This window comes from Trueperaceae bacterium, assembly GCA_036381595.1.
Taxonomy (GTDB): domain Bacteria; phylum Deinococcota; class Deinococci; order Deinococcales; family Trueperaceae; genus DASVCN01.
Genome location: DASVCN010000019.1, coordinates 1 through 114,673, shown reverse-complemented (window position 1 = coordinate 114,673; position 114,673 = coordinate 1). Strand labels below are relative to the sequence as shown.

Annotated in this window: 109 protein-coding genes and 6 tRNA genes (1 of these 115 cut by a window edge); 60 read left to right on the top strand and 55 right to left on the bottom strand. The window is 66.6% G+C overall.

Annotation, left to right across the window (positions count from 1 at the left end; all coding sequences use genetic code 11):
- The 3 genes in view from VF168_04840 to VF168_04830 are tightly spaced (at most 49 nt apart) and all read left to right on the top strand, a layout consistent with a single transcriptional unit that may run on beyond the window.
- Positions 1-188 carry the end of an ABC transporter substrate-binding protein gene (locus tag VF168_04840; protein ID HEX7003491.1) on the top strand. The gene continues 973 nt to the left of window position 1, outside the view, so 188 of the gene's 1,161 nt are visible here — the last part of the coding sequence; its start codon lies beyond the left edge, outside the window; the stop codon is at positions 186-188.
- Between the two features lie 49 nt (positions 189-237).
- Entirely contained in the window at positions 238-1,353 is a 1,116-nt protein-coding gene (prfA, locus tag VF168_04835; GenBank protein ID HEX7003490.1) for a peptide chain release factor 1, read from the top strand.
- A complete protein-coding gene (locus VF168_04830; protein HEX7003489.1) occupies positions 1,340-1,813 on the top strand; it encodes an NUDIX hydrolase in 474 nt (157 codons plus the stop codon). The genes prfA and VF168_04830 overlap by 14 nt, the downstream gene beginning before the upstream one ends.
- 34 nt (positions 1,814-1,847) lie before the next feature.
- Here VF168_04830 and icd read toward each other — a convergent pair whose 3' ends face one another.
- Complete coding sequence (icd, locus tag VF168_04825) at positions 1,848-3,110, bottom strand: NADP-dependent isocitrate dehydrogenase (protein ID HEX7003488.1); 1,263 nt, start codon at positions 3,108-3,110, stop codon at positions 1,848-1,850.
- 235 nt (positions 3,111-3,345) lie between these two features.
- Here icd and VF168_04820 point away from each other — a divergent pair, with 235 nt between their 5' ends.
- Positions 3,346-3,918: a DNA-3-methyladenine glycosylase gene (locus tag VF168_04820; protein ID HEX7003487.1), complete on the top strand. Its 573-nt coding sequence runs from the start codon at positions 3,346-3,348 to the stop codon at positions 3,916-3,918.
- A 12-nt stretch (positions 3,919-3,930) separates the two neighbouring features.
- Here the strand turns inward: VF168_04820 and VF168_04815 are convergent, their stop codons facing one another.
- The 6 genes from VF168_04815 to VF168_04790 form a co-directional block, all read right to left on the bottom strand.
- Positions 3,931-4,305 carry a DUF2007 domain-containing protein gene (locus VF168_04815; protein ID HEX7003486.1) on the bottom strand — a complete coding sequence of 125 codons (375 nt, stop codon included), beginning with the start codon at positions 4,303-4,305 and terminating at the stop codon, positions 3,931-3,933.
- Positions 4,302-5,450 (bottom strand): M20/M25/M40 family metallo-hydrolase, encoded by a 1,149-nt coding sequence (locus VF168_04810; GenBank protein ID HEX7003485.1) that lies wholly within the window; start codon positions 5,448-5,450, stop codon positions 4,302-4,304. The genes VF168_04815 and VF168_04810 overlap by 4 nt, the downstream gene beginning before the upstream one ends.
- A 70-nt stretch (positions 5,451-5,520) precedes the next feature.
- Entirely contained in the window at positions 5,521-5,853 is a 333-nt protein-coding gene (locus VF168_04805) for an MGMT family protein (GenBank protein HEX7003484.1), read from the bottom strand.
- A 105-nt stretch (positions 5,854-5,958) separates the two neighbouring features.
- A complete protein-coding gene (locus tag VF168_04800) occupies positions 5,959-6,840 on the bottom strand; it encodes a DMT family transporter (protein ID HEX7003483.1) in 882 nt (293 codons plus the stop codon).
- Positions 6,841-6,946: 106 nt separating this feature from the next.
- Positions 6,947-7,402 carry a hypothetical protein gene (locus VF168_04795; protein ID HEX7003482.1) on the bottom strand — a complete coding sequence of 152 codons (456 nt, stop codon included), beginning with the start codon at positions 7,400-7,402 and terminating at the stop codon, positions 6,947-6,949.
- A 38-nt stretch (positions 7,403-7,440) separates the two neighbouring features.
- Positions 7,441-8,667, bottom strand: a complete 1,227-nt coding sequence (locus VF168_04790) for an MFS transporter (protein ID HEX7003481.1) — start codon at positions 8,665-8,667, stop codon at positions 7,441-7,443.
- Between the two features lie 30 nt (positions 8,668-8,697).
- Here VF168_04790 and VF168_04785 point away from each other — a divergent pair, with 30 nt between their 5' ends.
- The 3 genes from VF168_04785 to VF168_04775 are packed head-to-tail and all read left to right on the top strand — an operon-like array spanning position 8,698 to position 11,249.
- On the top strand, positions 8,698-9,363 hold the full coding sequence (locus VF168_04785) for a hypothetical protein (GenBank protein HEX7003480.1): 666 nt from the start codon (positions 8,698-8,700) through the stop codon (positions 9,361-9,363).
- Between the two features lie 58 nt (positions 9,364-9,421).
- The gene (gene miaB, locus VF168_04780; GenBank protein HEX7003479.1) at positions 9,422-10,768 is read left to right on the top strand and encodes a tRNA (N6-isopentenyl adenosine(37)-C2)-methylthiotransferase MiaB; all 1,347 of its coding nucleotides are present in this window, start codon (positions 9,422-9,424) and stop codon (positions 10,766-10,768) included.
- Complete coding sequence (locus VF168_04775; GenBank protein HEX7003478.1) at positions 10,725-11,249, top strand: NUDIX domain-containing protein; 525 nt, start codon at positions 10,725-10,727, stop codon at positions 11,247-11,249. The genes miaB and VF168_04775 overlap by 44 nt, the downstream gene beginning before the upstream one ends.
- Before the next feature lie 6 nt (positions 11,250-11,255).
- Here the strand turns inward: VF168_04775 and VF168_04770 are convergent, their stop codons facing one another.
- A complete protein-coding gene (locus tag VF168_04770; GenBank protein HEX7003477.1) occupies positions 11,256-12,434 on the bottom strand; it encodes a hemolysin family protein in 1,179 nt (392 codons plus the stop codon).
- Between the two features lie 289 nt (positions 12,435-12,723).
- Between VF168_04770 and VF168_04765 the strand changes: the two genes are divergently transcribed.
- The 8 genes from VF168_04765 to clpX all read left to right on the top strand — a co-directional run bounded on the left by VF168_04765 (position 12,724) and on the right by clpX (position 17,120).
- Positions 12,724-12,800, top strand: a tRNA-Pro gene (locus tag VF168_04765).
- 46 nt (positions 12,801-12,846) lie between these two features.
- A tRNA-Gly gene (locus VF168_04760) sits at positions 12,847-12,922 on the top strand.
- A gap of 43 nt (positions 12,923-12,965) precedes the next feature.
- Positions 12,966-13,041, top strand: a tRNA-Arg gene (locus VF168_04755).
- A 366-nt stretch (positions 13,042-13,407) separates the two neighbouring features.
- Positions 13,408-13,484: transfer RNA gene (locus tag VF168_04750), tRNA-His, on the top strand.
- 43 nt (positions 13,485-13,527) lie between these two features.
- Positions 13,528-13,611, top strand: a tRNA-Leu gene (locus tag VF168_04745).
- Positions 13,612-13,703: 92 nt separating this feature from the next.
- Positions 13,704-15,197, top strand: a complete 1,494-nt coding sequence (gene tig, locus VF168_04740; GenBank protein ID HEX7003476.1) for a trigger factor — start codon at positions 13,704-13,706, stop codon at positions 15,195-15,197.
- Positions 15,198-15,291: 94 nt separating this feature from the next.
- Complete coding sequence (locus VF168_04735) at positions 15,292-15,918, top strand: ATP-dependent Clp protease proteolytic subunit (protein HEX7003475.1); 627 nt, start codon at positions 15,292-15,294, stop codon at positions 15,916-15,918.
- A gap of 2 nt (positions 15,919-15,920) precedes the next feature.
- Positions 15,921-17,120 (top strand): ATP-dependent Clp protease ATP-binding subunit ClpX, encoded by a 1,200-nt coding sequence (gene clpX / locus VF168_04730; protein HEX7003474.1) that lies wholly within the window; start codon positions 15,921-15,923, stop codon positions 17,118-17,120.
- Between the two features lie 88 nt (positions 17,121-17,208).
- On the opposite strand, the gene VF168_04725 is transcribed toward clpX, so the two are convergent.
- From VF168_04725 to rho, 5 genes are all read right to left on the bottom strand, one after another.
- Positions 17,209-18,360, bottom strand: coding sequence for a cysteine desulfurase family protein (locus VF168_04725; protein HEX7003473.1), 1,152 nt, complete (start codon positions 18,358-18,360; stop codon positions 17,209-17,211).
- A gap of 13 nt (positions 18,361-18,373) precedes the next feature.
- Positions 18,374-18,820, bottom strand: a complete 447-nt coding sequence (locus VF168_04720) for an Rrf2 family transcriptional regulator (protein ID HEX7003472.1) — start codon at positions 18,818-18,820, stop codon at positions 18,374-18,376.
- 92 nt (positions 18,821-18,912) lie between these two features.
- The gene (locus VF168_04715) at positions 18,913-19,266 is read right to left on the bottom strand and encodes a response regulator (protein HEX7003471.1); all 354 of its coding nucleotides are present in this window, start codon (positions 19,264-19,266) and stop codon (positions 18,913-18,915) included.
- Between the two features lie 89 nt (positions 19,267-19,355).
- Complete coding sequence (locus tag VF168_04710) at positions 19,356-20,459, bottom strand: peptidoglycan DD-metalloendopeptidase family protein (GenBank protein ID HEX7003470.1); 1,104 nt, start codon at positions 20,457-20,459, stop codon at positions 19,356-19,358.
- Positions 20,460-20,474: 15 nt separating this feature from the next.
- Positions 20,475-21,707 (bottom strand): transcription termination factor Rho, encoded by a 1,233-nt coding sequence (gene rho, locus VF168_04705; GenBank protein ID HEX7003469.1) that lies wholly within the window; start codon positions 21,705-21,707, stop codon positions 20,475-20,477.
- A gap of 1,025 nt (positions 21,708-22,732) precedes the next feature.
- Here rho and ileS point away from each other — a divergent pair.
- Both ileS and VF168_04695 read left to right on the top strand, forming a co-directional pair.
- Entirely contained in the window at positions 22,733-26,023 is a 3,291-nt protein-coding gene (gene ileS, locus VF168_04700; protein HEX7003468.1) for an isoleucine--tRNA ligase, read from the top strand.
- 2 nt (positions 26,024-26,025) lie between these two features.
- Positions 26,026-26,271 (top strand): hypothetical protein, encoded by a 246-nt coding sequence (locus VF168_04695; GenBank protein ID HEX7003467.1) that lies wholly within the window; start codon positions 26,026-26,028, stop codon positions 26,269-26,271.
- 111 nt (positions 26,272-26,382) lie between these two features.
- On the opposite strand, the gene VF168_04690 is transcribed toward VF168_04695, so the two are convergent.
- On the bottom strand, positions 26,383-27,270 hold the full coding sequence (locus VF168_04690) for a hypothetical protein (GenBank protein ID HEX7003466.1): 888 nt from the start codon (positions 27,268-27,270) through the stop codon (positions 26,383-26,385).
- A gap of 60 nt (positions 27,271-27,330) precedes the next feature.
- Positions 27,331-28,368, bottom strand: a complete 1,038-nt coding sequence (locus VF168_04685) for a hypothetical protein (GenBank protein HEX7003465.1) — start codon at positions 28,366-28,368, stop codon at positions 27,331-27,333.
- Between the two features lie 359 nt (positions 28,369-28,727).
- On the opposite strand from VF168_04685, the gene gap reads away from it, so the two are divergent.
- Genes gap through VF168_04665 form a run of 4 tightly spaced genes read left to right on the top strand, consistent with a single transcriptional unit; the run spans position 28,728 to position 32,398 of the window.
- Complete coding sequence (gene gap, locus VF168_04680; GenBank protein ID HEX7003464.1) at positions 28,728-29,726, top strand: type I glyceraldehyde-3-phosphate dehydrogenase; 999 nt, start codon at positions 28,728-28,730, stop codon at positions 29,724-29,726.
- Positions 29,723-30,910 (top strand): phosphoglycerate kinase, encoded by a 1,188-nt coding sequence (locus VF168_04675; protein ID HEX7003463.1) that lies wholly within the window; start codon positions 29,723-29,725, stop codon positions 30,908-30,910. Before gap ends, VF168_04675 begins: the two co-directional genes overlap by 4 nt.
- Positions 30,911-30,917: 7 nt before the next feature.
- Positions 30,918-31,535 (top strand): RimK-like ATPgrasp N-terminal domain-containing protein, encoded by a 618-nt coding sequence (locus VF168_04670; protein HEX7003462.1) that lies wholly within the window; start codon positions 30,918-30,920, stop codon positions 31,533-31,535.
- The gene (locus VF168_04665; protein HEX7003461.1) at positions 31,523-32,398 is read left to right on the top strand and encodes an ATP-grasp domain-containing protein; all 876 of its coding nucleotides are present in this window, start codon (positions 31,523-31,525) and stop codon (positions 32,396-32,398) included. The genes VF168_04670 and VF168_04665 overlap by 13 nt, the downstream gene beginning before the upstream one ends.
- Position 32,399: 1 nt before the next feature.
- Here VF168_04665 and VF168_04660 read toward each other — a convergent pair whose 3' ends face one another.
- From VF168_04660 to VF168_04640, 5 genes are all read right to left on the bottom strand, one after another.
- Positions 32,400-32,870, bottom strand: coding sequence for an N-acetyltransferase (locus VF168_04660; GenBank protein HEX7003460.1), 471 nt, complete (start codon positions 32,868-32,870; stop codon positions 32,400-32,402).
- Positions 32,867-33,835, bottom strand: coding sequence for an electron transfer flavoprotein subunit alpha/FixB family protein (locus tag VF168_04655; GenBank protein ID HEX7003459.1), 969 nt, complete (start codon positions 33,833-33,835; stop codon positions 32,867-32,869). Before VF168_04655 ends, VF168_04660 begins: the two co-directional genes overlap by 4 nt.
- A 21-nt stretch (positions 33,836-33,856) precedes the next feature.
- Complete coding sequence (locus VF168_04650) at positions 33,857-34,618, bottom strand: electron transfer flavoprotein subunit beta/FixA family protein (GenBank protein HEX7003458.1); 762 nt, start codon at positions 34,616-34,618, stop codon at positions 33,857-33,859.
- A gap of 140 nt (positions 34,619-34,758) precedes the next feature.
- Positions 34,759-35,898: an acyl-CoA dehydrogenase family protein gene (locus VF168_04645; protein ID HEX7003457.1), complete on the bottom strand. Its 1,140-nt coding sequence runs from the start codon at positions 35,896-35,898 to the stop codon at positions 34,759-34,761.
- 22 nt (positions 35,899-35,920) lie between these two features.
- Complete coding sequence (locus VF168_04640; protein HEX7003456.1) at positions 35,921-37,072, bottom strand: acyl-CoA dehydrogenase family protein; 1,152 nt, start codon at positions 37,070-37,072, stop codon at positions 35,921-35,923.
- A 135-nt stretch (positions 37,073-37,207) separates the two neighbouring features.
- Between VF168_04640 and VF168_04635 the strand changes: the two genes are divergently transcribed.
- Positions 37,208-37,534, top strand: coding sequence for an SCP2 sterol-binding domain-containing protein (locus VF168_04635; protein ID HEX7003455.1), 327 nt, complete (start codon positions 37,208-37,210; stop codon positions 37,532-37,534).
- Between the two features lie 22 nt (positions 37,535-37,556).
- Here VF168_04635 and VF168_04630 read toward each other — a convergent pair whose 3' ends face one another.
- From VF168_04630 to VF168_04620, 3 genes are read right to left on the bottom strand one after another with little or no spacing between them, the layout of a single operon-like run.
- Complete coding sequence (locus VF168_04630; GenBank protein ID HEX7003454.1) at positions 37,557-38,012, bottom strand: 8-oxo-dGTP diphosphatase; 456 nt, start codon at positions 38,010-38,012, stop codon at positions 37,557-37,559.
- On the bottom strand, positions 38,012-38,287 hold the full coding sequence (locus tag VF168_04625; GenBank protein HEX7003453.1) for a hypothetical protein: 276 nt from the start codon (positions 38,285-38,287) through the stop codon (positions 38,012-38,014). Before VF168_04625 ends, VF168_04630 begins: the two co-directional genes overlap by 1 nt.
- A gap of 34 nt (positions 38,288-38,321) precedes the next feature.
- Positions 38,322-39,626: an aspartate kinase gene (locus VF168_04620; GenBank protein ID HEX7003452.1), complete on the bottom strand. Its 1,305-nt coding sequence runs from the start codon at positions 39,624-39,626 to the stop codon at positions 38,322-38,324.
- 75 nt (positions 39,627-39,701) lie between these two features.
- Between VF168_04620 and VF168_04615 the strand changes: the two genes are divergently transcribed.
- Complete coding sequence (locus VF168_04615; protein HEX7003451.1) at positions 39,702-41,087, top strand: FAD-dependent oxidoreductase; 1,386 nt, start codon at positions 39,702-39,704, stop codon at positions 41,085-41,087.
- Between the two features lie 106 nt (positions 41,088-41,193).
- Here VF168_04615 and VF168_04610 read toward each other — a convergent pair whose 3' ends face one another.
- The 5 genes from VF168_04610 to VF168_04590 form a co-directional block, all read right to left on the bottom strand.
- Positions 41,194-41,961 (bottom strand): ABC transporter ATP-binding protein, encoded by a 768-nt coding sequence (locus tag VF168_04610; GenBank protein HEX7003450.1) that lies wholly within the window; start codon positions 41,959-41,961, stop codon positions 41,194-41,196.
- The gene (locus VF168_04605; GenBank protein HEX7003449.1) at positions 41,958-42,776 is read right to left on the bottom strand and encodes an ABC transporter ATP-binding protein; all 819 of its coding nucleotides are present in this window, start codon (positions 42,774-42,776) and stop codon (positions 41,958-41,960) included. The genes VF168_04610 and VF168_04605 overlap by 4 nt, the downstream gene beginning before the upstream one ends.
- Before the next feature lies 1 nt (position 42,777).
- Positions 42,778-44,187, bottom strand: a complete 1,410-nt coding sequence (locus tag VF168_04600; GenBank protein ID HEX7003448.1) for a branched-chain amino acid ABC transporter permease — start codon at positions 44,185-44,187, stop codon at positions 42,778-42,780.
- A complete protein-coding gene (locus tag VF168_04595; GenBank protein ID HEX7003447.1) occupies positions 44,187-45,350 on the bottom strand; it encodes a branched-chain amino acid ABC transporter permease in 1,164 nt (387 codons plus the stop codon). The genes VF168_04600 and VF168_04595 overlap by 1 nt, the downstream gene beginning before the upstream one ends.
- Positions 45,351-45,538: 188 nt before the next feature.
- Positions 45,539-46,675 carry an ABC transporter substrate-binding protein gene (locus VF168_04590; protein ID HEX7003446.1) on the bottom strand — a complete coding sequence of 379 codons (1,137 nt, stop codon included), beginning with the start codon at positions 46,673-46,675 and terminating at the stop codon, positions 45,539-45,541.
- Between the two features lie 344 nt (positions 46,676-47,019).
- On the opposite strand from VF168_04590, the gene VF168_04585 reads away from it, so the two are divergent.
- From VF168_04585 to VF168_04570, 4 genes are all read left to right on the top strand, one after another.
- Positions 47,020-47,853, top strand: a complete 834-nt coding sequence (locus tag VF168_04585; protein HEX7003445.1) for an ABC transporter ATP-binding protein — start codon at positions 47,020-47,022, stop codon at positions 47,851-47,853.
- Complete coding sequence (locus VF168_04580) at positions 47,834-48,538, top strand: ABC transporter ATP-binding protein (GenBank protein HEX7003444.1); 705 nt, start codon at positions 47,834-47,836, stop codon at positions 48,536-48,538. Before VF168_04585 ends, VF168_04580 begins: the two co-directional genes overlap by 20 nt.
- Before the next feature lie 93 nt (positions 48,539-48,631).
- Positions 48,632-49,681 (top strand): branched-chain amino acid ABC transporter permease, encoded by a 1,050-nt coding sequence (locus VF168_04575; protein ID HEX7003443.1) that lies wholly within the window; start codon positions 48,632-48,634, stop codon positions 49,679-49,681.
- Position 49,682: 1 nt separating this feature from the next.
- Positions 49,683-50,882, top strand: coding sequence for a branched-chain amino acid ABC transporter permease (locus tag VF168_04570; protein HEX7003442.1), 1,200 nt, complete (start codon positions 49,683-49,685; stop codon positions 50,880-50,882).
- A 600-nt stretch (positions 50,883-51,482) separates the two neighbouring features.
- On the opposite strand, the gene VF168_04565 is transcribed toward VF168_04570, so the two are convergent.
- Positions 51,483-52,745, bottom strand: a complete 1,263-nt coding sequence (locus VF168_04565; protein ID HEX7003441.1) for an ABC transporter substrate-binding protein — start codon at positions 52,743-52,745, stop codon at positions 51,483-51,485.
- A 341-nt stretch (positions 52,746-53,086) separates the two neighbouring features.
- Here VF168_04565 and glnA point away from each other — a divergent pair, with 341 nt between their 5' ends.
- A complete protein-coding gene (gene glnA / locus VF168_04560) occupies positions 53,087-54,427 on the top strand; it encodes a type I glutamate--ammonia ligase (protein HEX7003440.1) in 1,341 nt (446 codons plus the stop codon).
- 72 nt (positions 54,428-54,499) lie between these two features.
- Positions 54,500-55,033, top strand: a complete 534-nt coding sequence (gene ruvC / locus VF168_04555; protein ID HEX7003439.1) for a crossover junction endodeoxyribonuclease RuvC — start codon at positions 54,500-54,502, stop codon at positions 55,031-55,033.
- Here ruvC and VF168_04550 read toward each other — a convergent pair.
- On the bottom strand, positions 54,981-58,343 hold the full coding sequence (locus VF168_04550; GenBank protein HEX7003438.1) for an alpha-amylase family glycosyl hydrolase: 3,363 nt from the start codon (positions 58,341-58,343) through the stop codon (positions 54,981-54,983). The genes ruvC and VF168_04550 overlap by 53 nt on opposite strands.
- Positions 58,344-58,524: 181 nt before the next feature.
- Here VF168_04550 and treS point away from each other — a divergent pair, with 181 nt between their 5' ends.
- From treS to VF168_04530, 4 genes are read left to right on the top strand one after another with little or no spacing between them, the layout of a single operon-like run.
- Positions 58,525-60,150: a maltose alpha-D-glucosyltransferase gene (treS, locus tag VF168_04545; GenBank protein ID HEX7003437.1), complete on the top strand. Its 1,626-nt coding sequence runs from the start codon at positions 58,525-58,527 to the stop codon at positions 60,148-60,150.
- Positions 60,147-60,953 carry an Ig domain-containing protein gene (locus VF168_04540; protein ID HEX7003436.1) on the top strand — a complete coding sequence of 269 codons (807 nt, stop codon included), beginning with the start codon at positions 60,147-60,149 and terminating at the stop codon, positions 60,951-60,953. The genes treS and VF168_04540 overlap by 4 nt, the downstream gene beginning before the upstream one ends.
- Complete coding sequence (locus VF168_04535) at positions 60,950-61,477, top strand: hypothetical protein (GenBank protein ID HEX7003435.1); 528 nt, start codon at positions 60,950-60,952, stop codon at positions 61,475-61,477. The genes VF168_04540 and VF168_04535 overlap by 4 nt, the downstream gene beginning before the upstream one ends.
- Positions 61,474-62,286 (top strand): dockerin type I domain-containing protein, encoded by an 813-nt coding sequence (locus VF168_04530; protein ID HEX7003434.1) that lies wholly within the window; start codon positions 61,474-61,476, stop codon positions 62,284-62,286. The genes VF168_04535 and VF168_04530 overlap by 4 nt, the downstream gene beginning before the upstream one ends.
- Here VF168_04530 and VF168_04525 read toward each other — a convergent pair whose 3' ends face one another.
- Positions 62,287-64,176, bottom strand: coding sequence for a hypothetical protein (locus VF168_04525; protein ID HEX7003433.1), 1,890 nt, complete (start codon positions 64,174-64,176; stop codon positions 62,287-62,289).
- Positions 64,177-64,345: 169 nt separating this feature from the next.
- On the opposite strand from VF168_04525, the gene VF168_04520 reads away from it, so the two are divergent.
- Entirely contained in the window at positions 64,346-64,582 is a 237-nt protein-coding gene (locus VF168_04520) for a ferredoxin (protein HEX7003432.1), read from the top strand.
- Here the strand turns inward: VF168_04520 and VF168_04515 are convergent.
- The 8 genes from VF168_04515 to lysW form a co-directional block, all read right to left on the bottom strand.
- Positions 64,561-65,646, bottom strand: coding sequence for a [LysW]-lysine hydrolase (locus VF168_04515; protein HEX7003431.1), 1,086 nt, complete (start codon positions 65,644-65,646; stop codon positions 64,561-64,563). The two genes, VF168_04520 and VF168_04515, sit on opposite strands and share 22 nt — an antisense overlap.
- 16 nt (positions 65,647-65,662) lie before the next feature.
- Positions 65,663-66,847 (bottom strand): acetylornithine/succinylornithine family transaminase, encoded by a 1,185-nt coding sequence (locus tag VF168_04510; GenBank protein HEX7003430.1) that lies wholly within the window; start codon positions 66,845-66,847, stop codon positions 65,663-65,665.
- Between the two features lie 77 nt (positions 66,848-66,924).
- Complete coding sequence (locus VF168_04505) at positions 66,925-67,728, bottom strand: [LysW]-aminoadipate kinase (protein HEX7003429.1); 804 nt, start codon at positions 67,726-67,728, stop codon at positions 66,925-66,927.
- Positions 67,725-68,921: a crosslink repair DNA glycosylase YcaQ family protein gene (locus tag VF168_04500; GenBank protein ID HEX7003428.1), complete on the bottom strand. Its 1,197-nt coding sequence runs from the start codon at positions 68,919-68,921 to the stop codon at positions 67,725-67,727. The genes VF168_04505 and VF168_04500 overlap by 4 nt, the downstream gene beginning before the upstream one ends.
- A 1-nt stretch (position 68,922) precedes the next feature.
- Positions 68,923-69,372, bottom strand: coding sequence for a DinB family protein (locus VF168_04495; protein HEX7003427.1), 450 nt, complete (start codon positions 69,370-69,372; stop codon positions 68,923-68,925).
- 40 nt (positions 69,373-69,412) lie between these two features.
- Positions 69,413-70,453 (bottom strand): N-acetyl-gamma-glutamyl-phosphate reductase, encoded by a 1,041-nt coding sequence (gene argC / locus VF168_04490; protein HEX7003426.1) that lies wholly within the window; start codon positions 70,451-70,453, stop codon positions 69,413-69,415.
- A 9-nt stretch (positions 70,454-70,462) separates the two neighbouring features.
- Positions 70,463-71,332, bottom strand: a complete 870-nt coding sequence (gene lysX, locus VF168_04485; GenBank protein HEX7003425.1) for a lysine biosynthesis protein LysX — start codon at positions 71,330-71,332, stop codon at positions 70,463-70,465.
- Complete coding sequence (gene lysW / locus VF168_04480) at positions 71,332-71,499, bottom strand: lysine biosynthesis protein LysW (GenBank protein ID HEX7003424.1); 168 nt, start codon at positions 71,497-71,499, stop codon at positions 71,332-71,334. The genes lysX and lysW overlap by 1 nt, the downstream gene beginning before the upstream one ends.
- Before the next feature lie 319 nt (positions 71,500-71,818).
- On the opposite strand from lysW, the gene VF168_04475 reads away from it, so the two are divergent.
- On the top strand, positions 71,819-72,223 hold the full coding sequence (locus tag VF168_04475; GenBank protein HEX7003423.1) for a thioesterase family protein: 405 nt from the start codon (positions 71,819-71,821) through the stop codon (positions 72,221-72,223).
- Between the two features lie 102 nt (positions 72,224-72,325).
- Here the strand turns inward: VF168_04475 and VF168_04470 are convergent, their stop codons facing one another.
- Positions 72,326-72,766 carry a VOC family protein gene (locus tag VF168_04470; protein ID HEX7003422.1) on the bottom strand — a complete coding sequence of 147 codons (441 nt, stop codon included), beginning with the start codon at positions 72,764-72,766 and terminating at the stop codon, positions 72,326-72,328.
- Positions 72,767-73,103: 337 nt separating this feature from the next.
- Between VF168_04470 and guaB the strand changes: the two genes are divergently transcribed.
- A complete protein-coding gene (guaB, locus tag VF168_04465) occupies positions 73,104-74,597 on the top strand; it encodes an IMP dehydrogenase (GenBank protein ID HEX7003421.1) in 1,494 nt (497 codons plus the stop codon).
- 33 nt (positions 74,598-74,630) lie between these two features.
- Here the strand turns inward: guaB and VF168_04460 are convergent, their stop codons facing one another.
- Together VF168_04460 and bshC are read right to left on the bottom strand one after the other, a co-directional pair.
- Positions 74,631-75,254 (bottom strand): hypothetical protein, encoded by a 624-nt coding sequence (locus VF168_04460; protein ID HEX7003420.1) that lies wholly within the window; start codon positions 75,252-75,254, stop codon positions 74,631-74,633.
- A gap of 240 nt (positions 75,255-75,494) precedes the next feature.
- Positions 75,495-77,063: a bacillithiol biosynthesis cysteine-adding enzyme BshC gene (gene bshC / locus VF168_04455; GenBank protein ID HEX7003419.1), complete on the bottom strand. Its 1,569-nt coding sequence runs from the start codon at positions 77,061-77,063 to the stop codon at positions 75,495-75,497.
- 162 nt (positions 77,064-77,225) lie between these two features.
- Here bshC and VF168_04450 point away from each other — a divergent pair, with 162 nt between their 5' ends.
- Together VF168_04450 and VF168_04445 are read left to right on the top strand one after the other, a co-directional pair.
- Positions 77,226-77,981 (top strand): 2-phosphosulfolactate phosphatase, encoded by a 756-nt coding sequence (locus VF168_04450; GenBank protein ID HEX7003418.1) that lies wholly within the window; start codon positions 77,226-77,228, stop codon positions 77,979-77,981.
- 4 nt (positions 77,982-77,985) lie between these two features.
- Positions 77,986-78,714 carry a WecB/TagA/CpsF family glycosyltransferase gene (locus VF168_04445; protein ID HEX7003417.1) on the top strand — a complete coding sequence of 243 codons (729 nt, stop codon included), beginning with the start codon at positions 77,986-77,988 and terminating at the stop codon, positions 78,712-78,714.
- On the opposite strand, the gene purF is transcribed toward VF168_04445, so the two are convergent.
- The 3 genes from purF to purQ are packed head-to-tail and all read right to left on the bottom strand — an operon-like array spanning position 78,711 to position 83,166.
- Complete coding sequence (gene purF / locus VF168_04440) at positions 78,711-80,183, bottom strand: amidophosphoribosyltransferase (GenBank protein ID HEX7003416.1); 1,473 nt, start codon at positions 80,181-80,183, stop codon at positions 78,711-78,713. The two genes, VF168_04445 and purF, sit on opposite strands and share 4 nt — an antisense overlap.
- A complete protein-coding gene (purL, locus tag VF168_04435; GenBank protein HEX7003415.1) occupies positions 80,180-82,444 on the bottom strand; it encodes a phosphoribosylformylglycinamidine synthase subunit PurL in 2,265 nt (754 codons plus the stop codon). Before purL ends, purF begins: the two co-directional genes overlap by 4 nt.
- Positions 82,441-83,166, bottom strand: a complete 726-nt coding sequence (purQ, locus tag VF168_04430; GenBank protein ID HEX7003414.1) for a phosphoribosylformylglycinamidine synthase subunit PurQ — start codon at positions 83,164-83,166, stop codon at positions 82,441-82,443. Before purQ ends, purL begins: the two co-directional genes overlap by 4 nt.
- Positions 83,167-83,313: 147 nt before the next feature.
- Between purQ and VF168_04425 the strand changes: the two genes are divergently transcribed.
- A tRNA-Leu gene (locus VF168_04425) sits at positions 83,314-83,398 on the top strand.
- 90 nt (positions 83,399-83,488) lie between these two features.
- Positions 83,489-83,719 (top strand): preprotein translocase subunit SecG, encoded by a 231-nt coding sequence (secG, locus tag VF168_04420; GenBank protein ID HEX7003413.1) that lies wholly within the window; start codon positions 83,489-83,491, stop codon positions 83,717-83,719.
- A 130-nt stretch (positions 83,720-83,849) separates the two neighbouring features.
- On the opposite strand, the gene VF168_04415 is transcribed toward secG, so the two are convergent.
- Positions 83,850-84,110 carry a hypothetical protein gene (locus VF168_04415; GenBank protein HEX7003412.1) on the bottom strand — a complete coding sequence of 87 codons (261 nt, stop codon included), beginning with the start codon at positions 84,108-84,110 and terminating at the stop codon, positions 83,850-83,852.
- A 221-nt stretch (positions 84,111-84,331) separates the two neighbouring features.
- Between VF168_04415 and VF168_04410 the strand changes: the two genes are divergently transcribed.
- The 8 genes from VF168_04410 to VF168_04375 all read left to right on the top strand — a co-directional run bounded on the left by VF168_04410 (position 84,332) and on the right by VF168_04375 (position 92,917).
- Positions 84,332-86,092, top strand: a complete 1,761-nt coding sequence (locus VF168_04410; GenBank protein HEX7003411.1) for an ABC transporter substrate-binding protein — start codon at positions 84,332-84,334, stop codon at positions 86,090-86,092.
- Positions 86,093-86,193: 101 nt separating this feature from the next.
- The gene (locus VF168_04405; protein HEX7003410.1) at positions 86,194-87,195 is read left to right on the top strand and encodes an ABC transporter permease; all 1,002 of its coding nucleotides are present in this window, start codon (positions 86,194-86,196) and stop codon (positions 87,193-87,195) included.
- An 8-nt stretch (positions 87,196-87,203) separates the two neighbouring features.
- Complete coding sequence (locus tag VF168_04400; protein ID HEX7003409.1) at positions 87,204-88,397, top strand: ABC transporter permease; 1,194 nt, start codon at positions 87,204-87,206, stop codon at positions 88,395-88,397.
- A 123-nt stretch (positions 88,398-88,520) separates the two neighbouring features.
- Entirely contained in the window at positions 88,521-89,534 is a 1,014-nt protein-coding gene (locus tag VF168_04395) for an ABC transporter ATP-binding protein (protein ID HEX7003408.1), read from the top strand.
- A complete protein-coding gene (locus tag VF168_04390) occupies positions 89,531-90,547 on the top strand; it encodes a dipeptide ABC transporter ATP-binding protein (GenBank protein HEX7003407.1) in 1,017 nt (338 codons plus the stop codon). The genes VF168_04395 and VF168_04390 overlap by 4 nt, the downstream gene beginning before the upstream one ends.
- A 5-nt stretch (positions 90,548-90,552) precedes the next feature.
- Entirely contained in the window at positions 90,553-90,765 is a 213-nt protein-coding gene (locus VF168_04385; GenBank protein ID HEX7003406.1) for a hypothetical protein, read from the top strand.
- A 1-nt stretch (position 90,766) separates the two neighbouring features.
- Complete coding sequence (locus tag VF168_04380; protein ID HEX7003405.1) at positions 90,767-91,792, top strand: polyprenyl synthetase family protein; 1,026 nt, start codon at positions 90,767-90,769, stop codon at positions 91,790-91,792.
- Positions 91,793-92,200: 408 nt separating this feature from the next.
- On the top strand, positions 92,201-92,917 hold the full coding sequence (locus tag VF168_04375) for a ComF family protein (GenBank protein HEX7003404.1): 717 nt from the start codon (positions 92,201-92,203) through the stop codon (positions 92,915-92,917).
- On the opposite strand, the gene VF168_04370 is transcribed toward VF168_04375, so the two are convergent.
- From VF168_04370 to VF168_04335, 8 genes are all read right to left on the bottom strand, one after another.
- Complete coding sequence (locus VF168_04370) at positions 92,854-93,297, bottom strand: divergent PAP2 family protein (GenBank protein ID HEX7003403.1); 444 nt, start codon at positions 93,295-93,297, stop codon at positions 92,854-92,856. The two genes, VF168_04375 and VF168_04370, sit on opposite strands and share 64 nt — an antisense overlap.
- Positions 93,290-94,135 (bottom strand): tetrahydrofolate dehydrogenase/cyclohydrolase catalytic domain-containing protein, encoded by an 846-nt coding sequence (locus VF168_04365; protein ID HEX7003402.1) that lies wholly within the window; start codon positions 94,133-94,135, stop codon positions 93,290-93,292. The genes VF168_04370 and VF168_04365 overlap by 8 nt, the downstream gene beginning before the upstream one ends.
- A gap of 2 nt (positions 94,136-94,137) precedes the next feature.
- Positions 94,138-94,599: a transcription antitermination factor NusB gene (gene nusB / locus VF168_04360; GenBank protein HEX7003401.1), complete on the bottom strand. Its 462-nt coding sequence runs from the start codon at positions 94,597-94,599 to the stop codon at positions 94,138-94,140.
- Entirely contained in the window at positions 94,592-94,936 is a 345-nt protein-coding gene (locus VF168_04355; GenBank protein HEX7003400.1) for an Asp23/Gls24 family envelope stress response protein, read from the bottom strand. Before VF168_04355 ends, nusB begins: the two co-directional genes overlap by 8 nt.
- Complete coding sequence (gene accC / locus VF168_04350; GenBank protein ID HEX7003399.1) at positions 94,929-96,269, bottom strand: acetyl-CoA carboxylase biotin carboxylase subunit; 1,341 nt, start codon at positions 96,267-96,269, stop codon at positions 94,929-94,931. The genes VF168_04355 and accC overlap by 8 nt, the downstream gene beginning before the upstream one ends.
- An 11-nt stretch (positions 96,270-96,280) precedes the next feature.
- Positions 96,281-96,760, bottom strand: a complete 480-nt coding sequence (gene accB, locus VF168_04345; GenBank protein ID HEX7003398.1) for an acetyl-CoA carboxylase biotin carboxyl carrier protein — start codon at positions 96,758-96,760, stop codon at positions 96,281-96,283.
- Positions 96,760-97,317: an elongation factor P gene (efp, locus tag VF168_04340; GenBank protein HEX7003397.1), complete on the bottom strand. Its 558-nt coding sequence runs from the start codon at positions 97,315-97,317 to the stop codon at positions 96,760-96,762. Before efp ends, accB begins: the two co-directional genes overlap by 1 nt.
- 215 nt (positions 97,318-97,532) lie before the next feature.
- Positions 97,533-98,090 carry a GNAT family N-acetyltransferase gene (locus tag VF168_04335; protein ID HEX7003396.1) on the bottom strand — a complete coding sequence of 186 codons (558 nt, stop codon included), beginning with the start codon at positions 98,088-98,090 and terminating at the stop codon, positions 97,533-97,535.
- 384 nt (positions 98,091-98,474) lie between these two features.
- On the opposite strand from VF168_04335, the gene VF168_04330 reads away from it, so the two are divergent.
- The 10 genes from VF168_04330 (at position 98,475) to VF168_04285 (ending at position 111,703) form a co-directional block, all read left to right on the top strand.
- A complete protein-coding gene (locus VF168_04330) occupies positions 98,475-99,602 on the top strand; it encodes a pyridoxal phosphate-dependent aminotransferase family protein (GenBank protein HEX7003395.1) in 1,128 nt (375 codons plus the stop codon).
- Positions 99,603-99,687: 85 nt separating this feature from the next.
- On the top strand, positions 99,688-100,797 hold the full coding sequence (locus VF168_04325; protein HEX7003394.1) for a hypothetical protein: 1,110 nt from the start codon (positions 99,688-99,690) through the stop codon (positions 100,795-100,797).
- Positions 100,794-101,519, top strand: coding sequence for a CPBP family intramembrane glutamic endopeptidase (locus tag VF168_04320; protein ID HEX7003393.1), 726 nt, complete (start codon positions 100,794-100,796; stop codon positions 101,517-101,519). Before VF168_04325 ends, VF168_04320 begins: the two co-directional genes overlap by 4 nt.
- Before the next feature lie 10 nt (positions 101,520-101,529).
- Positions 101,530-102,531, top strand: coding sequence for an NAD-dependent epimerase/dehydratase family protein (locus tag VF168_04315; GenBank protein ID HEX7003392.1), 1,002 nt, complete (start codon positions 101,530-101,532; stop codon positions 102,529-102,531).
- A 14-nt stretch (positions 102,532-102,545) separates the two neighbouring features.
- Complete coding sequence (locus VF168_04310; protein HEX7003391.1) at positions 102,546-103,694, top strand: glycosyltransferase; 1,149 nt, start codon at positions 102,546-102,548, stop codon at positions 103,692-103,694.
- Between the two features lie 6 nt (positions 103,695-103,700).
- The gene (locus VF168_04305) at positions 103,701-104,942 is read left to right on the top strand and encodes a glycosyltransferase (protein HEX7003390.1); all 1,242 of its coding nucleotides are present in this window, start codon (positions 103,701-103,703) and stop codon (positions 104,940-104,942) included.
- Between the two features lie 91 nt (positions 104,943-105,033).
- Positions 105,034-106,038 carry a lysylphosphatidylglycerol synthase transmembrane domain-containing protein gene (locus VF168_04300; protein HEX7003389.1) on the top strand — a complete coding sequence of 335 codons (1,005 nt, stop codon included), beginning with the start codon at positions 105,034-105,036 and terminating at the stop codon, positions 106,036-106,038.
- A 64-nt stretch (positions 106,039-106,102) separates the two neighbouring features.
- Positions 106,103-108,673: an ABC transporter permease gene (locus VF168_04295; GenBank protein ID HEX7003388.1), complete on the top strand. Its 2,571-nt coding sequence runs from the start codon at positions 106,103-106,105 to the stop codon at positions 108,671-108,673.
- A 3-nt stretch (positions 108,674-108,676) separates the two neighbouring features.
- Positions 108,677-109,417 carry an ABC transporter ATP-binding protein gene (locus VF168_04290; GenBank protein HEX7003387.1) on the top strand — a complete coding sequence of 247 codons (741 nt, stop codon included), beginning with the start codon at positions 108,677-108,679 and terminating at the stop codon, positions 109,415-109,417.
- Positions 109,418-109,462: 45 nt separating this feature from the next.
- Positions 109,463-111,703, top strand: a complete 2,241-nt coding sequence (locus VF168_04285; GenBank protein HEX7003386.1) for an MMPL family transporter — start codon at positions 109,463-109,465, stop codon at positions 111,701-111,703.
- 65 nt (positions 111,704-111,768) lie between these two features.
- On the opposite strand, the gene VF168_04280 is transcribed toward VF168_04285, so the two are convergent.
- On the bottom strand, positions 111,769-112,638 hold the full coding sequence (locus VF168_04280) for an LEA type 2 family protein (protein ID HEX7003385.1): 870 nt from the start codon (positions 112,636-112,638) through the stop codon (positions 111,769-111,771).
- Positions 112,639-112,776: 138 nt separating this feature from the next.
- On the opposite strand from VF168_04280, the gene VF168_04275 reads away from it, so the two are divergent.
- Together VF168_04275 and VF168_04270 are read left to right on the top strand one after the other, a co-directional pair.
- Entirely contained in the window at positions 112,777-113,553 is a 777-nt protein-coding gene (locus VF168_04275) for an enoyl-CoA hydratase-related protein (GenBank protein HEX7003384.1), read from the top strand.
- A 104-nt stretch (positions 113,554-113,657) separates the two neighbouring features.
- On the top strand, positions 113,658-114,673 hold a 1,016-nt coding region (locus tag VF168_04270; GenBank protein HEX7003383.1), incomplete at its 3' end, for a D-alanine--D-alanine ligase family protein.

Genomic DNA, 114,673 nt, shown 5'->3' with positions numbered 1-114,673 from the left:
TATACGGCGTCTCCCCCGCCGACACCGCCTCGTTCCGTCAGGCGGTGAGCGACGCCCTCGTGGCGATGGGTCCTGTTGACGGAGCGGCCGGCAGCTACGACTACGACGGTGAAGATCCCGATCTGACCATCCCCAGGGGGGTGGTGATCGCGACGCCTGCGCCGCGCGGCCTCGTGCCCGCCCACTGAAGCGGTTGCGACCACGAGGGCACGAGAGGCGCCACAGTAGAATGAGTCAATGATCGAGAAGCTGAACGACCTAGACAACGAGTTCGCCGCGTTGGAGCGGAGCCTCGGCGAGCCTGATCTGCTGGCGGATCAGGCTCGTTACCGAGAGGCGATGCAACGCTACGCGGAGCTCAAACCGGTGGCGGAGACTTTCCGCGAGTACCGGGAGACGCTGGCGCAGATCGATGGCGCCAAGGAGCTCGCCGGCGACCCGGAGATGAGCGAGATGGCCCAGGAGGAGCTTGCGCGGCTCGACCCCCGGCGCGAGGAGCTCGAGAGCGAGCTCGAGCGCCTGCTGCTCCCCAAGGATCCGTTCGACGAGAAGAACGTGATCATGGAGGTTCGGGCGGCCGCGGGTGGCGACGAGGCCTCACTCTTCGCCGCTGAGCTCCTGGAGATGTACCTCCGTTACGCCGACTCGCTCGGCTTCAGGGCCGAGGTTCTCGACAGCCAGCCTACCGAGGTGGGCGGGCTCTCCAAGGTCTCCATCGAGGTGACCGGACGAGGCGCCTACAGCCGCCTCAAGTTCGAGTCCGGGGTGCACCGGGTGCAGCGCGTGCCGGCTACCGAAACGCAGGGTCGGATCCACACCAGCACCGTCACCGTCGCGGTCCTGCCGGAGGCCGAGGACGTCGACGTGCAGCTCTCTCCCTCCGACTACCGGGTTGACGTCTTCCGCTCTTCCGGACCGGGCGGACAATCGGTCAACACCACCGACTCGGCGGTGCGGGTCACCTACAAGCCGGGCACGCCGGAGGAGATCGTCGTATCGTGCCAGGACGGCAAGTCGCAGATCAAGAACAAGGAGAAGGCGCTCACCGTCCTGCGAGCGAGGCTGCTCGAGCGGGAGCGGGAGAAGGCGGCCTCCGAGGCGCGGGAGGCCCGACTGGTGCAGATAGGGAGCGGCGAGCGCTCCGAGAAGATCCGCACCTACAACTTCCCGCAGTCACGCATCACCGACCACCGCATCGGCTTCACCACTCGCAACCTGGCTCAGGTGATGAGCGGCGACCTCGGCGAACTCACCGAGGCGCTGATGGAGGCCGAGCAGAGTCGCAGGCTCGACGAGATGGCGGAGGCGCACGGAGCGAGGCACGCCGGAGCGCAACCGCGTGGCACGGCGTGAGTTCGTCGTTGCCGCGGCGATTCTGCTCGACAGTCAGGGTCGGGTTCTTCTCGTTGGCAACGACTGGCAAGGATACGGACGGGTTCGTTACACGCTCCCGGGAGGGGTGGTAGAGCGCGGAGAATCCACCCTCGACGCTCTTTCCCGGGAGGTCAAGGAGGAGACCGGGCTGATCATCACCCGGGTCCACCACCTCGCTTATGCCGTGCACGTGGAAGACGTTCGTCGCAACGACAGGGCGGTGTCGTTCGCCTTCCTCGCCGAGTACGATGGACTGCTCAATCCGCGCGACCCGGACGGCTTCATAGTCGAAGCCCGCTTCTTCCCGGTGGAGGAGGTGGAGACGGTCATCCCGATTCCACCACTGAAAGAGCCGCTGGTTCACTACCTGCGCGAGCGGGAGCCGGGCCGCTTCTACTCGTTCGCCGGCTGGGACGGACGCGGGGGCAGGGTCGCCTGACCCTACCCCCGCCGAGAACGCCTGGATCGAGGCGTTACATGTTCTCGATCAGAGCGCTGCCGAACTCGCTCGTCCTGAGCAGCGTGGCGCCCTCCATTAGGCGATGGAAGTCGTAGGTGACGCGCTTCTGCCCTACGGTCTTCGCCATGGAGCGCACGATCAGGTCGGCTGCCTCGTGCCAGCCCAGGTGCCGAAGCATCATCTCCCCGGAGAGGATCACCGAGGAAGGGTTCACCTTGTCCTGGCCGGTGTACTTCGGCGCGGTGCCGTGGGTGGCCTCGAACATCGCGTGTCCCGTTTCGTAGTTGATGTTCGCACCCGGAGCGATGCCTATCCCGCCCACTTGGGCTGCCAGCGCGTCGGAGATGTAGTCGCCGTTTAGGTTGAGGGTGGCGATGACGCTGTACTCGGCGGGGCGCAGCAGGATCTGCTGCAGCATGGCGTCGGCGATGACGTCCTTGACCGTGATCGTGTTGCCGGTTCGGGGGTTGTCGAAGGTGAGCCAGGGACCGCCGTCCAACTCCTTGGCGCCGTACTCCCGCTTGATCATGGCGTAGCCCCAGTCGCGGAAGGCACCCTCGGTGAACTTCATGATGTTGCCCTTGTGCACGAGGGTGACCGAGTCTCGGTCGTTCTCGATCGCATAGTCGACGGCTGCCCGCACCAGCCTCTCGGTACCTTCTATCGACACCGGCTTGATACCGATCGCGGCCGTTCCCGGGAAGCGGATCTTGGCGAACGATTCGGGGAACTTCTCCTCCAGCAGGGCCAGCATCCGCCGCGCCTCGTCGCTGCCCTCCCGGTACTCGATACCGGCGTAGATGTCCTCGGTGTTCTCACGGAAGATCACCATGTCGACCTGTTCCGGATTCTTCACCGGGCTGGGCACGCCCTCGAAATACTGGACCGGACGTACGCAGGCGTAGAGGTCGAGGCGCTGACGAAGCGCCACGTTGATCGAGCGGATCCCGCCACCGATCGGAGTGGTGAGCGGTCCCTTGATCCCGATCAGGTATTCACGGACGGCGTCGAGCGTCTCCTCCGGGAGCCAGAGGGTCTCGCCGTAGACCTCGTTCGCCTTGTCGCCGGCGAATACTTCCATCCAGGCGATGCGGCGCTTGCCTCCGTAGGCCTTTTCGACCGCCGAGTCGAGCACACGCTGCGATGCACGCCAGATGTCCGGCCCGGTCCCATCCCCCTCGATGAAGGTGACGATGGGTCGATCCCCTACCTGCAGCTGGCCGTCCCGCAACTCGATGCGGTCCCCTTCGGGCACCTGGATGTGACGAAAACTCATGGGTCTCCTCCGCTGGCTCTTGGTTTACTGGGGGCCCGATGAACGCGTCCCGGGCCGTGTTCGACAGTCCAGGGGCGAGTCTATCACGCGCCTCGGAGAGTCCGATTTCCATCTTCGCGGCGACCACGACCGCAGCTGCAGCCGCGCGAGGATCGTCCTGGCGAAACCGAAGAGCCGGGCGAACGGGTCGATCGCGGCAACCTGCTCGGTACCAGCCTGATGGTAGCGTTCACTGGTGCAAGAGTTCGGGTCCGACGTGCAACCGAGTTACCGCGAGCGATGGGGTGAGCCGCTGCCGCTGTCGTTCTTCGAGCAAGACGCCCGCGAGGTCGCCATGGGCCTGCTGGGGGCGGTCCTGCTGCGTCACGACGATGACGGCGGCTTCCGCTGGGGCCGGGTCACCGAGACCGAAGCCTACCTGGGGGAGCACGACATGGCGAGCCACGCTCGCTTCGGCCGAACCAAGCGGACCGAGGTCATGTACGGGCAACCGGGTCGAAGCTACGTCTATCTGATCTACGGGATGTACCACATGCTCAACGTCGTCGCCGCGCCGGTCGGTGTGCCCCAGGCCGTGCTGATCAGAGCGATCGAGCCGTTGGGAGGAGTCGACGGCAAAGTCGACGGACCGGGGAAGCTCACGAGAGCCTTGGGGATCGACATGTCGTTCAACGGCCTTCCCCTCTCGGCGGCCCCGCTGTCGATCCATTCCGGCGAGCAGGTGCGCGAACCGGTAGTCACGCCCCGGATCGGCATCGACTACGCGGGCGAGTGGCGGGACGCCCCCTTGCGTTTCCTGGCTTCCTGACGCTCTGGCGACCTAGGGCTCGTCGTCTTCGTCCTCTTCGATCGTTTCGAGGTCGATCCCCAGCGCCTCCAGGTCTTCTGCGCTGGCGCCGTTCCCCATCTCGGCCAGGATCTCGTCCAGGTCATCGCCCTCGTAATCGGTGACGGTTTCGGCGATGAGTGCGAGGGCCCGCTCCGAGTCGGTTTCGGGCACCAGCACGACAGTAGTGCCGGCACTTACGGCTCCCAGGTGGGAGAAAGCGTCATCCACCCGGTCGACCCCTCGGGTCATGACGACGAAGCCCTCCTCCTCGAGGATGGCCGCCACCATCTCGGCCAGAGGCGCCGCGGGGGCGACGTCGACGATCGTCCAGCGGTCGCCATTGATCAGGCGGGTCTCCCCCTTCATGCTGCTGCCCCGTAGGCCAGTGCGAGTTGCCGGTAAACGATCCGGGCGACAGACAGGTGATCGACCGGCACGCACTCGCGAGTGGTGTGGGCCCGCTCCGGCTCGCCCGGGCCGAAGCCCACTACGGGTGTGCCGCGAGCAGCCAGGTAGGGCGCGTCGGTGGCGAACCACCAGACACCTTCGTTGAACGGCCGGCCGCAGCGGCCGAGCGTCTCCTTTATCGCCTCGCGGGCAACTGTCACGGCCGGAGCTTCCGTGGGGGCCAGGTAGGCCTGGTTGACCCGTGGGAAGCGGTAGCGGACCTTGCCGTCCTCACTCACCGCATCCTCCTCTCCGATCACGATGCGAGCCCGTGAGTCTAGAGATTCGAGGCGGGCGAGGGCCATCTGCGGCTCGTCTTCGACGATGTTGCGGTAGTCCACGGTGATAGACGCCTTGCCCGGCACGACGTTGGCGCCACCGGGAGAGGTGGTGAGGTCGGTAGGCGTGGCGGTGGACGCTCCCAACGGCCCGCCCGAGGGCAACTCGCAGCGCTCGAGTGCGGCGAGGAAGCGAGCCGCGTTGTAGAGGGCGTTCTCACCCAACGAGGCCTTGGCAGCGTGGGCGATCCGACCGGGCAACTCGACCAACATCTCGACGCGACCGCGGTGTCCCAGCTTGAATTCGAGGTTGCTGGGCTCGCCGAGCACGATGACGTCCGAATGGAGGTGCTCGGTCAGGAACCTCGCACCGAGCCCGCCGACCTCCTCCTGCACTACTCCGCTCACGATGAGCGTGCCGCTGAAGCCGGCATCCCCCGCGTCCCGCGCCGCCACCGCCATGCAGGCGACGGCCGCCTTCATGTCGCAACTCCCTCTGCCCCAGAGCTGTCCGTCGGCGAGCGCCCCGGAGAAGGCGGGGTACGCCCACTCGCCAGGGTCCCCGGCAGGGACCACGTCGAGGTGGCCGTTGAACATGACGGTGGGACCTTCGCCCCGACGGAGGATCCCGATCGCGTTCCCGGCGTCGTCGAGGTACGCCTCGTCGTACCCCAACTCGGCGAACGCCGCGACCAGTTCAGTGGTAGCGGGACTCTCATGCCCGGACGGGCTCTCGGCGCGTATGAGGCGCTGTGCCAGCGCTACTTCCTCGGGCATCCGCTCCATGCACCGCATCATACGTGACGGAGCAGGCTCCTCTGCCCGTCGCCCGAAGGACGCTCGACGGAAGTACGACCTACTGGCCGACCGGTTCGGCCCGCGGATCGGGATCCCAGCGGAAGCGGTCCAGGTCCACCCTCCCCTCGCCATCGAACTCGACACCTTCCGCTTCCAGCAGAGCTCGCTGCAACTCACCGCTGCCGATCCGGTAGGTCGATATCTTCCCCTGGGCGTTGATCACTCGCTGCCAAGGGATCCGGTGCGGCTCGCGCAGTCCGTGGAGCACCATCCCTACCTGCCTGGCGGCACGCGGCGCGCCGGCCAGCAGCGCGACCTGGCCATAGGTGACCACTTTGCCGCTCGGAACCGCCTCCACTACGGCGAGCACTCGATCGCGGAAACCGTCCATGCCAGAGTCTACCGGTAGCTCGTTGACGGCGGTCATGCCACTCGGCCTCGATCGCCTGGGAGTAGGCGGTTCACCAGGAAGCCAGCTTCACTCCCCTCACGTCCGTCAGTCGGCCGCCGCTCTCTGCGCCGCGCGCCTGGCACGACCGCCCAGGATCTGCACCGTGAGTATGCCGGCTGCCGCCATGGTCAGGCCCAGGAACTCCTTCACCATCAGGCTTTCACCCAGGAAAACCCAGGCGAGCACGGCGATCTGTATGAGCATGGTGTTGTTGACGATGCTCGACTCCATGGCCGTGAGGGTCCTCAGGGTATGGTTCCAGAGCGTGAACGCGAACGCCGTGTTCACGACCGCCAGCCAGGCGACTATCGCCCAACTGCCCGGATCGAGTTCCGGCAGCCCGCCGAGCGTGAAGCCGGAGCCGAGCAGCAGTATCGAACCGAAGCCCATGCTCACGACCGTTACGGAGAGCGGGTTCAGGCCGCCTCCGCGGTTCACCGACCTGCCGACGATGCCTGCAAGCGCGTTCGCGATCAAGCCGAAGATGGCGATGGCCAGGCCGATGACCTGCCCCGCCGGGAGTTCGGCGGGGTAGAAGTAGAGCAGGGCGCCCAGAAGGTAGAGGAGCACGCCTCCCCACTGCTTCGGATCGAGCGGTTCAGCGAGAAGCCAGGTGCCCAGCAGGGCAACCAGCGCGGGGCTGAACGAGAGCAGTAGGCTCGTGGTCTGGGCCGGCAGATAGTCGAGAGCGAAGAACTGGCTGCCCTGGGTCAGGGCGTACATCACCACGCCCAACAGCGCCAGCGAGAACCAGTCGCCACGTGTCAGACCGCGGAAGCTGCGGCGAGCTACAGCGAAGGGGAGCAGCACCAGGAACGCCAGGAAGTAGCGGAGTCCGGCGAAGGTCAGGGGCGGGATATCGGCAAGGCCGATCTTGATGAGCACCCACGACGTGGACCAGAGGAAGGTGACGAGGAGCGCCTGCAGTATCGCGTTCCTTCTTGAAGCGGCCAGCGAGAAGCACCTCCCGTCGCGCGGTTCGATCGCGCTCGTGACAGCCTATCTCGTTCGAGTATCCGTCAGGCGGGCTCGCTCAGGTTCGGCCGCCCGGTTGCCAGACGGGAGCTGCGCCATCCTCCGGTCCGGTTTCCACGCTCAGGGTGAAGGTGCCCGTCTCCCCGGGCTCGTACGAGGTCACGACCAGGGTGTAGGCCCCGCTGGTCATCAGGTTCAACGAGAGGACTATGTCGAGGCCGTAGCCGGCGCTGTCGTCGATCTCGGCGACCTTCGCGCCGTTCGGGTCGAGCACGATCAGGTAGGGATCGAACTCGTCGGAGTGAAGCGAGATGGTCACGAACTGGCCGGCCTGGCCAGCGTACGAGAGCGCCTCGAAGTACTCGCCCGAGTCGAGCTGGCTGTCGCCGGGAGAGAGGCGGCCGTCGGCGAATTCGTTGGAGGCGCCGTTTTCGGGGGCGACCTCGACGGTGGCAGGGGCGCAGGCAGCCAGGCCGAGCGACACGACGAGGACGATGAGGAGGTGACGCATCATGGCGCGATCTTAACCGCTACCTCTTACGGAGTCCTTACTCAGGCAGCCGCTTCCATGAGGCGTTCGAGCTGCTCCCGCTGCTGGATGTGGAGCAGCGTCCAGGCGACCGCGATAACGGCGACCGTGCCCGCGCCAACGAGGTAGATGGCCGACATCGGCACTACCCCCACGAGGACTCCGGCGAGCCAGGCACCGATGGCGAGCCCGAGCGCATTGGCCGTGAAGACGATGCCGAGCACCTTGCCCCGCATGCCGTCGGGCACGGCCAGTTGGAGCAGGGTCACGGCCGCCACCTCGGAGAAGCCGAGACCGAGCCCGAGCACGAAGCCACCTCCCAGATAGTTGGTGAACCCGCCCAGCGACAGGATCGCCAGGCCCAGGGCCATGAAGACCTGGGAGACGCTTATCTGGAAGCGAGCGGGGAGCGACCTGGCTACCACGCTCACGGCCGCGATCCCTAGCAGCATCCCGGCCGAGAACGAAGACTCGAAGAGTCCGAAGCCTTGGGCGCCTCGGCCTGTCTCCTCCATCACCACCGGCATCGTTACGTTGAGCATGTTGAGGCAGGCGTTCAACACCAGGCTCATGAGCAGCAGGAAGGCCAAGGGAGCGCTGGCCAGCAGGTAGCGACCGGCTGCCGCCATGTCACCGAGGAAGTCGAGACCTTCGGACTGACGCGGTCTGGGCGGGAAGCGGATGAGCGCAGCGGACCCGAAGAGGGCCAGGAGGCAGGGCGAAGCGACCAGGATCGTGCCTCCCACTCCGAGTACTCCGACGAGCGCGCCGGCCGCACCGAGTCCGACGAGAGGCAGCCCCATCAACGCCGCCTGCATGAAACTGTTGGCGCGGGCGAGTTCCGAACGTGGAACCAGGTTGGGCACCAGCACCATCCCTGCGGCGAAGATGAAACTGGTCAGCAGACCGTTGAGGAACGCCCCGCCGTAGACGACCCAGAGGGGTAACGACCCGTCCATGTAGAGGAGCGCCATTCCGGCGAAGAGGGTGGCCCGGAGCAGGCTGCTGGTCATCAGAGGGATGCGGAGGTGAAGGCGATCAGCGAGCGCCCCGGTGATGGGACCCAGGAAGCGCGGAAGGGTGCCCAGGAGCACCGCGGTGGCAAGGGCCTCAGGCGAGTCGGTGAGCTCCAGCACCAGGAACGGTAGAGCGACGAGCACGAACGCATCGCCGAGGGCGGTCAAGGCGATGCCGAGAAGGTAGGCGAGGTAGTCGCGATTCCATAGTCGTCCGGGGAGGGACTCGGTCATGGGAGTAAGTCTGATAGGGTTCTACTTGAAATGCGAGAGGCTGATTACGGTAGCTCCGCGGTCGAGACATGGACGACCGTGCAGGACCCTCGGCAAGCCCAACTGCTGAGCGACCGCGAGGCGTTCAGGTATTTCGAACCGTTCATGGCTCGCGAGAAGAGTGTCAGCGAGGCTGCCCGGGAGTTGGGCTGCTCGACCGACACGATGCTCTACCGGGTTCGGAGCTTCCTGGCTGCCGGGTTGCTGAGGATAGTCCGCGTCGAGCCGCGCGCCGGCCGGCCGATCAAGATCTACCGTTCGAGCGGCGACGCCTACTTCGTTCCGTTCGACGTGACGCCGTTCGCAACCCTCGAAGAGCGTCTGGCCGAGCAGATGGAGGAGTTCAGCCGCGAAGTGGTCCACAGTTCGGCGGCACTGCTGCGACAGACCGGCCGGCGGGGGCAGCGAATCTACCGCACCCGCGAGGGCCGGGTGTGGAACGATTCGGCCGCCGATCCCCACACACCGTTCATCATCGGCGACCCGGGAGTGCCAGCGGCCTACGACTTCAGCCAGGTGATCCGCCTACAGGAGGAGGACGCCCGCAGGTTGCAGCTGGAGCTGCACTCCCTGTTCGAACGCTATGCGGCCGTTGCGGACGAGCTGGGCCGGGAATACCTGTGGCAGGTCACCCTGATACCGAAGGTGGCCGAGTAGAGCGCCGCCGTCAACCGCTCTCCCCCGCCCCAGGGCGCCAGTTGGTAGAGTTTCCGATGTGCTGACCCACGTCCTCACCTACGGCTGCCAGATGAACGAGTACGACACGCACACCATCCAGTCGGAACTGGTGGCGGCGGGGCATCAGCTCGTGAATCACGCGAAGGACGCCCAACTGATAGTGCTCAACACCTGCGCGGTGCGGGGAAAACCGGTAGAGAAGGTCGTCTCGCTGCTGGGTGAGCTCCGCAAGGAGAAGCAGGCCGGGCGCGACCTGACGGTAGCGCTGATGGGCTGCCTGGCGCAGCTCGACGAGGGCAAGGAGATCGCCCGCAAGTTCGAGGTCGACATCCTCATCGGCCCGGGCGCGATCACCGACATCGTCCCCGCCGTCGAAGAGATCGAGGCGGGCAGGGAGCGGTTCGAGAGCCTGGCGTTCAAGGACGACCTGCAGACCTACCAGCCGCCCGCCCCGGACACACTCACCGGCTTCCTGACCATAATGCGCGGCTGCAACCACCACTGCACCTACTGCATCGTGCCCACCACCCGCGGACCCGAGGTCTCACGGCCGGCCGCAACCATCCTCGATGAGGCACGGACGATGGTAGCGGCAGGGGTGCAGGAGCTCTACCTCCTGGGCCAGAACGTCAACAGCTACGGGCTGGACGACCCCGAACTCCCCTCGTTCGCCGAACTGCTCCGGCAGGTTGCGCGGATCGGCATACCCCGCGTCAAGTTCACCACCTCGCATCCGATGAACTTCACCTCGGACATCATCGATGCGATCGCAGAGGAACCGAACATCTGCAACTACATCCACCTGCCCTTCCAGTCCGGTTCCGACCGGATCCTCAGACGGATGGCGCGGGAGTACCGACGCGATCGTTACCTCGAGATAATCCGCGAGATCCGGGCCAAGGTGGACGATGTCGTCATCTCGACCGACGTCATAGTGGGCTTCCCGGGGGAAACCGAGGAGGACTTCCGGCTGACTCTTTCGCTCTTCGAGGAGGCGGCGTTCGATCAGGCTTACATGTTCATCTACTCGGCTCGTCCCGGCACTCCCTCTCACAAGCATTTCGAGGATATGCCCCGGGAGGTCAAGACCGAGCGGCTCCAGCGCCTCATCGACCTGCAGAAGAGGCTCGCGTTCGAGTCGAACAACCGCTTCGTTGGGCGGGAGCTACGGGTGCTCATCAAGGAGCCGGCCCGCGAGGGCGACCTGGTGATGGGACACAGCGACCAGAACCATACGGTTCTGGTCCCCCAGGGCCAGGTGAAGAGGATGGGGCTCCACCGGGTGCGGATCGACCAGGCGACACCGCACACCCTGTACGGGAGCGTGCAGGAGGCACCCGATGCCGGCCGGTCACTGCCCATACCGCTGGTCATGGCCTCCTGAGCGGGAGCAGGTGACCGGCGCGCTCGAGAGGCACTTCACGGCCACCGCCTTCGTGGCGTGGCAGGGGCGTCTCCTCCTCCATCGTCACGCAAAACTCGGTATCTGGCTCCCCTGCGGCGGCCACCTCGAGCCGGGCGAGACACCCGACGAGGCGGCCGTCCGCGAAGTTTCGGAAGAGTCGGGCGTGCGCGTGGAACTGGTCGGGGAGCGCGCTCTCCGGGTGAGCGAGCCGCGACAGTTGGTGCGTCCCCGTGGGGTTCAGCTCGAGCTGATCGAACCGGGGCACGAGCATATCGACCTCATCTACTTCGCCCGCCCTATCGAGCCGTACGACGGCCGGCTACGTCCCTCGGTGCCCGAACTCGACTGGTACGAACCGGACCGGATCGCTCGCCTGCCTCTCACCGAAGAACTACGCGAGTGGACCGGCATCGCGCTGGAGGAGCTGTGTGGGATCGTGGTGGAGCGGGTCGGCGACTGATCGAGATCAGGCCGGTTCTGGTGCCTCTGCCGGAGTGGCCGGGATCACACGGACCCTCGTCACGCGCAGCCCCTCGACCCCTTCGACGCGAAGTATCGCTCCCTCGACGCCCACCTCGTCACCGGCACTGACCTCGCGAGCGAGCCGGCCGAAGACGAAGCCGCCGACCGTCTCCTCATCCACGTCGCCGAAGCTGACGCCGAAGTCCCGTTCTAGATCGTCGAGCCTGACTCCGCCGTCGACGAGGACCTCCCCGCTCTGGAGTCTGGTGACCTCGACCTCCTCCTCGTCATCGAACTCGTCCCGGATCTCGCCGACGAGTTCCTCGAGCAGGTCCTCGAGCGTGACGATGCCGGCCGTCCCGCCGAACTCGTCAACGACCACCGCCATGTGGCCCTGCTCACGCTGGAACCGGCGCAGCAACGAGGTGGCGTCTGCCGTTTCGGGCACGAAGCTCACGGGGCGCGCCACCCGACGCAACTCCCTGCCGGAGGGAGCCCTGGCGAGAAGGCCCATGTCGCGTACATGGACGTAGCCCAAAGGCTTGTCGGGTGACTCGTCGCAGAGCGGGAAACGACTGTGACCGCTCTCGCGCACGCGCTCCATCACCCTTTGGGGATCGTCGTCCAGCGACAGCCAGATCACGTCGGGCCTGGGCACCATCACCTCGCCGACCGTCCGTTCCCGGAATCGGACGGCGTTGCGCAGCAGCGCGAGATCGTCACCGCTGAGGCCGCTCGACTCGAGCCACTCCTGGAGCCTCTCGTCCTCGTCACGCTGTTCCCCCCTGCGTCGACGTTGCACCCACGAGTCCGCGCGATAACTGATCCCCACGAGCGGCGCGGCGATCACCGACCAGGCCCGCAAGGGCAGGTTCATCAGTCGCAGCATTCCGGCCGGTGCGAAGGTCGCAGCGACCCGGCCGGTGAGGAGCAGCACGAGATAGAGGAAGAAGACGAACAGGAGCAGGATGGCGGTCCGGCCCGCCGAACCGTCCGGGGTCACGAGGACGACCGTGCCCGCGACGAGAGACAGGTACTGCGCCAGCCGGGCTGCCAGGCGCAGACGTGGCACGTCGGCGGCAACCATCGACGAGGAGTCGCTGTCCAGGGCCCGAACCGCTGCCTTGAAGGCCGCGCTGAGCACGAGGAGGAGGAGTCCTGCGAAGAACTGCGGTGTTGTCAACAGGGGAAAGTCTATGACTGGTAGGTCGGCTGCCTGAAGCAGCATGGAACTTGGAGGTTCAGACACAGCGAAAGGATAGCACGTGTCCTCCCGGCGACGTTGTCTGGATGCTACCACCGGGCCGGCATATGCCGTCCAGGACGCGGTTCAGGTCGACCGAACAGGCGTTCTAACGTGGTTGCAGGCGCCGAATCGCCGGTGATATACTCGTTCGCTGTCGCCGGTCAGGCGTTTCGCCTTGCCAGCGACGGCGGCGGCCTTCGCGAGATGCCGCCCACGGGTTGGCTGGCGGGGCGTGGCGCAGTCTGGTAGCGCACCTGCTTTGGGAGCAGGGGGCCGCTGGTTCGAATCCAGCCGCCCCGACCACGATGGCCCGGCAGGACGGAAGTCGGCGAGTAGCGCCGCAGGTCGGGCGGGAGTAGCTCAGTTGGTAGAGCGACAGCCTTCCAAGCTGTATGTCGCGGGTTCGAATCCCGTCTCCCGCTCCAATCCCATCCCGGCCGGGCAACCGGCACTCTATGGACATGGCGGGCACCAGTAGCTCAGTGGATAGAGCAGTCGCCTTCTAAGCGATTGGTCGAGGGTTCGAATCCTTCCTGGTGCACCACTTCCAGCGGGAAACGCCGGTCCGCTGTGCGGTTTCATGGCCCACCGAACCGAAGTCCAACGGCAGTACAGAGCGAGCAAATGATGTTGTTCCAGGTAATCGAGCCGGCGGTGTCAGCTTATGAGACTGGTGGTTGCGTTCAGGGAGGAGCGCCCTATATGGAACAGAGGATCGACTACTTCGGCGTCCCTCGCCGGATAGCGCCTCGACGCCCGGTGGTGCTAATATCGGCAGGCGCGCGGCCGGCAGGTCAGGCGCACGGCGCCGGGGAGCCACCGGCCAGGGCCGGCGAACAGGCGGCCGTGGCAGGTAGTTCGGGTAAGGACCGAAGGCCCGTGGTCTGGTAAAGTGTGGTTTGCGACCGCGGTGGATGTAGCTCAGTAGGTTAGAGCATCGGATTGTGGTTCCGAGGGTCGTGGGTTCGAATCCCATCATCCACCCCATATCGCCCAGTGGTGCCTGCCCGCGGGGAGGCACCACAAGCGCGCGAGGATGGCGGAATTGGTAGACGCGCCAGATTTAGGATCTGGTGGCTTGGCCGTGCGGGTTCAAGTCCCGCTCCTCGCACCAACACCGGCAAGCTCCCGCTTGCCGCTTTTTTTGCCGAGAAGGCGCATGGTTAGTGCGCAACCCGCCAGGGATCCGGCGACAAGGAGTCTTCGATGGAAGCCAAGCTCAAGGAAAGAAAGTCGGTAGAGGCGACCGTAGAGGTGACGGTACCGGCAGCAGACGTCGACAAGGCCTACGACCGCGTGCTCCGGCAACTGTCGCGCCAGGTGCGGGTGCCAGGGTTCAGGCCCGGCAAGGCTCCTCGAGGCGTGCTGGTGAAGCGGATCGGCAAGGAGGCACTCGAAGGCGAGGTCCGCGAGGACCTGATCGAGAGCAGCTACCCGCAGGCGATGAAGCAGTTCGAGCTGAGCCCGGTGCATGCGCACGTGCACGGCGGGACCCCGAACGAGGGGGAGGACTTCACCTTCGAACTGCACGTCGACCTCTACCCCGAGATCGAACTCCCATCTCTCGAGGAGATCGTCATCGACAGCGAGGGGCGGCGGGTCGATGACGAGATGGTGGCTCAGACGGTCGCGCGGCTCCAGAGCGAGAACGCGACCATGGTACCGGTCGATCGGGCGGTACAGGCAGGTGACTACCTTCTCGTCGAGACGGTCTCGAGCGAGGAAGAAGGCGAGGAGGCACCTCAAGCGGCCTCCACGATGCCGATCGACCTCGAGGAGGTGTCCGACGAACTCGCTGAGCAGCTGATCGGCAAGTCGGCGGGCGAGGTCGTGAAGCTGGAACTGGCGGCGCAGCCGGAGACGGCCGAGTCGGAGGAGGGCGAAACCCAGCCGCCTCCGACCCTCGACATCCGCATCAAGGATGTCAAGGAGAAGGAGAAGCCCGAGCCCGACGACGAGTTCGCGAAGACGCTCGGCTTCGATAACTGGCAGGAGACCGAAGCGCGGATCCGTGAGAGCCTCCAGGCCCAACTCGACCAGGAAGCGCTGGAGGAGCAGCGTGACGAGTTCGTGGACAAGCTGATGGCTGCTTCCACGTTCGAGCTGCCGCGCAGCCTGGTGCAGCGCAGACGCATAGACCTGCTCGAGAACCTGACCGAGGACCTGAAGCGCCGTGGCCTGACGCTCGAGAAGTACGTCGAACAGCTCGACGCCAACGACGGTCGGGAGCAGTTCGAGAAGGAGCTGCAGGAAGCCGCCGAGAAGGGCGTGAGACGCGACCTGGTACTCGAGCGGCTGCTCGAGGTTCGTGGGACCACCATCAGCGATGCCGAGTTCGAGGCGGCGTTGCGGCAGCTGGCACTGCAGCAGGGCATGGACGTCGAGCGGTTGCGCCGCGAGCGTGGCGAGGAGTGGCTGCGCAACTACCGGTTCCTGCTCACTCGCGACCGAGCACTTCGTGAGGCGGTCGAGGAGCGGCTGGCGGCTCAACGTGATGAGGAGCCGACCGACCAGGACGTGTCCGAGGTGAGCGGTGGCGAGGAGCCGGCGGAGGCGAGCGCAGGACAGGAAGCCGCCGAGGTGAGCAGCGACCAGGAGGCGACGGAGGCGGGAGCCGGACAGGAACCGGTTGCCGGCGCCGCAGCCGACGGCGAGAACGATCCGGAGGGCGCAGGCGAGCCGGCGGAGGAGCGCCGGTAACGGCGCACGTGACCTCCCTGACGGAACCAGCTCCGATCAGGACCGATACTGACCCGATGACCAGACACCACCGCCTTCTCTCCAAGGAGTAAACATGCCGCTCGTTCCCTACGTCATCGAACAGACCGGCCGCGGCGAGCGGACCTACGACGTCTACAGCCGTCTTCTCAAGGAACGGATCATCTTCCTCGGACAGCCGATCGATTCCGAGGTCGCCAACGTCATCGTCGCTCAGCTGCTCCTGCTCGATTCACAGTCGAACGAGCAGCCGATCAACATGTTCATCAACTGTCCCGGCGGAGAGGTCTACTCGGGCCTCGCCATCTACGACGTGATGCAGTACATCTCGGCCCCCGTCTACACCAACTGCGTAGGCATCGCCATGTCGATGGGATCGGTGATGCTGATGGCCGGCGAGCCGGGACACCGGGTGGCGCTTCCCAACAGCCGCATCATGATCCACGCCGGCTCGGCCGGCTTCCCTCGCTCCTCGCTGCCCGATCTGGAGATAATGGCGAGAGAGTACCTGGACATCCGTGACATCATGGAGCAGATCTACGAACGTCACACCGGCAAACCGCGCGAGCAGATCCGTCGCGACCTGGAGCGGGACTACTTCATGAACCCCCAGGAAGCGAAGGAGTACGGTCTCATCGACGACGCCATCTCGCCCAGGGACGCCGCCCGCTTCCGCAACCTGCCAGGGAACGGGAACCGCTGACGATGACCGAGCCCCGCTGCAACTTCTGCGGACGAGCCCACAGCGAGGTCCGCCAACTGGTGGCCTCCGAGGACGGCAACGCCCACATCTGCAGCGATTGCGTGGGGCGCATCTCGCAGGTCCTGGCCAGCAAGTCGCCCAGCTACCCGAATCAGCTCAGACTTCCCACGCCTCGTGAGATCAAGAGCATGCTCGACCAGTACGTCATCGAGCAGGAGCAGGCCAAGAGGATCCTGTCGGTCGCCGTCTACAACCACTACCGGCGCCTGCAGAACCCCGAGGCCGAGATACAGAAGTCGAATATCCTGCTCATCGGTTCGAGCGGGACCGGCAAGACCCTCCTGGCGCAGACGCTCGCCCGCATCCTGCAGGTGCCGTTCGCCATCGCCGACGCCACCACCCTTACCGAGGCCGGTTACGTGGGCGACGACGTCGAGAACATCGTCCTGCGACTCCTCCAGACGGCCAACTACGACGTCGAGGCGGCTGAGCGCGGCATCATCTACCTCGACGAGATCGACAAGATCGCACGAAAGTCGGAAGGGGTCTCGATCACCCGCGACGTCTCCGGGGAAGGGGTGCAGCAGGCGCTCCTCAAGATGATCGAGGGCACCGTTACCCACGTGCCGCCTCAGGGCGGGCGCAAGCACCCGCACCAGGAGCTCATCCCGGTCGATACGGGCAACATCCTGTTCATCTGCGGAGGCGCCTTCGAAGGGATCAAGGACATCGTCCGCAACCGCGTAGACGTGTCCAGGGTCGGCTTCCAGACCAGCCGTGGAGCCGCCGAAGACGCGTTGGAGAACGCCGAGGTCATCCCCGAGGACCTGATGAAGTTCGGGCTCATCCCCGAGCTCATCGGCCGCCTAGCGGTGACCGTTCGCCTCCACGACCTGAGCTTGGGCGCCCTCGTGAGCGTGCTCACGAAGCCGAAGAACGCGCTGGTGCGGCAGTACCAGGAGCTCTTCGCCCTCGAGGGCGTCGAACTGCGGTTCACCGACGAGGCCCTGCGGGCCGTGGCGCGCCGTGCACTCGACCGCAAGACCGGTGCGCGCGGCCTCCGCTCCGTGATGGAGCAGACGCTCCTCGACCTGATGTACGAGGTGCCGGGATCGGACATCTCCCGCATCCGTATCGACGAATCGAACCTGGACTTCCCTGGCCGAGTGCTGGACGAAGCGGAGCGGCGCAAGACCGCCTGAGCGTCCAGACCCGATCGCAGATAGACGGATCCGCCGGCGTCGCGCAGCCAGGCTGGCTGACTCCCAGTTGGATTGATCGGCCGTCCAGTTAGGCGAAGATCGTGCGGCAGCGTTCGACCGCCTCGAGGAACCGGGCCGCGGCCTCCTCCACCTGTTCCTCGCGCACGCCGCTACCGAAGCTGAAGCGCACCGTGGACTTCGCTTCCTGAGCCGGCAGACCGAGGGCGGTGAGCACGTGCGACGGGTTCACGGAACCGGCCGAGCAGGCCGAGCCGGTGCTGGCGAAGACGCCAGCAGTGTCGAGGCTCATCAGGAGCGCCTCGCCGTCGACGTCGGTGACGCTCACGCTGCTGTGTTTCGGGCCGCGTGGCGCCGCTGCGCCGTTCACCCTGATGCCTTCCGCCCCATCCAGCAGCGCCTCGAAGCGGTCGCGCATCTCCCCCACCTGAACGCCATGAGCCGCCGCTTCATCGCGGGCGATCCTGGCGACCTCGCCCAGAGCGGCGATCGCCAAGGTGTTCAACGTACCTGGCCGGTAGCCTCGCTCCTGCTCGCCCCCGTGCGTCACGGCCTCGAGCTCGACCCCCTCGCGGAGCCACAACGCGCCCACCCCTTTGGGGCCGTACGCCTTATGGGCAGAGAGGGCCAGGGCGTCCACGCCCAGGGAGTTCACGTCGATCTCCTCGAAGCCGAACGCCTGGACGGCGTCGCAGAAGAGTAGCGCGCCCGCCTCGTGCGCCGCTGCGGCCAGCCGTTCGATATCGGTCCGTATCCCGACCTCGTTGTTCACCAGCATGAGGGCGACCACGCCTACTGACGGGGTCAGGGCCTCCTGCAACGCGTCGATGTCGATCTCCCCGGCGGCAGTAGGCGCGGCGAAGGAGACCTCTCTGCCCGTTCGCTGCAGGAACCCGGCTGTGGCCAGCACCGCGCTGTGCTCGAGTGGGCTGGTCAGCAAGCCGGTCCGGCCGTTCGTGTTGCGCAATCCGACGAGAGCTAGATTGTCTGCCTCGGTCGCACCGGAGGTGAAGACGATCTCCCTGGGCTTGGCGTTGATCGCTTCCGCAACTGCTTCTCGCGATTCCTCGACTATGCGCCTGGCCCGGCGACCGGGCGCGTGGATGCTCGACGGGTTGGCGAAACTCTCATCGGCCACCTCGAACATCTTCCGCTTGACCCGAGGGTCGAGCGGCGTGCTCGCGGCGTGGTCCAGATAGATGTCGCCGGCGGTTCGGTTCATGGCTGAGGTTCGGTCAGGCCCCGGCGAATTCCGGTGGCAGGGCTTCGATCTGGAGCAGTTCCCGCTCGGCCACGAGATCGGCCAGGGTCGTGGATCTGAGCACCTCGCGCACCGCGCCGTCCACCCGCCGCCACAGCGACTCCGTGGAACAGTTGCCGGTGTGGCCGCAAGCCTCGGCATCCTCGATGCAGTTGACGGGAGCGACGCTTCCCTCGAGCAGTTCGACCACCTCGAGCGCATCGATCTGGTCGAGCGGTTTGGCGATCCGGTAGCCGCCGCGTGCGCCCCGAACCGATTCGACGTATCCTGCCCGGCGCAGCACCGCGAAGATCTGCTCCAGGTACTGCTGGCTCAAGTTCTGGCGGTCGGCGACGACCTTGAGGCTGGTCGGCTTACCCCCGCTGAGTCCCACCTCGACCAGCGCCCTCATGCCGTACTGTGCCTTGGTGGATACCCACATGACTACACCTCGAATCGGAATGATTCCGAACTGTCGTCAGTATAAGCCGACCCCGTAGGAGGGTCAACGATGGGGCCGGCGCCCTTCGGCCGTCAGAGGTTCTCTCGCACGAGCGCCATCAATTGGCTGGGGCGGAACGGCATCTGCACCGCCTGGGAGTTACCGTCCTTCTTACCGGCGCCACCCTCGGAAGCGCGCGAGGTGAGGAGGATCACCGGGATCTCGCCGGCCAGCTCGCTCGCCTGGAGCCGCTCGGAAACGAACGTGCCATCGGCATCCTGTAGTCGCTCGTCGAGCACGATCAGGTCAGGCAACTCCCTCTCGGCGACCGCCACACCCTCTTCGCCGCTCTCGCACGCCAACACCTCGAACCCCTCGACTTCGAACTTCGACCTCAGGAGTTCGAGCATGTGCGTCTGATTGTCCAGCAACAAGACCTTGGCCACTTCGAGTACTCTACCGGCGCTATCCTAGCGTGGTCTGTGCCCGTTGTCCACGCCGAGCCCGTTCTGGAGGGCTCGCACCACCCGGGGAGTCAGCGTGAGAGCAGCGTCAGTGGATCGACCGCTTGCCCCTGAACCCTGATCTCGAAGTGGAGATGGGGTCCCGTGGAGGCGCCGGTACTACCCGTCCTGGCGATGATATCGCCTTGCCTCACGCTGTCGCCGACCTCGACCAGGAGCTCGCTGAGGTGCGCGTAGCGGGTCTGGAGCCCGTCGCCGTGCTCGAGATAGACAGCGTACCCGTAGGCACCAACCCAACCGGACCGCACGACGACGCCGTCTAGTGCCGCGGCCACCGGCGTACCCGAGTCGACGGCGAGGTCGATGCCGCCGTGGAAGCGGTTGCCGCCCACGGAGATATTGCGCCAGCCGTAGGCCGAGCTGAGTCGACCCGCCAGAGGCATGACGAACACGCTCGCCCTGGGCGAGAACTCGGCCAGCAGTGATGGCGCCTGCGACAGCAGCCTCTCCTGTTGGCGCGCGTGCCACTCGCGGTCGGCCACGACCGGATCGGCGCGCGGCCGCGACACTTCCGCCGCACCGCCTACAGCGAGGGAGCGGGGCGGTACCGGCAGATAGACCCATTCGCCGGGCGCCACCGCCGCCAGGTGTTCGAGGTCGTTCGCCTCCAGCAGCCCGGAGGGCGAGATGCCGTACTCCATCGCCAACTCGAGGAGTGAATCGCCCTCCGCGAGGCGCAGGCTCACCCCGTCGCCAGGCGGCACCCGAACCCTCGTACCGGGGGTCAGCGCGTCGCCCAGTCCGGGATTCGCAGTTCTGAGGGCGGTCTCGGTGAGGCCCAGGCGGGCGGCCAGCGCTGCGACCGTCTCCCCTGCCACCGCCTGCGCGAAACGGAAGCCCCCCTGCGAAGGCAGCTCCAGCAGCTGCCCAACGCGCAACAGGCTGCCGCTCAGGTCGTTCTCCTGCCGTAGCGCCTCGACGGTCGTTCCGTAGAGGTCGGCCAGTGCGTAGAGGGTGTCCCCGGGCCGGACCAGGTGCTGGCGCTGGGCGAACGCTGGACCGCACAGCAGCAGGGCCAGGAGCACCGAAGCGTGAGCAAGTCGCCTGGCTCGGCGCCCAGATAGAGAAAGGGCGCCGACGAGCCTGAGCCGCGGCGCCCTGGTGAAGCCCGACATGGAGTCAGGCTAGCGTTACCCCTGTCCCAGCGTGGAGAGGAACTCCTCATTGGATTTCGTGCGTGACAAACGCGACAGCAGCATCTCCATCGCCTCCGCGGCATCCATGTCGGAGATGACCTTGCGCAGCAGCCACATCTTGGCGAGCGCGGCCTCGGTGAGGAGCAGGTCCTCACGACGAGTACCCGACTTGAGGATGTCGATGGCCGGGAAGATGCGTCGCTCCTCGAGGCGCCTGGAGAGGTGGAGCTCCATGTTGCCGGTGCCCTTGAACTCCTCGAAGATCACGTCGTCCATGCGCGAACCCGTCTCGACGAGGGCGGTCGCAAGGATCGACAGCGAGCCGCCCCCGCGAATGTTGCGAGCGGCGCCCAGGAAACGCTTGGGCCAGTGGAGGGCGCTCGAATCGAGGCCGCCGGAGAGGGTCCGACCGGTGGCCGGCGTCACCAGGTTGTTGGCACGGGCCAGGCGGGTGATCGAGTCGAGCAGGATCATCACGTGTCCGCCCTCCTCGACGATACGTCGAGCGCGTTCGTGCACGAACTCGGCGACCCGTATGTGGTTCGCGGGAGGCTCGTCGAAGGTGGAGGCGATGACCTCGACCCCTTCGACCGACTCGCGGAAGTCGGTGACCTCCTCGGGCCTCTCGTCCACCAGCAGCACGATCACCTTGATGTCGGGCTCGTTGGTGCTCACCGCATGGGCGATCGACTTCAGCAGGGTCGTCTTACCGGCCTTGGGCGGAGCGACGATCAGACCACGTTGACCGCGCCCGATGGGAGCGAGCAGGTCGATAACGCGGGCAGAGAGTTCATTCTGGGTCGTCTCGAGGGTGATGCGCCGCTCTGGGAAGGTGGGTACCAGGTCGTCGAAGCGGGGGCGCCTGGCTGCCTGGAACGGGTCCACGCCGTTCACGGCCTCGACCCTGATCAGGGTGCCGTAGCGCTCGTTGTCGCGGGGTCGCCGAGCCTTGCCGAGGATGTAGTCGCCTGTCCTGAGCCGGAACTGCTTGATGAGGCCGGCCGACACGATCACTTGCCGGGTGTTGTTCTGGAGCAGCGACTCCTGAAGGAAACCGTAGCCGTCCGAGGAGATCTCGAGGTAGCCGCGGACCAGTTTGAGTCCCTCGGCCTCCGAGGAGCGCTCGAGGATGGCGATCGCCAGATCGTCTTTCTCCATCTGGCGGTACTCCTCGAGGCCCACCTCCTTGGCGATGAGGTGAAGTTCGGGAACGATCTTCGACTGCAGGTCGCGGTAGTTGAGGCCCTGTTTACGGCCATTGTTGCCGCCGCGCGAACGCCGGTTGCGGCCACCGTGGCGCTCCTGGTCGGCCTGACCGTCACTTCCCGTCTCTTCGCTCGACTCGCTGCCCTCGGCTTCACGGGCGAGTTCGGCCTCGACCTGGCGCGCCTCCTCGGCGGTTTCGGCTTCGGCGGCAGCGGCCGCCGCCTTCTCGGCGTTCACCTTCTTCTTGCGCCCGCCACCCGAGCCTCCGCCACCATCCTGCTTCTTGCGCGGTCTGCCCCGCCGCTTGGGCTGCTGCTCGCCTGGTTCGTCTGCCGTGGCAACCACCTCCGAGTCGGACTTACGGGGACGCGGACTCATGACGCAACTTCCCCGAGGGGGCGCTGCACGTCGCCTCTGGACTGCTTCGACTCGCCAATCATGGTCTTGCCTCTCAAACTGGAAGTACCGTGGAAATTCGCCCGGGTCAACTCGGCTCCGGCGCTCTCTCACCCTGGAAATGCGGCGGTGCCCTGCGCCATCCGCCAAGACCAGGTTTGATGAGGAACGCAGCGGCTGTTTGACAAGGTCTCGTTGACTATGTCGGATGCCTGCTGCTACCGTTTAGTATATGCAGGGTGACTTGCGCTTGTAAAGCGTAGGGGTCACCCGGGAACGTCGCAAGACGGCTCCCGAAACGGCTGTGACGGGAACGAGTAGCGTCCGAAGGGCCGACCAGCGAACCGGGGATGGTGGAAGCCCGGCAGGCACCGGGATCGCGAAAATCCTCCCCGAGCCGCTCCCCCAAAGCCGTGCCCGGCAGCGACCGGGCAGGCGAGTAGATGGAGCCGCGAGACGCGCGTCATAGCGTCAGGCTCTCGATTCGGAATCGTTCGAGTCGGTAGCCGGCAAGGCCCCTGAACCGCGAGGCAGGGGCGAAGTTGGGTGGTACCGCGCTTCGGCGCCCCAACCTCGAGTCCCAGCGGCAGCGCGCCGCGGGACCGAGAGCGTTCGGGGCGCATTTCTATGCCCCGGAGAGCGAGGTCGCGATGTTCGATGATGTGCCCAACAGCATCGACTTCCCCGAACTGGAGGGGAAGGTAGTGGAGTTCTGGCGCGAGCGCGACATCTTCCGCAAGTCGATCGACAAGCCGGCGCCGAATGGCAACTACGTCTTCTACGAGGGCCCGCCCACCGCCAACGGGAAGCCTGGCGTACACCACGTGATAAGCCGCGCCTACAAGGACCTCTTCCCGAGGTTCAAGACGATGCAGGGCTACCGGGTGGGGCGCAAGGGGGGTTGGGATACCCACGGGCTACCGGTCGAGATAGCGATCGAGAAGCGTTTAGGCTTCACCTCGAAGCAGCAGATCGAAGAGTTCGGCATCGCTAAGTTCAACGAACTGTGCCGCTCCTACGTCTTCGAGAACATCCAGGAGTGGAACGAGATGACCGAGCGGATCGGCTTCTGGCTCGACCTGGAGAAGGCTTACGTCACCTACGACAACGGCTACATCGAATCGTGCTGGTGGGTGATGAAGGAGCTGTTCGACCGCGGACTGCTGGTCGAGGACTTCAAGACCACCTGGCACAGCCCCTCCTCGAACACCACCCTCGCGTCCCACGAGGTGTCGCTCGGTTACCGCGAGGATGTCGAAGACCCTTCCGTCTACCCGAAGTTCCCTGCCGATACGCGTGAACTGGGCTCGCGCGGGATCCTTGGCCCGGGCGAGGCGAGGCCGGTCTACCTCCTCGCCTGGACGACGACGCCCTGGACCCTGGCCGCCAACACTGGTCTCGCCGTCAAACCGGACGCATCCTACTCGCTCGTGGCGGCCCCTTCGAGACACGGCGGCAGCGAGCAGGAGCACCTCTACCTGCTCGCCACCGAGCTCGTCGATCAGGTGTTCGGGGAGACGCCGCACGAGCGGCTGCTCGAAGTCCCGGCCGAGAAGCTCGAGGGGCTGCGCTACCAGCCGCTCCTCCATGGTCAGAGGCCCGCGGGAGTCGACCTGGATGGCGGCTGGCGGGTCGTGCTCGACGACTACGTGAGCCTCGAGGACGGTACCGGCATCGTCCACCTCGCCCCCGCTTACGGCGACCTGGACAAGGGGAAGGTGCACGATCTGCCCACCCTCTTCTCGGTGGGCCTCACCGGCAAGGTGATGGAGGAGGTGCGCCCGCTCGACTACGACCGGCTGCCGGGTCCCTACACCGACATGTGGTTCAAGGACGCCGACGAGAAGATCGCCGACGACCTGCTCGAGCGAGGCCTGCTCTACCGCAAGACCACCATCCGGCACGCCTACCCCTTCAACTGGCGAGACGACACCCCGTTGATGAACGTCGCCAAGAAGAGCTGGTACATAAGGACCACGGCCCTCAAGGAGAAGCTGCTCGAGAACAACTCCCGGATCAACTGGGTGCCCGACCACATCAAGACGGGCCGCTTCGGAAGGTGGCTCGAGAACAACGTCGACTGGGCGCTCTCCCGTGAGCGTTACTGGGGAGCCCCGCTGCCGATCTGGGAGTCCGAAGACGGCGAGCGAGTTTGCGTAGGCAGCCTCGAGCAGCTCTCGGAACTGGCCGGCAAAGATCTCGCGGGCATGGAGCTGCACCGGCCCTACGTCGACGAGATAACCTTCGAGAAGAACGGCAAGACGTTCCGCCGCGTGCCCTACACCGTCGACGTCTGGTTCGAATCGGGTGCCATGCCGTACGCCCAATGGCACTATCAGGGCGAAGAGGCGACACCTGTCGCTCACGAGCGGCTCGAGGCGAACTTCCCCGCCCACTACATCTGCGAAGCGGTGGACCAGACCCGCGGTTGGTTCTACAGCCTGCACGCGCTGGCCACTCTGCTCACCAACACCGACGAAGAGTACCGTGGGCCGCTCGCCGGACTGGAAGCCGACACCTCAGCGTTCCGCAACGTCATCTGCCTGGGTCACATCGTCGACGAGAACGGCGAAAAGATGAGCAAGTCGAAGGGGAACGTGGTCGACCCGTGGACGGTCCTGAACGCCCAGGGCGCCGACGCGCTGCGCTGGTACCTCTACAGTTCGAGCCCGCCCGGGGCCACCAAGCGCTTCAGTCAGAACCTCGTCGAGGAGACCGTCAGGGACTTCTTCAACACGCTCTGGAGCACCTACCACTTCTTCGTGCTCTACGCCAACCTCGACGAGCCGGACCTGACTTCGGCGCCGGCACCCGCGGACCGTCCCCTCATCGACCGATGGCTGGTCGCCAGGCTCGAGGCGCTGGTGCGGGATGTGACCAGGATGCTGGAGGAGTACGACCCGACCGGAGCCAGCCGTGCGGTCCGCGATTTCGTGGTCGACGAGCTATCGAACTGGTACGTGCGCCGCAACCGTCGCCGCTTCTGGAAGAGCGAGGACGACCGCGACAAAGCGGCCGCTTACGCCTCGCTGTACGAAGCCCTGGTGACGGTCGCCAAGCTGATGGCCCCGATGGCCCCCTTCACGGCCGAGGAGATCTACCGCAATCTGGTCGTAACCCTGGACCAGGCGGCACCGGAGAGCGTTCACCTCGCCCGCTGGCCCGAGGTTCGCGAGGAGCTGCTCGACGAAGAGCTCCTCCGCGACATGGGAGCTCTCGTGAGAGTCGTAGAGCTGGGCCGCGCGGCCCGCGCTGCGAGCGGAGTGAAGACCCGCCAGCCCCTCCCCGAGGTACTCGTGAGGGTGCGCTCCGAGGAGGAACTCGAGGGGCTCAAGCGACTCGAGCACGAACTGCTGGAGGAGCTGAACGTCAAGCGGGCCCGGTACCTGGACGTCACGACCGACTTCGTCGACTACCAGGTGAAGCCGAATCTGCCTCTGGTGGGTAAGCGCCTGGGCAAACTGGTCCCCGCGATGCGGCAGGCCCTCGCCCGGATGGACGGCCGGCAGATCGCGCGCAACGTGCGCGAGGGGAAGACGACTACTCTGGACCTGGACGGTCAGACATTCGATTTCGAACCGGAGGCGTTCCTGCTGGACGCGCGGAGTCCCGAGGGGTTCGCCGCGGTCGAAGAGCGCGGTTACCTAGCCGCGCTCGATACCAGGCTCTCCGACGAACTCGTGCGTGAGGGCATCAGCCGGGACGTGGTGAGGCTGGTGCAGAACGCCCGCAAGAACGCCGGACTGGAGGTGTCCGACAGGATCGCCGTGGGCCTGGAGGCCGACGGCCAGGTGGTGGAGGCGCTTCGTGAACACCGCGAAACAGTAGCTTCCGAGGTCCTCGCCGACTCGCTGGAACTGGGCCCGATCGAGAACCCTCAGCACACCGAGGAGGGCGAGGTCGAGGGCGAGCGGCTTCTGATCGGCCTGCGAAAGGTCTAGGCGTGAGCGGCCGGGGTGAGCTCGAAGAACTGAGCCTGGACGAGGCGGCCGCGCTCCTCGGCCTCTCTGCCGAGGGGCTGCTCGCACTCTTGCGGGACGCGGGGCTGCGCGCGGTCTCCGGGGCAGAGGTTCGCCTGCGGGCCGCGGACGTCCTGGCGCTCCAGCATGAACGAGACAGGCGAACGGAGCGGAGCATGGAGGAGCTGAGCAGGTTGAGCGAGGAGCTGGGCGAACAGCGCGATGAGTGATCGCGGCAGTCGCCGGCGACTTTCGGCGCGAGTGTCAGGCTGAAGGAACCTCTGTAGAGCGACAAGTCGCTGCCGTCGGGAACCTGAGCGAGGCTGGCGACTGGGTGGGTCCTAGGGTAGCGGCACCCGCGACACGCGGAACGGCAGCCGCGGCTTTCCATCGGCCATCACATCGAACTGCGAGTTCACCACCAGCAGTTCGTTGCCGACCTTCGCAGCCGTGGTGGGGAACTCGAACGACGGATCGCTGAGGCTGGCGACGACAGTTCCCGACAGAAGGTCTGCGTCGAGTTCGACGACCGCGACCTGCCTTGCCGAGTTCCGCACGACGTAGAGTTCCCGGTCCTCCAGGACAAGGCCGTCGCCTCCCGTCAGACACTGGCCACCAAGGTCTATCTCAGCGACACGGCCCGTCCCCGTTTCGACGCGGAACAACTGGCCGGTTCCGGTCTTCACCACGATCAGGAACTCCTCGTCGGCCGTGACCGCGATGCCGTTCATGTCGGAACCCGGCTCCCGGGACTCAAGGGCGGTGCCGCTCATGTCCAGCCACGGCTCGACCGAGCCGGAGCGGACCCTGAACAACAGAGGACGCAGGCTATCGGTCGCGTAGACATCGCCCGAGGGGCAGGCGACCAGGTCGTTGATGAAGGTTTCATCGGCGGGAGGAGTTGAGAGGGTCAGCACCAGCTCACCGCTGCCGACCTCGAACGCGAAGAGCTTCCCGCTCGCACCGCCGGCAACCCACAGCCGGCCGCCCTCATCAATGTCGAGCCCTATGGTCGTGAGCGGTTCGCGGTCGTCCCCCGCCACCAGTTCGACCACATCTCCGGAGTCCAGTTCGCACCGGTAGATCGCGCCGCTCCTGGCGCCGCTCACGAAGAAGACGCCTTCCCTTTCCAAGAGAGCGACGCCCTCGGGGAACACGTCCTCGCCCGGCAGCTCGTAGGTCATCCCCTCTCGCACCTCGACTTCGACAGTTGACCGGACGTTGTTCAAACTCTCCCCTCCCCTGGCCAGGAAAGCCGACGGGGCCGGCCTGGACAGTAACGGCCGAAGCTATCGCTCGGGCAGGGTCAGGCTGGCCACGCCGGCGATCTCCACCGCATAGTCGTCCTCGAAGTCGTACCTATGGGTGGTCAGCCTCGGCTCACGAGCATCGCGCGGAGCCTCGAATAGCGCCGTGCAGGTCGCCGTTCCATCGAGAACCAGCCCGCTGCACGGGTCGCTCACGCCGTACCGGTCGGAACGGTCGAAGGCCTCCCACCCCTCGCCCTCGAGTATGAAGGTGTCGAGTTCGAACGGTCTGGGCTCTTCCACCGACTCGAGCCGGAGATCGACGTAGAGGTAGGTCTTGTCCTGGTCGGCACTCTTACCGAAGGGACGCGCTATCCGGCTCACGGACTCGACATGAAGGACTTCGATCGCTACTCGCGGCACCCGAGCCTGCCTGGCTGGCAGGCTGAACACCTCGCTCTTCGCCCCGAAGGGATATTCGTCGTACTCGAGCCAGCCGCTGCCGATGTCCTGCGGCACCTCGAAGACGAGGTTGCAGCGCGTCGCTCTAAGGCGAGTGCGAGGCAGGTCGCGACAGGCACCGGGCACCTCGAGCGACGAGTGGGCGACCTCGAAGCTCGTACCCCCGGCATGTAGCAGGAAGTCCCCGTAGTAGAGGTAGCCGACGTTGGCGAGCATCCTCGGCTTCACGACCGCTTCGACGACGACGAAACGGTGCCCCGGCGGGGCGATATCGGCCCTGACTGTGGCGCTGCTGCCGAGCGACCGTGCCTCGACATCCACATGGGCGAAGATCGGGAGGTCGTCGACACGTGGGATGACCCCGCCTACGAGTGGAAGGCAGACGAGAAGCACGAGGGCCCACTCGCTGTAGCTGTTCACCCAATAGCCGACTCTCGTGCCGAGGCGATCGTCGAACGCCCTCTGCAGGCTGAGCGCTGTCAACGCCAGGTACGCGAAGAAGCTCGAGGTCAGACCGGAGAACAGTGCCTCGAGGAGACAGAGTCCGAGCATCACGACCGCACCGAACCCGGTCAGTGCGCGAGGAATCAAGAACTCCCGGAGGGACTTGCCGATCACGACTTCTGCAACTCCACGAGGCGTCGCTCGTGTCCCTCCGAATGCGGGAGCGAACACGGGACCAGGCATGTTGCAGGCGGCTTGTTCAGGGCCGCTGTCATGCCCTACCTTCGCCGATACGACCTGACAGCACTCTTACGCGAGCCGAGCAGCCCACGCCACACCCGAACAGATGGTTCAGCAGGCCCGGTCCGATCGGGGGCGCCCCGACGGGCAGTGACCGGCCCTGACGGACACGGAACGACCTGCGGGTTAGAATCGGCGCGATTGAAGCGGGCTCCGACCGGCTCTGAGGTCGATCGTCACGAAGGGCCAGGGGCGGCGGATGCTATGAGCGAGACAGTCCTCTGGAGGCGAACATGAACATCGGTATCAACGGCTTCGGGCGCATCGGTCGCCAGATCTTCCGGATCCTGCACGAGCGGGGGATGGGCGATAGCGTCGTTCTGATAAACGACCTGATGCCGAACGAAGTGATGGCTCAGCTGCTTCGCTTCGACTCGAACTACGGCCGCTTCCCCGGCACCGTCGAATACGACGACGAGGGATTGATCGTGGACGGACACCGCATCCGCGTGACCGAGGAGCGCAATCCGGCCGATCTACCCTGGCGAGAGATGAACGTCGACATCGTCGTCGAGTCGACAGGCCTCTTCACCAAACGGGAGAAGGCCGCGGCTCACCTCGAGGCCGGCGCCAAGAAGGTGCTCATCAGCGCCCCCTCGCCCGACAGCGACTTCGACATAATGCTGGGCGTCAACACCGAAGACTACGATCCCGCCAACCACCGCATCGTCTCCAACGCCTCCTGCACCACCAACTCGTTGGCAGCCGTGATGCGCGTCCTCGACGAGGAGTTCGGCGTGGAGCAGGCGATGATGACGACTATCCACTCCTACACGAACGACCAGAACATCCTCGACGCCCCTCACAAGGACCTGCGGCGCGCCCGCAACGCAGCCACCAACATCATCCCCACCACCACGGGGGCGGCGAAGGCGGTAGGCAAGGTACTGCCGCAGTTCCAGGGCAAGTTCGACGGGGTCGCGGTCCGGGTGCCCACCCCAACCGGCTCCCTCTCGGACGTCACCGCCATCCTGGGCCGCGAAGCGAGCGCTCAGGAGGTCAACCAGGCGCTCTGCCGCCGGGCCGAGAGCGACCTCAAGGGGATCATCGAGTACAGTAGCGACCCGCTCGTGTCGCGTGACATCGTAGGCAACCCGCACTCGGCGATCGTCGACTCCCAGATGACGAAGACGATGGGCAAGATGGCCAAACTGTTCGTTTGGTACGACAACGAACTCGGCTACAGCAACCGCATGGTCGACGTCCTGGAACTGATGGGGAAGAATCTCTGAAGCTGCCCACCATAGATGACCTGGAGATCGACGGGCGCACCGTCCTGGTGCGCGTCGACTTCAACGTGCCGTTGAGCGAGGGGCGGGTGAGTGACGACTCGCGGATAAGGGCCGCGCTTCCCACTCTAGAGGCCCTGCTCGAGCGGAACGCGACGCTCATCCTGATGAGCCACCTAGGCAGGCCGAAGGGCCCCGACGAAGCCTTCCGCATGGCACCGGTCGCCGAGCGCCTCTCGCAGCTGCTCCAACGTGAGGTCCGCTACCGGCCGACCGCTGGACCCGCGAGCCGCGAGCAGCGAGAGTTCGTCGAGGCCGCTCCGGAGGGGAGCGTGACCCTGCTCGAGAACACCCGCTTCGACTCCGGCGAAACGAAGAACGATCCCGAGCTGGCGCGAACTCTCGCCTCGTACGCCGACGTGTTCGTCAACGACGCGTTCGGAGCGGCCCACCGGGCTCATGCGAGTACCGAGGGGGTGGCCCATCTGCTCCCGAGCGCCGCGGGTCGCCTCATGGCCCGCGAGCTGGAGGTGCTGGGCCGGCTCAGGGATGACCCGGAGAAGCCGTTCACCGTGATCGTGGGCGGCGCCAAGGTGTCGGACAAGATCGGCGTCATCTCCAGCTTGCTGGAGGTCGCTGACCACCTGCTGGTGGTCGGCGCCATGGCGTATACCTTCGTCAGGGCGCAGGGCGGCAAGGTGGGGCGCTCGCTCGTGGAGGAGGAGAAGCTGGGAGTCGCCAGGGACCTCCTGGCCAAGGCCCGGGAGAAGGGGGTCGAACTGCTCCTGCCCGTCGACTCCGTGTGCGCTCCTGCCATCGAGAACGGGATCGACACCGAGGTGCACCCCTCGGACGCCATCCCCGACGACCTGATGGGGCTCGACGCCGGTCCAGAAGCGGTTGAGCGTTTCGTCGAGGCGCTGCAGGGCTCGAAGACGGTGTTCTGGAACGGGCCGCTGGGCGTCTTCGAGGTCTCCCCCTTCGACTCCGGCACCAAGGCGATCGCCCACGCGGTAGCGAACCTCGACGCGTTCACGGTGGTAGGCGGAGGCGATTCGGTCGCCGCGATCAACGAGGTGGGGCTGCAGGTGCTGATCGATCACGTCTCGACCGGAGGCGGCGCCTCGCTCGAATTCCTCGAGGGCGAAGAACTGCCCGGCGTGAAGGCGCTCCGGGCAGGCAGCTGACCTCGCGATGGCAGCAAGATTGTTCCGCCCCGACCCGGAACTGGGTCTAGAAGCCGAACTCGCCCACCTGGGCGGCGACTACAGCTACATGTCGAGCGCCTACTACGAGGTCCTCGACGCCGAACTCGCCGGTCAGAAGATAATCCCCACCACCCGTGACGCGCTCGACGCCTACGTGGTGCCGATCGCCATGGAGCGGGCCCGGCTCGCGGGCATGCTGGTCCCCGAGCACGTGCTGGCTACGGAACGCTTCCCGGAGCCGCCGTTCATGGCCTACCCGGTGAACCCCTTCTCCAGCGCGGCGGAGCTGATCGTCGACGCCAAGACGCTGGAGGAGCGCCGCAACGGCCTCACCTACACCGGCAAGTACGCCGCACTCTGCCAGACACTTCCGCCCGACTACCGCATAGACGTAGTGCGCACCATCCTCGGCCGCTCGCTCACCGAGGAGTACCGCGACTTCGCCCGCGAAGTCTTCGAGAACTTCGGCATCCCACTCGCGAGGGTGCGCGTGATCGTCGCTCCTCACGGTTACCTGCTCTCGGCCCTCGAGCCGTTGCCGTTCGAGTCGTTGACCCTCAACGAGAAGACGCTGCTGGCGGGATTGGGATCATGGCCAAGCTAGCGATCTTCACCGAGCGGTACACGATCCGCTCCTCGGTCGAACTGACGGCCCTCACGAACTTCCGTCAGGCGGCGTTCGAACTCGGGCATCAGCTCGACTTCCTGTTCAAGAGCGAGCTGAAGTACCTGCGGAACTACGACGGAGTACTGATCCGCGCCCTCACCGACCCGCTCAACGCAACCTACGTGGTCGCCCGGGTCGCCGAGATGAACGGCCTTCGCGTCATCGACACCAGCGAGAGCATCCGCATCTGCTGCGACAAGGTCAACATGTACTCGCGGCTGATGGCGCATGCGGTGCCCATGCCCGACACCCGCTTCCTCGACCGCCATGAAGTGAACGCCGAGAACGCCGCGGAGCTGTTCGAGACGCTCGGAATGCCCCTCGTCCTGAAGGCGCCCAACTCCTCCTTCTCGGCCTACGTCGACCGCGCCACCAACAGCGAATCGTTCGTGAAGATAGGCCGCAAGTTCCTCCGGCGGGCCGACCGGGTGGTGGTCCAGCAGTACATGCCCAGCGAGTTCGACTGGCGGGTGATAACCCTCGCTGGGCGGGTGCTGGCGGTCGTCAAGTACCAGTTCGTGCAGGACAAGTGGAAGACGATGGAGAGGGGACCGGCCGGCGAGTGGTCGAGGACCCTGCCGGTGCCGCGCGAGGAGGCAGAGCCGCGGCTGCTGGAGGTCGCCCTGGCGGCTGCCGGAGCGATCAGCGGTTCGCTCCACGGGATCGACATCAAAGAGGTGGACGGAGAGTTCTACGTCATCGAGGTGAACGACAACCCGAACATCGATGCCGGCGGCGAGGACCGGGCGAACAGCGAGATCTACGCCGAGATCATCCGTCACCTGGCGGGCGACGCCTGAACTACTCGCGCGGACCCAGTGCCTTCACCATCGAGATCCCGTCACAGCCGTCGGAGTAGTAGCCAGCCTTCACGCCGCTGGGCCGGTAACCGCTCGCCCGGTAGAGGCGGATGGCGGCGTCGTTGTCGCTCCGCACCTCGAGTTGCATCGTGCCCAGGCCCCGGGCCGCGGCGAGTTCCTCGGCCCGCTCCAGCAGCATCCGGCCGATCCCCCGGCCCCGATGCGCGGGGTCGACCGTCAGGGAGTAGAGGTGAGCGGCATCGGTGTTGCGGCGGAAGAGGACGATGACGTTGCCCAATACCCGGTTCGAGCCCGATCCGTCCTCCTCCTCGGCCACCAGAGTGGCGCCGTTCGCCCTGGAGAGCAGGTAGAGCAGCTGCGACCGGCTGAAGCGGTCGCTCGTGTGCGCCTGCTCGAGCTCTACGAGGCGACCGAGGTCGTTCGGCGTGGCCGGACGAACGACCGTGCTCAGCTACCTTCCTCCTCGATAGCCCGGGTGAGTTCCGGCACCAGTTGGTTGACGTCTCCCACGATGCCGTAGTCGGCAGCCTTGAAGATCGGCGCGTCTGCATCCTTGTTGATAGCCACTACCACCTTCGAGCGGTTCATGCCCGAAAGGTGCTGCACAGCGCCCGAGACGCCGAGGGCGACGTAGAGGTCGGGAGCGACCGTCTTGCCGGTCTGCCCCACCTGCTCCGAGTAGGGGCGCCAGCCGGCGTCGACCACCGCACGGGTAGCGGCGATGCCGGCGCCAAGAGCCTGGGCGAGCGGTTCGACCAGATTCTCGAACCCCTCCGGACCGCCGACTCCGCGGCCGCCGCTGACGACCACCGACGCCTCTTCGAGAGCGACGCGTTCGCCCGACGGCTTGCGCTTCTCGCTCACCTTCACACGCTGGTCGTTGGCGTCGAACTGCACCGGGACCTGCTCGACGCTGCCCTCGGCTCCTGGGCTAGGCAGCCCGAAGATGTTCGGTTTGACCGAGATCACCACCGGCAGAGTGCGGGCCCGAACCCGCTCGGTCACCCGCGACAGGTAGGCGAGCCGGGTGGCTGCGACCTTGCCGCCCTCGACCTCGAGCGAGGTGACGTCCTCGAGCAGCGGAGCGTTCAGACGGATCGCCACCCGCGGCGCGACCGAGAGGCCGGTACGGCCAGCCGAGAAGAGCACAGCCTGGGACGAGTTCGTCTTCGCGAGCTCGCTGACGGCGGTAGTCCACGTCTGGGCCCTCACCTCGGCGAGAGCGGGGTCGTCCACCAGCTTCACCTGCGGCAGGTAGCGAGCCAGTTCGTTCGCCACCTCCGTAACGTTCTCGCCCAGCACCACGCCTACCGGGTCCCCCCCTAAGCTCTCGGCCAGCTCGCGTCCAGCCTGGACCAGTTCCAGGGAGCTCTTTCGCAGCTTGCCGTTCGAGTGTTCGGCGATTATCAGAACCATTTCCAGATCTCCAGTGCGCCGCTACTTGGCGAGTACCTTCGCTTCGTCGCGCAACCGCCGGACCAGCTCACGGACCGCTTCGGTCGGGTCACCGTCGAGCATGACGTTGCGTCGCTCGCGGCTCTCGAGCGACTCGCCCACCAGTTCGACGAGCGCTTCGGCGCCGCCGACCTCCTCAAGACTCGTCTTGCGCAACTCCTTGCGCTTGGCCTTCATGATGTTCGGCAGTGTCGGATAGCGGGGCTCGTTGAGGCCTTGCTGGGTGGTTATCACCGCGGGGAGGGGCATCTCGAGGCGCTCAGTGCCTTCGTCGGCATCGTGGACCGTGGTGAGGCTGCCCTCCCTCAGCTCCATCCCCGTCGTCCAGTCGCTGTGGGGCCAACCGAGCGCCTCGGCGACGGCGGGCCCGAGGGCCGAACTGTCCCAGTCGGCCTGCTTGCCGCCTACCATGACGAGGTCGGCCCCCTCCTGCTCGATGACCTTGGCCAACACGCGTGCCTGGCTTATCGGGTCGAGCCGAGAGTCGGTTTCGATGTGGATGGCACGGTCGGCGCCCATGGCCAGAGCTGTGCGTATCGCCTCCTCGAAGCGGGCCGGCCCGAGCGCCAGGGCGACCACCTCGGCTTCGGTGCCCCCCTCGCGGATACGGAGCGCCTGTTCGACGCCGTACTCGTCCATACCGTCGATCACGAAGCTCACGCCGCTGAGGTCGACACCCTCCGGCGCTGGCCTCAAGCGCGCTTCGGCATCGGGTACCTGCTTCAGGATCGTGACGATCTTCATGCGGCGCTCGACCGCCTGTCGCGCGTCATGCGAGTCGTTCTGTCAGTCGTTCCTATCACGCGGCAAGTCTAACTTTTCCAATCGGCAGCGGCCCGACACCGGCCACTCGACCGGCCGAGCCGCCGCTCGAGCCTGACGCTCTACCTGAGCAGGCCGCGGGCGATGACCACCCTCTGGATCTCGTTCGTGCCCTCGTAGATCTGGTTGAGCTTCACGTCGCGCATCAGCTTGGCCACCGGGTACTCGTCCACATAGCCGTACCCGCCGTGGACGTGTAGCGCCTCGTTGGCCGCCGAGAAAGCGATATCCGAGGCGTACGCCTTGGCGATCGCCGAAGCCTCGGTATGCGGCTGACCGCTGTCCACCAGCCAGGCGGCGTACCAGGTTTGCCAGCGTGCCGTCTCCAGCCCTATCTTCATGTTCGCCAGCTTGAACTGGATCGCCTGGAAGTCGGCGATCGGCTTCCCGAACGCCTTCCGCTCCACTGCGTAAGCGGCCGCCTCGTCCAGAGCGCGTCTGGCGACTCCGACCGAGCCGGCCGCCACCGGGATACGGGTGCGGTCGAGCGTGCGCATGGCGATGCGGAAGCCGTCGCCGGGCTCCCCCAGGACGTTGCCCCGGGGGACCCGCACGTCGTCCAGGATCAGTTCGGCCGTGTGCGCCGCCCGCTGACCCAGTTTGCCGTGGATTTTCTGATGGCTCAGCCCGGGCGCACCCTTCTCCACGACCACGGCGACGACTCCGTGGTGCCGCTCCTCGGGGGCGAAGGTCGCGAAGACGACGGTGAGGTCGGCGATCCCGCCGTTGGTTATCCACATCTTGGTGCCGTTCAGCACCACCTCGTCCTCTTCGATGACGGCCCTGGTCTTCATCGCGGCTGCGTCCGAGCCGTTGTCCGGCTCGGAGAGCGCGAACGCCGCGAGGCCTCCGCTTCCGACGAGTGGCCGCAGGAAGCGCTCCTGCTGGTCCTCGCTGCCCGCCAACAGGATCGGCGTTATGCCCAGCTCGGAAGCCATCAGGATGCTGTAGATCCCCATGCAACCCCAGGCGAGCTCCTCGCCGATGAGCACCTCGTCGAGCATCGACAGCCCCAGCCCCCCGGCGGCCTCGGGGATGCCGACGTTCAGCACGCCAAGTTCGGCGGCCTGTTCGACGATCCTCTGCGGGAAGCTCTCCTCGCGGTCGAACTCGGCGGCCTGCGGGGCTATCACCTCCCGGGCGAACTGCCGGGCGAGTGACTGGATCTGCTTCTGCTCTTCGTCCAGGCTGAAATCGATCACTGCACCTCCATCGCTGGGACGTTCAGCGTCCCCGCTCCCTGTACAGCTGCCGGCCGATAACGACCCGCTGTATCTCGCTGGTTCCCTCGTAGATCTCGGTGACCCGAGCGTCGCGGAAGTAGCGTTCCACCGGGTACTCCTTCGAATAGCCGTAGCCGCCGAAGATCTGCACCGCCGCGTCGGTGACGAAGTTGGCCGTCTCGCTGGCGAACAGTTTGGCCATCGACGCCTCCCTGGTCACCCGGTAGCCGCTGTCCTTGAGCCAGGCGGCCTGCTGGGTGAGGAGACGAGCCGCCTCCAACCGCGTAGCCATGTCGGAGAGCTTGAACTGCACCCCCTGGAACTCCCGGATGGCCTGACCGAACGCCTGACGCTCGGCGGCGTACTCCATCGCCGCTTCCAGAGCCGCCCGGGCGATGCCGACCGCTTGGGCGGCGATGCCGATGCGACCGCCATCGAGCGAGCTCATCGCCAGCACGAAACCTTGCCCCTCGGCCCCCAGCAGCGCCTCCGGCGGAAGCTCGCACTCGTCGAACGTGACGGTGGTGGTGATGGCCGCATGCTGGCCCAACTTCTCCTCCGGCGCCCCGAACTCCATCCCCGGCGTGCCCTTCTCCACCAGGAAACAGCTGACGCCACGAGCGCCGCCCCGCGCGTCGGTTTTCGCCATCACCAGGTAGAGCTGCGCCTCGCCACCCGAGGTGATCCACGCCTTGGTGCCCGTAAGCCGGTAGCCGTTCGCCGTCCTCTGGGCCCTGGTCTTCATCGCGACCGCATCCGAGCCGCAGTGGGGCTCGGAGAGACAGAACGCCCCGATCCACTCGCCGTTCGCGAGCCTGGGCAGGTAGCGCCTCTTCTGCTCGTCTGTCCCGTAGGCCAGCAGCATCGCCTGGGGCAACCCGTTGGTTACGGCCATTATTGTGCCGTGGGAGGCGTCTGCGGCAGAGATCTCCTCGAGCAGCATCACGTACGAAAGGGTGTCGAGCCCGGCGCCGCCGTACTCTTCGGGGGTGAGGACGCCCAACAACCCAAGTTCCCCCATCTTCCGCAACGTCTCCCACGGGAAGCGCCCCTCCCTGTCGAGTTCCGCTGCGACGCTGGCGATCTCGCTGCGGGCGAACTCCCGCACGCTCCGCTGCATGAGCAGCAAGTCATCGGGCAGGGCGAAGTTCAACGCCCCGGCCCCTCTTCCATCGGTATGGGCATGATGCAAGGGTATAACGGCTCCGGTCGGGGCGGGCTCCATCGCCTGTCCGCCCCCGCCACTGCCTGTCCGGCGGACGCCCGTTACACTGCCTCAGGAGGAACGATGACTGCCAAGGAACTTCTTCAGCGCATGCCGGAGGCGCTCGACCCTCAGGCGGCGGCCGGAACCGAAGCGACGATCCAGTACGAGATATCGGAACCCACCTACCAGGTCCTCCGCGACGGCAAACTCACCGTCCACGACGGACACGCCGATAACCCTGACCTGACCGTGATCACCAGCGACGAGAACCTGGTGAAGCTGTTCCGGGGCGAGCTCAACGCCATGGCTGCCTTCATGAGCGGCAAGCTCAAGGTGAAGGGCGACATGGGCCTGGCGCAGCGCCTCGTGGGCTTCGTGCAGCGCGACAAGGTGGACGTTCAGAGCTGAACCGGGCGGCTCCAAGCGCCGTTCAGTAGAACTCCACCTGGTGGCTCACCAGTCGGCCACCCTCATAGGTGAACTTGGCCGAGAAGAGGCCAGGCTCGTTCAGCCAGGGCAGGAAGACCCTGTCGCCCGGCCACAACTCCAGGTCGAGCAACTCCGCGTCGTCGATCCAGTGGAGCTCACCCTCGGCGCACTCTCCTTGTTTGCCGCTGAAGCGGGTGACGACGAACACGAAGACCCACCTGTCGCCGCGGCCGGCGAAGTTCGGGAAGGTGAGGATGCCCTTGAGTTGCGCCTCCTCGACCTCCAGCCCCGACTCCTCGCGCACCTCGCGGCGCATGCACTCCTCGGGGGACTCGCCCCCTTCGAACCTGCCGCCCAGACCGTTCCACTTCCCCTCGTGGACGTCGTTCGGCTTCCTGTTGCGCAGCATCATCAGGGTGCGGCCCCCGTGACGCAGATAGGCGAGAGTAGTCAGCATCAGTGCGTCAACTCGTCCAGGAATAGCCTGAGGAGTTCCGAGTCGTCGCGCAGCTCTCCGCCTCCCGCTACTCTCAGTCGCACCCGGCGGGCGGGCCTGACCCCTCGCTGGGCCAGATGACGAGCCGACTGCCGGACTGCCGACTCGAGATCGCGGGCAGAGAGCGGCAGTCGCTCGCGGCTCCGCCCGCCCGCCTCGTCCTCGAGCACCAGAAGAACGTTGATACCGCCGCCCTTGTTCTCGAGGAACACCTGTTCGACGGTCCGGGGGGTCACGCTGGGTACCGGTGGGGGCGGAGCCTGCGCGGCCTCACCCCACACGCGCCTCCGGGCTCGACCCCAGCTCGAACTCGGAGTGCACCGCCGCCAGGGCCTCCTTGGCGAAGCGGGCGGGAATGACGACCGAGATGCGCACCTCGCTGGTGGTGATCATCTCGATGTTCGCTCCCACGCCTGCGACGGCGTCGAACATGCGGCCGGCGATGCCGGGCGTCGATCCGATGGCGATCCCTACGATGGAGACCTTGGCGATATCGCTGTCGGCCGTTGCCTCGCCCCCTGTCTCCTCCAGCACCGGCGCCACGGCCTCCAGCGCCTCCTCCGCCTGGTCCTTGGGCACTGTGAACGCCATCTGCTGCCTGCTGTCGCCCGCTCCGGGAACGCCCTGGATGATCATGTCGGCGCTGATGCCGGCTCCCCCCAGTGCGGCGAAGAGACGCGCCGCCACTCCGGGCTCGTCGCGGACGCCGCGCAGGTTTATGCGGGCGTGGCCCAGGTCGAGGGCGGCGCCGGTCACCGGACTTTCGGTCTTCATCGATCTCTCCTCCCCTGCGAGCCGGCACACGATCGTGCCGGTGTTGAAACTGAACGAGGAGCGGACGTGTATGCGTACCCCGTAGCGGCGCGCGTACCAGACGCTCCTCGGGTGCAACACCTTGGCGCCCAGAGCCGCCAGTTCCAGCATCTCGTCGTAATCGATGTGCTCCAGCTTCCGGGCGTCGGGCACCAGGTGCGGGTCGGTCGTGTAGATCCCTTCGGTATCGGTATAGATCTCGCACTCGTGAGCGCCGAGGGCGGCAGCGAGGGCTACTGCGGTCGTGTCCGAACCGCCGCGGCCGAGCGTTGTGATCGCACCGCTCTCGTCCCGCCCCTGGAAGCCGGCTACGACGGCGACGTCGCTCGCTTCGAGGGCCTCGAGGATGGCCGCCGGATCGACCTCGAGGATGCGGGCGCTCCCGAACCTTCCGTCGGTGAGGAAGCCCGCCTGATGGCCGGTGAACGAGCGCGCCTCCAGGCCGATGGAGTGGAGGGCCATGCAGAGCAGCGCTATCGACTGCTGCTCGCCCGTGCTCATCAGTACGTCCAGTTCCCGCCGCGAGGGCCTCTCGGTCACCTCGCGGGCCATCGAGATCAGCCTGTCGGTCGTTCGGCCCATCGCCGAGACCGCCACCACCACCTTGCTCCCTGCCGCTACGCTGCGCGCTATCCGCGAGGCGACCTTACGTATCCGCTCGATGTCGCCAACACTGGTACCGCCGAACTTCTGGACGACGACAGCGAGCGAACGACGAGGGGTGGAGACGGCGGGGGCGGAGACGGCGGGGGCTGAATCCATCCATCAAATATAGCCAAAGAGCAGGTCCCCGATGGGCAACGCGGACATCAGGGCGGTGCGTGGTAGAAAAGACCGATGAGTAGTTCGGGACAGCCTCTCCGGGTGGCCGTGATCGGCGCCGGTCCGGCCGGCTTCTACACGGCCGAAGCTCTCCTCAAGGGCCGCGCTGATGTCTCGGTCGACATCATCGACCGGCTGCCCACCCCGTTCGGCCTGGTCCGCTACGGCGTCGCTCCCGACCACCAGAAGCTGAAGTCGGTCACCAAGATGTACGACCGCACCTGCAGCGATCCGCGGGTGCGGTTCCTCGGCAACGTCGCCTTCGGCAGCGACATCGACCGCGAGGAGTTGCTGGCGCGCTACCACGCCGTCGTCTACGCGGTAGGGGCTCCGGCCGACCGGTCGCTGGGGATCCCCGGCGAGGAGTTGCCGGGCAGCATGTCGGCGACCGAGTTCGTGGCCTGGTACAACGGGCACCCCGACTACAGGCAGCTGAAGCCGCCGCTCGACGTGGAGAGAGTGGCCGTGATAGGCATGGGCAACGTCGCCGTCGACGTCACCCGGATCCTCGCCAAGTCGGTGGAGGAGCTCGCGGGCACCGACATCGCCGACCACGCACTGGAGCACCTGGCCGGAAGCCGGGTGCGGGAGGTGACGATGGTGGGCCGGCGCGGACCCGCACAGGGCAAGTTCACCACCAAGGAGTTGCGCGAGCTCGGCGAACTCGAGAACGCCGATATCGAGGTCGACCCGGCCGAACTGGAGGTGGACGAGTACAGCCTGGCGAGTATCGAGGGCGAAGCCGGTATCAAACGGAACCTCGAGGTACTCGAGGGTTTCGCCGGAACTCCGGAGTACGGCAAGCCCCGCAAGGTGCGCCTGCGCTTCTGCCTCTCCCCGGTCGAGATAGTTGGCAGCGAGCGTGTCGAAGGGCTGAAGCTCGAGCGGAACCGGCTGGAGCCGCGCGACGACGGCTCGATCCGCGCCGTCCCCACCGGGGAGTACGAGACCTGGCCGGTGGGCCTGGTGCTCCGCTCGGTGGGCTACCGCGGTACCGCCTTGCCGGGGGTTCCGTTCGATGAACGACGGGCCATCATCCCGAACGACGCCGGTCGCGTTCTGGACGAAAACAGTAGAGCGCTTCCCGGCGAGTACGTAGCGGGTTGGATCAAGCGTGGACCCTCGGGAGTCATCGGCACCAACAAGGCCGATGCGATGGAGTCGGTTGCTTCGCTCCTGGCCGACCCGCAGCGGGAGATCGACGCTTCGCTGGCACGGCCCGAGTCGGTGGACCGCCTCCTTTCGGCTCGCGGGGTCGATGTAGTCGATTACGAACGGTGGTGCGCCCTGGACCGGCAGGAGGTAACGGCCGGCGAATCCCAGGGGCGACCGCGCGTCAAGGTCACCGACATAGACGAGATGCTGGCGAGGTGCCTGGGCGCGGCGGAGGGGGCCGGCTGAATCCCGGTCTGCGTTCGGCCAGGCAGGCGGCTGCGCCGGGCTAGACTTCGCCCGGGTGCGCCCGCTTCATCGCCTCGTTGTGGAGCGGCCCAGCGGCTCTCTCAGGCTAGACCTCGCCCAGGTACGCCCGCTTCATCGCCTCGTTGTGGAGCAGTTCCTCGGCCGCTCCAGACAGCACTACCTCACCTGTCTGCAGCACGTAGCCGCGGTCGGCGATCCCCAGCGCCACGTTGGCGTTCTGCTCCACCACGAACACGCTGATGCCGCGGTCGTTCACCTGCTTGATGATCTCGAAGATGCGTTCCACGAAGAGTGGCGCGAGACCCATCGAGGGTTCGTCCATGAGGATGAGGCGTGGACGGCTCATCAGTGCCCGGCCCATGGCCAGCATCTGCTGCTCTCCGCCCGACATCGTCCCGCCCATCTGCGAGAGGCGTTCGGAGAGGCGCGGGAAGAGATCGAAGACGTACTCCATGTCCTCGCGTAGCGCGCGCTTGTCACTGCGAAGGTAGGCGCCCATCTCGAGGTTCTCGCGCACCGTCATCTTCGGGAAGATGCGGCGGTTCTCGGGGACGACGGCCATCCCGCGCTCGATCCGCTCGGCGATCGGCAGGTTGTCTACCCTCTCGCCGCGGAACCAGAGCTCGCCCTCGGAGCACCGAACGGCCCCCAGGATGGTCTTGAGTGTGGTGCTCTTGCCCGAGGCGTTGCCGCCCAGCAGGCACACCATCTCCCCCGGGTAGATGACCATGTGCACGTGGTGGAGGATCCGGATCGGGCCGTAGTGGGTGGTGACGTTGCGAAGCTTCAGGAGAGCCTCCCTCTCCCCGGTCGCGACCGACGGATGCTCTACGGCGGCGGCTGCGTCGCTCACGCTTCGGCCCCTCCCTGATGAAGCTCCTCTGCCTTCGCCTCACCGGCCTTCTTGCCCAGGTAGGCCTCGATGACCTTCGGGTCGTTCACCACCTGCTCGTAGCTCCCCTCGGCGATCTTCTCGCCATGGTCCAGCACGATCACCCTGTCGCTGATCTCGCCCACCAGGTTCATCTTGTGTTCGACGAGAACGATGGTGTAGCCGCCCTCGTCGCGCATCCGCCTGATGATGCCGGTGATCTCCGTGGTCTCCCTGGGGTTCATGCCGGCCGACGGTTCATCGAGAAGCAGCAGTTTCGCGCCGGTGGCCATGGCGCGGGCCATCTCGGTACGGCGCCTGTTGGCGTAGGAGAGTACATGCACCGGCTGGTGGAGTCGGAAGCCCATCAGGCGCGGGCCGAAGAAGGAGAGCTTCTCCTGCGCATCGGCGATCATCTCCTGCTCCTTGCGCCGGTAGCCCGGCGTCCTGAGCACGGCCGAGATCCAGTTCGAGCGGAGTTTGTGATGCTGAGGTATCAGCACGTTCTCGAGCACCGTCAGATTCGTGAACAGCCGCAGGTTCTGGAAGGTGCGAGCTATGCCACGGTCCACGAGCCGGTCGGGACTGAGCCCGCTTATCGAGCGTCCTTCGAAGGTTATGTCTCCGGAATCGGGGCGGTAGACGCCTGTGATCAGGTTGAAGAGGGTCGTCTTGCCGGCGCCGTTGGGGCCGATGATCGAAACGATCTCCCCTTCGGGAACGTCGAAGCTCACGCCGCTGATGGCCTTGAGCCCGCCGAACGTCTTGACCAGATTATTCACGCTCAGAAGGGACACGTCACTGCTCCTTCGGCTTCTTGCCGCGCTCCAGCAACGGGTGCGCGGCGGGATCGGGATCGTCTGCGCGTTCGTTCAGTTCGGCGTTGGAGAGCCAGGCGTCCTGGGCTCGTTCCTCCTCGGTGGGCACGTCCTTGCGCTCGCCGAACAGCCAGGCCCAGGAGAACTCCGACCGGCCCAGGACTCCCGACGGGCGGAAGATCATGATCACGATGAGCAGCACCGAGAGGAGGATGGCGCGCATGCCGAAGCCCTGCCACCTGCGTTCGAGCGCGTTCAGGTCGGCCCCGAGAAGGGCCACCGCGACCACGGCGATCCCTGCGAACGCCAGCGGGTAGAGGACCGGGTGCCACGCCGGTCGCAGCCGCTGCAACGAGCGGTAGGCGAACGCTCCCAGCGCCAGGGCGAGGAGGAGCAGGCCGGCCACCGCCAGCCAGGTGGAGAGGGCGTACGACTGCTCGAGCGGGTCGCCGTACTGCCTGACGAACACCACGAGCGCGGTGCCCAGCAGCACGCCTGTGACCGAGCCGGTCCCACCGAGCGAGATGGCCACGAGGAAGTAGAAGGTGAGGGTGAACAGGAAGAGGTCGAGCCTGGCGGTACCGACCCAGGAAACCCAGAGTCCACCCGCGACACCCGCGAAGAACGCCGAGATGGCGAAGGCCAGGACCTTGTGGTAGGAGGTGTTGACGCCCATCGCCTCGGCCGCCACCTCGTCCTCCCGGATGCCCTGGAGGGCCCGGCCGTAGGAACTGAACTTGAGGCGCGACATGACGAAGACGGTCACGGCGAGCAGGCCGAACGTCCACCACACGCTCTTGCCGAACTGCGAAGGCACCCCGGCGAACCCGAGGGCGCCGTTGGTGAACGAGCCCAGCAGCGGAGTGGAGGCGAGCAGCCGGATCGCTTCCCCGAAGGCGAAGGTGACGATCGCCAGGTAGTCGCCTCGAAGGCGCAGGCTGGGGAAGCCGACGATGATGCCGAAGAGGGCGGCCAGTAGCCCGCCCAGGAAAAGAGCCACGACGAAACGCACGCCCAACGCCTCGGGCGACGCCAGCCAATCCAGGCCCACTGCGGTGAACCAGTCCTGCAGATTGAGGCCCAGGGTGAACTCGTTCATCTGGCTCCTGGCGCTCCTGGAGATCAGTTCTCTGGTGTCCTGCGGCAGGATCAGCAGCGCGGTCACGTAACCGCCCACCAGCATGAAGCCGTGGTGGCCCAGGGAGAGGATGCCGGTGACCCCGTTGATCAGGTTCAGGCTCACCGCGGCTATCCCCCAGATGGCGAACAGGGCCGCGACCTCACCCAGTTTGATGCTGCCGCTGTTCTCGACCAGATAGAGGAGGAACATCAGCAGGCCCAGTCCCGCCAGCGTCAGGACGGTGTTGCGGAAGCGGCGGTCGCGAAGCATCAGACCTTCTCCGAGAGGTCTTCGCCAACTATCCCGCTCGGTTTGACCAGCAGGATGACGATGAGAAGGAGGAAGGCGAAGGTGTCCTTGTACTCGGTGATGCCAGGGAACGACGCGGTGCGCGGGAAGAGGGAGGTCAGGAAGTTCTCCATGAAGCCGAGCAGGACCCCGCCGATGACCGCCCCGGGAAGACTCCCGATGCCGCCGATCACCGCAGCGGCGAACGCCTTGATGCCGGGCAGTATCCCGAAGATGGCCGGCTGGTTGATGCTGCCGAACGTCATCCCCCACATCACCCCGGCCGCGGCGGCGAGCATGGAGCCGAGCAGGAACGTAGTCGCTATGACCCTGTCGACGTTCACACCCATCATCTGGGCGGTCTCGGCATCCTGAGCCGTGGCCCGCATCGCCCGACCCAGACGCGTCCTCGTCACGAAGAGCGTCAGGGCTATCACCAGCACCGCCGTCACGAGCGGCACCAGCACCACCATCCAGGTCGTGAAGAGCGTCCCGCCCGGCACGTTGAACTGGAGGAAACCGGTCCAGAACGAGTCGGGCCGGAACGGCGTCTGGCGGTTGGTGAAGGCCAGGATGCCGAAGTTCTGGAGGAAGAAGGAAACGGCGATGGCGGTGATCAGCATCGAATTGCGCGGGGCGCCCCGCAGCGGCCGGTACGCCACCTTGTCTATCAGGACCCCCACCACTCCGGTAACGAACATGCTGGACACGAGCGCCCAGAACCAGCCGTACTCGGCGCTGCGCAGGGCCAGCGTCGAGGCGAGGAACGCGAGCGCGCCGCCGGTCAGGACCAGCGGGTCGGTGAGGCGCCCGCGCCAGAAACCGAGGACGTACATGAAGCCGACCGCCACGAGGACCGAGACGAGGACCGCCCATGGCCAGGTGTAGGGCGTCCGGCTGAAGATGAAGTAGGCGACGAACGCTCCCACCATGAACACCTCGCCATGAGCGAAGTTGATGAGCCGGATGATCCCGTAGACCATCGTGTAGCCCAGGGCGATGAGGGCGTAGAGGCTGCCGAGCTGGAAGGAGCGCAGGAAGGCGCCGCCGAAGAAGGCGACGTCGAAAGCCGGGTTCACCTGGTGGAGGTAGGCCATGCGCCAGACGACGAGAGCGATGAGTACCGCGGCGACGAGCCACGGCAACCAGCGACGAGGGCGTCTATCGGTAGCGGAAGACACTCGCAGGGTCGCCCCCCCGGGCGCCGAAGTCTTCTCTCTGTTTCACGTCGAAGCGCATGTTACCACCCGCTGGGGAATGGTTTAGGGGCCGCCGGCTTATGCCGCGGCCCCGTTCTTCCCTCTTCGGCAGCGCTCTTCGGCGCGACCGTCGATCAGTTCAGTGAGATGCCCCTGATGACCGTCTTCTCCCAGTCGTCACCGCTGACGTCGTAGCGGAAGAGGCCCATCACGCGGTTGGCGGGGGTGCCGTCGGTGCCCACGTAGGTGATCTCGCCGGACACGCCTGGGAAGCCTTCGAGGCTGGCAAGCGCGTCGCGGACCTCCTGCGGATCGGTGGACCCGGCCCGCTCGATCGCCTCCATCAGCACGTAGTAGGCGTCGGCGCCGGAGAGAGTGAAGCCGGTGACGGTGGCGTCGGGGAACTGCTGCTCGAACGCCTCGACGAACTCGGCAGCACGCTCGCCCGCTTCACCTTCGAGGATCTCGGGCCCACCGAAGCTGGTGAAGGTGAAGCCGTCGAAAGCTTCGCCGCCTCCTTCGGGACACTGCGAGTCGTCGGAAGCGTCGCCGCCCAGGATCGGTTGGGTGAAGCCCTGACGGCGGAGCTGCGGCACCAGCGAGGCTGCTTCGGCACAGAAGCCGGTGAAGTAGATCATGTCCGGGTTGAATGCCCGCAGGTTGCTGATCTGGGCCGAGAAGTCGACGGTGTTGGCCGTGAAGTCCACGACCGTGGTCTCGCCGCCCATCTCCTCGAACGCCTCCTGGAAGAAACCAGCGAGGCCCACGCTGTAATCGTCGTCCTGCTGGCGGAAGATGGCCACCCGCTGGGCACCCACATCCTCGGATGCGTACTGCGCTGCGACCCGCCCCTGGAACTGGTCGGTGTAGGGGATACGGAAGATGTAGTCGCCGATCTGAGTTGTGGCGGGGTTGGTGGACCCCGTCGAGATCATCACGATGCCGGCATCTTGCAGCACCTCGGCGGCCGGAATGCTGTGGCTCGATGAGTAGGAGCCGAGGACGCCGACCACCCCTTCGTCCACGAACCTGTTGGCGCAGGCGACAGAGCCCTGCACCGTGCTGGCGTTGTCGCAGACGCTCAGTTCGACCGGCCGTCCCAGGACCTCGCTTATCTCGTCGTGGGCGACCTGGATGCCGTAGAGCGTGTCGTTCCCGGTAACGGCCATCCGGCCCGAAAGCTCGAGGTTCACGCCCACCAGGATCGGCCCGTCCTGAGCCATCCCCAGCCCCATGAGCGCCACGACGAGCAGTACGAAGAGTTTCTTCACGCCATCATCCTCCCTCGTGTTGAACGTCCCCTGATCGGAAACGGTGGTCGACGCCTTAGAAGGCCGTCAGGTAGCGGTTTTTGCTGCACGGCCATAATAGCCACGGCCCAAAACGGTGTCAACGCGAGTAACCGAGTGTGAAGGGCCTGAGGCAGCAGAATCTGCTCCGGGATTGGTCGCACCGGCGCCGGCGAATCCTGCTTCACGTCGCCGCTGTTGAGCCCCGGAACTCCCTCTGGGCCGTCAACGACTCGTGTTACACTTCGGCGTCGATATCCCAACTACTCAAGAGACGACTTTTACCAGGAGCATCGTGAGAGCGACATTTCGAGCCGGATATTTTGATGAGTACGAGCGGAACTGAGACCGCCCCCGGACCAGCCCCGGCCACGGCCGAGGGCCCGCTGCTGAGCGTCGACGAGGTCGTCAAGAGCTTCGGCGGGTTGCGGGCTGTGAACGGCTGCACCCTGAGCGTTGGGCGGGGCACGATAACGGGCCTCATCGGTCCCAACGGCGCCGGCAAGACGACGCTCTTCGGCCTGATCACAGGCTTCCACAGGCCCGATTCCGGGCGGATCCATTTCCGGGGACGGGACATCACCGGGCTCGCCCCTCACCGCATCTTCCGCCACGGGCTATGCCGCACGTTCCAGATCCCTCGCGAGCACGGAAGCATGACCGTGCTGGAGAACCTGATGCTGGTGCCCCCCCGCCAGGCCGGCGAACGGTTGTGGAACCCCCTCGTGCGCCCGGGACTGGTGGCCCAGCAGGAGCGCGAGGTCAGGGAGAAGGCGCGAGAGGTCCTGGAGTTCGTTACGCTCGACCACCTCACCCACGAGTACGCAGCGAATCTCTCCGGCGGTCAGAAGAAGCTCCTGGAGCTGGCGCGAACCTTGATGGCCGACCCCACGTTGATCCTGCTCGACGAGCCTGCTGCGGGGGTGAACCCTACCCTCATGGAGAAGATCGCCGAGAAGATCGTTCAGCTCCGCGAGGAGCGCGGGATCACCTTCCTGCTGATCGAGCACGACATGAGCCTGGTCATGAGGTTGTGCGACCCGGTGATCGTGATGAGCCAGGGGGCGAAGCTGGCCGAGGGAGCGCCCGAGTCGGTACGGACCGACCCGCGCGTACTGGAAGCGTACCTGGGAGGCCAATATGCCGCTGCTGAAGGTTGAAGGCGTCACGAGCGGCTACGGCGAGATGGAGGTCGTCCGCGACATCTCCCTCGAGGTGGGTGAGGGCGAGATCGTCTCCATAATCGGGCCGAACGGGGCGGGCAAGTCGACGGTCATGAAGGTGATCTTCGGCCTGTTGCCGGTGTGGCGCGGCAGCATCAGACTGCGCGACGAGGAGATATCGGGGCTCGAACCGGACAGGATCGTGCGCAAGGGCATGGGCCTGGTGCCGCAGGTGGACAACATCTTCCCCTCTCTGACCGTCGAGGAGAACCTGGAGATGGGTGCCTTCGTGCTCGACGAGCCTCTGGGCCCCCGCAAGCAGCGCGTCTTCGATCTCTTCCCCCGGCTTGCGGAGCGTCGTCGCCAGCGGGCCGGCAAGATGTCGGGCGGCGAGCGGCAGATGGTGGCGATGGGCCGAGCCCTAATGCTCGACCCGGTGCTGCTCCTGCTGGACGAGCCGTCGGCAGGCCTGGCACCGATGCTCGTGGACACCATCTTCGAGCGGATCAAGGACATCAACGAGGCCGGCGTAGCGATACTTATGGTCGAGCAGAACGCCCGCAAGTCGCTCGAACTCGCCCACCGCGGCTACGTGCTCGCCAACGGCGAGAACCGCGTCGAGGGCGACAGCGGGATGCTGCTCGAAAACCCGGAAGTCGGTCAGCTCTATCTCGGAGGCTAATCAGGTGGTCTTGGACAAGGAACAGGTTCTGCCGTTCGCTGGGCAGCGGAGAGCGGCCATCATCACGGCAGGGCGGCTCGGAGCGGTGGGATCGTGAGCAGGTCGCTGCCGGCCGACCTTAGGGCCGCGCCTAGCGAGCGCCTCAGGGCGATGTTGGGCAGCCGCACAGCGATGGTCGTCCTCCTGGCGATCGTCCTGCTACTCCTCGCTCTGCTGGCGCAGTTGCAGGGAGTTTCGGGCGACAGGCTGTTCTCGCTCGCCGTCCGCGGCGTCCTGCTGAGCGGCATCCTCGCACTCGGCGCGATCGGCCTCTCGCTCATCTTCGGAGTGCTGGAGATCCCCAACTTCGCCCACGGCGACCTGATGACCGCCGGCGCTTACCTGGCCTTCCCGATCGTCATGCTCATCCCGGGCGGTCCCGTGCAGCCGTTCTCCTTCGGCTGGGACTTCATCGTCGCCCTGCTGGTGGTAATGCCGCTGGTGGGCCTGTTGGGCTACGGCATCGACCGTATGGTGTTCAGGCCACTCCGTGCCCGCCGCAGCTCGAAGGTGATCCAGGCGATGGCCTCGCTCGCCGCCGCTTTCCTCATCCGCAGCTTCGTCTACATGATCTGGGGGGCCGACTTCGCTTTCTACTACACCGGCCGTCCGCGACCGGCCTTCGAGCTCTTCCCCGACATCCGCGTGCGCCCCGATCAGCTGTTCATCCTCGGCCTCGCCGTATTGATGATCGTCCTGATCTACCTCCTGCTGGAGAAGACCAAGATGGGCAAGGCGATGCGCGCCAGCGCCGACAACCGGGACCTGGCACGGATAAGCGGTATCGACACAGAACGGGTCGTCTTCTGGACCTGGATGATCGGCGGGGGCCTGGCGGCCGCGGGCGGGATGATGTACGGCCTCGACGCGCAGCTGAGGCCCGAGATGGGCTGGTGGCTGCTGCTGCCGCTCTTCGCCGCGGTGATCCTTGGGACGATAGGTAACCCCTACGGGGCGTTGGTGGGAGCGCTGGTGATCGGCCTCGTGTGGCAGATGTCGTCGGCGTTCATCGATCCCACCTACGGGCCAGGGGTGGCCTTCTTCGTGATGATCCTGGTGCTCCTCTTCCGGCCACAAGGCATCTTCGGGAAGCCGGGGGGCTGAGATGCTGACACCCCTGATCCTGGCGAAGAGCGTGCTGCTGGCCATCCCTCTGGCCTTCCTAGCCGGCCTCGTCTTGCCGCTCCGGGCTGTCCTGAGGGTGCCGCTCGCTATCCTCGCCGGCTGGCTGCTGGCTGTTCTGGTCCAATTGGTGCTCGGCACCGGCTTCGTCGCCTACCTCGCCTCGTTCGCTGTCCTCGCCTGTGTCTACGCCGTGTTGAGCTTGGGCCTGAACGTCCAGTGGGGTTATACGGGACTCTTCAACATCGGCATCGCCGCTTTCTTCGCGGTCGGTGCTTTCACCAGCGCGCTCTTCACCACGGCCATGCCGACGGGTCCGATCGCCGCCTTCACCCAGCAGGCGTTCGGACTTGAGATGCCGTTCCTGGTGGGGGTCCTCGCGGCCGGCGTTGTAGCCGGCCTCCTCGCCTGGCTGGTCGGCATTCCCACGCTGCGGTTGCGCGAGGACTACCTGGCGATCGCCACGATCGGCATCGCCGAGGTCGTCCGGCTGATCTTCCAGAACGAGCGCTGGCTCGCCAACGGGCCGCAGCCGCTGCGCGGCATCCCTCAGCCGCTCACCTGCCTGCTCGACGAGCCCGTGTGCAGCTGGCTCCCCGGTGCGCTGCAAACGCTCTTCTCCCCGCTCGACGCCCGCGACTACTCGTTCGTCTACCTGGCGATAGTCACGCTCTTCGTGGTCGTCATCTACCTGATCCTCGAGCGGATGCTGCGCTCGCCCTGGGGACGTGTTCTGCGGGCGGTGCGAGAGGACGAGGCATCGGCCGAGATGAGCGGCAAGGACGCCGCCTCGTTCAGGATGCAAGCGTTCGTCGTGGGGGCCATCGTGATGGGTATGGGGGGAGCTCTCTACGCCCACTACCTGATCTCCATCGACTACAGCCACTTCAACCCGCTCTACGCCACCTTCCTCATCTGGGTGATGCTGATGCTGGGCGGGAGCGGCAACAATCGCGGTGCGGTGCTCGGAGCGTTCGCGATCTGGGCAGTCTGGTCGGGCACCGTCTTCGTCATCGACGATCTCATGAGGCCCGTGCTGGCCTCGATTTCCCCCGAGCTGGCGGCTCGGGCGCCCTACCTGCGCTACCTGTTCATCGCCCTGCTGCTGCTGGCGATCCTCCTCTACCGTCCCAAGGGCATACTAGAGGAGGAGAAGACCGTTTCGCGGGTCGCCAGGGAGTAGCGCCGGCGACCCGCCTCACCGGGCGCCCCACCGGGCGCCTCACCGCGCCGCTCCCCAGGCGCTCCACCCCGCCGCCCCCGCGGGCGCCCCACCGCGCCGATCACCGGGCGCCTCACCCCCGCCTCGTACCCCCACCTACCACCCGCCAATCAACTCCCTACGAACGCGCGTGCATAGATCTGGGCCGAGGCGCAAACTTGCCACGTGTTCGCCGACCTGGTACCGGCAGATGTCCAGGGACCGAGCCCATGCCAGAGATAATCGTGGATCGAACAGCGCGGCTCCGCGGCAGATGCCCGCGACGTTTCGGCTCAAGCCGAACTGAAACCAGCGATTCTAGTCGTTCGATCCGCTTCAGACTGATCTTGTTCCGCTATGGCCTACCTTCCCACGGCGCGGCTCGGCCCGAGCCTGCTCCTCATGCACGCGCGTTCGTACATACTTCCGCAGGGGGGTAGCGCCTCGGGCTGCCTGTTCGCAAGCCGACGATCCGATGCGGAACGGGGCATCGCCGGGTCTCATGACGACAAACGTCGGCGCGCGCCACGGAACGGGGGCGCGCGCCTCGACCTGCCTTCGGGCCAACGCCCGAGAAAACCTCTACTCGGTCGGAATCTGATCCGCAGTGCGGATCATGACGCTCTCGATCTCGCCGGCATCGTTGAACTGCCAGATCTCGACCGGAGTGACGACGTCGCCCGCATCGTCGTAGTCGACCGTGCCGGCAGCGCCGGTGTAGTCGATGTCGGTGCCGAGCTCGATCAGGCGGAACGCCTCCTCGAACTCGCCGACGCCCACGACTTCGCCCTCTGGTCCAGCCACCTGGCGAAGGCGATCGCGGATCGCGGCGCTGGTGACCTCCTCGCCGTCAGCGATGGTCTGGGCGATGGCCAGGCCAAGGGTTGCTACGGCGTCGTAAGCCGTGTCGATGAAGGGGAGCGGCGGACGGTCGCCGTACTCGGCCTCGTACTGTTCGACGAAGCGCTCCTGGCCGGCCCAGCTGGGATCGGCCCCCGGAGCCGTGCCATAGTCCCCGGCGAGCGCCTCGGCACCCACGGCTTCCACGATCTCAAGCGACTTGGTGCCGTCGACCAGCTGCCAGTCGTCGAAGGCGTAGAGGTCGCGCGCCTCTGCCATGTAGACGGTCGCCTGACCCGGGTAACTGATGGCCAGAACGATGTCGGGGTCGCCGGCGAGGGCCGACTCGAGCACCGAGGCGTAGGTCGGCTGCGGTTCCTCCGGGTGCGGGACCTGGGCGAGCACCTGGCCGCCGCGCGCCTCGAACGCTTCCGCGAAGGCGCGGCTAAGCCCCTGGCCGTACGGGTTGTTCACGTAGATCGTGGCTGCGGTCATGCCTTCGTAGCCGTCGACGATCTCGCCGCGGGCGAGCTGGGCGCCAACGATGCCCTGCAGCGCATCCGATGCGACCGTGCGGAAGAGCCAGTCGCTGTCGGTCTCCATGACGCTGATGAGCGGGCTGGTGCTGGCCGGCGAGATCATCACGACCTCGGAAGGGATGGCGACCGACTCGGCAACCGGCACGGTGACGCCGCTGGAGAGCGCGCCCACGATGGCTACGACGCCCTCGGTGTTGACCAGCGAGCGTGCCTGGTCGACGGCAACGGCCGGGTTGGTGGCGGCGTCGGCGTGGACGAGCTCGATGATCGGTCCGCCGAAGACGGCTTCGGCCGCCTCGTTGATCTGCTTCGCAGCGAGTTCGGCGCCGTTCCTGATCGCCGGTCCGAACTCGGCCAGAGCGCCGGTATAGGCGTTCAGCGTCCCGATCTTGACAACCGGCGGAGCGCCCTGCGCCAGCGCGATGCTGAGCGAGAGCAAGACGACGAGTGAAAGTACTCTTTTCATTCATTCCTCCAAGCTGGCAGTCGCGACAATCGACCGTTTCCCACGATGTGGTGGAAACCACTACTTGTCGATTGTCGGCATGATAACCGCGCTCCTGGACAGTGTCAACGCGGGTAGCGGCGATGGTGACGGATCTATTAACCCCCCGAGCGTTTGCATCCGGATGGAGTTCACGGAGAGATCGACTCCGGTCAAGTCGTCAGACCGATATATGTCGCCTGATACATAGCCACATGACATCCGGCCTACTAGAGGATGCCCGCGTGTCATAATCCGAGTCGCACGAGCCACGTGTCGCCTGCCGGGCGTACATTCGGCAAATTACAGCTGAGGAGCAACCGATGGCCCTTACCGCCGCAGACATCCGCTCGACCCTGGAATCGGAGAAGGTCCGCTTCCTACGGATGCAGTTCTCCGACATCCTTGGCCACAGCAAGAACGTAGAGGTGCCGGCATCTCAGTTCGACAAGGCGCTCGACGGTGAGTTGATGTTCGATGGCTCCTCGGTCGAGGGATTCACCCGGATCGAAGAGTCGGACATGCTCCTCAAGCCCGACTACCAGACGTTCCTGGTCCTGCCCGAGATCGTCGAGGGCAACGCGAACGGCCGCATCGCCCGCATCATCTGCGACATCGCCTTCCCCGACGGCAGGCCCTTCCCCGGAGACCCGCGCTATGTGCTGAGGAAGCAGGTAGAACGGTTGCAGAACCTGGGTTTCGACGACATGTACGTCGGGCCCGAACCGGAGTTCTTCCTCTTCGAGCGAGATGAGGGCGGCAACCCGACGACCGTCACCAACGACGGCGCCGGCTACTTCGACCTGGCTCCGATCGATGAAGGCGAGGACGCTCGGCGCGACATGGTCGACGCCCTCGTCGAGATGGGCTTCGAGATCGAGGCGGCCCACCACGAGGTCGCCCCGGGGCAGCACGAGATCGACTTCAAGTACGCCCCCGCCCTCGAGAGCGCAGACAGCATCGCGACCTTCCGTACGGTGGTCAAGCGGATCGCCAAGAATCACGGTCTGCACGCAACCTTCATGCCGAAGCCGGTGGGCGGCATCAACGGTTCCGGGATGCATACCCACCTCTCGATCTTCAAGGACGGCCAGAACGCTTTCTACGACGAGGGCACCGAGTACCAGCTCTCCGACCTGGCGCTCAACTGGATCGGCGGGCTGCTCGAGCACTCCCGGGGGATGGTGGCCGTCACCAACCCCACCGTCAACTCGTACAAGCGGCTCACCCCCGGCTACGAGGCGCCAACGAACATCGCCTGGTCGGCGTCCAACCGCAGCGCCATGATCAGGATCCCGGCACGCAGGGGCGTGGGCACTCGCACCGAACTGCGCATGCCCGATCCCTCCTGCAACCCCTACCTCGCGCTCGCGGTGATGCTCGCCGCCGGTCTCGACGGGATCGAGAAGGGGATCATCCCCCCGCCAGCCATCCAGAGGAACATCTACCAGATGAGCGTGCGCGACCGGCGCCGGCACAAGATCAAAGAGTTGCCGGCCACTCTGCGCGAAGCAGTAGGCGAACTGCGGCGCGACGCCGTCATCCGCAGAGCGCTGGGAGAACATGTCTACGAGAACTTCCTGGCCGCCAAGACCCGCGAGTACGACGAGTACCGGATCGCCGTGCACGACTGGGAACTCAGGCAGTACCTGACGGAGTACTGAGCTACGCCCTAGCGGCGTATCGACGCTGAGGCAGAAGCGGAGGCGGCGCCGGCAGCTTGTTACAGTGCCTCAGTGCACGAAGCGGAGCGATCCCCCATCACCGTGGTCGGGCTCGACCCGGGCCTTGCCAACCTGGGCCTGGGCGCGGTGCGTGAGGAGGGCAAGCGGACCCGCTGGCTGGGCGCCAGGCTGGTGACGACCAGGAGCAGAAGCCGTCAGACCGACCGGCTTGCCCAGATCTACGACGAGGTGAGCGAGTTCCTCGCGCTCCACAAGCCCGACGCGCTGGCGGTAGAGGGGCAGTACTTCCACCAGCAGAAGGAGACGGCGTTCAAGGTCGGCCAGGCTTTGGGCGTGGTCCTGCTCGCCGCCGACCGCAACGGGGTCGAGGTCTTCGAGTACGGCCCGATGGAGGTTAAACAGGCGCTGGTGGGCAGCGGCCGCGCCTCTAAGGAGCAGGTCTCCTACATGGTCCGCGGACTGCTCGAACTGCCTGCCGACGCCGCTGCGCGCATGACCAGCCACCACGTCGCCGACGCCTTGGCTCTAGCCCTCACCCACCTGAGCGCCCGCCGCCTGAAGGCCCTGACGCTCCCACCCCGCTAGGACTCCGCAAACCTTCGAGGCGGTAGCCGCTCCGCTCCTCGACCTCGCGCAGGTCGTTCAGCAGGTCCGTCAGGCCCTCGGACACCCCTTCCGATGCGAGTTGGAGCACCGAACCGGCCAGAGCGACAGCCTCGGTCAGAAGCCGGTACGCCTCCCGGTTGTAGTACTCCCGCCCCTCGTAGGTGTTGACCCTCAGCAGCGTGGTCACCCGCTCGTCCTCGAGCAGCCTGCCGAGCAGCTCTGCCGCCGTGACAGGCTCCGAGGCCAGTCGTGAGTAAGAAAGCATCAGGGGTACGACCTCGGCGTACAGGTTCGAATCGAACGGCTCGGCCTGCGAGTGGTTCCCGGCGGCGATCTCCTGCTCGAGCCGCAAGCGCTGGTAGACCGAATCGTCCAACGGTTCGAGCGCCATCCAGGCGATCAGCGCGGTCTCGATCTCGCGAAGCGCGGTCGCCGTCGCTTTCCCGGCGGCCAGGTGGGAGTCGATGGCGTGGAGGAGTTCGACGAACCGCTCCTCGGCGTCGGGTGGCGGCACGTAACCGAACCCGGGTAACGCCTCGAGGAGGTCGCGGTACGAGGCGAGCAGCGCCTCGGACTCGTTCAGCGGCGTGTCCAGAAGGTCGGCGAACACCTCGAACAGGGGACGCAGGCGCAGATCGCGCAGGGCTTCCTCGACGCTCGGCACTCCTCTGCCCGACAACTCCCTCGCCAGTTCGGCGTACGGCTCCGCCTCGCTGTCGGTCGCTTCGCGGAAGTCCAGCAGAACGCGGTACTGGAACGCCTCCAGGTGCGCCTCTAAGCCGTGCTCGCGGAGTTGCCGGGAGGAGATCAGGTGCTCCAGGCCGCTGCCGAAGTCTCGGAACACCGTGAAGAGCCGTTCGCCGCCGGTAAGTCCCAGGCCCTCGAACAGCTCGGGTCCACGCAGCCGCCCCGTCACCTCGGCGTAGCGATTGTGGAAGAGCACCAGCGAGGCCTGGTCGCCAGCCCGGTTGGAGTAGGCGATGACGTCCTCGACGACTCGGCCCCCCTCGTCGACGAAATCGAGGAAGCGGAAGTTGTCGACCCCGGAGAACTGCCAGCGGCGGTGCAGCAGCGGGAAGATCTCGCGGCGGTGACGCTCCACCAGCCAGGGGTCGGGCTCCTCCTGACGGCGCGCGCGACGGAACTCCATCCCGTACTTCTCCTCGTACCCCTCGATCTGTCCATGGCCGAACATCGGCAACCCAGGCATCGTGCACATGAGCGTGCACACGCCGAAGTACTTGTCATCCTTGCCGAACTGGGCAACCGCGGTGTCCTCGTCGGGGTTGTTCATGAAGTTGACGAACCGGCCCAGCACCTGCGGGTCGAACTCGACGACGTTCTTCACCAACTCGCGGAACTCGGCGTTGGCCTCCCGCTTGAGCATGTTCATGAAGGCGCTGTTGTAGACCCGGTGCATCCCCAGCGTCCTGACGAAGTAGCCCTCCAGCATCCAGAACGCTTCTGCCAGCAGCAGGGTGTCGGGCGCCTCCCTGGCCACCCTATCGACCACCTCGCGCCAGAACTCGTTCGGCATCGCCCGCTCGAACTCATCGGCCGGCATCGAACCGTACTGCGCCCGCGAGGGGATGGCGCCGCCACTTCCCGGCTCCGGGTACCAGAGGCGCTGCACGTGCTGCTTGGCCAGCGTCATGGCGGCGTCGAAACGGATGATCGGGAAGCGCTTGGCCACCTCGACGATCGTGTGGATGACCGCCTCGCGAACCTCGGACTTCAGGTAGTCGAGCTGGGCGGTGTCGTTCCACGGCATGGCGGTGCCGTCGTTGCCGTGATAGATGAAACGCTCCTCGCCGCTGCTCCTCTCTACCCGCTTGAAGACCACGGCGGCGTCGCTGCTGTCGTAGTAGTGGTCCTCGAGCAAGATCGAGACCCGCTCGTCGGAGGAGAGGTCGGGACCGGTGAAGGAGTAGCCCGGGTAGGGGGAGTGGTCGAGCTGCACGAACCAGTCGGGGTGCTCGATCACCCAGCGGCCGTCTATCCCGACATGGTTCGGCACCATGTCGCTGGCAAGGCGGATGCCACGCTTCCGCGCCCGTTCGAACAGGTCACGGTAGGCCCGCTCGCCTCCCAGGTCCTCGGCGATCGTGTAGTCGTAGAGGGCGTAAGCCGAGGCGACGGCGTCCTCCTGGCCCCGCAGGTGCTTTATCCGCCTGGAGGCCTCGCTCCGCTCCCACAGTCCGATGAGCCAGAGTCCGGTGAAGCCCCGGGCGGCGATCTCGTCGAGTTCCTCGTCCGGGATCGCGTCGAGTGTGGCGATGTGACGCTCGTAGCGCCGGGAGAGCTGGTCGAGCCACACGTAGGTGCTTTTGGCCAGCAGGACGACGCGGGGCATCCACTCGGCATCCGGGCTGAACGCCTCGTACTCCTCGCGCCCGCGGGGCCCTCGCAGGTCTCCGATCGTGAGCACCGGGGCGTCGCCGGCGGGTCCGGGGAGGCCGGTCTTGCGCTCCTCGGCCATGACGTCGAGGGTGAGGAGCAACCGGTCGAGGAGCGCCGCCATGCGTTCCCCAAGGAGTGGCGCCCAGTTGCGGCGGATGTATTCGAGCTGGCCCTCGAGGGAGGTGGGGCTGGCGTTCATGGGCCCCTCCAGCAGTTCCAGCAGGGAGACACCCGGCTCCTGTCGGCTGGCGCCCGGCTCCTGTCCGCTTGCGCCGGGCCAGAGCGATCGCCGGGCGAGACCGGCGAACCTCTCGTAGGCTGCCTGCCGCGCGCGCAACACCCCGTCGTCGAACAGCTCCTTGAGCCGCTCCAGAGCCGGGTTCCGATTCGCCAGCCAGAGCAGCAGCATCTCCTCGAGCACTACCTCGCGGTTGGGTATCCCATCGGTCTCGCCAACCAGGTACTCCTCACCGGCGACCTTGCCGCTGGCCACCGCGACGGTCGGGAATGCGGCGACGAAGGCGGCCAGCAGGCCGTCGAGTTCGCCCTCCGGCTCCTCCTCCGCCCGCTCCAGGCGCTCCACCAAAGGTCTCCCGTCACGCTCCCTGTCGACCTGGATGAGCAGGTGCTGGAGCTCGTGGATGAGACCGGCGGCGTACAGCTCGCCCGCCTTGACGGCCAGTTCCGGATAGCGTCTGGCGTCCCGCGCCTCGTTCATCCGCTCGGCCAGGCGCTTCGCCGCGTCGAGGTCGGCGAAGAGAACTCGCCCGCGCACGCCGAACAGGGCCTCCTCGGCTCCGTAGCGGCGCCTGGCGTCGAGGCTCAGATGGAGCTCGCGGGCGGCGCCCGCCACCCTGAGCGGCCCCATGAACGCTAGGAGGAGCGGCATCTTCGCCCCGCTCGATTGGGAAGCCGATACGCAACGGTCATCATCTACTGACAGGGAAGCCCGACGCGCCGCACAATTCCATAAGCTGACACGGCATCTCCGATGAGGGCTGGCGGCCATGTGAGACTCTAGTACAATTCCGTGGGCGCCCGCGCTGTCTTGGCGTTATGGCAGGAGTGCGATGACTGAGACCGATACCAACTGGTTCAAGAGCGCTGTTCTGTACGAGCTCTACGTCCGTGCCTATCGCGACTCCAACGGCGACGGCCACGGCGACCTTGCCGGGGTCACCCAGAAGCTCGACTACATAACCAGTCTGGGCGTGGACGTCATCTGGCTGCTGCCGATAAGCCCTTCGCCGCTGCGCGACGACGGTTACGACGTCACCGACTACTACGACATCCACGAGCACTACGGGATCCTCGACGACTTCCGGACGCTGGTTCGAGAAGCCCACGCCCGCAATCTGCGGGTGATCACCGACCTCGTCCTCAACCACACCTCCAGCGATCACCCCTGGTTCCAGGAGTCGCGCAAGGGCCGGGACAACCCGAAGAGCGACTGGTACGTGTGGACAGACGATCCCGAGGAGTACAGCGGGACCCGGATCATCTTCACCGATACCGAGACGTCCAACTGGAGCTTCGATCAGGTACGCGGCCAGTACTACTGGCACCGCTTCTTCAGCCATCAACCCGACCTCAACTACGACAATCCCGAGGTCCGTGAAGAGATGAAGCGAGCCGTGCGCTTCTGGCTCGAGCTCGGGATCGACGGATTCCGCCTCGACGCCATCCCCTACCTGTTCGAACGGGAGGGAACCAACAACGAGAACATCCACGAGACGCACGCCTTCCTCAAGGAGCTGCGGACCTTCATCGACGGGATCAGGCCGGGGGCGTTCCTGCTGGGCGAGGTGAACCAGTGGCCCGAGGACACCATCCCCTACTTCGGCGAGGGCAACGACGAGCTGCCGCTGCTCTTCCACTTCCCGGTGATGCCCCGGCTATTCAAGGCGGTTGCCGAGGGGAACCGGTCGAGCATCGCCTGGATCCTCGAGCACACGCCGCACATCCCCGACACCTGCCAGTGGGTGGTGTTCCTGCGGAACCACGACGAGCTAACGCTGGAGATGGTCACCGAGGACAAGCGCGCCTTCATGTACGAGGCCTACGCTCCGGAGCCGCGGATGCGGATAAACGTGGGCATCCGCCGGCGGCTCGCGCCGTTGATGGGTGGGGACGTTCGCAAGATCAGGCTCATGAACTCGATGCTCATGACGCTGCCCGGCACCCCGATCATCTACTACGGCGACGAGATCGGCATGGGCGACAACATCTACCTCGATGACCGCAACGGCGTCCGTACCCCGATGCAGTGGCACAGCGGCGAGAACGCCGGCTTCAGCGAAGCGCTCAAGCTCTACTCGCCCCTCATCGAGGACGAGAGGTACGGTTACCAGGTCGTCAACGTCGCCGACCAGGAGCAGGATCCCGACAGCCTCCTCAACTGGACGCGGCACCTGATAAAGACCCGGCAGCAGCACCCGGCGCTCGGCAGCGGCACTTTCTGCCTGCTGCAGCCCGAGAACGAAGCGATCCTGCCGTTCCTCAACGTGTACGGTGATGACGTGGTCCTGGCGGTGCACAACCTCTCCGGGGACGTCCAGCGGGCTGAACTCGACATGGGCCAGTGGGAGGGCAGGCAACTCGTCGACCTCTTCACCCACCAGCCGTTCGGAAGGGCCTCCGCCGAAGTGCGAGTGGTACTCGAGCCGTACGACTACATCTGGTTGGGGGTCCAGTGAGGCTCCCTCGTCTCGCCCTGGCCGGCCTCCTGCTGCTGGCGTCGTGCGCCGGCGAGATCGAGACGCCCGGCGAGGCGCTGAGGATCTTCGGCGACAGCTTGCCGCGGGCCTACCTGGGGGAGCGGTACGAGGCGCAGATCCGAGCCGTGGGCGGTTTGCGGCCGTTCACCTACCTGCTGCAGGAGGGCGAGCTGCCGCCAGGTCTCGAGTTGGAAGCGGGCGTGATCGAAGGGGTACCGACGGAGGCCGGCAACTTCGACTTCACCATCACCGTCACCGACGCCAACCTCTCACGCACATTCCAGGACTATTCGCTGGAAGTAGTCGAGCGCCCGCCGCCGAGACTGAGCGTCATCGCCCCGCAGACGGAGATCCGGACCCCGGTCGTCGTGCGGCTCCAGGTCGAGAACGCCACCCGGTTGCGGGCGTTCACCGGCGATTTCGAGTGGGACGGGGCGAATTTCGAGCTGCTCGAGGAGTCGGTCGCTCCGGTCGCCGCCGGCGCGGCCCTGGTCTGGCAGGCGGAGCCCGGGCGGCTCCACATCGAGATGGCGGCGCTGGGCGATCCGTGGAACGACGAACTGACCCTCGTGCAGTTCACCCTCGTACCGAAAGGTGCCGCCGTACTGCATCCCTCCGTCGAGGCACTCTTCTTCGACGATTCCGGCGCCAGCCACTACCAGGGGGGCGCAGAAGGTCAGGGGGATGAGATGGCAGAACCCGTGAGCGCCGACGAGCAGGAGCAGGAGTCGGCGGATAACGCCGAGGGCGTGCCCGGCGAGAGCCGGGAGGGTGACCGATGACGCCTGGTCGTCGGCTGCTGGTGACGCTGCTGCTGACGCTGCTCGCGGCCGGGACGGCGCTGGCTACCACCTACCGGGAGCTTTCGCTCGCGGAGATCCTCGAGCGTGCCGAGGTGGCTTTCTTCGGCACGGTCGCCTCGGTGACCGTCGAGGAGCGGCTAGGTGAGCCGTGGACGATCGTCGAGTTCGCCGTCGAACGGCAGCTGGCAGCAGAGGGGGAAGCGGCCAGGCGGGAGCTCGCCTTCCTGGGCGGCGAGCTGGCCGGCGAAGCGCTTAGGGTGAGCCTGATGCCCGCCTTCGAGGTGGGCGAAGAAGTCCTCGTACTCGCCTACGACGAGCCGTACATCTCCCCCATCGTCGGCTTCGATCAGGGGCTGTGGCGGGTTGACGACGGCGAGCTGCGCGACGCGCGAGGGCGCAGGCTGAGCGTGGACGAAGATGGCCGGCTCGTCGCGGACGGCCCCCGGGTAGAGATCGACCTGATCCTGGGCGCCATCGAAGCCGAGCTGGAGGACCGGCCGTGAAGCGGCACCTGCTCGCACTGATCCTGGGCCTGGGAGCGTGCGCGTCCGCTCAGTCTTACAGGGTCGAGGGGAGCGGCGGGCCGATCGATCTGAGCGCTCGTCTGGCCGAGGCTGCCGCCGCCTGGAACGAGGCCGCGGAGGGGGCGGAACTCGAGGAGGAGCCCGGCGCAGCTACCGTCTTCAGCTTCGCGGAGCCGGAACTGATGGGACCGGACCTGGTGAGCGCCACACTCGTTCGTGAGGGGGAGGAGGGCTTCGAGGTCTGGCTGAACCCCGCGACGATCGAGGAGTTCCCTCAGGCGCTGCTGCACGAACTGGGTCTGCTGATCGGAGTGCCGGCCGCCGATTCGGGCGTGATGGACCCGGCCCTCTCGTCGGACTCCCCCGCCGCACCCACCGAAGCCGACCTCGAGGCGCTCGCCAGGGCTCTGGCGAGCGCCGGAGGGGACCTCGATGGCGACGGCGACGTCGACATCCGGGATCTCGCCGCGCTGGGCCGGGCGTACGGACAGGAGGGAGTGAACCTGGCCGCGGACTTGGATGGCGACGGCGAGGTGGATGCCGACGACGTCGCCCTGCTGCGTGAGAACTACACGTTCACCGAGCCCCGACCGGTCGCTGAGGAGCCGGAGGGAGCGGGGGCCGAGGAAGATCGTGACCCGGCGCCGGCCGAAGTTCCCGGTGGTGCAGCGGATGAGGAGCCGGACCAGACGGAAGGAGCGCCGGCACAAGATCCCGGTGGTACGGCGGATCAGGAGCCGGAGGGGACGGACGGAGCGCCGGCACAGCCAGGCGGCAGCGGTGAATGATCAGCTCGAGCCGACGGACTTGACCGCCGGAGCGTAACCGACCACCAGCTCCTGCTCTCCCTTTACGCACACCAGGAGCCCGTCGCCCAGCGGTTCGATCAGGTACTCATCGAAAGTCCCCAGCGTCTGGCCCGGCAGCATCACCACCAGGCTCTCGTTGATGCCGACGCCGCTGCTCCGGTACTGGCGAACCGTCAGGCTGAAACTCGCCACCTCGATGGCGAGGGGTTGGCCGGTGAGCGTGTGGACCGACATCTCGCCCAGGTCGATCTCGTCGAGCAGTTCGTTGAGCTCGCTCGGATCCACCTTCATCGCCCGGTGCAGTCCGGTGGCCAGCTCGTCGATAGCCTCGTCACTGAGAAGTACTCTGGCGGCGCGCGCTGCTCCCTGGAGGAAGCCTTTGATCGCCGCGGCACGGTCCGGGGCCTTGGCGGTGAGACTGGCGAGGGCATCGACAGTCCCCCGCACCAGCTCGCTCGTCTCACCGACGGTCCTGTTGGCCAGCGCCCTCATCACCCCGATCAGGTCGTCCGGGTGCGGCGAGGAGAGGACCTGTAGCACTATCGCCGCCTCGGCGACCCGCGCCGCGATCGAGCGGCCTTCGTCCTCGACCTTGAAGTGCAGGTAGTCGCCCTCGCGGAAGGCGTGGAGCCACTTGCGTTCGCACGATATCGCCAGCTCGTCGGCCAGGGGGTGCTCCTCGCCCCGAACGTAGAGCTTCTGGCCGCTGCCGTTGCCCGATACCGAGACCTCGAGGCCCCCCACCTTCAAGCGGGTGGGACCCTTCAAGCGGATCGTCGCCGACGACACGTGAGGCTCTACGTTCTCGACCCTGAGCGCGGGATTGATGGCGAACAGGACCCCGCCCGGTAGTCGAGGCGCGCCGGCTTCGCCACCTACCGAGCGTGGCAGGTAGCGGGAGAGGCGCTCGAAGAAGGCGTCGGCGAGAGAGGTGAAGCGGTCCACGTCCTGGTGGAAGACCTGCCGTTGGTGCCGCTCGAAGGCGAGCACCCGCTGCAGCCGCTCCTCGAGCTGCCGGCGCTGGGCGAGCCGTTCCTCGTCGCGCATCTGCTCCTTGCCCAGCTCCTGGATGGCCACCCGCAGCTGCTGTGCCGAGGGTCCCTTCTGCTCCAGGAGGCCGCTGCGGCCCGCGTACGGGTCGGCGGCAACCTTGCGTACCAGGTTGTGGAGCGTCTCGAGTTCATCCCCCGGGCGAACCCCCAGCTGCCGGAACGGTCCATGTGGATCGGCGAGCCGCAGGGCGCAATCGATCGTTTCGCGGACCAGTTCACCCAAGCTGTCGACGTCGGTGGAGGAGAAGAAGGGATCATCGTGGCTGGGGATGGCCTCGCTCACCTCGAACCGCTGCAGATGCGCGTCGCCGCGACACGCTTCCGAACTCGCGTAGGCATGGAGGTTGCGGTGGGCGGCGTAGAGCAGCCGGGCGGTGTTGCGGTCGCGCTCGGCCCGCAGGCCGCTTGCCAGCCGCCTGATGAAGCGGTTGAGGTCGTAGCGCCATACCTTGCCGGCGAGTCGCTGCAGGGCTGCCTGCTCGGCCGCTTCGGGCGTGCCTGGTGCTGCTATCGCGGTGGTGGTGACTACTTCCGGGTCGAGCGCTTCTTCCGTTTCGCCGTCGCCCGCGAGGGTGAGTTCGGAGAAATCGGCGACCTCGGCCGTCTGCCGCTGGCCGGTTTCACTGACGCGCCTGAGGGTACGTTCGGCGAGCTCGAGTCGGCGTCGCTCCTCGGGATCGAGCAGGGCCAGGTGGCGCTGGAGATGATGGTACAGCTCCCAAACACCCGACAGTCCGCCGCGTACTCTGCGGCGAGCGCGCACCTCCTCGACCTTGAATTCGAAGAGCTCCAGCGCGACATGTTCCAGCTTGAGCATCGTCTCTCACCCTGCCAGTGCCGAGGGCGATTTTCCCTGGGCCGCACGTGATACCATTCTCATGCAAGCGGGACCCAACGGCTGTCGGATTTTCCGCTCGGTCGGCCGGCCCGGCTGCTAGCCCGACCCCACATATCGCGCTCGGCCCGAACAGCGCGAAGGAGGAAGAATGCCCCACATAATCGCGGAGCCATGCATCGGCACCAAGGATCGGTCCTGCGTCGACGTGTGCCCCGTGGAGTGCATCTACGAAGCCGACGACCAGCTCTACATCCACCCGGAGGAGTGCATCGACTGTGGCGCCTGCGTGCCGGCATGTCCGGTGAGCGCGATCTTCCCCGAGGAGGACGTGCCCGCCGAGTGGGAGTCGTACATCCAGAAGAATTACGAGTTGTCGGGCCTCTGAACGTCTACTGAGGCGCGGATCGCCAGCGACTCGAAAACGCGGCTGAGGACGTCGACCGCTCTCGTCAGTTCGGCTGTCTCGACGTGCTCGTCCGGGGTGTGGTCGAGCGCGCTGTCCCCCGGTCCGTAGGCCAGGACAGGCACCTGCCAGACCGGCGCCACCACGTTCATGTCGGAGGTGCCGGTCTTCACCTTGAGCCGCGGCGAGCCGCCCGACTCCCTGATGGCGACGCGGAACACGCGGGTGAGCGGGGTGTCGCGGGGTCCCCGGAACGGCTCCTCGGCGCCCGCGAAGGAGTGCTCGACGCCGTTCAGCTGTTTCGCGAGTTCGCCTCGCGCGGCGGCCGGGGGGAGCCAAGGCGGAAGCCGGAAACCCACCGTCATCGCGCAGCGTTGCTCCAAACCGTCGGCCTCGGTGGCGATCGATTGCAGGGTCGCCTGCACCTGATCGAAGATCCCGTCGCGCTCCCGGTTCCGATGCGCCGCCCAGGCCTCGAGCCGGTTCCAGATCGCCACCGCCTCCTCGCCGGCGGTCCTCTCGCTGCCGGCCGAGTGGTGGTTCCCCTTCCGCACGAGCGCCTCGACCACGAGTCTGCCCTTGTACCCGACCGTTACCGCGTCCCAACCGCTCGGCTCTCCGATGATGAGCAGGTTTGGCGCGGGGTAGGCCGCCAGGGCGTGCCGCGCTCCCTTCGAGGTGGGCGCCTCCTCCTCGGTGGCGCCGATGAGGGTGAGCGTGAGCGCCGCGAGAACTTCGTCGCCTAGCCGTGATGCGGCCGCGACGGCGGTGCAGAAAGGCCCCTTGGCGTCGACGGCGCCCCGCCCGTAGAGTCGTCCCGCTTCCTCCCTCACCGGTATCTCGCCCGGAACGGTATCGATGTGACCCAGGAAGGTCACCTTCAGGGGCCCGCGGCCCAGCCGACAGACCGCGTTTCCCGCACCGTCCACGAACGACTCGTCGGCGAACTCGGCCATCCGCGAGACCAGGTACCGGGCAACCTCGCCCTCCCTGCCCGACGGGCTGGGTATCTCCAGCGCCGCGCGCAGCAGAGCCAGGGGATCGATCGCTTCGGTTGCTACCTCACCCCTCCGAGAGTACCTGCGCCACTCGCTCGACGACCTCGTCTACCTCGGGCTCCTCGATGATGAGGGGCGGAACGAAGCGGATGACTGTCGACCCGGCGTTGATCGTGAGGACGCCGGCCTCCCTGAGCTTCGAGACGTAGGGGGCTGCCTTCTCCTTCAGTTCCATGCCGATGAGCAGGCCGAGGCCGCGGACCTCGCGCACCTTGGGTGAACCGATCGCTTCGAGCCTCTGCCGGAAGTACTCCCCCGTTCGACTCACCTGCTCGAGCAGACCGCGCGTTTCGATCTCCTCGAGAACGGCAAGGCCGGCTGCCGACGCCAACGGGTTGCCTCCGAAGGTGGTGCCGTGTCCGCCGGCGGGCATCTTCCCCGCCACCTCCTCGGTCATGAGCAGGGCGCCGATAGGCACGCCGCCGCCCAGTCCCTTGGCGAGGGTCGCCATGTCGCCCTCGACCCCGTACAGTTCGCTGGCGAGGAACTTGCCGCTCCGCCCCACCCCGCTCTGGATCTCGTCGAAGACGAGCAGCGCCCCGCGCTCGCGGCTCAAGCGGCGGGCGGCTTCGAGATACTCGCCGCTGGCCGGGTGGATCCCGCCTTCGCCCTGAACGGGTTCGATGAACACCGCCGCGGTGTCGTCACCGATCGCCTGGTCCAGCGCCTCGATGTTGTTGTAGGGCACGTGGTCGACGGGGAGCGGCAGCGGGCCGAACGGTTCCCGGTACTTCGGTTCCCAGGTGAGGCCCAGGACCCCCAGGGTGCGTCCCGAGAAGCCCCGCTTGGCGGCGACGAAGCGACTCCTGCCTGTCGCGACCCTGGCCCACTTGATGGCGGCCTCGTTCACCTCGGAACCGGAGTTGGCCATGAAGGCACGGGAGTACGGCTTTGGCACGAACCGGAAGAGCTTCTCGAGGAAGGCGCTCCGGGTGTCGTTGCCGATATTCTGGGCGAAGGCTATGAGCTTGCCGGCCTGCTCCGAGAGGGCCCTGACGAGGCGGGGATTGGCGTGGCCAACGCTTGCTACCGCGATGCCGGCGAGACAGTCGAGGTACTCCTTGCCCTCGGCGTCCCAGACGCGCACGCCCTCGCCCCGCACCAGGGCCAGCTCGGGTTGCCAGAGGCCCGACCCGTGCAGCCTGTCGATCTCGAGTATCGCCTCTGTCTTCGTTCCTGTCTGGGGCATCACTTCTCCTTCTCTTTCCCGTTCCTGATCAGCTACTGCGAGCGGCACTCTTGGGCCCTCGCGCCATCCTGCTCGCCTCATGCGACCACCGTGCCCTCCCCGGCGAGCGCCCGCGTGATCGGCTCCTGCACGCGCGCGTCGGCGAAGATGACGCGCGAGACGCCAGCACGCACAGCCTCCGCGGCCCCCAACACCTTCTTCTTCATGCGGTCCCGCGCGAAGTCGAGGTACTCCTCCACCCGCCCTGCCGGCACCTCGCGGATGAGGGTGGACTCGTCCGGGAAGTCACGGAGGAGCCCTGGGACGTTGGAGAGGAGCAGCAGCACGTCGGCCTCCAGGGCCCCCGCCAGCGCGGCAGCCGCCCGGTCGCCGTCGACGTTCACGGCGACGCCGTCGAACGAGATGCCGGGCGGAGTGAGCACGGGCAGGTAGCCGGCATCGAGGAGCAGCTCGATGAGCCCGACGTTGACCCTCTCCACCGTCCCGGTGTGGTCGCCCCGCAGGAGCTTCGTCTTACCCTCCTCGATGCTCCGGACCGTCTCCTTGCGGCGTCCCTCGAAGACCCGCCCATCGATGCCGGAGAGCCCCACAGCGTTCACGCCCAGCGCCTGAAGACGCTCCACAAGCGCCTTGTTCACCTTGCCGCAGTAGACCATCTCGAATATCTCCAGCGTCTCCCGATCGGTGAAGCGGCTGGTATACCCGCTGGGGCTGGTTACGAAGCGCGGCGGGTGCCCGAGCGCCTCGGCGACCCGGTTGGTCTCGGCGCTGCCTCCATGGACGAGGACCAGGCGCTCGCCCGCGCCTACCCGGGCCGCCACGTCGCGGCACAGCGGCTCGTAGTCGATGCCGGCACTGCCGCCCACCTTGACCACGATCACGGATCCACCCTGCCTAGCAGCGCCTCGGCGAGGCCTTTCCTGGTGGCGATCGCCATGCGCCTGCCCAGCTTCACCTCGCCCGCGCCAAGGTAGCCGCTGAACTCCCGCGCGGCGACCGCGAACGCCTCCAGCAGCTGCCCGCTCACCTCGACCCCTTCCTCCCACCACCACCGTTCGATCCGCAGGCTGCCGCCCTCGACCTTCGCCTCCATCCGCGCCACGAACCTGTCTCGGTAGAAGACGGGAAGCACGTAGTAACCCCAGCGCCTCTCGCTCTCGGGCTTGTACACCTCCCACACGTAGTCGAAGCCGAAGAGTCGCGATACCGCGGTCCGGTCCCACATGATGCTGTCGAGTGGAGCCACGAAGACCATCCGCGGCTCGGGCGGCTCGAGGTCGAGCCAGCGCAGATCCTCGGACCGCAGGTGGTAACGGTCGCCCTCGACGTCCACGGTCGTGAGAACGCCTTCGGCAACGAGCTCCGCGATCGTCTCCCTGCGCTCCGGAGTCCTCACCTGGTCGCCCCACAGCCCCCCGTCGGCGAAGTCGCGTAGCAGCCCGGCCGTCTGGTGACGCCTGGTGATCACGAAGCGGAGACTCTCGCGACGGGTCGCGGGGCGGGCGCACAGGTGCTCCTCGGGGATCACCTGGGTTGGCAGCGCGTAGACGTGGCGGCCGTTCACCCGGTGGTGGGTGACCACGTGGCCAGAATCCCAGAGGGCTCTCAGTATCTGCTTGACCAGCTTGGGCCCGTACCAGGAGCCGGCCCACTCGTCCACTCGCGTCTGGTCCTCGAAGTCGAGCGAGGAGAGGGGCCCGCGCCGGGAGAGCTCTTCGAGAGTTCGCTCCACCTCGCTGGCGTAGGGGCCCAGGATCCGCTTCTGCCAGGCACGCTCGAAGTAGTCGCGGTAGATGGTCCGGTAAGGCCAGTCGCCGGGCGGAACGAGGCAGGCCTGCTTGTCCCACGCGTCGTAGAGGAGCCGTTCCCCGTAGGCGGCCTGCTGCCAGTCGTCCACCCGGTAGCCCGGCACGCGCGCCTGTAGCACCAGGTCGTGGTTGCAGCCCAGCGGTCTGAGGGGGTCGAACTGGATGCTGCCGAGCCTCGCGAGCACCTCCCCGAGGCTCCCACGGGTGAAGTGGTAGGTGGCAAGAAAGCGCCGGGCCTGGGCCCGGCTCCACTCGAGCGGCTGCACCTCAGCCGATCCCGTGCGGTGGCCAGAGGCCCATCAGCTGGCGGAGCGCGACCACTCTGGCCCAGTGGTAGCTGTTGTGCGCCACCAGATCCTCCATCGCTCCCCGGACGGTTCCCCCGTCGCTCACTTCCCGGTCCATGACCTCGGCGTCGGCGGCCATCCCGGCGGCCTCGTCGAGGCCCAGGCGGATCCTCTCCAACAACTCGCTCCAGGCGTCGGTGTCTGCCGGTTGAGCCGACGGCGGCCACTCCTCACCGTCGCTGGGCCTTTCGCCTCGAGCCCGGGCCAGCAGGTACCTCTGCCAGTAGTCGAGGTGCCACAACTCCTCGAAGATGCTGTGCGGCATCCCCGAAGGCCGATCGCCGACCTTTTCGAACGGTAACTCCTCGAGGATGTGGTGGACCGGAGCGAATACGCCCCTTCCGAAGAGAAGTCGAGGCAGTCGAGACATGGGGCATTCTAGCTTGCCTCCCGGCGCGACCACGGTTGCCTCAGGGGTGCAGGCCGGTGAAGCCGAGCCCCATGCGCTCGTCCCAGCCCATCGCGATGTTGAGCGACTGCAGGGCGTGACCGGCCGTGCCCTTGACCAGATTGTCGAGGGCGCTCATCACCACCACCCGGCCGCTCTCGTTGTCGAGCTCGAAACCGATGTCGCAGAAGTTCGTCCCGTCGAGGATCTTGGGGTCCGGTACCCGGTGGATCCCCTTCCGCGCAAGCACCAGGCGCACGAACGGCTCCTCGTCGTACGCATCGCGGAAGGCGCCGAGCACATCCCGGTCGCTGGTGCCGTCGGGCAGGAAGACGTGGGCGGTGACGAGAATGCCGCGGATCCGTTCGACGGCGGTGGCGGTCAGGTGGACCTCGGCTCCTCCGCCCAGCTCCTGGGCAATCTCCGCCTGATGACGGTGGCCGGTAGCCGAATAGGTGCGTACCACCCCCATCCGTTCCGGGTGGTGCGATGACGCGCCGGCGCGGTTGCCGGCTGCGGAGGAACCAACCTTCCCTTCGGCGATGATGTCGCTCCTGGCCGCCAAACCGGCTCTCAGGAGCGGCCGCAGCGCCAGGATGGTAGCGGTGGCCAGGCAGCCGGCCCCGGCTATGCGGCTGGCCCCCTTCAGCTCCTCCCGGTGCAGCTCGGGGTTGCCGTACACGAACTCCTCCAGCAACTCGGGCCGCGGGTGCTCCTTGCCGTAATGCTTCAGATAGGCGCCCGGGTCGCGTAGCCGGAACTCGGCCGAGAGGTCGATGATGCGGGGGGCGAGGGCAGCGAACTCGTCGAAGCGGGCCGCCGTTTCACCATGCGGCAACCCCAGCACCAGCAGGTCCGCCTCCTCCAGATCGTTGACCGAGCTGAAGCGCAGCGAGGTGAACCCGCGCAGGTTCGGGTGTACCAGCGGAACAGGGAGCCCCGCGTTCCGCTCGCTCGTCGCCTGCACCACCTCCAATTGAGGGTGGCCCAGCGCGAGACGCAGGAACTCGCCGCCGGCGTAGCCGGAGGCGCCTACTATGGCGACTCTGATCTTCTCGGTCAATTCTCTGCTTCAGACGCTCACGCCGCTGCGTGCGACGGCGTAATCGACGATCACTCCGGGGATGTCCACTCCCGTGGTGGCAACCGAATTGCGGAACTCCATCGTGTGGTTCACCTCGACCACCAGAAGGCCGCGGCTCGACTCGACCAGGTCGACGGCCAGCACGCCGCCGCCGACGGCTCGCGCGGCGGCGAGGCTTATCTCCTCCAGCTCCCGGTGGAGCGGACAGTTGGTCGCTACGGCACCGCGGGCGGTGTTGGTGATCCAGTGCTCGGAGTTACGGTAGATGGCCGCGATGACCCTCTCCCCCACCACGAACGCCCGGATGTCGCGCCCCGGCTTGCTCACGTACTCCTGGACGTAGTGAACCTTGTGGTTGGGCCCGCCCAGCACCTCCTTGTGCTCGAGCACGGCCTCCACGGCGTCTCGGTCCGAAAGCCTGCTCACCAACCGACCCCACGAGCCCACCGTCGGCTTCATCACCACCGGGTAACCGAAGCTCTCGCACAACTCGAGCACACCCTCACGGCTGAAAGCCACTCCCGAGCGAGGCACCGGCACTCGCTGAGCGGCCAGTGCTGCGTTGGTGGCCAGCTTGTCGCCGCATCGCTCGATGACGGCCGGCGGGTTGATGACGGTCGCACCGGTGGCTTCGAAGAGCCGCGCCAATGCGAGGCCACGCGTCTGCGACACCGATCGCTCGATGAGCACGTCGAAACCGCCGAGCCGGTCGAGGCGACCGAAGTCCACGGACAGCTCGGGGGCGTAGAGCTTCTCGAACGGTACGCCCCGCCTGTCGAAGGCATCGAAGAGCATCCGCTCCTCGGGGCGCAACCGGTCGTAGACGACGCCGATACGAGGACCTTCGGCTACCGGCATCACTCGCCCCAGTCCTCTTCCTCCTCGGGAGCGGGCTCGAAGCGGAGGGGATGGAGACCCACTACCTCGAGCTCCACTCCTTCGTCGGTCACCACCAGTTCGCCCAGTTCGAGGGCAGCCGGATCTACGTCTACGCTTCCATACGGTGTATCTACTGGTCGTGGCACTCTGGTTCCTTCCGCTTCCGGGCCCTCGGCCCTTTCGATTACTAAGCTGCCGGGTCCCGCTCTGCCGAACGAGGGCCGTGCGCAAGATCGCATGGTATGGCCAGCTCCGGCCCCTGTCAACTCCTGGCGAACAACGTCCTGGACGAGCGTCGTTGTTCTTTCGTAGGTCATCTGTCGGCCCGACAGTGGATGCGAAGGTGAGCCTCCGACCGGCACTCGAGATGTCGTCCTTGTCGGCGCGTCGCCTTCGATTCGAAAGGCCGGCTCCCTCCTGACTTCGGAGTCCATGCTCGTCCGCCTGGGAGTTATGCTCGTCCGCGTGAGACTCCGCGTTCGCTTCGCAGAAACAGACCAGATGGGTATCGCCCACCACAGCGCCTACGTCGTATGGCTGGAAGCCGGCCGGGTGGAGTGGCTACGCGAACGCGGCCTCTCCTACCGGCAGCTCGAGGACGAGGGGGTGTCCCTCGCCGTGAGCGGGGTGGAGGTCGGCTACCGCACGGCCGCCCGCTTCGACGACGAGATCGAGGTGGAGACCACCCTCGTCGAGGCCCGCAGCAGACGCTTCCGCTTCAGCTACCGCCTGACGAGAACGGAGGACTCGGCGCTGTTGGCGACCGGGTCGACGGTGCACGTGCCAACCGATCGCCGGGGCCGGGCTATGAGACTCCCCGAGGAGTGGCTGGACCGACTGCTGGGGTTGGTAGGCGGCGAGAGGAAGTGATCCCTCCCGCCCTGGGGCCGTCGTCGGTCCCACCGATGCCGTAACGTCCTTATGGCCAGTTCCCCTGCCCAGGAAGATTCGCGCCCCCAGATGACCGACGCTTCAGGAGAGTTCCTCGGCCAGCGAGACGATGATCCCCGCCGGGCCGCGCATGTAGCAGAGCCGGTACTCATCCTCGTACTGGGCTATCTCGCCGATGAGTTCGCCGCCGTGGGCGCGTAGGCGAGCTACGGCGTCGTCGACGCTATCGACGGCGAACATGACGCTGCGGAGGCCAAGTGCGTTCGGAGGCGCGACCGCGGGTCGTAACTCGACCAGCTCAGGATCGTGGAACTTCGTCAACTCGAGCCGCCCGTGGCCGTCCGGCGTCCGCATCATCACGATGTCGACCCGGACGCCCTCAATACCGTTGACGCGGTCAACCCAGGGGCCCTCGACGGACGCCTCGCCCTCCCGTGTCATACCGAGCGCGCCGAAGAAGGCGGTCGCCGCTGCGAGGTCCTCGACGACGACGCTGACATGGTCCAATCGTTTGATCATCATGCCGGAGTATAGGAGGAGGTATGGAAGGTCGTGCCTGGAGGGTGCGGCTCTCCCTGGGCGACGCCGCCGGCTGGCCGGTATCAGGAGCCGGTCCCTGTTCTTCAGCTAGCGCTCAGTTCCGTTCGCGGCGCGCTCCGATCGAACTCGCCGACGAGGCGCCGGAAAACCCCGGGCTATAATCGCGACGTCGCGGGGACCCGCTACGACGGACCCGGTCGGCACAAGGGCGGGCCGCTCAGGCGAGCGCCGGAGGCGGGGCCGGCTGCGGCGGCCGCAGGGGAGGCGGCCAGCCGAGCCGATCACGCGACCGCGACACAGCAGAGACCAGAGGTGGAAGATGAGCGTCGAAACGGTACGGCGGCAAGGCATCCGCAGCGACAAGATCCGGGGTCAGGCCCTCACCTACGACGACGTCCTGCTCGTGCCGGCTCACTCCGAAGTTTTGCCGAGGGACGTAGACGTACGCAGTCGCTTCAGCCGCAATGTCGGGCTGAACGTCCCGATCGTCTCGTCGGCCATGGACACGGTCACCGAAACGCGGATGGCGATAGCCCTGGCGAGAGCGGGCGGGATCGGTGTCATCCACAAGAAGATGGCAATCGCCGACCAGGCCGAGATGGTGCGGAAGGTCAAGCGCTCCGAGTCGGGCATGATCGTCGATCCGATAACCCTGCCCAGGGACGCGACCGTAGGGGACGCAGAGAAACTGATGCGGGACTACCGCATCAGCGGCGTGCCGATCGTCGAGGCCGACGGCAGGCTGGCCGGCATCCTGACCAATCGCGATCTGCGTTTCGAGGACGACCCGGGCCGGCCGGTGGAAGAGCTGATGACGCACGAAGGCCTCATCACGGTGCCGGTGGGCACCACCCTCGAGGAGGCCAGGGAGCATCTGCGACGCCATCGCATCGAGAAGCTGCTGGTGGTGGACGAAGGGTTCCACCTGCGCGGGCTGATAACGATCAAGGACATCACCAAGAAGCTGGCCTACCCGGACGCGGCCAAGGATGAGCTGGGCCGCTTGCGGGTGGCTGCGGCTGTGGGCGCCAGCGGCGATCTGGAGGCGCGGGCCGCCGCCCTGGTCGAGGCGGGCGTGGACGCTTTGGTGCTCGACAGCGCTCACGGTCACTCGCAGGGGATCCTCGACGCCTTGGGCTACCTCAAGGCGAGCTTCACGGTGGACGTGGTGGCAGGCAACATCGGAACGGCCGAGGCCGCGCGCGCCATGGTCGAACGGGGAGCCGACGCGGTGAAGGTCGGCATCGGGCCGGGAGCGATCTGCACGACCAGGGTGGTCACGGGGGTCGGCATACCTCAGCTGAGCGCCATCCTCGAGATCGCCGCCGAGCTCGATGGGACCGACGTTCCGATCGTCGCCGACGGCGGCATCAAGCAGACCGGGGACCTACCCAAGGCGCTGGCCGCGGGCGCCGACAGCATAATGATCGGTTCCATGCTGGCCGGCACCAGCGAATCGCCGGGCGAGGAGATCCTCCGCGACGGACGCCGTTACAAGACGTACCGCGGTATGGGCAGCCTGGGGGCCATGGCGGGCGGCAGCGCCGACCGCTACTTCCAGGAGGAGGCGAAGAAGCTGGTCCCCGAAGGCATCGAAGGGATAGTCGCCTATAAGGGTCCTGCCGCCGATGTCCTGTACCAGATGGTGGGCGGGCTCAGGAGCGCGATGGGCTACTGCGGAGCGGCCGACGTGGCCACTCTCAAGGAGCGCGGCCAGTTCGTGACCATCACCCAGGCGAGTCTGCTCGAGTCCCACCCGCACGACGTGATCATCACCAACGACGCGCCCAACTACTCTCTGTCGAGGAAGTGAAGCGCCTGATTACCTGACCAACTGATTACCTTACTAGAGGTGTCTGCTCTCGATCTCCGCCTCGAGATAGCTGAGGCGCCTCTGGATCTGCTCCAGGTCGTGACCCGGCACCCTCAGCGAAGCGAGTTCGCGGCGCAGTTCGGCGACCTCGTTTCGCAGCAGATCGATATCGATTCGCAGAGAAGCGCTCGCCCCTGCCTCGCCGCTCGAAGCGACCGGCTCGAAAGCGCCGTTGGCTCCGGCAGGCTTTCCGAACGGGGCAACCGGACCACCTTCAGGGTTCTCACTGGCCCTGCGCCAGCCAGCGTGGCCGGAGAACAGCGGCTCTTCCTCTTGTACTCGACTGCCCGCCGTTGCATCGGGTAGCGGCTGGAGCGGGTCGTGGTTCGACCGCGCTTCTGGCGAACCGGGAGCCGGATCCTCGCTGCTGCTCGGAGCACCTCCGTCGTCAGAGCGTCCGTTCCGGGCCGCCGCGAAGGCGTCCTTCAAGCTCTCCAACCTGTTCGCCAGGAGCGAGCGGCGAGCTGCCCGCAACTCCATGATCGCCTCGTCCAGGTCGGCCAGCCGCCTGAGGCCATCGGGGCTCAGGCTCAGCACCTGGATCGCTTCTTCGTGCGTCAGAGCCGCACTTCCGGCTTCCGCGACGCGATCGTTCATCGCATCACATTAGCATGGGCGTCTTCGCGCTCCATCCGAACTATCGTACAGCCCGTTTAGGCGTCCCTAATCCGACCTGGACTGCTCGGGCGGGATGTGCCGGAGATGGCGTGAATCGGACAGGGCGTGCGCCGACCCGGCGCGATCCGAACGGCGTGCGAACCGGACCGGGCTCGATCCGAAGGCGCCCGAGCCGGAGGGGGCGTGAGCGGGACTGGATCCGCGCCGGCGGAAGCCGTCTCAGGGTGCGAGTTCGTGCTCCCCGGATGCACCAACGGTACGGTATAGCTCCATCATCGGTCCCGATCCGAACTTGAGGAAGAAAGAGAACGGGCTGAGCACTCGCTCCTGCGGTCGTCCAGCCGGGAACAGGTGCGCCTCCAGCCGCGAGAACTGACGGCGGGTCGTTCCGTCACGACGCATCAGGGCGCCGGCGGTCTTCTCGCGCAGCAGTTCGATGGTCCGTTCCAACCGCATACGGCTCCGTTCAACGGTTCCCTCGAGAGTAGGGTCGATCGCCGCCACGTGCCTGTTGAGTGACTCTATCTCGGCGGCCAGTCGTTCGAGCGCAGCCTCGAACGACTCGGCGTGACCGGTCAGTTCGAGGAGCACGCGGCGGAGCACCTCTTCCGGGGCAGTGGCATATTCGTCGTAAGCGAGACCGTACCGGCCAAGGATCCGTTTCACGGGCGGCTCCAGGACGACGACCGAGGCGCGGGGCCAGACGAGCGGCATCTCCACGTCGTGAAGCTCGTACACGCCACGCAGTTGGGCCAGGTAGGCCAGTTCTCCGGGGCCAACCACGAACGCGGCGGTCGGCAGCACCGCGTCCTGCGTGACGGGCCGGAGCCCGGCCGCGGGAGTGACCCGTCCAGGCTGTTCGCGGATGATCGCCGCGAGCTCGTTCCGCTCGTAGGAGCGGTGCGAAGTACGGAACTCCTTGCCGTCGAACCTCAGCAGCTCCCGGCGCGGCAGGCCGTCCGTCTCCTCCTCGATGAACAGGTTGGTGGCCTCCCGCCCGCGTCCGAGTTGGGGCTCGAGTCCCACTCCCCTAAGCCTCTCCCCCGCTTCGTTTATTGCCACCGTCGAAGCGAGCGGCGATTGGAGCTCGCGCTCCAGCACCCCGCAGAAGAACGGTGCAACCCCGGGCCGGGTGGGGTCGAGTATCACCAGACCCTGCTCTCCCAGCAGTGCGTACAGCAGGGCGGAGCAGAAGTCGGCGTAGCTCTGTGCAGATGTCGCGGCGCCCGTCACCAGCTTCAGCGCCTCCTCGAGATGCTCCGGCCGACCAGCGACGGCCTTGAGCCCCCGGCAGATCCGGAGCGTCCACTCCGCTTCGAACGGGATCCGCCCGAACGGGACGGCGGCGGGAAGATCCAACGCCAGGCGCTGCAACTGCTCCTGGCCGTCGAGCAGGTAGGCGTGGTCTACCTCGCCGGTGTCGTGATCCTGCGAGGCGTTCCAGAAAACCGGGACGACGGGAGCCTCGTCGCTATCGAGCTCCCGGGCGAGGGCGATGGCGCTGAGCGCCTTGGAGAGCGTGTAGGCGGGACCGACGAGAAGCCCCGGTTGTTGACCGGTAACGACTACCCGGCTCCGGGGATGAGCGAGACGATCGAGAGCTTCCTCGACCTGGCGCGGCGCCCGCAGCCTCTCGGCCTCCGCCCGCAGGGCGGCGGCAACCTCCTGCCTCGGCCGGTCGAGCCGGCGGGAGACGGCAGCGTCGAGGTCGCCCGGCGGTAGTTGGAAGAAGGGTGCGAGCTCACCGGCAAGATATCGCTCACTTAGAGGGCGCGAGTGGGCGGGCACCGGGTCAGCTTACCGTGAGCCACGAGAACCCCCGGTCGCCTGTCTGGCAGCTGTGCCGTGATAGAATCGAGTTCGTGTCGGAACCGATTTTTCACCTGACGACACGCTGCTCGGACGAACCATCCGCCGCCTGGCCGGGTGCCCGGGCGAGAACCAAGGCGAATGCGCGTTAGGATCGATCTGCTCCCCAGAGACGGATATGCGGGCGAGTCGGTCGTGCTCATCGACGTGCTGAAGCTGTCCACGGTCGCGCCGCTCCTCTTCGACAAGGGGCTCGAGCGGCTCGTCGTCTGCGGTTCGATCCGCGGTGCAAGGCAGGCAGCGGAGGGCGGGCGCCTGCTCGTGGGCGAGCGCGGCGGGGTGCCGCCCGAAGGGTTCAATCACGCCAGCTCGCCCTCTCTGCTGCAGAAGTACGACTTCGGCGGCCGCCAGGCGGTCCTCGTCTCGGACAACGGTCCCCGGGCACTGCCACAGGTCACCGGCGCATCGCTGGTGCTCTTGGGCTCGCTCTACAACGCTCGCGCCGTCGCGCAGGCGGTGCTCGACTCCGGCGCCGAGCGCGTGAGCCTCGTCTGCTGCGGACATCAGGGGCAGGAGGATCTGGACGACGCGATGGCAGCCGGCTTCCTCGCGGGCGAGATCGGCTTCCTCGCGAGGGAGATGGGCCAACTCGCGGGCGACGTCGAACTGGAGGGAGCTGCGCGACTGGCAGTTGGTCTGCTCCGCGCCTTCCCCGATCCGATCGAGGCGCTCTGGCACTCCGCAGCGGGCCGCGATCTGCGGAGGATGGAGTTGGGAGAGGACCTGGCGGTGGCCAGCGCGATCTCCCAGTCGCGGCACGTGCCCAGGCTCAGCGGTGTCGAAGAGGGCAAGTACAAGCCGCTCTACCACTTCGAAGCGCTTCCGCTCGCTGGTTGAGGCCGTGCCCCGCGCCCCCGACACCGTCCCGGTCCTCGGCTACCGGATCGCCAGGCTCGACCTGGAGAAAGCGGCGCGATGGATCGTCGAGGCCGCTCAGGAGACGGACCGGCCCAGGCTGATCGTCACCCTCAACCCCGAGATCGTCGTGCGCGCCGCATCCGACGGGTCGCTGCGCGCGACCCTGGAGAACGCCGACCTGACTGTCGCGGATGGCGTCGGCCTGCTGTGGGCGGCCAGGCGCCAGGGGCAGACCCTTCCCGGCCGGGTGCCCGGCATCGACCTGGTGTGCAGGGCGATGGAGATGGGTGGCGAGAGCCTCCGCGTCTTCTTCCTGGGATCGAAGCCTGGAGTGGCGCTGCGCGCGGCCGAGAACGCCCGGCAACGTTGGGGAGTGGAGGTCGCGGGAGCCCGCAACGGCTACTTCGAGGAGCCGGAGGAAGTGGTCGCCCAGGTCGGCGAAACCCGACCGCACCTGCTTCTGGCCGGCCTGGGAGAGGGACAGGAGCAGTTCCTTGACCGTTACCGTTCGGAGTTGGGGGCAAGGGTGATGGTGGGCGTGGGCGGAACCCTCGACGTACTGGCCGGTGAGGCCCGGCGCACCCCGCAGTGGACCCGGCGGTTCAACCTGGAGTGGGCCTGGCGGGTGGGCCTCGACAGGCGCCGCTGGCACCGGATACCCCGATTGCTGCAGTTCGTGCGGCTCGTCCGGCGCCGGGAACAGCGGCTCTAGACCCGTTCTGGGGTCAACCTGGAGCTGGCTTTCTGCTCGGTTTCCAACTCTTCTTTCGAGGCGTCTTCGCCAGGGTGTCCAGCCGGATAGTGGCCATTGAAGCAGGCGAGGCAGGTGCGGCCAAGTCCGATCGCTCTGGATAGGCCTTCCTCGCTGATGAACGCGAGCGAATCGGCGCCGATCTTGCTGCGGATCCCTTCGACCTCCATCGACGCGGCCGCCAACTCCGCGCGTGCCGCGGTGTCGATGCCGTAGTAGCAGGGGAAGCGGATGGGCGGGCTCGACACCCGGAAGTGGACCTCGCTCGCACCGGCTTCGCGCAGCATCTGCACGATCCGCCCAGAGGTCGTGCCCCGTACGATCGAGTCGTCTACCAGCACGATCCGCTTGCCGCGCACCGCTTCGGTGGGAGCGAGCTTGAGCTTCACCTTGAGCTCCCGCAGCCGCTGGTTCGGGTTGATGAACGTTCGACCGGCGTAGGGCGATTTGTACAGCCCCACATCGTAGGGGATCCCCGACTGCCGGGCGAAACCAATCGCAGCGGCTATCCCGGACTCGGGAACCCCCACCACCAGGTCGGCGTCGACCGGCGCTTCGCGCGCGAGCGCCTCTCCCATCCGGAGCCTCGCCGAGTGAACGCCCTCGCCCTCCAGTACGCTGTCACCTCGCGCGAAGTAGATCCATTCGAAGGCGCAAGGTGTGCTCCTGGGCTCCAGCACCTGCCTCGAGTGGAGACCGTCGTCGTCGGCCACGACCAGCTCGCCGGGGCGCACGTCGCGCAGGAAGCGAGCGCCTATGACGTGCAGGGCGCTGCTCTCGGAAGCGAAGACGTAACCGCCATCGAGCTCGCCGATGACCAGTGGCCTCACGCCGTGGCCGTCACGCAGGCCGATCACCCGCTCGCCGGCCATGAGTGCGACGGCGAAACCGCCCTCGAGTTCGGTCATCACCCGGGCGGTGGCATCCTCGAGGGAGAGGTGACTGTATCGGGCGATGAGGTTGATCATCACCTCGGAATCGTTGGTGGTCTGGAACACCGCACCCTCGTCGAGCATCTGCCGCCGCATCGCCTTGGCGTTGGTGAAGTTGCCGTTGTGAGCGAGCGCGATGATCCCCTTGTTGGAGCGGACCGTGAGCGGCTGGGCGTTGAACCGGAGACTCGATCCGGTAGTGGAGTAACGGGTATGGCCCAGACCGCTGCGCGCGTCCTGGAAACGCAGCTTGTCCAGCCGCTCCTCGGTGAACACCTCGGAGACAAGCCCCATGTCCTTCTCGATCCGCAGCTCTCCGTCGCCGGCGACGCTGATGCCGCACGACTCCTGGCCGCGGTGCTGAAGGGCGAACAGACCCAGGTGGCAAAGCGAGGCGACGTCTGCCCCGTGCGGCAGGTGGACGGCGAATATGCCGCACTCCTCGCCCGGCTTGTCCCACTGGCTCGGATGGTCCCAGTTCACAGGTTCAGGATTCACGAGAGCGCCTCTTCGAGCGGCCGTTCGAACGCCTCCTTCAGGAGCGCTACCGGCACTTCGAGCCGCTCGCCGGCGACTCTGATGGCAGCGACCTCACCGCCCGTCCGGCCTATCTCCCTGACCGGGGCTCCCTCTTGCAGGAGGGCAGCCACGACGCTATCGGCGCGGTCGCGAGGCACGGCCAGCAGGATCCGCGAGGGAGCCTCTCCGAACAGCAGCTCGTCGGTTCGCGGTTCCCCCTCCGGCACCAGGCCTTGGGGATCGAGATCTACTTCGAAGCCAACACCGCCAGCGATCGCCATCTCTGCCAAGGCTACCGCCAGGCCCCCCTCGGCCACGTCGTGCGCGGTGGTGCAGAGTCCGGCAGAGATGGCGGCGACCACTCCCCGCTGGACCAGCCGCTCGAGTTCGAGATCGAGACGGGGCGGGCTGCCGGCCTCCAGGCCGTGGATCAGGGCCAGGTATTCACTCGCGCCCAGCTCGCCGGTGAGCCCGCCCACGAGGAGGATCGCCTCGTCGGGTTCCTCGAAGCCTAGGGTGGCGTGCCGGGTGACGTCTTCCAGCACCCCGACCATGCCCACCGTAGGCGTTGGAAGGACCGAGACCATGGAGCCGCTCTCGCCCCGGTACTGGTTGTAGAGGCTCACGTTGCCGCCCGTCACCGGCGTGTCGAGTGCCAGGCAGGCGTCGCGCAGTCCGAGGATCGAGCGCTCCAGCTGGTAGTAGACGTCGGGCCGGGTGGGGTTGCCGAAGTTGAGGTTGTTGGTGATCGCGAGTGGCCTCGCCCCCACGCAAGCGACGTTCCGGGCAGCCTCGGCGACAGCGTGGCGAGCGCCCTCGTAGGGATCGAGGCCAACGTACCTGGCGTTGCAGTCGACGCTCAGTGCGATGCCCCGGCGACTCCCCTTGATCCTCAGGACGGCGGCGTCGCCGGCCCCCGGTACCACGACCGTATTGGTCATCACCTGGTGGTCGTAACGCTCGAACACGGGCCGTTTGGAGGCGATCGTAGGTGAGGAAAGGAGGCTCAGCCAGACGGAGGCCAGGTCGCCGGGAAGGGGCACGTCGACCGGTCTCAGGCGCATCTCTGCGATACCGACCGCTTCGGTACCCTCGCGCCGGTAGGTGGGCGCTTCGTTGAGTGCTGCAACCGGCAAGTCGCCTGCGACCTCGCCTTCCTCGAGTATGCGGAGCCGGCCGCCTGCTCTGACCTCGCCGATGACCGCCGCGTCGAGCTCCCAGTGGTGGAGCAACTCCAGCAACTCGTCGAGCCGCTCCGGCTCGACCGTGAGGACCATCCGCTCCTGACTCTCTGAGAGCATCACCTCCAGCGGGGTCATCCCCTCCTCGCGGCGCGGCACCCGGTCGATCCACAGGTCGACGCCCAGGCCGGCACGGTGCGCCATCTCGCCCACGCTCGACGCCAGGCCGGCGGCGCCCATGTCCTGAACGCCCACCACCAGCTTCCGTTCGATCGCCTCGAGGGTCGCCTCGAGCAGTAGCTTCTCCATGAACGGGTCGCCCACCTGGACGGCCGGCCTGTCGGCCTCGCTGGCCACGTGCAGGTCGGCCGAGGCGAACACTGCGCCGCCCAGGCCGTCGCGGCCGGTCCGCGAGCCCACGTAGACGAGCAGGTTGCCGGGTGTCCCCACCGTGCCGCTCTGCAGCGCATCGTGACGCATCAAGCCGGCGGCCATGACGTTGACCAGCGGGTTCTGGCTGTAGCTGGGATGGAAGGCGATCTCCCCGCCCACGGTGGGCACGCCGATGGCGTTGCCGTAGTGAGAGATCCCCTCCACCACGCCGGCCAGCAGCCAGCGATTGCGTTCCCCCTCCTCCGTGCCGTCGAGCGGACCGAAGCGCAGGGCGTCGAGCACAGCCACCGGGCGAGCTCCCATGGCGAAGATGTCGCGCAGAATGCCGCCAACCCCTGTCGCCGCTCCCTGCACGGGCTCGACAGCGCTGGGGTGGTTGTGACTCTCCATCTTGAAGGCGAGCGCCCAGCCATCACCGATGTCGACGACGCCGGCGTTCTCCCCAGGTCCCTGTAGGACCTGCGGACCGGCCGTGGGCAGGAGCTTCAGGAGCGGCCGGGAGTTCTTGTAGCCGCAATGCTCGCTCCACAACGCGCCGAACATCGCCGCCTCCAGGGCATTGGGTTCGCGCCCCAAGCACTCGACCACGAGGTCGAACTCCGCCTCGCTCAGGCCGAACACCGCCGCTTGGGAACGGAGCGACTCGCGCACCCCCACGTCGCTCATGCCGAGGCGGTCCGCGCGGACGTGGTGCCAGCCTCGGCCGCGGCTCGCAGCCCGTTCAGCAGCGAGGCCAGCAGCGGGACGCCATCGTCGCCGCCCAGCTCCCCCTCGACGGCACGCTCAGGGTGCGGCATCATCCCCAGGACGTTGCCCCGCTCGTTCACGATGCCAGCGATCGCGTTGACGCTGCCGTTGGGAGCCTCGGCCTCGATCTCGCCACGGTCGTCGCAGTAGCGGAATACCACTCCGTTCCGTCCCTCGAGCGCTCTCAGCGTCTCCGGGTCGGCGAAGTAGCTACCCTCGGCGTGCGCCACCGGCAGCCGCAACACCTGTCGCCCACGGTAGCCGGCGGTGAACTCGAGGTCGGTCCTCTCGACGCGCACGTGAACGCTCCGGCAGAGGAAGTGGGGCCTGGCGTTGCGGGCCAGCGCCCCGGGGAGCAAACCGCTCTCGGTGAGTACCTGGAAACCGTTGCAGATCCCCAGCACCGGGCCGCCGAACGCGGCGAACTCCCGGACCGCCTCCATGACCGGACTCTGCGCCGCCATGGCGCCGCTTCTCAGATAGTCTCCGTACGAGAAACCTCCCGGCAGCACGACCGCGTCGACACCGTCGAGCCGCGTCTCCCTGTGCCAGATCAGTTTCACTGTGCCACCCAGCTGCGACAGCGCCCAGCAGGCGTCCTCGTCACAGTTCGAACCTGGAAAGCGGACCACTCCGATCATCGAACCTCGTCCATCCACAATGGACCGCCGGGGGCGGTCGCGACGGGTAAGCTTACCACCGCTCAGGCTCGATTGACCGACCCGAAACGACCCTGATAGTATGCTGTGCATTTGGCCCGGGAAGCGCTCTGCCTGCTCCCCTTGCCTGCCGGGATGGCGGAATCGGTAGACGCAGTAGACTCAAAATCTACCGCCGCAAGGCGTGCGGGTTCGAGTCCCGCTCCCGGCACCACCCGCGTACTCACGCACGCTCGAGCGTGCGATGCGCTTTCCGCGTCGTGACGGTGCGGTTGCTGGCGCGCAAGCTGCGCCTGGAGGCTCGATGTTCTGGCTCATACTCACTCTCTTCATAATCCTGTCGGTCCTGCTGACCTTCATCATCCTGATGCAGGAGCCGAAGCAGTCCGGGCTCGGTGAGGGGCTCGGCGGCGGTGGCGGCGGGCAGGATTTCGGGACCCGCGGCGGCACCGCCGGCGGACTTCACCGTCTCACCATCTACCTGGGGATCATCTGGGGTCTGCTGGCCCTGGCGCTGCAGGTGGTGCCCCGCTAGGGGAAGGTGCCCCGCTAGGGGAATACGCCGACAACAGTGAACGACGCTCCCGGCGAATGTCGCCGGGAGCGTTCATATCGGGATCTCCTTGGGCCCGTTCGCGGGAACGGGGCCGATCGCTCCCGGTCCCTCAGGTGCAGCAGTCGAAGAGGATGTTCTCGGGCTCCTCCACGAGCATCCCTTCGAGCACGGCGCTGTCGCCCGAGAGCAGGGAACTTCCCATCGGAAGCCTAAGGGGCAGGCTGGACAGCCCATGGTAGGGCGAGTCGAGCCGGAACTTGCCGACGAGCGCGTAGCCTCCCGAACTCTTGCAGGTGGTGAGGGAGTCTAGGCGTCCGGTCAGGCGCACGCGTGTCGACGGCTGGGCGGTCTGGGGGCGGGTGCCTTCCATGCCCACATGTAACTCCGCCCGAACGGAACCGGGAGCGAAAGAACTCACCTTCGGAATGACGCTGGACCCGACCCGAAGTTGAGGAGTAATGAAGATGCGCGGGAGGGACAAACCTTGCACGGGAGGGTGTTCCACGGTACTCTTTTTCACGTCGTATAGTTCTCCGGTGGGCAAGCGAGGCGACCGCCTCGTTGCTCGTCGACGACAATCTTGGAGGTAGCATGAAGAGAGTCCTACTGAGTCTGGCCATCGCCGCGCTAGCGCAGGTGGCCCTGGCCGAGCCGTTCGTGTGGCCCAGTGAGTGGACGGTCGCGGAGCCCGGTGAAGCGGTTTCGGGCGGCACGTTGCGCACGTACGACATAAGCAACCCCCGCACCTTCAACCCCTTCGTATCGGCCGAGTCGCACGCCTCGCGCGACCTCCTCATGCTTCAGGGCGCCTCGCTGCTCCTGCTCCCGCCCGACTCGGACGAGTGGATCCCCTACGCCGCCGAGAGCTTCGAGGTCTCGGAAGACGGGACTGTCGTCGACCTCGTCCTGCGTGAGGGCATCAAGTGGTCGGACGGCACACCGGTTACCGTTCAGGACTACTACTTCCGCTACCTCGCAGAAACCGACCCCGACGTCGGCTCCAACGCGTACGACAGCTGGTTCATCGGCGAAGAGCAGATCCAGATGGAGATCACCGGTGAGCGCAGCATGCGCTTCATCTTCCCGGTGCCGGATCGCACCGCCTTCCCGGTGATCGGCAGCCACTTCCCCGCTCCCGACCACATCCTCGGCGAGATCTACCGCGAGGGCGGCGCCGAGGCGCTGAAGCAGGCCTGGGGCCTCGACGTCGACGTCTCGGAGACCGTCTGGACCAGCCCCTGGGTCCCCACCGAGTTCCTCCCGGACGAGCGTCTCATCTACACCCGCAACCCCTACTTCGGCGAGTGGAACGTCGACGAGGCCGGCAACCCCCTCCCCTATCTCGAGACCTACTCTTTCGAGCTGGTGCAGGACCAGGACGCCGCGCTCAACCTCTACCTGGCTGGCGACATCGACCTGTTCGCCCCCCGTAACCTCGACGACATCGGCGTGATAAACGTCGCCATCCAGAACGGCGACATCGACGCGACCGTCATCGAGAACGCGAGCCCTGTCGCCTCGAGCCAGTTCATCGTCTTCAACTGGAACTACGCCAGCAACCCGTTCAAGCAGGAACTCTTCCGCAGCGCCGACTTCCGCCGCGCGATGAGCCACCTCGTGCCGCGTGAAGCGATCGTCGAGCTCGTATACGGTGGAGCCGCCTCGCCGATGTGGTCGAACGTCTATCAGGTGCTCGAGTACTGGGTGAACCCCGACGTTCCCAAGTTCGAGTACGACCCTGAGGCCGCTGCCGAACTGCTGGCCGGCCTGGGCTTCAGCCGCCGCAACTCTGACGGCTGGCTGGTGAACGCCGAGGGCCAGGAGCTGGGCTTCCGCATCATCACCAACGCCGGGAACAATCAGCGTGAGCAGATCATGCAGCTATTCGCCGACGCCGCTCGCGACATCGGCGTGAACGTCGAGGCGCAGACGCTCGACTTCAACCTCCTGGTCGAGCAGCTCCTCTCGGTCGGCGAAGACCGTCCGTTCGAAGCGATCCTCATCGGCCTGACCGGCGGTTCCCGCGACTGGCCGTTCGGCGTCAACGTGATCCCTTGCGGGACCAACCTGCACGCATGGAACCAGGACCCCTCGGGTGAGTGCCTCAGCCCGCAGGAGACGCTGGCGACCAACCTCTACTTCGAGGGCCGCCAGACCCTCGATACCGAGGCCGCGCGCGAGATCGGCTACGAGATCCAGAACGTCCTCGCGAGCATCCAGCCGCTGATCTTCACGGTGAGCCCCTCGGCCCACTACAGCTGGCTCAACACGGTTCGCGGTGAGCACCCCGCCGAGTTCATCAACGATCTCGTCGGTTCGCGTGAAGCGGTTCTGACTTACAAAGTCCAGTAACTAGTGCTTGAATGGTGGGTGGCCCGACGCCACCCACCATCTATTTTTTTGCGGATCTGGCCCGTGCAGGTTCTATAGGTCGGCCCCCAGGAGGCTATCGGTTGTTCCCGTTCATCGTCCGGAGGTTCGTTCACCTCATCCCCACATTCCTCGGCGCCACCCTGCTGGCGTTCGTTATCAGCCAGCTGGTGCCGGGTGACTATTTCACCCAACTGGCCCTGCAGCCCAACATCAGGCCCGAGACGCTCGCCCGTATGCGGGCTCAGTACGGACTGGACCAGCACTGGACGGTCCAGTACATCCGCTGGATGGGAAGCATCTTCCAGGGGGACCTGGGCGTTTCGTTCGCCAGCAACCAGGAGGTGACCGACGTCATCTCCCGACCCATCAAGAACTCGATGGGACTCGTCGCGATGTCGATCGTGATGCTCTGGCTGGTGGCGATTCCCGCCGGTGTCTACTCGGCCGTTCGCCAGTACTCGGTGGGCGACCAGGTTGTGAGCGCCTTCTCGTACTTCGGCCTGGCGATCCCGAACTTCTTCTTCGCACAGGTCATCGTCCTCATGCTCTTCGTCCTGCGCGGTTTCACCCGCGACGCATTCGGCTACAACGAAGTTCTGCTTCCGGTGGCCGGCATGACCAGCAGCGGCTGGCTGCAGATGGGCTTCTGGGAGAAGCGCTACGACATCTTCCTGCACATGCTGATCCCGGCCTTCGTGGTGGCGACCGCCGGGATGGCCGGTTTCACACGGGTCCTACGAGGGCAGATGCTCGAGTATCTGGAGAGCGACTTCATCCGCACGGCGCGCGCCAAGGGTCTCGGTGACAGAACGGTCACCTACAAGCACGCCTTGCGTCCGGCGATCATCCCGTTCATCGCCGGCATCGGCGGGATCCTACCGGCGCTCATCGGCGGTGCCGGGCTGGTCGAGGTCGTGATGTCGTGGCCCGGCATAACGCCCACCTTCCTGTTCGCCATCCAGCGCCAGGACATCTACGTGGTGCTGGGGCTGCTGGTGGTTTCCTCCCTACTGCTGATGGTAGGCAACCTGCTCTCCGACCTGCTCCTGGCCGTGGTGGATCCGCGGATCCGCTACAACTAGGTGATCCGATGAGCGACATCCAAAGAGATTCGAACGTGGGCGCCGTCGACGCCGGACCGCTCCTCAAGCGTGAGAGCAAGAGCCAGGCGAGGATCGTCTGGGAGCAGTTCCGCAGACACAAGGCGGCTCTCATAGGCGGCGGCATCCTCATCTTCATGTACATCGTGACGATCTTCGCGGGGTTCCTGGCTCCGTACGATCTGAACGAGTACCGGCGCTTCCCGGTCACCTCGTTCCACCCGCCCACCAACATCTACTGGACCGATCCGGACACCGGACGCCTCACCAGGCCGTACATCTACAACACGGAGTCCGAACGGCATCCGGTAACGCGCCAGCGGATCTACGTCGAGGACAGGTCGCAGCGTTACCCGATCAAGTTCTTCGTGCACCGGCCCGAGGCCACCTACACGATCCTCGGGATCTGGGAGAGCGACCTGCACCTGTTCGGGGTCGACGATCCCGCGCGGATCTTCCTGTGGGGGGCGAACGGCCTCGGCAAGGACGTCTTCTCGAGGGTCCTCTACGGGGGCCAGGTGTCGCTGACCATCGGCCTCCTTGCGGTCTGGGTCTCGCTCTTCCTAGGCCTCCTGATGGGTGGCCTGGCGGGCTTCTACGGCGGCTGGGTGGACGACTTCATAATGCGGCTGGTCGAGGTGTTCGCCGCGATCCCCGACCTGTTCCTGCTGATCGTGTTGGCGTCGCTGCTCCGCAACCCGCAGAACCCGCTGGCACAGGCGTTCGGGCTCGAGATGACCTCGTCCCAGACGTTCCTGATGATCGTCATAGTGCTCGGCTTCGTCGGCTGGGGCGGGCTCGCGAGGGTCATCCGCGGGTTGGTGCTGTCGATCCGCGAACTGGATTACGCCGCCGCCGCCAAGGCGCTGGGGGCGAGCGAAACGAGGGTCCTGTGGCGCCATCTTCTGCCGGCTACCGCTTCCTACGTGATCGTGAGCCTCACCCTGGCCATCCCGGGATTCATCCTCGCCGAGGTGGGCCTCTCCTTCCTGGGGCTCGGCCCCAGCGAGCTCGACTCGGCCAGCTGGGGGCTCATGCTCCGCGACGCCACCGCGCGCGGCATCTCGATCCAGTTCGTGCCCTGGCTTCTCATCCCCGGCATCCCGATCTTCCTGGCCGTCCTTACCTGGAACCTCGTCGGCGATGGCCTTCGTGACGCCCTCGATCCGAGGAAGCGGCGCTGATGCGGCGTCGCATCGTTCGACTTCACGCCGGTCACCGTAATCGTGAGGCCGTCCGCGCGGACGGTGCCGGAACCCCCGACCACGACGTCCGCTACAATGTGAGCGTTAGGAGCGTATCTATCGATGTCCAAAGCCGAACGGCTGCTTGAAGTAGACAACCTGAAGACGTACTTCGACACCGACGAGGGAACCGTCAAGGCCGTCGACGGCGTGTCGTTCCACATCGACAAGGGCGAAACGCTGGCGGTAGTAGGCGAGTCGGGTTCGGGCAAGAGCGTCACGAGCCTCAGCGTTATGCGCCTCATCCCCTCCCCTCCCGGACGGATCGCCGATGGGCAGATCCTCTTCGAAGGCCAGGACCTCGTGAAGAAGAGCGAGAGGGAGATGCGCAGCATCCGAGGCAACGACATCTCCATGATCTTCCAGGAGCCGATGACCAGCCTCAATCCGGTTTACACCGTGGGCGACCAGATCGCCGAGGCGATCGTGCTCCACCAGGGCAAGTCCAAACGCCAGGCGATGAAGTTGGCCGCGGAGATGCTCGACCTCGTCGGCATCCCCGAACCCGGCAAGCGGGTCAGGAACTATCCCCACCAGATGTCGGGCGGCATGAGGCAGCGCGTGATGATCGCTATGGCGCTCTCCTGCGGCCCCAAGCTGCTGATCGCCGACGAACCGACCACCGCGCTCGACGTCACCATCCAGGCGCAGATCCTCGACCTGATGAAGCAGCTGCAGCGCGAGATCGGCATGTCGATCCTGTTCATCACCCACGACCTGGGAGTGGTGGCCGAGGTGGCCGACCGGGTCGTCGTCATGTACGCCGGTCGTGCGGTCGAGGAGGCAAGTGTGAACGACATCTTCGCCCGACCGCAGATGCCCTATACCCTCGGCCTGCTCAACTCTATACCCCGCGTGGACAAGGCAGCGATCCACCAGGAGCGACTCGAAGCGATCCCCGGGAACGTGCCCAACCCTCTCTTCCTGCCCGAGGGCTGCGCCTTCCATCCGCGTTGCCGCTTCGTTCGCGACAAGTGCAAGGAGGCCATCCCGCCGCTCGAGGACACCGGTAACGGTCACATGGTCCGTTGCGTGCGCTGGAACGAGATCGACCTGACCGAAGAGGTGGTGGCATGACCACGGCGACCGTGCAACCTTCGAGCGAACACGTCACCGGCACCGACAACCTGTTGGAAGTTCGCAACCTGAAGAAGTACTTCCCCATCCGGGGCGGCATCTTCTCTCGGGTAGTCGCCAACGTCAAGGCTGTTGAGGACGTCTCGTTCGCGATCAAGCGGGGCGAGGTCGTGGGCCTGGTCGGTGAATCCGGAAGCGGAAAGACGACCGCCGGCCGCAGCATCCTGCGGTTGATCGAGCCGACCGCCGGCGAGATCCTCTTCGACGGAGTCGACGTAGCCAAGCTCTCGAAGAGCCAGATGCGGGAGTACCGCAAGGAGATGCAGATAATCTTCCAGGATCCGTTCGCCAGCCTCAACCCGAGGATGACGGTGGGCGACATCATCGGGGAGGCTCTGCAGATCCACCGACTGGCGCGCGGCAAGGAGCGGGAGGCGAAGGTAGCGAACCTGCTCGAGCGCGTGGGCCTCTCGGCGGGCCACATGCGCCGCTACCCGCACGAGTTCTCCGGAGGCCAGCGGCAGCGCATCGGCATAGCCCGGGCTCTCGCTGTCGACCCCAAGTTCATCGTCGCCGACGAGCCCGTCTCGGCTCTCGACGTTTCGATCCAGGCGCAGGTAGTCAACCTGCTCCAGGATCTCAAGGAGGAGCTGGGTCTCACCCTGCTCTTCATCGCGCACGACCTCGGCGTCGTCGAGTACATCAGTGACAAGGTCGTAGTGATGTACCTGGGTCGGATCATGGAGATCGCTCCGGCGAAGGAGCTCTACGCCAACCCGGTTCACCCGTACACCGAAGCGCTCCTCTCGGCGGTGCCGATCCCGGATCCCACCATCAAGCGGGAGCGGATCATCCTCCAGGGCGACATCCCCTCCCCCATCAACCCGCCGTCTGGCTGCGTGTTCCGCACCCGCTGCCCGATCGCCATCGAGGACTGCGCTCATGTCGTGCCGCCCCTCGAGCAGGTGGGGTCGAATCCGGACCACTACAAGGCCTGCATCCGGCGTCCCTAGGCCGTATGGCGGAAGACGATCGAGGGCAGAGGTCGGGCGACGGGAGCGACGGCAGCGACCGTCAGAAGCGCCCTGCCGGGCGCAGACGGGAACGTATGACGCCCGGCGAGGTCTGGAAGCTGATAATGGGGACCTACAAGGTCTCTCTTCCCTACCTGCTCGTCTTCATCGCCGGCATCCTGCTGGCTACCTGGATCCTCACCGAGCTGGTGTTCTGAGGTGAGTGGGGCCGGGCGCCCGAAGTTCGACCTGCTCGAAGACGGAATGGTGGAGGAGGCGCTGAGCGAGCGCCTCCTCTCCGTTCTGCCTCGAGAGCACCCGGTCGCTGAGCTCTCCCGCTACTACGACCTGCTGCGCGACTATCCGGAGCGGGGCGGCAAACGGCTGCGCGCCAAGATCACCCTCCTGTCTACCCAGGCGCACGGTGGTCCCTGGCAGGCGGGTCTGACGGCGGCCGCGGCGATAGAGCTCTTCCAGAACTGGGTTCTCGTGCACGACGACATCGAGGACGATTCCGACGAGCGTCGTGGCCGGCCGACGCTGCACCGAAGGGTCGGAGTCCCCCTGGCGATCAACGTGGGCGACGGTCTCCACGCCTACATGTGGCAGCTGCTGTTGGACGACGAAACATTGCCCCGGCAGGTCCTCGACGAGTTCCTCTGGCTCGTTCACCGCACCGCCGAAGGGCAGCACTGCGACCTGGCGTGGGTAGCGGCCGGCCGCTTCGACGTGAGCGAGGCCGAGTATCTCGAGATGGTGAGACTCAAGACGGCCTGCTACACGGTGGTGAGCCCGCTACGTCTGGGCGCCCTCTCGCTGGGGGTCGAACCGGCTCCCGAGCTCAGCGCCGCCGGTGAAGCTCTGGGAGTAGCGTTCCAGATCCGCGATGACGTCCTCAACCTCAGTCCCGATCTGCCGCATGGCAAGGAGTTCGCGGGCGACCTCTTCGAAGGGAAGCGGACGCTGATTTTGGCGCACTTCTTCGCCCACGCCTCCTCGGCAGCGAGGCAGGAGGCGATCTCGCGTCTCGCTGCCGCTCGTGATGGACGCACGCAGGAGGATGTGGAGGCGCTGCTGCGACTCATCTCGCGGGAGGGCTCGCTCGCCTATGCCCAGGGGGTTGCCGAGTCTCGGGCGCGGTACGGACTGTCGCTTCTGGAGGAGGCGTTCGCCAGCGCTCCTGATCCACGTGCTGCACGGGAACTGGTCGGGCTGCTCGACTCGCTGGCGAGCCGCACGAGTTGATCTGAGGTGGAGAGAGCGCGGCCAGGAGGCCGCTCTCGGGCCCGCCCCAGTCGCTTCCCTGTGCGTCCGGGCGTTGGCTGGGATCACCGCGAACCTCTTGATGGCCACTCTTCGCGAGCCGAGCCTGCCCCCTTGCACACCCCTCCCGCGACCCTACGAAGTCGTTTGCATTAGTTGTTCCGTCTCCATCGGACTTTTCTTCGATGTCGATGCCGATCGGAGAGGACGGGCATGAACGCGGATCGCGTCCAGCAGGGCCCTCGTTCCATTCAAACGTTTTCGTAGGGGATCGGAGAGGGTATACCCGCCCGGGCCCAAAAGGACTGGGCATTCCGCCAGGGAGGGAATGGGGTAGGTAATGGCCGCAGTACCGACGCCGAACCGCCCCTCCTCCCGCTACCCTCGAGCATGCTCCCCCGGCTACCCGACCGACTCGCTGCCGCCGGACTCCTCCTCTGCCCCGTCTGCCGCAGCGACTGGAGCGGCCGCGATGGATGTTGCGCCGGCTGCCTCGAGAGGCTCCGTGAGTTGGCGGCCAGCGGATTGGAACTGCCCGGGCTCGCGGCGCTCGGCTACTATCGTGGCTTCCTCGCCCGGGCGGTCAGGGCGTACAAGTACGGGCAGGCGCGCAGGTTGGTGCGTCCGCTGGCGACAGCGCTCGCCACGCTCGTCACCCGCCGAGGATGGCGGCCCCGGCTGCTGACCCACGTGCCGCTCCACCCGAACAGGAGGCGCAGGCGGGGTTTCGATCAAGCGGCTCTGCTGGCCGGCACCCTTGCCGAACTCCTGGGCGTGCCATGGAGACCGCTGCTCGACCGGGTCCGCGCGACTCCGCAGCAGGCACGGCTCTCGGCCGTGTCAAGGCGCCGCAACGTCAGTGGCGTTTTCCGGCCGCTAGCCCCGGCCCGCGGCACGGTCTTGCTCGTGGACGACGTGTTCACAACCGGCGCCACGCTCGGCGAGTGCCGGGAGGTACTCGAGGCAGCGGGAGCGAGTGCCGTTCTTCTTGGCACGCTGGCGGTCGCGGGGCAGAACCCGAGGAGCGCGGAACCGCCCGACGGTCAGAAGGAGACGATGACCCCGCTGGTTATCCCCAGCAACGCACCCACCAGAACCTGGGGGTAGGTGTGGCCCAACAGTGTCTTGAGTGCCTGTGGCTGGAAGCCCTCGTCGAAGAGGTGGGCGAGTTCGTTCACGAGGTCGTTGATCAGCTCGGCCTGCATCCCCGCGGCCCGCCGTATGCCGGTGGCGTCATACATGACGATCGATCCGAAGACGGCTGCGACGGCGAAGTAGGCGCTGCCCCAGCCGTAGAGGATGCCCATGCTCGTGGCAAGGGCGGCAACAGCCGCGGAGTGCGAAGAGGGCATGCCGCCCGTTTCCAGCAACCTCACCAGGTGCAGCCGGCGTTCTGTTATCAGCACCAGGATCACCTTCAGCAGCTGCGCCATGACGGTGGCGAGGACCGCGGCCTGAAGCGGGACGTTCTCGAGCAGACTAGGCACGAACCGCCCGCCGTTCCCGCGCCGCCGTCAGCGTGTTCGCGATGACCATGGCCACCGTCATGGGCCCGGTCCCGCCCGGGGTGGGGGTGAGGGCTCCGGCGACCTCGGCGACGGCAGGGTGGACGTCACCAAGGAGCTTCCCGTCGACCGGGCTCTGACCGACGTCGAGGACGACCGCCCCCTCTTTCACCATCTCCCCTGTGATCATCCCTGGCTTGCCGGCGGCAGCGACCAGGATATCGGCCCGGCGCGTCACCTCGGCAAGCTCTCTGGTGCGCGAGTGCGCGACAGTCACCGTGGCGTTCCGCCTAAGGAAGAGTGCTGCCGCCGGCTTGCCTACCAGGTTCGAACGCCCCACGATCACTACTCGCTGGCCCTCGACCGGCAGTCGGTAATGGTCGAGGATGCGGATGAGGCCCATCGGAGTCGCAGGGAAGAGCCCCGGCTGTCCGCTCCACAGACGCCCCACGTTGATCGGGTGGAAACCGTCCACATCCTTGCTAGGGGCTATCGCTTCGAGGATGCCCTGACTCTCGAGGTGCTCGTACAGGGGGAGCTGGACGAGGATCCCATCAACCTCGTCGTCGGCGTTCAGTTCGGCGACGAGGTCAGCGAGTTGCTCCTGGCTCACGCCGGCGTCGAGCACCTTCGTCTCGGAGCGTATCCCCGCCCGCTCGGCGAGACGGGCTTTGGAGCGGACGTAGGAGGCGCTAGCCGGGTCGTCACCTGCTCGGACGAACACCAGCTGGGGTGTGTACGGGAGACCCTCGACCTGGTTGCGAACCTCGGCAGTGAGCGCCTTCGACGCCTCGCGGCCATCCAGGATTCGGGCCGGCACTCTCAGCTGCCCTTCCTGTCGGCGCCGAGGTCTCGGTAGAGCCGGGCCAGCACCCCGTTCACGAAGCGGCCGGACTCCTCACCACCGAACTTCTTGGCCGTACGCACTGCCATCTCGATCGTCACCTTGCCGGGGATCTCCTCCTCGTAGAGCATCTCGGTAGTGGCGAGCCGCAGCACGTTGAGATCGGTCTGGTTCATCTGGCCGAAGGTCCAGCCTTCCACGGCCGCCTCGAGCCGAGCGTCGACCTCGGCGGCATGCTCGGCGTAGGCGGTGACCAGCCGCTCTGCGAAGCCGATGCCCTCGCGGTCCAGAGCGTCGCCGTAGGGATCGTCCGCCTCCTCTTCGATCTCTTCGGCGAGCTCCTCGCGGACCTGGCGCCAGACGTCTAGAACAGGCGTGCTCCCCCGCTCCGCCTGGAAGAGTGTGCGAAAGGCGAGCTCTCGCGCCCTCCTTCTAGCCACTCGCGATCTCCGCCGGCAGGTCGATCGCGTCAACGCAGACGTCCACCGACTCCACTTCGAGTCCGGTCATCGAAGCGACCGCCTCGCGAACGGCCTCCTGCGCCTGGGCAGCGACCTTGGGGATGGGCATGCCGTAGGTGACGCTCACGTTGAGGTTCACCCGCACGCTGTCTCCCTGCCGTTCGACGCGAATCCCTTTCGCCCGGCGCCCGCTCAGGATCTCACCGACCCGGGGTGGCGGCGAGGCAGGGGTGAGTCCCTCGACGCCCTCGAGCGCCAGCTGGGCGATGCCGTAGAGGACGTCGGGCGAGATCGCCAGGTCCTTCGGCTCACTCATTCAGCATCCTCCTGGGGATGAAGTTCGTGTAGATGGCTCCGCGCCGGTAGAAGGCGTTGTCGAGCACCCTCAGGTGGAAGGGGATGGTCGTCTTGATCCCTTCGATCACCGTTTCTCGCAGAGCCCGCTGCATCCTGCTGATCGCCTCTTGCCTGCTTGGCGCCCAGGCGATGATCTTGGCTATGAGGCTGTCGTAGTTCGCGGGGATCCGGTACCCGGCGTAGACATGGGAGTCGACGCGGATCCCCGGCCCGCCCGGCCAGTGCACGTCGGTGACCGTTCCGGCTGCCGGCCGGAAATCATGGTCTGGATCCTCGGCGTTGATACGCACCTCGATCGCGTGCCCCTCGACCCGTACGTCCTCCTGCTTGAAGCTCATCCCCTGCCCGGCTGCCACGCGGAACTGCTCCTGGACGAGGTCGAAGCGCGTGACCATCTCGGTCACCGGGTGCTCGACCTGGATGCGGGTGTTCATCTCCGAGAAGTAGAAGTTCCCCTCGCGGTCTACGAGGAACTCACAAGTCCCGGCGCCCCGGTAGCCGATATGCTTCGCGAGCCGCACGGCCGAGTCCGCGATGGCGAGCCGCAGGTCGGTATCGAGCAGTGAAGGCGCCTCCTCCAGGATCTTCTGATAGCGACGCTGTATCGAGCAATCGCGGTCGAAGAAGTGGATGACATTCCCTTCCCCGTCACCGAACACCTGGATCTCGACATGGCGGGGCTCCTCGAGGTACTTCTCCATGTAGAGCTCCGGGTTGCCGAAAGCAGCGCGCGCCTCCTCCTGAGCGCTCACGAAACTGCGCTGAAGTGTCTCGGGCGATTGCACGACCCGCATCCCACGGCCGCCGCCACCGGCCGAAGCCTTCAGGATCACCGGATAACCGATCTGCTCGGCGAACGCCTTGGCGCTCTCCACGTCTTCGAGCGGCTCGGATCCCGGCGTGAGAGGAACCCCAGCCTCCTTCGCCAATGCTCGGGCGCTGGCCTTGTCGCCGATGAGACTGATGTTCTTGGGTCGCGGGCCGATGAAGACGAGGTTGTGCTCCTCGCACTTCTGGGCGAACTCGGCATTCTCGGCGAGGAAGCCGTAGCCGGGGTGGACCGCTTCGGCGCCCGTCACGATGGCCGCCGACAACAGGTTGCGAACGTTCAGGTACGACTTGGGCGCCGGACCGGGGCCGATGCAGATCGACTCATCTGCCAGCAGAACCGGCAGCGAGGCCTCGTCGACCTCCGAGTAGGCCACGACCGTCTGAATGCCCAGCTCACGGGCCGCGCGAAGGACGCGCAGGGCGATTTCACCCCGGTTGGCGATGAGGATTTTCTTGAACACGTCGGTCGGCGTCAGGCCGGATCGATGCGGAAGAGGACCTGGCCGTACTCGACCGGCTCCTCGTTGCGCACCAGGATCTCTTTGACGGTGCCGGCCGTCTCAGCCTCGATCTCGTTCATCAGCTTCATCGCCTCGATGATGCAGAGGACAGCGCCACGCTCGACGCGGTCGCCGACCTTGACGTACGCGTCGGCGTCCGGCGAAGGCGCGGCGTAGAAGGTGCCGACGATGGGAGCGGTGACCTCGACGAAGTTGGAGCTGGGTTCGGGCGCGGGAGCCGGCGCGGCTTCTGCCGCCGCCTGCGGCTGGGGTGCCGCTTGCTGGGGAGCGGCCGGGGCGGGCTGGGCGACTGCTGTACTCGCAGTCGCGACCGGCGCGCCCTCCTTGCCTCGCTTCACCGTGAGCTTGTACTCGCCCGTTTCGAGGGTGAGTTCATTGACGTCGCTGCTTGCGAGGGCGTCCAGTAGCTTCCTGATCTCCTTGACTTCCATCACGCCCGCCCCAGGTACTCGCCGGTGCGCGTGTCCACTCGGATCCGCTCACCCTGATCGATGAAGAGCGGCACCTGCACGGTGGCGCCCGACTCGACCTTGGCTGGTTTGGAACCGCCCGAGACCGTGTCGCCCTTCATCCCCGGGTCGGTCTCGACGATGGCCAGTTCGACGACGTTCGGCAGGGTCACCTTGAGGGGGCGTCCCTGATAGTAGTCGACCGTCACCTCGAGATTCTCCGTCAGGTAACGGGCGCCGTCACCGATCTGCTGCCGGGAGAGCGTCGGCTGCTCGTAGGTCTCGGTGTCCATGAAGGTGTAGGTGTCGCCATCGCTGTAGAGATATTGCATGGTGCGATAGTCGATGAAGATATCCTGCAGTTTCTCGCCGGAGTTGAACGTCCTCTCGACGATAGCGCCAGTATCGAGGTTGCGGAACTTGGCGACCACTTTCGCTCCGCCGCGGCCGATCTTCTGGTGCTGGTACTCGAGACACTCCCAGAGTCCACCATCCATCTCGACCTTCGTTCCATTACGTAGGTCCGTGACACTAATCATTGCCTGCCTCCATGACGTCGAACAGCTCGCAGGCCAGAACCCTGCGTCCTGCCACCCATTTCCGCAGGATAGCCTAACACTGGCGTCCCCCTCCACCTCGAGGAGTATCCGTGTCCACCGCCGTAGGCAGGCGTTAGCCGGCCGGCCCGGCGAGCCTCGTACGGGCGTCGCAGGAAGCGAAGAGTACGAGGGTCCGTAACCTCAGAGCCGGGCGGTCAGAGTTCCTTCGCGTACCAGTCCAGGATGGGTTTGGCGTCGATCGCGAAGGTGTAGCCGAGCGAGCGCCAGAACCGTTCGGCACGCGGGTTCTGACCGTAGATGCTGGCCAGCATCCGCCTCACGTTGCCGCGGACCCGCAATCTCGATTCGAGGTCCCTGGCGCACTCCTTGCCTACGCCGCGGCTCTGCAGCTGGCCGTGTACCAGCAGCAGATTGACGGTCGCGTCCCCCGGTTCCGGGTAGTCGAGCTTGTAGTCGAGGTAGCCAACGATGGGTCTGCCGCCGACGCCGTCAACCAGCTCCCATCCCGGCAACTGGAGGTCGGGCGGAGCGTAAACCAGTTCGACCTGACGCCGGGCGTCGCGAGCCGCTGTGGCGAGGTCTGTCTCGACCTCGGCAAGAGTGGGAACGGGGATCGAGATTATGTCGAAATACCCGGGCGTGCCCAGGTAGATGGCGTGTACCAGGGGAGCGTCCTGTACGTCCGCGGCACGCGTGGCTACGCCAGGCGACGCAAGCTGGGCGCCGTCACCCCCATCACGTTGGGTGCTCACGGGTTCATTATACCGAGCGTCGGCTCGGTCCTCCCGCGTGGCCTGTCACACTCGGGACACTGTAGGGTATCGCCGAGCCGGACGACGTGCGCGACTCACCTGCCCCAACTCGGCGGGAGTGCCTGTCGCGCCCTACGAGGCTGCCGACGACGCTATTTTTGCGATTCAGAAGCCATGTATGCCCCGTGCTATAGTGTCCGCGTTGCGTCGTGCCATACCCGCACGGAGGGTCTTTTGTCGGAACAATCCAACCCAACCGAAAAGCCTAGGAGCAGAACAGAAAGCAGTAGCACCGGCGTCCTAGATTCGCCGGCGAGTCGCACCGGCGACGTATTCGACAAGGCTTTCTCGTTCACTCGAGCCGACGAAGCCCTAGCGGCCGGGATGCATCCTTTCTTCAAGCCGATAAGCCGTCAGAACGGTGGCACGGTCACCGTCAACGGTCGCGATATGGTCATCACCGGCTCCAACGACTACCTTGGACTCACTCAGGACGAGAGGTTGAAGGACGCCGCCAGGTCTGCCCTTGATGACTTCGGCACCAGCTGCACCGGTTCCCGCTTCCTGACTGGAACGCTGACACTGCACGAACAGCTCGAAGTTCGCTTGGCGGAGTTCCTGCGCAAGGAGTCGGCGCTCACTTTCAGTGCCGGTTATCTCGGCTGCCTCTCCGTCGTCAGCGCCCTCGCCGGACGCCACGACATCCTCTACTTCGACCGCGAGAACCACGCCTGCCTCTACGACGGCGCCAGGCTCGCATTCGGCGTGCTCCGCAAGTACGAGCACAACGATATCGACCACCTCGAGCGGCTGCTCGAGCGCGATGCCGACAAGCCGGGAGGCCGCCTCATCGTGACCGACGGGGTCTTCTCGATGAGCGGGCACATCGCCAAGCTGCCCGAGATCGTCCGCGTGGCGAGGAGTTACGGCGCACGGGTAGTGGTCGACGACGCTCACGCCACCGGAGTGCTCGGTGACGGTGGTCGCGGCACGGCCGAGTACTTCCGCCTCGAGGAGGAGGTCGACCTGATAGTAGGCACCTTCTCCAAGTCGTTCGGCTCGGTCGGCGGCTTCATGGCGGGTCAGAGGCAGGTCGTCAACTACGTGAAGCACAAGGCGCGGCCGTTCATCTTCACGGCGGCGCTGCCAGCGATGCAGATGGCGGCCGCGCTGGAGGCGCTCGAGATCATGGAACGGGAGCCACAGCATCGGGCCCGGTTGTGGCGGAACGTCGATCGGCTGCACGGCGGTCTCCGTTCGCTGGGCTTCGATACGCTGGGCTCCCAGACGCCGATCGTGCCGGTCCACATCGGTCCCGACGACCTCACCATGCTCTTCTGGAAGGGCCTCTTCGAGGAGGGCATCTTCACGACCCCTGCCCTGCCGCCGGGCGTACCGAGCGGTCAGTCGATAATCCGGACGAGCGTCAACGCCAACCACACCGAGGAACAGCTCGACCGGCTGCTCGACGCGTTCGAGATCGTCGGCAAACGCTTCGGCCTGATCGGCTGAGCAGAGCGCTCGAGCCCAAGAGGAGAGCCCCCATGTACTACGACCTGACGAACCGGGCAGCGGAGAACAGAACGCTTCCGGGCGGATGACCCGCGTCCAAGCGGTCGCCAGTCGCCGCGACCTGAAGAGGTTCATCGAGTATCCCTACAGGAAGTACAAGGACGACCCGGTCTGGGTGCCGCCGCTCCTCATCTCGGAGTGGGAGAAGTTCGACCCGAAGCGCAACCCCTTCTTCCATCACGCGAGGATGGACCTCTACCTCGCCTTCCGGGGCGACCGAGTGGTGGGCCGGGTCGCCGCGATCGACGACGACAACCACAACCGGACTCATGGCGACAACCTCCTCTTCTTCGGCTTCTTCGAGGCAGAGGACGAGGAGGCGGCCCTACAGCTCTTCGACGCAACCCTTGGCCGGGCGCGTCAGCTGGGGCGTTCGCTGGTGCGTGGACCGGCCAACCCCACGATGAACGACGGCTCCGGTTTCCAGATCGATGCCTTCGACACCAGTCCGTACGTGATGATGCCTCAGAACCCGCCCGAGTACCCGGCTTTCGCCGAGACGGCCGGCTTCGAGAAGGTGATGGACCTCTACGCTTGGCACTTCGACGTCTTGAACGGCCCCAGCGAACGGCTGAGCCGACTGGCCGAGAGGGTACGCAGGCGCGAGAGGCCGCACATACGCTCGGCGGACATGAAGAAACTCGACCGCGAGGCACGCATCCTGAAACAGGTCTACAACGAGGCGTGGGAGCAGAACTGGGGGTTCGTGAAGTTCACGGACGCCGAGTTCGATCACCTCGTGGACGAGCTCAAGCTGATACTCGAACCCGACCTTGCCCTCTTCCTCGAGATCGACGGTCAGATCGCGGGCATCGCCATCACGATCCCCGATGTCAACCAGGTGCTGAAGCAGATCCATGGCCGACTACTGCCTTTCGGGATCTTCAAGCTCCTCAACCGCCGCAAGATCATCGATCGCGGCCGACTGCCCATCCTCGGGGTCATGCCCGAGTTCCGCAATCGCGGACTCGAACTCGTCCTGATCGACGAGATCGCTCGTCGCGGTGCCAAGCACGGTTACGTCGAAGGCGAGTGCTCCTGGGTGCTCGAATCGAACAGCGCGATGAATCGCGGTATCGAGGCGGCGGGGTTGACGCTCTACAAGACGTACAGGCTCTTCCAGAAGACGGTGTGAACGGGGAATCACGCTCTCAGGGCGTGCTGAGGGGCCTCGCCTCCGACCTGGCGGCCCTCTTCCCGCCGAACGGCCGGCTCTCGGCGCTGCTGACCCTGGCGCTGCTGCTGCAGATCGGCTACTGGTACTTCGGTGCTCCAGGTCCCGCCAGCCCCCGCGATCCGATCCACGCCCTGCGCTGGGTGGCGTGGGCAACGGTACTCCTCGGCCTAATTCCGCTCCTCCTGTGCCGCCCGCTGGGACTCCGCCTCGAGCGGCTGGGACTCACCGAGGGCGACAGCCGGACAGGTTGGCAAGCCGTGGGGATCGGCGTGCTGGTGGTTATCCCGGTCGCCTGGTTCGCGGCCGGAGACCCGGCGGTGAGGCTCGCCTACCCGTGGCCCGGAGCCTGGGCCGGCAGCAGCGCCCTCGCTTTCTTCGCCTGGGCAGCGACCTACACCTGCTACTACTTCGCCTACGAGTTCTTCTTCCGGGGCTTCCTGCTGAGGGGCCTGGAACCGGCCCTCGGCGCAACGGGGGCGCTCTGGGTGCAGACGATCGCTTCTACGATGCTCCACCTGGGCAAGCCCCTGTTGGAAACGATCGCCGCGCTCCCGGCCGGCCTCGTCTTCGGACTGCTGGCCCTGCGCACCCGCTCGATCCTCTACGTGGCGCTGATCCATATGACATTGGGGCTGGCGACAGACCTCTTCTCGCTGCTCCGCGCCGGCCAGCTGGGCTAGAGTTCCGGCGATGAGGATACTCGTGACGGGCGCGCACGGTTTCATAGGCAGCCACCTCTGCGAGCGGTTGCTCAGTTCCGGGTTCGAGGTAAGGGCGCTGGTCTCCCCTTGGGGCGACACCGCTAACCTGACTCGGGTGGAGGGGGAATCGCGCCTCCAGCTGGTACGCGCCGACGTCACCGATGCAGCCTCCCTGGCCGCAGCCTGCGAAGGCGCGGAGGCCGTGATCCACGCAGCCGCCAAGGTCGGCGACTGGGGACGAGCGGCCGATTTCGAACGAACCAACGTAGAGGGTACGCGCAACCTGCTCGAGGCGGCTCGCTGGGCAGGCACTTCGCGTTTCGTGCTCGTCTCCAGCATCGCCGTCCACCGCTACGTCGGATTCCGTGAGGCAGATGCCGAGGCGCAGCCGCGAGACAACTTCGAACTCGCCTACGCCCGTTCCAAGATACTCGCCGAGGACCTCGTGTTCAGCTGGTCCGGCGAGGGAGTGGTCGTCAGGCCTGGCCTCTGGCCCTTCGGCCCCCGGGACCCCCAACTCAGGCGAGTGGCGGCCGCGCTCGCGCACGGCGCCCTCCCCCTCCTCGACGGCGGCAGGAGCGTGCTCAACACGGCCTACGTGGAGAATCTGGTCCAGGGGCTGGAGCTGGCGGCTACCGAGAGCGGGGTGGCAGGTCGCGCTTTCGTCATCGCAGACGATGGGATGCCTACCTGGAGCGACGTGCTGGGGGAGTTGGCGAGGCTCCTGGGGGCGCCGCCACCACGCTTGCGCCTCCCTTCGTCCCTTGTCTCCCCGGTCGCATCCGTCGTCGAGTCGCTCTGGTCCCGCGTCTCGCCAGCGAAGGAACCTCCGCTCACCCGCTACCGCGCCGCCCTGATGCGCCGCGACGCGCACTTCTCGATCGGCCCGGCCCGGCGGGATCTCGGTTACGAACCGCTCTACAGCTGGCAGGAGGGGCTGGCCCTGTCGGTAGCGAACGATCCGGCACTCTTCGCCCTGTCCGCCAGATGAGTACGCCTCGTCGTGTGCTCTTCGCGACCATAGCCGCAGGCGGCGGCCACGTAGCGACCGCCAGGGCGATGGCCGAGGCGCTCGAACGCTACTACCCGGGAGAGTTCGAAACCGAGGTTTCGGACTTCATGTTCGACCTCGGGCTGCTTCGCGAGGATCGCCAGCACAAGCAGCTATGGCGCTGGGCTCTGGCCCGGCCGCAACTGGTGCGAACCGGGCAGAGGGTCCTCGACTCGGCCCCCACGCTCACCCGCCGCTACCACCGGCTGATGCTCCGCCGCTTCTCGCGCGCCGCGGCGGCACGGCTCGAGCTACGACCGGTCGATCTGGTCGTCGCCAACCACGGCTGGCTTACCGTGGGCCTCACCCGGGCTCGCCAACGGCACGGCCTGAGGACCCCGATACTCTCATTCGCTACCGAACCCCTCGACGCCAGCGCCCTCTGGGCCGAACCGGCCGCCGAACGGTTCGTCGTCCCTTCGGAGGCGGCGCGCAAGGACCTGATCAAGCTCGGCGTCGGTCCGGAGAGGATAGACGTCGTGGGCTACCCGGTACGTGAGCAGTTCCTGCGGCCGCCCGGGAAGGCCGAGGCGCGCAGCCGGCTGGGAATCGAGGAGGGATTCACCTGCCTCGTATCACTGGGTGGAGAAGGGATCGCCGACGACCCGCGAGAGTGGATCTCGGCGCTCCTGGCGGAAGGGATCAGGGTCGTCGTGCTGAGCGGCAGGAACCCGCTGCTACGCCGCAAGCTGGCGCCGTTGGCCGCCAGCTTCCCACATCTGCGCCTGGAGGGGTACACCGAGGCGGTCGCCGACTTCCTGGCGGCGAGCGACGTCGTGGTAGGTAAAGCCGGCCCAGCCTCGGTGTTCGAGGCGCTCGCGGTAGGCAGGCCCTTCATCGCCACCGGCTACGCGGGCCTGAACGAGGTCGAGGTCGTTCGCTTCCTGGCGAGGAGAGGGCTGGGGATGCTGGCGAAGAGCAGGCGGGCGATATTGGAAGCGGTAACGGAGTATCGTCGGGAACCGATCGAACTCGAGCGGGTCGCGCAGAAGACCCGGGAACTGGATTTCGCAGGGATGAGCGAGAGGCTGGCCGGCTACATCGCCAGTTATGCTCGTGAGGGACGCGCTGACCCCCTGTTCGTGGGGGCCGGCCTGGAGTAGCGCACGATGGAGAACGGAGAAGCACAGAACGACGACGCCTCGGGGCCGGTCGGCCAGGAACGGCCCCGGATCCTCTTCGCAACCATCGCGGCCGGCGGTTCGCACGTGAGCACCGCTCACGCCCTGGCCGAAGCGATCGAGTGCCACTACCCGGGAGAGTTCGACCTGGCCGTGCGCGAGCCGATGCTCGACTACGGCTTCGAAGAGCTCGACCGCAGACACAAGGAGAGCTGGAAGCGGGCGCTCGGCAACCCCTGGACGATCGTCTGGGGCCAGGTCCTCATCGACGCCTTCCCCCGTCTCACCGCCGCCTTCCACCGGCGGTTCCTGGCGGAGTTCGCCCGCAGAGCCGCACACGAGCTCGCCGCCGAACCACCCGACCTGATCGTCGTCAATCACGGTTGGTTGATGACCGCCTTCACCCTTGCCCAACGGCGCTTCGGGCTGCAGGTACCGGTGGTGACGTTCGAGACCTCCACCATCAACGCCAACGCCCTCTGGGCCGAACCGAACGCCGAGCGGGTGATCGTAGCCTCCCCCGAGTCGAAGCGGCGCCTCCTGCGGTTCGGCTTGAGCGAGGCGCGCGTAGACGTGGTGGGCTACCCGGTGAGGCAGGCGTTCCTGCGGGCGCCGGGGCGCGACGAGGCGCGCCAGATGCTCGGCCTTGCGGACGAGTTCACCTGTCTCGTGTCACTCGGCGGCGAGGGAGTGGGCGGGACGCCGGAGAAGGTCGCCCGGGCCCTGCTTCGGCTCGAGGCGGTGCAGGTGGTGGTGGTCTGCGGCCGGAACGAGGAGTTGCGCAGGCACCTCGCCGGGCTCGACCACCCCAGGCTGGTGGTCGTAGGGTTCGTCGAGGAGATGGCCCTCTACCTGGCCGCTAGCGACGTGGTGATCGGCAAACCGGGACCGGCTACGGTCTTCGAGGCGATAGCGGTGGGAAGACCGCTCCTCTCCCCCATGCGCTCGGGCACCGTCGAGAACAAGATGAGCGAACTGCTCGCCGTCCACGGCCTGGGCGGCTACCGGTCCACACTGGAGGCGCTTACCGAAGAGGTGGCGGCCTACCGGGACGAACCTCGGCTACTGGAAGAGGCGGCCGACCGGGCTGCCCGCCTCGACTTCGCGGGGATGGCCGAGCGGCTCGCCCGCTACCTGGTGGGCTACCTTCGCACCGGCGCTCCCGATGCGAGCGCCGTCGGAAGCGGCGTGCCGCTCGAGCCGGAACACGAGGGCCAACGAGCGTGGTGAGGCCGGAGAGCCCCCTGCCGCCCGGAAGCGAGGTGACTTCCCTGGTGACGCCGAATCGCTCGTTGCCGGTCGGGGATGGCGGGCCTTTCCCGTGCTGAGGCTAGGCACGGCCCTCCTGTTCTCCCTGCTGTTGGGCGTGGCCAGCCTCTATCTCGTTGCGCCTGACGTCTTCGACGGGGACCTGTTCAGGATCGTCTCACGGCTCGACCTGCTCGCGATCGCCGGCATCTTCGTGCCGGTGGTCCTCTGGTGGTTGCTCTCGGCCTGGCGCCTGATCTTCCTAACCGCCGGCACCGATCACCGCACCAGCCTCTGGCAAGGCGTCCAGACCCACATCCTCGGCACCTTCAGCGCAGTCGCCACGCCGACCGGAGGCGGCAACTCGATAGGCATCGTGCTGCTCCTGAACCGCTTCGGCCTCCCCGTCAACCAGGCGGTCGCGGTTGCGGTGATGTGCGTCGTCGGCGACCTCGCCTTCTTCAGCTGGGCCGCTCCGGCCGGCTATTTCGCCCTTCGCTTCGCCCGCGTGCGGATGCCGCTCGAAGGCCTGGGTCTCCTGGTATCGGTCCTCTCCTTCTTCGCGATACTCGTGAGCTACCTGCTCGTCTTCCGCCTGCCGCTGGCGATCGCGCTTCTGCGCCGGCTGGCCGGTCACCGCTGGCTCCGCCGCTTCCACGCCCGCATCGACGGCTTCCTCGATGAGCTGTCTCTCGCCAGCCGCCACTACTCGAGCCGGCCCTGGCACTGGCATCTCCGCTTCCATCTGCTCTCCGGCGCTGCCAGGCTCCCCTACTTCGCGGTGCTCAATCTGGTGCTCGTAAGCCTGCTGATGGACGCCGACCATCTCGTCGTCTACGCGGTGCAGGTGATCCTTCACGCCTTCGCCTTCCTGGTTCCCACCCCCGGTGCCAGCGGTTACCAGGAGGCGGTCGTCACCTACGCACTGCGCAGTCACGTAGCCGGCGGCCCGCTTGCGGCCGCGGTGATCGTCTGGCGCTTCTACCAGCACTACGTCTACTTCCTGCTTGGCCCGCTCGTCGGCGGGTTGGCGCTGGCAGGCGCCGGCCGCCGGCCAACGGTCGAGAAGAGCGAGTAGAAGGCGGATAGCGGGTGAGATAGCCGCCGGGAACTCCCGCAACGGCTCGGTTACACTGGTGCCGATGCCGATGCCGATGTTGGTGCGGCTTGCGCTGCGCAATCTATCCCGTCATGCCTGGCGAACCGCTGCTACAGTCCTCGGCGTTGCGATCGGTATCGCCGCCGTACTGGCAACCCTCTCCGTCGGGGACAACGTCGAGGCGAACGTCGCCAGCACCCTGGCAGCCGCAGCGGGCAACGCCGATCTGCTGGTAACCCCTGGAGTGCAGGGCCGCGCCGTCTTCGACGTCGAGGACGTCCGGCCGGCGCTCGAGGAGCAGGCCGGTGTGGCCGAGTTCTACCCCGTGCTGAACATCCGGGCGGAACCTCAGCGGGAGACCCAGGACATAAACCGGTCGGTGATCCCAGGCGTGGACACCGGCTTCCAGATCTCGGGGCGGGTGACGCGCTCCGGGGCCGAGCTGCCTGCCCGCGTCGCCATCGGCAACATGCCGACTTCCGACAGCTTCGCCGTGGCGATCGCCGAGAACTTCGCCGGGCAGCGCGGTATCGAGGTGGGCGACACGGTTACCTTCAGCGGCCGCCTGGGCGACCAGGAGTTCGTCGTCTCGGGCCTTCTCGACGACTCGTACGGCTACGCCTCGACGAACGGCGGCCGCGTCGCCATCATGGCCCTGACTGACCTCCAGGAGCTGCTCCATCTCGAGGGACGCGCCAGTTTCATCGAGGTGCACGTGAGCGAGGAGGCCAACACCAACGAAGTGCTGGAGGAGCTGAGCGAGCGGCTGGGCGGCGACTACACGGTCACCTTCCCGGCGGCCAGCGGGAACATCGCCACCGGCATCGTCGACACCATCCAGTCGGGCCTCAGCATCCTCGCCGCCACCCTGCTGGCTCTAGGCGGCTTCATGGCCTACAACACCTTCATGGCCGCGGTGGTGGAGCGACGTCGCGAGTATGCTCTGTTGCGCACACTCTGCCTCACCCGCCATCAGGTGCAGCGGCTGGCGCTCCTCGAGGCCGCGGTGGTAAGCGTTCTGGGCGTGATCTCCGGCCTGCTGCTGGGCATAGTGTTGGCATACGTGGTGACGCGGATCAACGCCTTCAGCCTGGGCATCGACTTCCGTACCCTCGTGGTGCCCATGGAGAGCGTCGTTCCCGCCGCCGGTGTGGGCGTCCTGGTTGCCCTGCTGGCCGGCTCGCTGCCCGCCCGCACCGCCTCGGCGACACCACCGCTGGCGGCGCTGCGTCAGGCGGAGCAGTACGAGGATACCCTCCTCCGCAGCGTCCTGGGCTGGCTCATCGTCGGGCTCGGCGTTGCGCTCGCACTCATCCGCTGGAGCGGAGCCTGGGCACTGGCTGCCGCCGGTGTCTCGATGGCCCTGCTCTTCCTGGGTTTCACCCTGGCCACGCCCACCCTGCTGCCGCCGGCTACCCGGCTGTTGGGCCCCCTGCTCCGCCGCATCTTCGGACCGGCGGGCAAGCTCGGCTCTTCGTTCGCGCGTCGCAACGCCCCCCGTAACGGGGTGGCGATCGGCTCGGTGGTGGTAGGCATCGGACTCACCATCGGTGTCGGCGCCATGGTCGCCGGCATCAACAAGGCCATCGCCGACTGGGTGGATACGACGATCGTGGGCGACCTGTTCGTGACCTCGCCGGTCAGCTTCCCGAGCGACTTCGAGACCGCGGTCCCCGAGGCGGTTCCAGCCATCGACGAAGCGTCAGGTGTAGGCATCCGCATCGTCAGGTTCCGGCCCCAAGGCGAAGCGCGGGCCCGCAGCATCGCCCTCGTGCTGGTCGACCCGAGCCGGTTCGAACCGGGCTCGGGCTTCGGCCGGTTCCAGTACATCCCGGGGCAGGGGAACGACCGGCAGGGGTACGACACCCTGGCCGCGGGCGGCCGGGTACTCATCGCCAATACCCTGCGTGACCGGTTCGACCTGGGCGTAGGCGACACCGTCACCCTGCGGACGGACGAGGGGTTCCGCGAGTTCCCCGTCGGCGGGGTGATCGTCGACTTCACCGGGGGCGGAGAGGCCGTCGTCGCGTCGATAGAGGACATCGAGCTCTTCGGCGGCGGCAGCCCCGACCTGTTCGTGATGACAGTCGACGAGGGCGTGGACGTGGCGGAGGCTCGTGACGCGCTCATCGCGGCCTTCCCCGACCTCTATCTGGACGTGACCCTCAACCGCGACTACCGCGAAACGATCATGGCCCTCACCCGAAGGTCGTTCGTGACCACGAACGCGCTCCTCGCCCTGGCGATATTCATCGCCGCTCTGGGGGTAGCCAACACGCTGGGGATGAACCTCTCCAGCAGACAGCACGAGCTGGCCGTCCTCCGCACCCTCGGCCTCACCCGTCGTGGAGTCGGCAGGGTCGTCAACTCGGAGGGCCTGGTGGTCATGGTGGTTGGCGCGGTCCTGGGCGTCGCATCCGGACTCCTGCTGGCGCACGTCATCACCGCCGGCGCCGCGGCCATCACCGGCTTCGCCATCTCGCCACAGTATCCTTGGCTGCTCATCGTTCTCGCGCTCATCGCCTCACCCGTCGTGGGCCTCATCGCCTCCTACTTCCCCGCTCGCCGGGCCGCCAGCCTGCCGCCCATCCTCGCCCTGGGCGCCTCGGAGTAATCGATGGAAACCGACAAGAACTACGCTGTCGAGGGTCGTCGCCTCGGCAAGACCTACCACCTGGGAGAGCAGGAGATAACGGCGCTCTCCGGCATCGACATCGCCGTGGAGCACGGCTCGTTCGTGAGTGTGATGGGCCCCTCGGGGAGCGGCAAGAGCACGCTGCTTCACCTCTTGGGCCTGCTCGACTTGCCCGATGAGGGCAAGGTGCTGATCGACGGCGTCGAGACCTCGGGCCTGGACGACGACGCCCTCACCCGGATGCGCCGCGATCGACTGGGTTTCGTGTTCCAGACCTTCGAACTCATCCCCAACCTGACGGCGCGGGAGAACATCCTGCTACCGGCCGAAGTCGCCGGCAGGCTGGAGGCCGGCGAGGAGCGACTCGCTCGTCTCGCTTCGGACCTGGGCATCGAGGACCGGCTCGACCACCGGCCCAAGCAGCTCTCCGGCGGTCAACGTCAGCGAGTAGCGCTCGCGCGCGCGTTGATCAACGATCCCGTCGTCGTCCTCGCCGACGAACCGACCGGGAACCTCGACAGCGAGACCGGTCAGGAGGTACTCCGCCTGCTAAGGCGCGGCGTCGACGAACGCGGCTGGACCGTGGTGATGGTGACTCACGACCCCAAGGCGGCGCTGACCGCCGACACCATACTCTTCCTCCGCGACGGCCGGCTCTCGGGTGCGGTGGGGACCAGGGACCCGCATGCCCGGTCGGTGATCGAGACCTTCGTTGGCGTGTAGGAGCCTCTCATTCACCTTCAGGAGCGGCTGATAAGCTGACCGGGTATGCCGTCCCGCCTCGCCAAGCTGGTCAGTCACCGTCCACGTTTGGTGCTGGCAATATGGCTGGTGATCACTCTCGCGGCACTGCCGTTCGCGACCAGGGTGAACGAGGTGCTCGACGCGCAGCCACAGGTCCCGGAATCCAGCGAACCTCAGCAGGTGAGCCGCATACTGAACCAGGAGTTCAGCCAGCTGGACGACTTCAGCGTGGTGCTGGTGAGCAGGAGCGACGAGTACCGGCTGGGCGACCCCCAGTTCGATCAGGCCTACTTCCGGGCGATCGACACGCTGCAAGGGATACCGGGCGTAACCGGGGTCAGGGACTACCGCCGCTCGCGGGGCCTCGATCTCGTTGGGGACGACGGCCACTACATCATCTCGGTCATAGGCATCAAGTCGGAGAGCGACGCGGAAGCGAAGGAGATCGCCGCAGCCATGCGCACCGCGCTCGAACACGTGGGCGGGCTCGAGTTCAACCTGGCGGGAGGGCCGGCATCGATCCAGGAGCTCGAGGACATAAGCGAGCGAGACACTCGGCGGGCCGAGCTCTACGGCCTTCCTCTCACCCTCATCGTCCTGGTCGTCGCCTTCGGCGCCCTGGTCGCATCGGGCCTGCCACTGCTGGTGGCGCTGCTGTCGATAACCCTTTCGTTCGCGGTGATCTACGGCATCGGCCAGCTGATGGACTTCGCTGTCTACACCCAGAGCATCGTCACCATGCTGGGCCTCGCCACAGGCATCGACTACGCCCTGCTCATGGTGAACCGGTTCCGGGAGGAGTTGCGCAACGGGGTCGAACCGAAGCGAGCTGCCGAGATCACCTCGCTCACCTCCGGCAAGGCCGTCGTGTTCAGCGGGGCCACCGTGCTGATCGCCCTCACCGCCCTGCTGGTGCCGCCCCTGGCGTTCATCCGCTCGCTCGGGGTGGGCACCATCGTCGTCCTCATCGTCAGCATCCTGGTGAGCACCACTGCCCTGCCTTCGCTTCTCGCCCTGCTGGGCGAGCGCGTCAACTACCTGCGGATCACGAGGCGAGTTCCGGGGCTCAGGAGCCGCTCGTTCTGGCGCAAGAGAGCTCAACTGATCCTGCGGCACCCCTGGGCCTGGGCGATAACAGGCGCCCTGGCGCTGATCCTCCTCAGCATCCCCGCGCTGCAGATGGAAGTCGCCGACCCCGGCGCGCGCGGACTGAGTCCCGCGACCGACTCGCGGCAGGTCGTCAGCGCCCTCGAGGGGGTGGGGCTCGACGGCATGCTCGAGCCGATCGAGGTGCTGCTCGATTTCGGTGAGGAGGGCTTCTTCAACCCGTCCAGTCAGCGCCAGCTCTCCAGCCTCGCGCGGGAGCTTGAGGATCTGCCGACGGTGGGAGCGGTCTACTCGGCGATGTCGGTGGAGAGCCTGCCCACCCTCCTGCTCTACCAGTACTACGCGACCCAGGAGCTCGCGCTGAACAGCGAACTGCGCGAACTCGTGCTTGCCACCGTGAGTGAGACCGGACGCTACGCACGCCTCACCGTCTTCCCGTTGGGCAACCTGGTGCCGCACGAGGTGGCGTCGCTGCGCGCGAACCTGCGCCAGGCGATCGAGGAGGTGGATGTCCGGGCCCTGGTTGGCGGACCCGCCATATTCGAGGCGGAGTGGACGAGGCTCCTCTACCAGTCGTTCCCGCTGGCCATCGCGCTCGTCTACCTGGGCATCCTGCTGGTGTTGGGGCTGGCGTTCCGCTCGCTGCTGATCCCCCTCAAGTCGATCCTGCTCAATACCCTCACCGTCGCAACCGCCTACGGGGTGATAACCCTGATCTTCCAGGACGGGTGGTTCGCCGGACTCTTCGGGGTGCCAGGCGGGATCGGCTACGTCGACGCCAGCGCCCCCCTCTTCATCTTCGCCATCGTGTTCGGCCTCTCCATGGATTACGAGGTGTTCCTCGTCGCCCGGATATACGAGGCGCACCAGCAGGGCCTCTCCGACTGGGACGCGGTCGTCGACGCGTTGAGCGCCACCGGTGGGGTTATCACCTCGGCCGCCGCGGTCATGATCGTCGTCTTCAGCAGTTTCATCTTCTCGGACGTGGTGCTCATCAAGACGCTGGGCATCGGCCTGTCGGTAGCGATCCTGCTGGACGCGACGCTGGTGCGGTTGGCCCTGGTGCCGGCGATGATGTTCCTCGCCGGCCGGCTCAACTGGTGGCTGCCCAGGCCTATGGCTCGCCTGGCCGACCGGGTCGGCCTCAGCCACGACTGAAGAAGGCGAAGAGCGGGCCCGACATTCGCAGCCGGGCCCGCTCTGGCTGGAGATCGGCTAGGAGTTCAGGGGAGCAGGCCGCCCACACGGTCGAGGGAGGTCCGTGTCGACGCGACCGCGGGTATCTCAACCTCCAGCACGCCATCGAGGCTGAAACTGAGCCCGCTGCCGCCAGCCTGCAGGCGGCTCAGGAGCGCGGCGCCGGCATCGGCGATCCCGACCTCGAAGCGCAGGGCGGCGGGCGAGGTGCCATGAGCGGGAACCGGGGTGCGGGGGATGGACGCTCGCCCGACCGGCCGCCCGTCGAGTTCCAGGGTCACCTGGGGTCCGCGGACGAAGTAGCCGATCGGCAGGGGATTGTCGATCACCAGACCCACGTCCACCCGGGCGGTGAGGCCGCTGAAGCTGACCCGTGTTGCCGACGGCTCGAACCGTACCGCAGGCGGCCGGAGACCGCCCGCAACCTGGAGTTCGCCGCGGGCGACGGTGAGGGTGGGGAACCGCTGAGGGGCGCCGAAGACATCTACGCTCACGGTGGCGTCGACCCGGTAGCCGACCGGATCGCCGGCCACGAGCCTGGCGAACTGGTTCAGGACCTGCGCGGCTCCCTCGACGGGAACGGCCACGTCGAGGTTCAGCTGAGCGGCGCCGTTGGCGGGCAGCGCGATGCCGTCATTGAACGAGGTGGCCGCCACCCGCTGGCCACCCAGGTAGAAGTCGCCGTCGAGCCCGGCGAGTCGCAGCGGGACCGGGTTCGGGTTGCGGGTCTCGAGGCGCAGGGTCACGAGGGCGTTGCCGGCCCCGACGCCGCTCGGTTCGAACCTCACCAGTTTCGATTCGACGACGCGGAAGGTGGGCGGCGAGATCACGGAGGTGACACCGGGGGCGCAGGCAGAGAGGAGCAGCAGCAGGGCTAGCAGGAGGAGGCGCTTCATGCGGCCTTTATAAGTCGCCGGCGGCGGCGGTCGCTGCGGAGCTTCCCACTCGCGAGGGGCGTGACCGCATCGTCATCGGTGGCTGGGTCCGCCGCCGCTGTCGCCCGAACCGCCCCTTCCCGGCCGGTACAATCCCTCATGCCCGTCCTGCTGACTGCTCACGATGGTCCGGTACGGACGCTCACCCTGAACCGGCCCGAGGTGCGGAACGCCCTCGATACCGAGTTGCGGCGGGAGCTCCTGGCCGCTCTCGACGAGGCCGAGTCGGATCCGGGGGTGCGCGCGCTCGTCCTCACCGGGGCCGGCAACGCCTTCTGCGCTGGCATGGACCTCGGCGAACTCGAACGGCTGCTCGAGCGCAGCGAGGAGGAGCACCTGGAGGATTCGCGCCGGCTAGCCTTCCTATTCCGTCGCCTCTACGCCTTCCCGAAGCCGGTGGTCGCCGCAGTGAACGGACATGCGATCGCCGGCGGCGCCGGCCTGGCGTCGGTGTGCGATGTGGTGATCGTCAGCGAGGAGGCGAAGTTCGGTTACACGGAGGCCCGCATCGGCTTCGTCGCCGCTCTGGTGAGTGTGTTCCTGACGAGGATGGCCGGCGAGCGAGCGGCTCGGGAGCTTCTCCTTGGGGCGAGGCCGGTGAGCGCCGGGGAGGCGCTGGCCTACGGGCTCGTATCCGAGGTGGTGGAGCCAGCGAAGGTGCTCCAGCGGGCTGGCGAGGCGGCCGCGGCCATGGCCGCCAATTCGCCTCAGGCGCTCGAAACCAGCAAGCGGCTGCTGGTCGAGTCAGGAGGCCTGGGCCTGGACGATGCGCTGGAGTTGGCGATCGAGACGAACGCCCGGGCACGCTCGAGCGACGACCTGCGGGAGGGCGTGAGAGCGTTCCTGGAGAAGCGCCCACCCGAGTGGACCCCCTGACGCGCCGAGAACTCCGTCACAAGCGCAGGAACGAACTTGACCTGCCGACCCTCCCGCCCTATCATGTTGACGATGTGTAAGTTACACACCAATTGGGGCGGGCGATGAGCAAACCGAGGGTGCTCCTGCTCTGCGGTGGCGAGTCGGGCGAGCACGAGGTTTCGCTCTCCTCTGCCCGCTCGGTGATCGCCGCGGTGGGGGAACGCTTCGCCATCACCCCGCTGGTGATCGACAAGGCCGGCAGGCTCCTGCCCCCCGACTCCTCGCTCGAAGCGCTGGGCGCCGGTCGGGCGGAAGCCGGAGCGGGCAGCCTGCGACTCGGCCAGCTGGCCAACGGCAACGGGAGGAGCGACTCGTTCGACGTCGTCTTCCCTCTCCTCCACGGCCCGAACGGAGAGGACGGCACCGTCCAGGGACTCCTGGAGCTGCTCGACCTGCCCTACGTAGGCTCCGGAGTGCTGGGCAGCGCCGTTGGGATGGACAAGCTCATGATGAAGAGCGTCTTCGCCGCCGAGGGCCTGCCTCAGGTCGACTACCGCGGCATCACCCGTTCCCGTTGGCATGGCGACCGGGCCGCGGTACTCGACTCGCTCGACCTGCCATGGCCGCTCTTCGTCAAGCCGGCGAACCTGGGCTCGAGCGTGGGCATCGCCAAGGCGCGCGACCGGGAGCAGCTCGAAGCGGCGCTCGATGACGCCTTCCGCTTCGACCGTCGGGTGATAGTCGAACAGGGCGTCGACGGCGCCCGCGAACTGGAGGTGGGCGTCCTCGGGAACGACGACGCCCGGGTGAGCCCGGTGGGCGAGATCAGATTCCAGAGCGAGTTCTACGACTACGGCACGAAGTACACGGAGGGACGGTCGCAGCTCTCGATCCCGGCGCAGGTTCCCGCCCGGGTCGCCGAACGGTGCCAACGGATCGCGCTCCGTGCGTTCGGTGCGATCGACGCCGCGGGACTCGCCAGGGTCGACTTCTTCTATCTGGAGCAGGAGGACCGGCTGCTGCTCAACGAGATAAACACGATGCCCGGTTTCACCGTCACCTCGATGTACCCGAAACTGTGGGAGGCCGCCGGCCTGAGCTACGCCGACCTGGTGGCCCGGCTGGTCGAACTGGCGCT

Excerpts from the sequence above, each read along its gene's own strand:
- tig (HEX7003476.1), top strand. The coding sequence starts at position 13,704 with ATGGAAGCCAAGCTCAAGGAAAGAAAGTCGGTAGAGGCGACCGTAGAG.
- VF168_04520 (HEX7003432.1), top strand. The coding sequence starts at position 64,346 with ATGCCCCACATAATCGCGGAGCCATGCATCGGCACCAAGGATCGGTCC.
- VF168_04460 (HEX7003420.1), bottom strand. The coding sequence starts at position 75,254 with ATGAACGATCGCGTCGCGGAAGCCGGAAGTGCGGCTCTGACGCACGAA.
- VF168_04600 (HEX7003448.1), bottom strand. The coding sequence starts at position 44,187 with ATGCTTCGCGACCGCCGCTTCCGCAACACCGTCCTGACGCTGGCGGGA.
- VF168_04390 (HEX7003407.1), top strand. The coding sequence starts at position 89,531 with ATGACCACGGCGACCGTGCAACCTTCGAGCGAACACGTCACCGGCACC.
- VF168_04630 (HEX7003454.1), bottom strand. The coding sequence starts at position 38,012 with ATGCTGACTACTCTCGCCTATCTGCGTCACGGGGGCCGCACCCTGATG.
- VF168_04495 (HEX7003427.1), bottom strand. The coding sequence starts at position 69,372 with ATGTCTCGACTGCCTCGACTTCTCTTCGGAAGGGGCGTATTCGCTCCG.
- accB (HEX7003398.1), bottom strand. The coding sequence starts at position 96,760 with ATGGAAGTCAAGGAGATCAGGAAGCTACTGGACGCCCTCGCAAGCAGC.
- VF168_04355 (HEX7003400.1), bottom strand. The coding sequence starts at position 94,936 with ATGAGTGAGCCGAAGGACCTGGCGATCTCGCCCGACGTCCTCTACGGC.
- VF168_04785 (HEX7003480.1), top strand. The coding sequence starts at position 8,698 with ATGCGAGAGGCTGATTACGGTAGCTCCGCGGTCGAGACATGGACGACC.
- VF168_04525 (HEX7003433.1), bottom strand. The coding sequence starts at position 64,176 with ATGCTCAAGCTGGAACATGTCGCGCTGGAGCTCTTCGAATTCAAGGTC.
- VF168_04415 (HEX7003412.1), bottom strand. The coding sequence starts at position 84,110 with ATGGAAGGCACCCGCCCCCAGACCGCCCAGCCGTCGACACGCGTGCGC.
- VF168_04720 (HEX7003472.1), bottom strand. The coding sequence starts at position 18,820 with ATGTGGGTATCCACCAAGGCACAGTACGGCATGAGGGCGCTGGTCGAG.
- VF168_04410 (HEX7003411.1), top strand. The coding sequence starts at position 84,332 with ATGAAGAGAGTCCTACTGAGTCTGGCCATCGCCGCGCTAGCGCAGGTG.
- VF168_04510 (HEX7003430.1), bottom strand. The coding sequence starts at position 66,847 with ATGCCCCAGACAGGAACGAAGACAGAGGCGATACTCGAGATCGACAGG.
- VF168_04295 (HEX7003388.1), top strand. The coding sequence starts at position 106,103 with ATGCCGATGCCGATGTTGGTGCGGCTTGCGCTGCGCAATCTATCCCGT.
- VF168_04580 (HEX7003444.1), top strand. The coding sequence starts at position 47,834 with ATGCCGCTGCTGAAGGTTGAAGGCGTCACGAGCGGCTACGGCGAGATG.
- VF168_04655 (HEX7003459.1), bottom strand. The coding sequence starts at position 33,835 with ATGGTTCTGATAATCGCCGAACACTCGAACGGCAAGCTGCGAAAGAGC.
- VF168_04275 (HEX7003384.1), top strand. The coding sequence starts at position 112,777 with ATGCCCGTCCTGCTGACTGCTCACGATGGTCCGGTACGGACGCTCACC.
- guaB (HEX7003421.1), top strand. The coding sequence starts at position 73,104 with ATGAGCGTCGAAACGGTACGGCGGCAAGGCATCCGCAGCGACAAGATC.
- VF168_04290 (HEX7003387.1), top strand. The coding sequence starts at position 108,677 with ATGGAAACCGACAAGAACTACGCTGTCGAGGGTCGTCGCCTCGGCAAG.
- VF168_04725 (HEX7003473.1), bottom strand. The coding sequence starts at position 18,360 with ATGAACCGAACCGCCGGCGACATCTATCTGGACCACGCCGCGAGCACG.
- secG (HEX7003413.1), top strand. The coding sequence starts at position 83,489 with ATGTTCTGGCTCATACTCACTCTCTTCATAATCCTGTCGGTCCTGCTG.
- VF168_04280 (HEX7003385.1), bottom strand. The coding sequence starts at position 112,638 with ATGAAGCGCCTCCTCCTGCTAGCCCTGCTGCTGCTCCTCTCTGCCTGC.
- VF168_04400 (HEX7003409.1), top strand. The coding sequence starts at position 87,204 with ATGAGCGACATCCAAAGAGATTCGAACGTGGGCGCCGTCGACGCCGGA.
- treS (HEX7003437.1), top strand. The coding sequence starts at position 58,525 with ATGACTGAGACCGATACCAACTGGTTCAAGAGCGCTGTTCTGTACGAG.
- VF168_04570 (HEX7003442.1), top strand. The coding sequence starts at position 49,683 with ATGCTGACACCCCTGATCCTGGCGAAGAGCGTGCTGCTGGCCATCCCT.
- VF168_04395 (HEX7003408.1), top strand. The coding sequence starts at position 88,521 with ATGTCCAAAGCCGAACGGCTGCTTGAAGTAGACAACCTGAAGACGTAC.
- VF168_04795 (HEX7003482.1), bottom strand. The coding sequence starts at position 7,402 with ATGATGCGTCACCTCCTCATCGTCCTCGTCGTGTCGCTCGGCCTGGCT.
- prfA (HEX7003490.1), top strand. The coding sequence starts at position 238 with ATGATCGAGAAGCTGAACGACCTAGACAACGAGTTCGCCGCGTTGGAG.
- VF168_04790 (HEX7003481.1), bottom strand. The coding sequence starts at position 8,667 with ATGACCGAGTCCCTCCCCGGACGACTATGGAATCGCGACTACCTCGCC.
- lysX (HEX7003425.1), bottom strand. The coding sequence starts at position 71,332 with ATGCCGGTAGCCGAAGGTCCTCGTATCGGCGTCGTCTACGACCGGTTG.
- VF168_04375 (HEX7003404.1), top strand. The coding sequence starts at position 92,201 with ATGCTCCCCCGGCTACCCGACCGACTCGCTGCCGCCGGACTCCTCCTC.
- VF168_04810 (HEX7003485.1), bottom strand. The coding sequence starts at position 5,450 with ATGGAGCGGATGCCCGAGGAAGTAGCGCTGGCACAGCGCCTCATACGC.
- VF168_04550 (HEX7003438.1), bottom strand. The coding sequence starts at position 58,343 with ATGCCGCTCCTCCTAGCGTTCATGGGGCCGCTCAGGGTGGCGGGCGCC.
- icd (HEX7003488.1), bottom strand. The coding sequence starts at position 3,110 with ATGAGTTTTCGTCACATCCAGGTGCCCGAAGGGGACCGCATCGAGTTG.
- purL (HEX7003415.1), bottom strand. The coding sequence starts at position 82,444 with ATGAGCGACGTGGGGGTGCGCGAGTCGCTCCGTTCCCAAGCGGCGGTG.
- VF168_04305 (HEX7003390.1), top strand. The coding sequence starts at position 103,701 with ATGGAGAACGGAGAAGCACAGAACGACGACGCCTCGGGGCCGGTCGGC.
- VF168_04565 (HEX7003441.1), bottom strand. The coding sequence starts at position 52,745 with ATGAAAAGAGTACTTTCACTCGTCGTCTTGCTCTCGCTCAGCATCGCG.
- VF168_04330 (HEX7003395.1), top strand. The coding sequence starts at position 98,475 with ATGCATCCTTTCTTCAAGCCGATAAGCCGTCAGAACGGTGGCACGGTC.
- VF168_04385 (HEX7003406.1), top strand. The coding sequence starts at position 90,553 with ATGGCGGAAGACGATCGAGGGCAGAGGTCGGGCGACGGGAGCGACGGC.
- gap (HEX7003464.1), top strand. The coding sequence starts at position 28,728 with ATGAACATCGGTATCAACGGCTTCGGGCGCATCGGTCGCCAGATCTTC.
- VF168_04670 (HEX7003462.1), top strand. The coding sequence starts at position 30,918 with ATGGCAGCAAGATTGTTCCGCCCCGACCCGGAACTGGGTCTAGAAGCC.
- ileS (HEX7003468.1), top strand. The coding sequence starts at position 22,733 with ATGTTCGATGATGTGCCCAACAGCATCGACTTCCCCGAACTGGAGGGG.
- VF168_04665 (HEX7003461.1), top strand. The coding sequence starts at position 31,523 with ATGGCCAAGCTAGCGATCTTCACCGAGCGGTACACGATCCGCTCCTCG.
- VF168_04450 (HEX7003418.1), top strand. The coding sequence starts at position 77,226 with ATGCGCGTTAGGATCGATCTGCTCCCCAGAGACGGATATGCGGGCGAG.
- VF168_04315 (HEX7003392.1), top strand. The coding sequence starts at position 101,530 with ATGAGGATACTCGTGACGGGCGCGCACGGTTTCATAGGCAGCCACCTC.
- VF168_04535 (HEX7003435.1), top strand. The coding sequence starts at position 60,950 with ATGACGCCTGGTCGTCGGCTGCTGGTGACGCTGCTGCTGACGCTGCTC.
- VF168_04635 (HEX7003455.1), top strand. The coding sequence starts at position 37,208 with ATGACTGCCAAGGAACTTCTTCAGCGCATGCCGGAGGCGCTCGACCCT.
- VF168_04735 (HEX7003475.1), top strand. The coding sequence starts at position 15,292 with ATGCCGCTCGTTCCCTACGTCATCGAACAGACCGGCCGCGGCGAGCGG.
- VF168_04615 (HEX7003451.1), top strand. The coding sequence starts at position 39,702 with ATGAGTAGTTCGGGACAGCCTCTCCGGGTGGCCGTGATCGGCGCCGGT.
- VF168_04710 (HEX7003470.1), bottom strand. The coding sequence starts at position 20,459 with ATGTCGGGCTTCACCAGGGCGCCGCGGCTCAGGCTCGTCGGCGCCCTT.
- VF168_04325 (HEX7003394.1), top strand. The coding sequence starts at position 99,688 with ATGACCCGCGTCCAAGCGGTCGCCAGTCGCCGCGACCTGAAGAGGTTC.
- VF168_04585 (HEX7003445.1), top strand. The coding sequence starts at position 47,020 with ATGAGTACGAGCGGAACTGAGACCGCCCCCGGACCAGCCCCGGCCACG.
- VF168_04285 (HEX7003386.1), top strand. The coding sequence starts at position 109,463 with ATGCCGTCCCGCCTCGCCAAGCTGGTCAGTCACCGTCCACGTTTGGTG.
- VF168_04620 (HEX7003452.1), bottom strand. The coding sequence starts at position 39,626 with ATGGATTCAGCCCCCGCCGTCTCCGCCCCCGCCGTCTCCACCCCTCGT.
- VF168_04775 (HEX7003478.1), top strand. The coding sequence starts at position 10,725 with ATGCCGGCCGGTCACTGCCCATACCGCTGGTCATGGCCTCCTGAGCGG.
- VF168_04805 (HEX7003484.1), bottom strand. The coding sequence starts at position 5,853 with ATGGACGGTTTCCGCGATCGAGTGCTCGCCGTAGTGGAGGCGGTTCCG.
- clpX (HEX7003474.1), top strand. The coding sequence starts at position 15,921 with ATGACCGAGCCCCGCTGCAACTTCTGCGGACGAGCCCACAGCGAGGTC.
- VF168_04650 (HEX7003458.1), bottom strand. The coding sequence starts at position 34,618 with ATGAAGATCGTCACGATCCTGAAGCAGGTACCCGATGCCGAAGCGCGC.
- efp (HEX7003397.1), bottom strand. The coding sequence starts at position 97,317 with ATGATTAGTGTCACGGACCTACGTAATGGAACGAAGGTCGAGATGGAT.
- VF168_04815 (HEX7003486.1), bottom strand. The coding sequence starts at position 4,305 with ATGAAGGGGGAGACCCGCCTGATCAATGGCGACCGCTGGACGATCGTC.
- purQ (HEX7003414.1), bottom strand. The coding sequence starts at position 83,166 with ATGATCGGAGTGGTCCGCTTTCCAGGTTCGAACTGTGACGAGGACGCC.
- glnA (HEX7003440.1), top strand. The coding sequence starts at position 53,087 with ATGGCCCTTACCGCCGCAGACATCCGCTCGACCCTGGAATCGGAGAAG.
- VF168_04470 (HEX7003422.1), bottom strand. The coding sequence starts at position 72,766 with ATGATGATCAAACGATTGGACCATGTCAGCGTCGTCGTCGAGGACCTC.